This is a genomic window from Microbacterium sp. NPDC090014, from assembly GCF_044748285.1.
Taxonomy (GTDB): Bacteria; Actinomycetota; Actinomycetes; order Actinomycetales; family Microbacteriaceae; genus Microbacterium.
The window spans coordinates 446,981-561,433 of sequence record NZ_JBIVFS010000002.1; the positions used below are offsets into that span (position 1 = coordinate 446,981).

103 protein-coding genes, 5 tRNA genes and 1 other RNA gene (1 of these 109 running past the window's edge) are annotated in these 114,453 nt (G+C 68.8%); 81 read left to right on the plus strand and 28 right to left on the minus strand.

Annotated elements, in window-relative coordinates; genetic code table 11:
- A protein-coding gene (locus ACIPV5_RS15575) for an AMP-binding protein (RefSeq protein ID WP_400341782.1) crosses the window boundary here: on the minus strand, positions 1-1,062 show its 5' portion. 510 nt of this gene lie to the left of the window's left edge; only the first 1,062 of its 1,572 coding nucleotides appear in the window; its start codon is at positions 1,060-1,062; its stop codon lies off the left edge, out of view.
- 133 nt (positions 1,063-1,195) lie between these two features.
- Here ACIPV5_RS15575 and ACIPV5_RS15580 point away from each other — a divergent pair, with 133 nt between their 5' ends.
- From ACIPV5_RS15580 to ACIPV5_RS15600, 5 genes are all read left to right on the plus strand, one after another.
- Positions 1,196-1,996, plus strand: a complete 801-nt coding sequence (locus ACIPV5_RS15580) for a sulfite exporter TauE/SafE family protein (RefSeq protein WP_053097468.1) — start codon at positions 1,196-1,198, stop codon at positions 1,994-1,996.
- 60 nt (positions 1,997-2,056) lie between these two features.
- Positions 2,057-2,512, plus strand: coding sequence for a MaoC family dehydratase N-terminal domain-containing protein (locus tag ACIPV5_RS15585; protein ID WP_056279753.1), 456 nt, complete (start codon positions 2,057-2,059; stop codon positions 2,510-2,512).
- Entirely contained in the window at positions 2,512-2,910 is a 399-nt protein-coding gene (locus tag ACIPV5_RS15590; RefSeq protein WP_400341785.1) for a MaoC/PaaZ C-terminal domain-containing protein, read from the plus strand. Before ACIPV5_RS15585 ends, ACIPV5_RS15590 begins: the two co-directional genes overlap by 1 nt.
- Positions 2,910-4,052, plus strand: coding sequence for a UDP-N-acetylmuramate dehydrogenase (locus tag ACIPV5_RS15595; RefSeq protein ID WP_400341787.1), 1,143 nt, complete (start codon positions 2,910-2,912; stop codon positions 4,050-4,052). The genes ACIPV5_RS15590 and ACIPV5_RS15595 overlap by 1 nt, the downstream gene beginning before the upstream one ends.
- A 62-nt stretch (positions 4,053-4,114) precedes the next feature.
- Positions 4,115-4,516, plus strand: coding sequence for a VOC family protein (locus ACIPV5_RS15600; protein WP_400341789.1), 402 nt, complete (start codon positions 4,115-4,117; stop codon positions 4,514-4,516).
- Positions 4,517-4,534: 18 nt separating this feature from the next.
- Here ACIPV5_RS15600 and ACIPV5_RS15605 read toward each other — a convergent pair whose 3' ends face one another.
- Both ACIPV5_RS15605 and ald read right to left on the minus strand, forming a co-directional pair.
- Positions 4,535-5,734, minus strand: a complete 1,200-nt coding sequence (locus tag ACIPV5_RS15605) for a pyridoxal phosphate-dependent aminotransferase (RefSeq protein ID WP_053099212.1) — start codon at positions 5,732-5,734, stop codon at positions 4,535-4,537.
- A gap of 86 nt (positions 5,735-5,820) precedes the next feature.
- Entirely contained in the window at positions 5,821-6,915 is a 1,095-nt protein-coding gene (gene ald, locus ACIPV5_RS15610) for an alanine dehydrogenase (protein WP_400341792.1), read from the minus strand.
- A 115-nt stretch (positions 6,916-7,030) separates the two neighbouring features.
- Between ald and ACIPV5_RS15615 the strand changes: the two genes are divergently transcribed.
- Both ACIPV5_RS15615 and ACIPV5_RS15620 read left to right on the plus strand, forming a co-directional pair.
- The gene (locus ACIPV5_RS15615; RefSeq protein WP_053097462.1) at positions 7,031-7,540 is read left to right on the plus strand and encodes an Lrp/AsnC family transcriptional regulator; all 510 of its coding nucleotides are present in this window, start codon (positions 7,031-7,033) and stop codon (positions 7,538-7,540) included.
- A 145-nt stretch (positions 7,541-7,685) separates the two neighbouring features.
- The gene (locus ACIPV5_RS15620) at positions 7,686-8,756 is read left to right on the plus strand and encodes a helix-turn-helix domain-containing protein (protein WP_400341794.1); all 1,071 of its coding nucleotides are present in this window, start codon (positions 7,686-7,688) and stop codon (positions 8,754-8,756) included.
- Between the two features lie 453 nt (positions 8,757-9,209).
- Here the strand turns inward: ACIPV5_RS15620 and ACIPV5_RS15625 are convergent, their stop codons facing one another.
- From ACIPV5_RS15625 to aceA, 3 genes are all read right to left on the minus strand, one after another.
- The gene (locus ACIPV5_RS15625; RefSeq protein ID WP_400341796.1) at positions 9,210-9,644 is read right to left on the minus strand and encodes a hypothetical protein; all 435 of its coding nucleotides are present in this window, start codon (positions 9,642-9,644) and stop codon (positions 9,210-9,212) included.
- Positions 9,645-9,755: 111 nt separating this feature from the next.
- Positions 9,756-11,423 carry a malate synthase A gene (aceB, locus tag ACIPV5_RS15630; protein WP_400341798.1) on the minus strand — a complete coding sequence of 556 codons (1,668 nt, stop codon included), beginning with the start codon at positions 11,421-11,423 and terminating at the stop codon, positions 9,756-9,758.
- 24 nt (positions 11,424-11,447) lie between these two features.
- On the minus strand, positions 11,448-12,773 hold the full coding sequence (gene aceA / locus ACIPV5_RS15635) for an isocitrate lyase (protein WP_053097459.1): 1,326 nt from the start codon (positions 12,771-12,773) through the stop codon (positions 11,448-11,450).
- Between the two features lie 136 nt (positions 12,774-12,909).
- On the opposite strand from aceA, the gene ACIPV5_RS15640 reads away from it, so the two are divergent.
- From ACIPV5_RS15640 to ACIPV5_RS15650, 3 genes are all read left to right on the plus strand, one after another.
- Complete coding sequence (locus ACIPV5_RS15640) at positions 12,910-14,361, plus strand: helix-turn-helix domain-containing protein (protein WP_400341800.1); 1,452 nt, start codon at positions 12,910-12,912, stop codon at positions 14,359-14,361.
- A 133-nt stretch (positions 14,362-14,494) separates the two neighbouring features.
- Positions 14,495-16,048, plus strand: coding sequence for a glucoamylase family protein (locus ACIPV5_RS15645; RefSeq protein WP_056279770.1), 1,554 nt, complete (start codon positions 14,495-14,497; stop codon positions 16,046-16,048).
- A 36-nt stretch (positions 16,049-16,084) separates the two neighbouring features.
- The gene (locus tag ACIPV5_RS15650; RefSeq protein WP_053097456.1) at positions 16,085-16,711 is read left to right on the plus strand and encodes a TetR/AcrR family transcriptional regulator; all 627 of its coding nucleotides are present in this window, start codon (positions 16,085-16,087) and stop codon (positions 16,709-16,711) included.
- 81 nt (positions 16,712-16,792) lie between these two features.
- On the opposite strand, the gene ACIPV5_RS15655 is transcribed toward ACIPV5_RS15650, so the two are convergent.
- Positions 16,793-18,301 carry a PucR family transcriptional regulator gene (locus tag ACIPV5_RS15655; RefSeq protein WP_400341803.1) on the minus strand — a complete coding sequence of 503 codons (1,509 nt, stop codon included), beginning with the start codon at positions 18,299-18,301 and terminating at the stop codon, positions 16,793-16,795.
- A 116-nt stretch (positions 18,302-18,417) separates the two neighbouring features.
- Between ACIPV5_RS15655 and gabT the strand changes: the two genes are divergently transcribed.
- The 7 genes from gabT (at position 18,418) to poxB (ending at position 28,468) form a co-directional block, all read left to right on the plus strand.
- Positions 18,418-19,785 carry a 4-aminobutyrate--2-oxoglutarate transaminase gene (gabT, locus tag ACIPV5_RS15660; RefSeq protein ID WP_363521247.1) on the plus strand — a complete coding sequence of 456 codons (1,368 nt, stop codon included), beginning with the start codon at positions 18,418-18,420 and terminating at the stop codon, positions 19,783-19,785.
- A 111-nt stretch (positions 19,786-19,896) separates the two neighbouring features.
- On the plus strand, positions 19,897-21,279 hold the full coding sequence (locus ACIPV5_RS15665) for an NAD(P)/FAD-dependent oxidoreductase (protein ID WP_053097453.1): 1,383 nt from the start codon (positions 19,897-19,899) through the stop codon (positions 21,277-21,279).
- Complete coding sequence (locus tag ACIPV5_RS15670; protein ID WP_400341805.1) at positions 21,279-22,163, plus strand: universal stress protein; 885 nt, start codon at positions 21,279-21,281, stop codon at positions 22,161-22,163. Before ACIPV5_RS15665 ends, ACIPV5_RS15670 begins: the two co-directional genes overlap by 1 nt.
- Complete coding sequence (locus tag ACIPV5_RS15675; RefSeq protein ID WP_056279777.1) at positions 22,163-23,707, plus strand: APC family permease; 1,545 nt, start codon at positions 22,163-22,165, stop codon at positions 23,705-23,707. The genes ACIPV5_RS15670 and ACIPV5_RS15675 overlap by 1 nt, the downstream gene beginning before the upstream one ends.
- A gap of 49 nt (positions 23,708-23,756) precedes the next feature.
- Positions 23,757-25,223, plus strand: coding sequence for an NAD-dependent succinate-semialdehyde dehydrogenase (locus ACIPV5_RS15680; protein ID WP_053097450.1), 1,467 nt, complete (start codon positions 23,757-23,759; stop codon positions 25,221-25,223).
- 25 nt (positions 25,224-25,248) lie between these two features.
- Positions 25,249-26,613 carry an NAD-dependent succinate-semialdehyde dehydrogenase gene (locus ACIPV5_RS15685; RefSeq protein ID WP_400341807.1) on the plus strand — a complete coding sequence of 455 codons (1,365 nt, stop codon included), beginning with the start codon at positions 25,249-25,251 and terminating at the stop codon, positions 26,611-26,613.
- 130 nt (positions 26,614-26,743) lie between these two features.
- Complete coding sequence (poxB, locus tag ACIPV5_RS15690; protein WP_400341809.1) at positions 26,744-28,468, plus strand: ubiquinone-dependent pyruvate dehydrogenase; 1,725 nt, start codon at positions 26,744-26,746, stop codon at positions 28,466-28,468.
- An 18-nt stretch (positions 28,469-28,486) separates the two neighbouring features.
- Here poxB and ACIPV5_RS15695 read toward each other — a convergent pair whose 3' ends face one another.
- Together ACIPV5_RS15695 and ACIPV5_RS15700 are read right to left on the minus strand one after the other, a co-directional pair.
- Positions 28,487-31,285, minus strand: a complete 2,799-nt coding sequence (locus tag ACIPV5_RS15695) for a hypothetical protein (protein WP_400341812.1) — start codon at positions 31,283-31,285, stop codon at positions 28,487-28,489.
- Between the two features lie 51 nt (positions 31,286-31,336).
- Complete coding sequence (locus ACIPV5_RS15700) at positions 31,337-33,160, minus strand: HSP90 family protein (RefSeq protein ID WP_400341816.1); 1,824 nt, start codon at positions 33,158-33,160, stop codon at positions 31,337-31,339.
- 192 nt (positions 33,161-33,352) lie between these two features.
- Between ACIPV5_RS15700 and ACIPV5_RS15705 the strand changes: the two genes are divergently transcribed.
- The 8 genes from ACIPV5_RS15705 to ACIPV5_RS15740 all read left to right on the plus strand — a co-directional run bounded on the left by ACIPV5_RS15705 (position 33,353) and on the right by ACIPV5_RS15740 (position 38,605).
- Positions 33,353-33,425 (plus strand) — tRNA-Trp (locus tag ACIPV5_RS15705).
- A gap of 39 nt (positions 33,426-33,464) precedes the next feature.
- The gene (gene secE / locus ACIPV5_RS15710) at positions 33,465-33,737 is read left to right on the plus strand and encodes a preprotein translocase subunit SecE (protein ID WP_053097445.1); all 273 of its coding nucleotides are present in this window, start codon (positions 33,465-33,467) and stop codon (positions 33,735-33,737) included.
- Between the two features lie 41 nt (positions 33,738-33,778).
- Positions 33,779-34,834: a transcription termination/antitermination protein NusG gene (nusG, locus tag ACIPV5_RS15715; RefSeq protein ID WP_053097444.1), complete on the plus strand. Its 1,056-nt coding sequence runs from the start codon at positions 33,779-33,781 to the stop codon at positions 34,832-34,834.
- 190 nt (positions 34,835-35,024) lie between these two features.
- Positions 35,025-35,456, plus strand: coding sequence for a 50S ribosomal protein L11 (gene rplK, locus ACIPV5_RS15720; protein WP_053097443.1), 432 nt, complete (start codon positions 35,025-35,027; stop codon positions 35,454-35,456).
- An 11-nt stretch (positions 35,457-35,467) separates the two neighbouring features.
- Positions 35,468-36,157 carry a 50S ribosomal protein L1 gene (rplA, locus tag ACIPV5_RS15725; RefSeq protein ID WP_053097442.1) on the plus strand — a complete coding sequence of 230 codons (690 nt, stop codon included), beginning with the start codon at positions 35,468-35,470 and terminating at the stop codon, positions 36,155-36,157.
- A 158-nt stretch (positions 36,158-36,315) separates the two neighbouring features.
- A complete protein-coding gene (locus tag ACIPV5_RS15730; protein WP_285364039.1) occupies positions 36,316-37,128 on the plus strand; it encodes an amino acid ABC transporter substrate-binding protein in 813 nt (270 codons plus the stop codon).
- A 3-nt stretch (positions 37,129-37,131) separates the two neighbouring features.
- Positions 37,132-37,797 carry an amino acid ABC transporter permease gene (locus ACIPV5_RS15735; RefSeq protein ID WP_053097440.1) on the plus strand — a complete coding sequence of 222 codons (666 nt, stop codon included), beginning with the start codon at positions 37,132-37,134 and terminating at the stop codon, positions 37,795-37,797.
- A complete protein-coding gene (locus tag ACIPV5_RS15740) occupies positions 37,784-38,605 on the plus strand; it encodes an amino acid ABC transporter ATP-binding protein (RefSeq protein WP_285364042.1) in 822 nt (273 codons plus the stop codon). The genes ACIPV5_RS15735 and ACIPV5_RS15740 overlap by 14 nt, the downstream gene beginning before the upstream one ends.
- Positions 38,606-38,635: 30 nt before the next feature.
- On the opposite strand, the gene lysE is transcribed toward ACIPV5_RS15740, so the two are convergent.
- Positions 38,636-39,295 (minus strand): L-lysine exporter, encoded by a 660-nt coding sequence (gene lysE, locus ACIPV5_RS15745; RefSeq protein ID WP_187250349.1) that lies wholly within the window; start codon positions 39,293-39,295, stop codon positions 38,636-38,638.
- Positions 39,296-39,366: 71 nt separating this feature from the next.
- Between lysE and ACIPV5_RS15750 the strand changes: the two genes are divergently transcribed.
- From ACIPV5_RS15750 to ACIPV5_RS15775, 6 genes are all read left to right on the plus strand, one after another.
- Positions 39,367-40,242: a LysR family transcriptional regulator ArgP gene (locus ACIPV5_RS15750; RefSeq protein ID WP_320490271.1), complete on the plus strand. Its 876-nt coding sequence runs from the start codon at positions 39,367-39,369 to the stop codon at positions 40,240-40,242.
- A 223-nt stretch (positions 40,243-40,465) separates the two neighbouring features.
- Positions 40,466-41,089, plus strand: a complete 624-nt coding sequence (locus ACIPV5_RS15755) for a SipW-dependent-type signal peptide-containing protein (protein WP_400341820.1) — start codon at positions 40,466-40,468, stop codon at positions 41,087-41,089.
- A 2-nt stretch (positions 41,090-41,091) separates the two neighbouring features.
- Entirely contained in the window at positions 41,092-41,709 is a 618-nt protein-coding gene (locus ACIPV5_RS15760; RefSeq protein WP_056279798.1) for a SipW-dependent-type signal peptide-containing protein, read from the plus strand.
- Between the two features lie 37 nt (positions 41,710-41,746).
- Positions 41,747-42,364 (plus strand): signal peptidase I, encoded by a 618-nt coding sequence (locus ACIPV5_RS15765; protein ID WP_053097434.1) that lies wholly within the window; start codon positions 41,747-41,749, stop codon positions 42,362-42,364.
- Positions 42,361-43,002 (plus strand): hypothetical protein, encoded by a 642-nt coding sequence (locus ACIPV5_RS15770; protein ID WP_053097433.1) that lies wholly within the window; start codon positions 42,361-42,363, stop codon positions 43,000-43,002. The genes ACIPV5_RS15765 and ACIPV5_RS15770 overlap by 4 nt, the downstream gene beginning before the upstream one ends.
- Positions 42,999-43,505 (plus strand): hypothetical protein, encoded by a 507-nt coding sequence (locus ACIPV5_RS15775; protein ID WP_056279802.1) that lies wholly within the window; start codon positions 42,999-43,001, stop codon positions 43,503-43,505. The genes ACIPV5_RS15770 and ACIPV5_RS15775 overlap by 4 nt, the downstream gene beginning before the upstream one ends.
- Positions 43,506-43,526: 21 nt before the next feature.
- Here the strand turns inward: ACIPV5_RS15775 and ACIPV5_RS15780 are convergent, their stop codons facing one another.
- Together ACIPV5_RS15780 and ACIPV5_RS15785 are read right to left on the minus strand one after the other, a co-directional pair.
- The gene (locus ACIPV5_RS15780) at positions 43,527-44,219 is read right to left on the minus strand and encodes a YqaJ viral recombinase family protein (RefSeq protein WP_053097431.1); all 693 of its coding nucleotides are present in this window, start codon (positions 44,217-44,219) and stop codon (positions 43,527-43,529) included.
- A gap of 86 nt (positions 44,220-44,305) precedes the next feature.
- Positions 44,306-45,670 (minus strand): glucose-6-phosphate dehydrogenase, encoded by a 1,365-nt coding sequence (locus ACIPV5_RS15785; RefSeq protein ID WP_400341826.1) that lies wholly within the window; start codon positions 45,668-45,670, stop codon positions 44,306-44,308.
- A 51-nt stretch (positions 45,671-45,721) separates the two neighbouring features.
- Here ACIPV5_RS15785 and ACIPV5_RS15790 point away from each other — a divergent pair, with 51 nt between their 5' ends.
- From ACIPV5_RS15790 to rplL, 3 genes are all read left to right on the plus strand, one after another.
- Complete coding sequence (locus ACIPV5_RS15790; RefSeq protein ID WP_400341827.1) at positions 45,722-47,515, plus strand: glycoside hydrolase family 15 protein; 1,794 nt, start codon at positions 45,722-45,724, stop codon at positions 47,513-47,515.
- 230 nt (positions 47,516-47,745) lie between these two features.
- Positions 47,746-48,234, plus strand: a complete 489-nt coding sequence (gene rplJ / locus ACIPV5_RS15795; protein ID WP_053097428.1) for a 50S ribosomal protein L10 — start codon at positions 47,746-47,748, stop codon at positions 48,232-48,234.
- A gap of 48 nt (positions 48,235-48,282) precedes the next feature.
- The gene (gene rplL, locus ACIPV5_RS15800) at positions 48,283-48,660 is read left to right on the plus strand and encodes a 50S ribosomal protein L7/L12 (RefSeq protein WP_042539579.1); all 378 of its coding nucleotides are present in this window, start codon (positions 48,283-48,285) and stop codon (positions 48,658-48,660) included.
- A 115-nt stretch (positions 48,661-48,775) separates the two neighbouring features.
- On the opposite strand, the gene ACIPV5_RS15805 is transcribed toward rplL, so the two are convergent.
- On the minus strand, positions 48,776-49,780 hold the full coding sequence (locus tag ACIPV5_RS15805; protein WP_400341830.1) for a LacI family DNA-binding transcriptional regulator: 1,005 nt from the start codon (positions 49,778-49,780) through the stop codon (positions 48,776-48,778).
- Between the two features lie 282 nt (positions 49,781-50,062).
- Between ACIPV5_RS15805 and ACIPV5_RS15810 the strand changes: the two genes are divergently transcribed.
- The 8 genes from ACIPV5_RS15810 (at position 50,063) to ACIPV5_RS15845 (ending at position 59,092) form a co-directional block, all read left to right on the plus strand.
- Positions 50,063-51,379, plus strand: coding sequence for an ABC transporter substrate-binding protein (locus ACIPV5_RS15810; RefSeq protein ID WP_053097426.1), 1,317 nt, complete (start codon positions 50,063-50,065; stop codon positions 51,377-51,379).
- A gap of 103 nt (positions 51,380-51,482) precedes the next feature.
- Positions 51,483-52,622 carry a carbohydrate ABC transporter permease gene (locus tag ACIPV5_RS15815; RefSeq protein ID WP_053097425.1) on the plus strand — a complete coding sequence of 380 codons (1,140 nt, stop codon included), beginning with the start codon at positions 51,483-51,485 and terminating at the stop codon, positions 52,620-52,622.
- Positions 52,619-53,578 (plus strand): carbohydrate ABC transporter permease, encoded by a 960-nt coding sequence (locus ACIPV5_RS15820; protein ID WP_053097424.1) that lies wholly within the window; start codon positions 52,619-52,621, stop codon positions 53,576-53,578. The genes ACIPV5_RS15815 and ACIPV5_RS15820 overlap by 4 nt, the downstream gene beginning before the upstream one ends.
- A gap of 89 nt (positions 53,579-53,667) precedes the next feature.
- On the plus strand, positions 53,668-55,044 hold the full coding sequence (locus ACIPV5_RS15825; protein WP_056279809.1) for a cystathionine beta-synthase: 1,377 nt from the start codon (positions 53,668-53,670) through the stop codon (positions 55,042-55,044).
- A gap of 73 nt (positions 55,045-55,117) precedes the next feature.
- A complete protein-coding gene (locus ACIPV5_RS15830; RefSeq protein ID WP_400341832.1) occupies positions 55,118-56,269 on the plus strand; it encodes a cystathionine gamma-synthase in 1,152 nt (383 codons plus the stop codon).
- 160 nt (positions 56,270-56,429) lie between these two features.
- Positions 56,430-57,794 carry a multidrug effflux MFS transporter gene (locus ACIPV5_RS15835; RefSeq protein ID WP_400341834.1) on the plus strand — a complete coding sequence of 455 codons (1,365 nt, stop codon included), beginning with the start codon at positions 56,430-56,432 and terminating at the stop codon, positions 57,792-57,794.
- Between the two features lie 30 nt (positions 57,795-57,824).
- Positions 57,825-58,463 carry a phosphatase PAP2 family protein gene (locus tag ACIPV5_RS15840; RefSeq protein WP_072591647.1) on the plus strand — a complete coding sequence of 213 codons (639 nt, stop codon included), beginning with the start codon at positions 57,825-57,827 and terminating at the stop codon, positions 58,461-58,463.
- A 29-nt stretch (positions 58,464-58,492) separates the two neighbouring features.
- A complete protein-coding gene (locus ACIPV5_RS15845; RefSeq protein WP_400341836.1) occupies positions 58,493-59,092 on the plus strand; it encodes a GNAT family N-acetyltransferase in 600 nt (199 codons plus the stop codon).
- A 114-nt stretch (positions 59,093-59,206) separates the two neighbouring features.
- Here ACIPV5_RS15845 and ACIPV5_RS15850 read toward each other — a convergent pair.
- Positions 59,207-59,294, minus strand: a tRNA-Ser gene (locus ACIPV5_RS15850).
- Between the two features lie 244 nt (positions 59,295-59,538).
- Here ACIPV5_RS15850 and ACIPV5_RS15855 point away from each other — a divergent pair.
- Positions 59,539-60,417 (plus strand): aminoglycoside phosphotransferase, encoded by an 879-nt coding sequence (locus ACIPV5_RS15855; protein ID WP_157538284.1) that lies wholly within the window; start codon positions 59,539-59,541, stop codon positions 60,415-60,417.
- A gap of 9 nt (positions 60,418-60,426) precedes the next feature.
- Positions 60,427-61,317, plus strand: coding sequence for a rhodanese-related sulfurtransferase (locus tag ACIPV5_RS15860; protein WP_295103069.1), 891 nt, complete (start codon positions 60,427-60,429; stop codon positions 61,315-61,317).
- A 36-nt stretch (positions 61,318-61,353) separates the two neighbouring features.
- On the opposite strand, the gene ACIPV5_RS15865 is transcribed toward ACIPV5_RS15860, so the two are convergent.
- From ACIPV5_RS15865 to ACIPV5_RS15880, 4 genes are all read right to left on the minus strand, one after another.
- Positions 61,354-63,609 carry a transglutaminaseTgpA domain-containing protein gene (locus ACIPV5_RS15865; RefSeq protein ID WP_400341839.1) on the minus strand — a complete coding sequence of 752 codons (2,256 nt, stop codon included), beginning with the start codon at positions 63,607-63,609 and terminating at the stop codon, positions 61,354-61,356.
- A complete protein-coding gene (locus ACIPV5_RS15870) occupies positions 63,596-64,807 on the minus strand; it encodes a DUF58 domain-containing protein (RefSeq protein WP_400341841.1) in 1,212 nt (403 codons plus the stop codon). Before ACIPV5_RS15870 ends, ACIPV5_RS15865 begins: the two co-directional genes overlap by 14 nt.
- Positions 64,808-64,820: 13 nt before the next feature.
- Complete coding sequence (locus ACIPV5_RS15875; RefSeq protein WP_056279820.1) at positions 64,821-65,810, minus strand: MoxR family ATPase; 990 nt, start codon at positions 65,808-65,810, stop codon at positions 64,821-64,823.
- 87 nt (positions 65,811-65,897) lie between these two features.
- A complete protein-coding gene (locus ACIPV5_RS15880; protein WP_400341843.1) occupies positions 65,898-68,807 on the minus strand; it encodes a hypothetical protein in 2,910 nt (969 codons plus the stop codon).
- 50 nt (positions 68,808-68,857) lie between these two features.
- On the opposite strand from ACIPV5_RS15880, the gene ffs reads away from it, so the two are divergent.
- The 17 genes from ffs (at position 68,858) to ACIPV5_RS15965 (ending at position 89,336) form a co-directional block, all read left to right on the plus strand.
- Positions 68,858-68,954, plus strand: an RNA gene (gene ffs, locus ACIPV5_RS15885) — signal recognition particle sRNA small type.
- A 43-nt stretch (positions 68,955-68,997) separates the two neighbouring features.
- Positions 68,998-69,615: a rhomboid family intramembrane serine protease gene (locus tag ACIPV5_RS15890; RefSeq protein ID WP_230100382.1), complete on the plus strand. Its 618-nt coding sequence runs from the start codon at positions 68,998-69,000 to the stop codon at positions 69,613-69,615.
- Positions 69,612-70,346 carry a hypothetical protein gene (locus ACIPV5_RS15895; protein ID WP_056279826.1) on the plus strand — a complete coding sequence of 245 codons (735 nt, stop codon included), beginning with the start codon at positions 69,612-69,614 and terminating at the stop codon, positions 70,344-70,346. Before ACIPV5_RS15890 ends, ACIPV5_RS15895 begins: the two co-directional genes overlap by 4 nt.
- Positions 70,347-70,406: 60 nt before the next feature.
- Positions 70,407-72,530 (plus strand): phosphate acetyltransferase, encoded by a 2,124-nt coding sequence (gene pta, locus ACIPV5_RS15900; protein WP_056279828.1) that lies wholly within the window; start codon positions 70,407-70,409, stop codon positions 72,528-72,530.
- The gene (locus ACIPV5_RS15905; protein WP_072591638.1) at positions 72,527-73,747 is read left to right on the plus strand and encodes an acetate/propionate family kinase; all 1,221 of its coding nucleotides are present in this window, start codon (positions 72,527-72,529) and stop codon (positions 73,745-73,747) included. Before pta ends, ACIPV5_RS15905 begins: the two co-directional genes overlap by 4 nt.
- A 54-nt stretch (positions 73,748-73,801) precedes the next feature.
- Complete coding sequence (locus ACIPV5_RS15910) at positions 73,802-74,650, plus strand: HAD-IA family hydrolase (protein WP_400341846.1); 849 nt, start codon at positions 73,802-73,804, stop codon at positions 74,648-74,650.
- Positions 74,647-77,151 carry a glycoside hydrolase family 65 protein gene (locus ACIPV5_RS15915; protein WP_056279834.1) on the plus strand — a complete coding sequence of 835 codons (2,505 nt, stop codon included), beginning with the start codon at positions 74,647-74,649 and terminating at the stop codon, positions 77,149-77,151. The genes ACIPV5_RS15910 and ACIPV5_RS15915 overlap by 4 nt, the downstream gene beginning before the upstream one ends.
- Position 77,152: 1 nt before the next feature.
- Positions 77,153-78,232 carry a DUF2207 family protein gene (locus ACIPV5_RS15920; RefSeq protein WP_400341848.1) on the plus strand — a complete coding sequence of 360 codons (1,080 nt, stop codon included), beginning with the start codon at positions 77,153-77,155 and terminating at the stop codon, positions 78,230-78,232.
- A gap of 104 nt (positions 78,233-78,336) precedes the next feature.
- Positions 78,337-80,748: a DNA polymerase III subunit gamma and tau gene (locus tag ACIPV5_RS15925; RefSeq protein WP_400341850.1), complete on the plus strand. Its 2,412-nt coding sequence runs from the start codon at positions 78,337-78,339 to the stop codon at positions 80,746-80,748.
- Entirely contained in the window at positions 80,748-81,341 is a 594-nt protein-coding gene (gene recR, locus ACIPV5_RS15930; protein WP_053097391.1) for a recombination mediator RecR, read from the plus strand. The genes ACIPV5_RS15925 and recR overlap by 1 nt, the downstream gene beginning before the upstream one ends.
- A complete protein-coding gene (locus ACIPV5_RS15935) occupies positions 81,338-82,276 on the plus strand; it encodes a DMT family transporter (protein WP_072591634.1) in 939 nt (312 codons plus the stop codon). The genes recR and ACIPV5_RS15935 overlap by 4 nt, the downstream gene beginning before the upstream one ends.
- A gap of 95 nt (positions 82,277-82,371) precedes the next feature.
- Positions 82,372-83,655, plus strand: coding sequence for an aspartate kinase (locus ACIPV5_RS15940; protein WP_053099207.1), 1,284 nt, complete (start codon positions 82,372-82,374; stop codon positions 83,653-83,655).
- 262 nt (positions 83,656-83,917) lie between these two features.
- A complete protein-coding gene (locus tag ACIPV5_RS15945; RefSeq protein ID WP_400341852.1) occupies positions 83,918-84,988 on the plus strand; it encodes an aspartate-semialdehyde dehydrogenase in 1,071 nt (356 codons plus the stop codon).
- Positions 84,989-85,071: 83 nt separating this feature from the next.
- Positions 85,072-86,544, plus strand: coding sequence for a malate:quinone oxidoreductase (locus tag ACIPV5_RS15950; RefSeq protein WP_053099206.1), 1,473 nt, complete (start codon positions 85,072-85,074; stop codon positions 86,542-86,544).
- Between the two features lie 7 nt (positions 86,545-86,551).
- A complete protein-coding gene (locus ACIPV5_RS15955; protein ID WP_056279839.1) occupies positions 86,552-87,205 on the plus strand; it encodes a thymidine kinase in 654 nt (217 codons plus the stop codon).
- Positions 87,206-87,343: 138 nt separating this feature from the next.
- Complete coding sequence (locus ACIPV5_RS15960) at positions 87,344-88,066, plus strand: FadR/GntR family transcriptional regulator (protein WP_072591632.1); 723 nt, start codon at positions 87,344-87,346, stop codon at positions 88,064-88,066.
- Positions 88,067-88,076: 10 nt separating this feature from the next.
- Positions 88,077-89,336, plus strand: coding sequence for an alpha-hydroxy-acid oxidizing protein (locus tag ACIPV5_RS15965; RefSeq protein WP_400341854.1), 1,260 nt, complete (start codon positions 88,077-88,079; stop codon positions 89,334-89,336).
- Between the two features lie 34 nt (positions 89,337-89,370).
- Here the strand turns inward: ACIPV5_RS15965 and ACIPV5_RS15970 are convergent, their stop codons facing one another.
- The 5 genes from ACIPV5_RS15970 to ACIPV5_RS15990 form a co-directional block, all read right to left on the minus strand.
- Positions 89,371-90,126: an HAD-IIB family hydrolase gene (locus ACIPV5_RS15970; protein WP_295104669.1), complete on the minus strand. Its 756-nt coding sequence runs from the start codon at positions 90,124-90,126 to the stop codon at positions 89,371-89,373.
- Complete coding sequence (locus ACIPV5_RS15975; RefSeq protein ID WP_072591629.1) at positions 90,123-90,599, minus strand: VanZ family protein; 477 nt, start codon at positions 90,597-90,599, stop codon at positions 90,123-90,125. Before ACIPV5_RS15975 ends, ACIPV5_RS15970 begins: the two co-directional genes overlap by 4 nt.
- Positions 90,600-90,668: 69 nt before the next feature.
- A tRNA-Pro gene (locus tag ACIPV5_RS15980) sits at positions 90,669-90,742 on the minus strand.
- Between the two features lie 53 nt (positions 90,743-90,795).
- Positions 90,796-91,731, minus strand: coding sequence for a metallophosphoesterase (locus ACIPV5_RS15985; protein WP_072591628.1), 936 nt, complete (start codon positions 91,729-91,731; stop codon positions 90,796-90,798).
- A complete protein-coding gene (locus tag ACIPV5_RS15990; protein WP_400341856.1) occupies positions 91,728-94,316 on the minus strand; it encodes a transglycosylase domain-containing protein in 2,589 nt (862 codons plus the stop codon). The genes ACIPV5_RS15985 and ACIPV5_RS15990 overlap by 4 nt, the downstream gene beginning before the upstream one ends.
- A gap of 78 nt (positions 94,317-94,394) precedes the next feature.
- Between ACIPV5_RS15990 and ACIPV5_RS15995 the strand changes: the two genes are divergently transcribed.
- A complete protein-coding gene (locus ACIPV5_RS15995) occupies positions 94,395-94,619 on the plus strand; it encodes a DUF4177 domain-containing protein (RefSeq protein WP_053097373.1) in 225 nt (74 codons plus the stop codon).
- Positions 94,616-95,074 carry a RidA family protein gene (locus ACIPV5_RS16000; protein WP_072591626.1) on the plus strand — a complete coding sequence of 153 codons (459 nt, stop codon included), beginning with the start codon at positions 94,616-94,618 and terminating at the stop codon, positions 95,072-95,074. The genes ACIPV5_RS15995 and ACIPV5_RS16000 overlap by 4 nt, the downstream gene beginning before the upstream one ends.
- A gap of 79 nt (positions 95,075-95,153) precedes the next feature.
- Here ACIPV5_RS16000 and acs read toward each other — a convergent pair whose 3' ends face one another.
- Complete coding sequence (gene acs / locus ACIPV5_RS16005) at positions 95,154-97,121, minus strand: acetate--CoA ligase (RefSeq protein ID WP_400341858.1); 1,968 nt, start codon at positions 97,119-97,121, stop codon at positions 95,154-95,156.
- A 413-nt stretch (positions 97,122-97,534) separates the two neighbouring features.
- Between acs and ACIPV5_RS16010 the strand changes: the two genes are divergently transcribed.
- The 13 genes from ACIPV5_RS16010 (at position 97,535) to ACIPV5_RS16070 (ending at position 108,729) form a co-directional block, all read left to right on the plus strand.
- Positions 97,535-98,548 carry a TadA family conjugal transfer-associated ATPase gene (locus ACIPV5_RS16010; protein ID WP_400341860.1) on the plus strand — a complete coding sequence of 338 codons (1,014 nt, stop codon included), beginning with the start codon at positions 97,535-97,537 and terminating at the stop codon, positions 98,546-98,548.
- Positions 98,542-99,438, plus strand: a complete 897-nt coding sequence (locus tag ACIPV5_RS16015; protein WP_400341861.1) for a type II secretion system F family protein — start codon at positions 98,542-98,544, stop codon at positions 99,436-99,438. The genes ACIPV5_RS16010 and ACIPV5_RS16015 overlap by 7 nt, the downstream gene beginning before the upstream one ends.
- 54 nt (positions 99,439-99,492) lie before the next feature.
- Positions 99,493-99,690, plus strand: a complete 198-nt coding sequence (locus tag ACIPV5_RS16020) for a DUF4244 domain-containing protein (RefSeq protein ID WP_053097366.1) — start codon at positions 99,493-99,495, stop codon at positions 99,688-99,690.
- Entirely contained in the window at positions 99,690-100,034 is a 345-nt protein-coding gene (locus tag ACIPV5_RS16025; RefSeq protein WP_400341863.1) for a TadE family type IV pilus minor pilin, read from the plus strand. Before ACIPV5_RS16020 ends, ACIPV5_RS16025 begins: the two co-directional genes overlap by 1 nt.
- Before the next feature lie 28 nt (positions 100,035-100,062).
- Complete coding sequence (locus tag ACIPV5_RS16030; protein WP_056279855.1) at positions 100,063-100,392, plus strand: Rv3654c family TadE-like protein; 330 nt, start codon at positions 100,063-100,065, stop codon at positions 100,390-100,392.
- 98 nt (positions 100,393-100,490) lie between these two features.
- The gene (topA, locus tag ACIPV5_RS16035; RefSeq protein ID WP_400341864.1) at positions 100,491-103,334 is read left to right on the plus strand and encodes a type I DNA topoisomerase; all 2,844 of its coding nucleotides are present in this window, start codon (positions 100,491-100,493) and stop codon (positions 103,332-103,334) included.
- A complete protein-coding gene (tmk, locus tag ACIPV5_RS16040; RefSeq protein WP_400341866.1) occupies positions 103,331-103,960 on the plus strand; it encodes a dTMP kinase in 630 nt (209 codons plus the stop codon). The genes topA and tmk overlap by 4 nt, the downstream gene beginning before the upstream one ends.
- Positions 103,961-104,071: 111 nt before the next feature.
- Positions 104,072-105,229, plus strand: coding sequence for a DNA polymerase III subunit delta' (locus tag ACIPV5_RS16045; protein WP_056279862.1), 1,158 nt, complete (start codon positions 104,072-104,074; stop codon positions 105,227-105,229).
- Positions 105,226-106,782 carry an alpha/beta hydrolase gene (locus ACIPV5_RS16050; RefSeq protein ID WP_363521350.1) on the plus strand — a complete coding sequence of 519 codons (1,557 nt, stop codon included), beginning with the start codon at positions 105,226-105,228 and terminating at the stop codon, positions 106,780-106,782. The genes ACIPV5_RS16045 and ACIPV5_RS16050 overlap by 4 nt, the downstream gene beginning before the upstream one ends.
- Before the next feature lie 51 nt (positions 106,783-106,833).
- Positions 106,834-106,909 (plus strand) — tRNA-Thr (locus tag ACIPV5_RS16055).
- A gap of 85 nt (positions 106,910-106,994) precedes the next feature.
- Complete coding sequence (locus tag ACIPV5_RS16060; RefSeq protein WP_400341868.1) at positions 106,995-107,576, plus strand: isochorismatase family protein; 582 nt, start codon at positions 106,995-106,997, stop codon at positions 107,574-107,576.
- Complete coding sequence (locus ACIPV5_RS16065; protein WP_400341870.1) at positions 107,573-108,100, plus strand: DUF1697 domain-containing protein; 528 nt, start codon at positions 107,573-107,575, stop codon at positions 108,098-108,100. Before ACIPV5_RS16060 ends, ACIPV5_RS16065 begins: the two co-directional genes overlap by 4 nt.
- Positions 108,097-108,729, plus strand: a complete 633-nt coding sequence (locus tag ACIPV5_RS16070) for a M23 family metallopeptidase (RefSeq protein WP_400341871.1) — start codon at positions 108,097-108,099, stop codon at positions 108,727-108,729. The genes ACIPV5_RS16065 and ACIPV5_RS16070 overlap by 4 nt, the downstream gene beginning before the upstream one ends.
- Here the strand turns inward: ACIPV5_RS16070 and ACIPV5_RS16075 are convergent.
- Positions 108,679-108,945 (minus strand): hypothetical protein, encoded by a 267-nt coding sequence (locus ACIPV5_RS16075; protein ID WP_400341873.1) that lies wholly within the window; start codon positions 108,943-108,945, stop codon positions 108,679-108,681. The two genes, ACIPV5_RS16070 and ACIPV5_RS16075, sit on opposite strands and share 51 nt — an antisense overlap.
- A 25-nt stretch (positions 108,946-108,970) precedes the next feature.
- Between ACIPV5_RS16075 and ACIPV5_RS16080 the strand changes: the two genes are divergently transcribed.
- On the plus strand, positions 108,971-109,492 hold the full coding sequence (locus tag ACIPV5_RS16080; RefSeq protein WP_400341874.1) for a CGNR zinc finger domain-containing protein: 522 nt from the start codon (positions 108,971-108,973) through the stop codon (positions 109,490-109,492).
- A gap of 23 nt (positions 109,493-109,515) precedes the next feature.
- Here ACIPV5_RS16080 and ACIPV5_RS16085 read toward each other — a convergent pair whose 3' ends face one another.
- The 3 genes from ACIPV5_RS16085 to ACIPV5_RS16095 form a co-directional block, all read right to left on the minus strand.
- Positions 109,516-110,064: a type 1 glutamine amidotransferase domain-containing protein gene (locus ACIPV5_RS16085; RefSeq protein WP_053097341.1), complete on the minus strand. Its 549-nt coding sequence runs from the start codon at positions 110,062-110,064 to the stop codon at positions 109,516-109,518.
- A gap of 108 nt (positions 110,065-110,172) precedes the next feature.
- Positions 110,173-110,245 (minus strand) — tRNA-Lys (locus ACIPV5_RS16090).
- 131 nt (positions 110,246-110,376) lie between these two features.
- Complete coding sequence (locus ACIPV5_RS16095) at positions 110,377-111,039, minus strand: fasciclin domain-containing protein (protein ID WP_187250574.1); 663 nt, start codon at positions 111,037-111,039, stop codon at positions 110,377-110,379.
- 223 nt (positions 111,040-111,262) lie between these two features.
- Here ACIPV5_RS16095 and sigK point away from each other — a divergent pair, with 223 nt between their 5' ends.
- The 4 genes from sigK to ACIPV5_RS16115 all read left to right on the plus strand — a co-directional run bounded on the left by sigK (position 111,263) and on the right by ACIPV5_RS16115 (position 114,417).
- Positions 111,263-111,862, plus strand: coding sequence for an ECF RNA polymerase sigma factor SigK (gene sigK, locus ACIPV5_RS16100; RefSeq protein ID WP_187250573.1), 600 nt, complete (start codon positions 111,263-111,265; stop codon positions 111,860-111,862).
- Positions 111,859-112,668, plus strand: coding sequence for an anti-sigma factor (locus ACIPV5_RS16105; protein ID WP_072591616.1), 810 nt, complete (start codon positions 111,859-111,861; stop codon positions 112,666-112,668). The genes sigK and ACIPV5_RS16105 overlap by 4 nt, the downstream gene beginning before the upstream one ends.
- A gap of 28 nt (positions 112,669-112,696) precedes the next feature.
- Complete coding sequence (locus ACIPV5_RS16110; protein ID WP_400341878.1) at positions 112,697-113,326, plus strand: DNA-directed RNA polymerase subunit beta; 630 nt, start codon at positions 112,697-112,699, stop codon at positions 113,324-113,326.
- Between the two features lie 206 nt (positions 113,327-113,532).
- On the plus strand, positions 113,533-114,417 hold the full coding sequence (locus ACIPV5_RS16115; protein WP_056279875.1) for an aminodeoxychorismate lyase: 885 nt from the start codon (positions 113,533-113,535) through the stop codon (positions 114,415-114,417).
- Positions 114,418-114,453 lie beyond the last annotated feature (36 nt).

Consider the following 114,453-nt stretch of genomic DNA (forward strand, 5'->3'; position numbering starts at 1 on the left):
ACGCGCCTCCGTGTTCGCGAGCAGCATCCCCACGGACGAGCGGTCGATGTCCGGGCGGTCGTACGGGATCGCGTGCGTGACCGGGCTCGTCTCCGTCATTCCGTAGCCCTGACAGACCGTGCACCCCAGCCGATCGGCCACTGCGGATGCGAGAGCGCCGTCGAGCGGAGCAGCCCCCGAGAAGATGACCTTGATCGCGGAGGTGTCGTACTGATCGATGAGCGGATGCTTCGCGAGCGCGACGGCGATCGGCGGCGCGATGAAGACCCAGCTCGTCCGGTGCTCCTGCACGACCCGGAGGAACTCCGTCAGGTCGAACTTCGGCATCGTGACAAGAGCCGCGCGCTGGCGCAGCGCGAAGTTCAGCAGCACCGTCATCCCGTAGATGTGGAAGAACGGCAGGACGGCGAGTACTCGGTCGTCGTCACCGAGAGAGATCGTCGAGCGGCACTGGCTGACGTTCGCGATCAGGTTGCGGTGGGTCAGCATGACGCCCTTGGGCCGGCCGGTCGTGCCCGAGGAGTAGGGGAGTACGGCGAGATGCGTCGCCGGATCGAAGCTCACCTCGGGAGCGGGGCGACCCTCGCCGAGCAGGGCAGGCAGCGACGGATGCCCCTCGGCGCCGTCGAGGACGATCACGTGGTCGTCGGCGAGTCCGACGGCGTCCGCGGCGGCCTTCGCGCCCGGCAGCAGCGGCGAGACGGTGATCAGCCACGTCGCCTCGGCGTCGGTCAGCTGGTTCGCGATCTCCTCGGCCGTGTACAGGGAGTTGATCGTGGTCGCCGTCGCTCCTGCCCGCAGGATGCCGTGGAAGACCGTCGCGAAGGCCGGGATGTTGGGACAGAGGACCCCGACCTTCGTCCCGACGTCCACCCCTCGCGCTGCGAGCGCGCCCGCGAAGAGGTCGATCTGGGCGATCAGCTGACGGTAGGTCGTGGTGGCGCCGCTGACTCCGTCGACGAGGGCGACTGCGTCGAGACGGTCTTCCTCGACGTCTCCGAAGAGGAACTGGTGGATCGAGACCGCGGGGATCTCGACATCGGGATAGGAACTGCGCACCATGAGATCTCCTTCGATCCGGGTCATCGACGACGCCGTCTGATGCGATCCAGTGTCGCACAGGAGGAGACCCGGTCCCAGGGGTATGGAGGACACATGACCGAGGTGCCGACGCCGCGGAGAGTAGGCTGATCCGGTGAGCGATGCAGAGACCCTGAGCAGAGGGCCTCGCGCCTATACGGCATTCATCGGAATCGGCCTGATCGCAGGCCTCCTCTCCGGCCTCTTCGGCGTCGGCGGCGGCACGGTGATCGTTCCGCTGCTCGTGCTCTTCCTGCATTTCAATCAGCGTCTCGGCGCCGGCACGTCGCTCGCAGCGATCGTCCCGACGGCGACGGTGGGCGTGATCTCCTACGCGATCAACGGATCGGTGGCGTGGATCCCCGCTCTGATCCTGGCGGCAGGCGCCGTGGTGGGTGCGCAGATCGGCACGCGGCTGCTGCCGAAGATCTCGCAGACGGTGCTGCGCTGGTTCTTCGTCGGCTTCCTGGTGATCGTGATCGTGAGCCTGTTCCTGGTCGTCCCTTCGCGCGACGCCGAGTTCGAGCTGGAGCTGCTCAACGGGCTCGCGCTGCTCGCGGTCGGAGTCGGCACCGGAGTCCTCGCCGGTCTGATCGGTGTCGGCGGGGGCGTGATCGTGGTGCCCGTGCTGATGCTCGCATTCGGTACGAGCGACCTCGTGGCCAAGGGCACGTCGCTGCTCATGATGATCCCGACCGCGATCTCGGGCACCATCGGCAACCTGCGCAATCACAACGTCGATCTCGTGGCCGCGGCGATCGTCGGGGTCTCCGCCTGCACGACCACCGCGCTCGGAGCCTGGCTGGCCACCCTGATCGACCCCACGGTGGGCAACATGCTGTTCGCGGCATACCTCGTGGTGATCGCGGTGCAGATGGCGATGAAGGCGATCAAGGGGCGCAAGAAGAAGGACTGAACGCCCTTAGTTCCGGCTTACGGGCACCGTGTCCCATGACCGAGAAAGTAGGATCGAGGGGTGGCAGTCAACCAAGATCTGGTCGGCCGGGAGTTCCCGCCGACGTCCCCCTACCTCGTCGGCCGTGAGAAGGTGCGTGAGTTCGCGCGTGCCGTCTTCGCCGATGCACCGCAGCACACCGACGTCGAGGCGGCTCGCGCAGCCGGTTTCGCCGACGTCGTCGCGCCCCCGACGTTCGCGATGGTCATCCAGGACCACACTCTCCAGCAGCTCCTCGCCGAACCGGACTCCGGCATCGTCCTGGCGCGCACGATCCACGCCGAGCAGAAGTTCGCGTACTCGCGCCCCATCGTCGCGGGTGACGAGCTCACAGGTCGACTGCGCGTGACCGGCATCCGCATGATGGGCGGCAACGCCATGATCACCAGCGCGGCGGAGATCACGGATGCCGACGGCGAGCACGTCGTCACCGCCACCAGCGTGCTGCTGGTCGGCGCGGAAGAAGGAGCCGAGTGATGCCGTTCGCTGTCGGAGACGTCGTCGCGGAGCGCACCGTCCATCTCACCCGCGAATCGCTCGTGCGGTACGCAGGAGCATCGGGTGACTTCAATCCGATCCACTACCGGGACGACATCGCCGCCGAGGTGGGTCTGCCGGGAGTGCTCGCGCATGGCATGCTCACGATGGGCATCGCGTCGTCGGTGGTCGTCGCGGCTCTCGAACCGGGAACGCGGATCCTCGACTACGGCGTGCGCTTCACCAAGCCGGTCGTGGTGCACCCGATCGAGGGAGCGGACCTCCACGTCATCGCGACCGTCGGTGCCGTCGACGACGAGTCGACTCGGATCGATCTCAAGGTCACGTTCGCTGAGACGACGGTCCTCGTCAAGGCGCAGCTGCGCGTCGCCTCCTGATGGGTGGCGCTGTGCACGAGGTCGAGCCGCTGAGGCTCGCGACTCTCACGACCCTGCGCACGGGAGGCGCCCCGGAGCGCATGCTCGAGGCATCGACCACGGCGGAGCTGATCGACGCGCTCACCGATGTCTGGTCCCGCGGCGACGAGTGGTTCGTGCTGGGCGGAGGATCCAACCTGTTCATCGGCGACGAGTCGTTCGAGGGGACGGTCATCCGCGTCCTCACCCGCGGCATCGAGGAGCTGCCCTCGCCGCACGCGGGACGCATCAGGCTGCGTGTGCAGGCGGGGCATGGCTGGGACGAACTCGTCGCCTATGCGGTCGAGCACGGTTACGCCGGTCTCGAGGCGATGAGCGGCATCCCGGGCACCGTCGGCGCCTCACCCGTGCAGAACATCGGGGCGTACGGGCAGGAGATCCAGGAGACCCTGGTCGAGGTCGAGCTGATCGACGAGGCCACCGGCGAGGTGTCGGTGGTGCCGGCATCCGAACTGGGGCTCGGTTTCCGCACCTCCGTGCTCAAGCATCACTACGGCAGCGTGCCGCAGCGTCGGGCCGTCATCCTGTCGGTCACGGTCGACCTTCTCGTCGCTGACGAGCGCGTGGTGCGCGGCGAGCAGCTCAGGAGGGCGCTGGGTCTGGACTCCGACGCCCCGGTGCCGCTGACCTGGGTGCGCGAGCGGATCCTCGCCACCCGCGCCTCGAAGGGGATGCTGCTCGACGAGAACGATCCGGACACCCATGGCGTCGGCTCGTTCTTCCAGAACGCGATCGTGCCGGAGGTCGTGGCCCGTGCTCTGCCGCCCGAGTGCCCGCGGTGGCCGGTGACCCCGGATCTGGATACCGTCACGGTGATCCCGCTCGCCTCGTACGACGGGTATGTCCCTCCCGCCAAGCCGGAGGCCCCCGACGTCAAGGTGAGCGCAGCGTGGCTGATCGAGCAGGCCGGAATCCGCAAGGGGTTCAAGCTGCCGCGCTCGCGCGCCTCGGTCTCGACGAAGCACGCGCTCGCCCTCACCAACCGGGGCGGGGCGACAGCGGCCGAGGTCTCGGAGCTCGCACGATTCATCCAGAGCCGCGTCCATTCGGAGTTCGGTCTCGTGCTGCAGCCGGAGCCCGTGCTGCTGGGCGTCGAGCTCTGAGTCGCGACGCAGCGAGCCCGCGCCCGCCTGACAACGTCGTCCGTTGGCCGTACACTCGCGGCATGAGCGGACTGATCCCGTACCTGCTGTTTCCCGGAAACGCGGCCGAAGCGCTGGAGCACTACCGTGACGTCTTCGGAGGAGAGCTTCAGCTCGTCGACTATGCCAGTGCGGGTCGTGCAGACGGTCCGGCCGATGCGGTCGCCCACGGGCAGCTCTCAGGACCGGTCGAACTGGCGGGAGCGGATGCCGGTGCGGACGACGATGCCGTGCAGATGAGCGGGATGTTCCTCTCTCTGCTCGGCACCGCCGACGCGTCGACGCTGACGAGCTGGTTCGACCGGCTGTCAGAGCACGGCCGAGTGACCGACGCCCCGCAGAAGCGCGTGTGGGGCGACTACGACGGCACCGTCACCGACCGCTACGGCATCCGCTGGCTGATCGGCTTCCACGACGAGGAGTGATCTCGTCGCAGACCGGCCTCAGGCGAACAGACGCTGCAGTCGCTGCACACCCTCGAGGAGCTGGTCGTCGCCGAGCGCGTACGACATGCGGATGTACCCGGAGGGACCGAATGCCTCGCCCGGGACGACGGCCACCTCGGCCTGCTCGAGGATGAGGTCGGCGAGCTCGAGCGAGGTCGTCGGCGTCTTGCCGCCCCACGTGCGTCCGAGCAGACCCTGCACGTCGGGGTAGACATAGAAGGCGCCCAGTGGGTTCGGCACCACGAGTCCGTCGATCTTCGACAGTTCGGACACGATGAGGCGGCGGCGGCGGTCGAACGCCTCGCGGAACTGCTCGGCTTCGGTCTGGGGCCCGTTGAGGGCAGCGATCGCCGCCTTCTGCGCGACGTTGTTGACGTTGCTCGACAGGTGGGACTGCAGGTTCGCGGCGACCTTGATGGCATCCGCCGGTCCGACCATCCAGCCCACGCGCCAGCCGGTCATGGCGTAGGTCTTCGCGACGCCGTTGACGAGGATCGTCTGCCCCGCCACCGCGGGCACGGCCTCGACGATGGAGGTCGCCTTGACGCCCTCATAGGTGAGGTTCTGGTAGATCTCGTCGGAGATGACCCAGATGCCGTGCTCGAGTGCCCACTCGCCGATCGCCGCGGTCTCCTCGGCCGTGTACACCGATCCGGTGGGGTTGGAGGGCGACACGAACACGAGTGCGGTCGTACGCTCGGTGCGTGCGGCCTCGAGCTGGTCGACGGTGACCTTGTAGTCCTGATCGGCGCCCGCGAAGACCTCGACCGGGGTGCCGTCCGCAAGACGGATCGCCTCGGGGTAGGTCGTCCAGTACGGCGCAGGCAGAAGCACTTCGTCGCCCGGGTTCACCACGGCCTGGAACGCCTGGTAGACCGACTGCTTGCCGCCGTTGGTCACGATGACCTGGCTCGGCGAGACCTCGAGGCCGGAGTCACGCAGCGTCTTCGCGGCGATCGCCTCGCGCAGCGCGGGCAGGCCCGGAGCCGGGGTGTACCGGTAGCTGGCGGGATCGGCGAGCGCCTCGGCGGCCGCATCGACGATGAACTGCGGGGTCGCGAAATCGGGCTCGCCGGCGGCGTACGAGATGATCGGCTTGCCTTCGGCCTTGAGCGCCTTGGCCTTGGCGTCGACCTTGAGGGTCGCGGATTCGGCGATGGCGGAGAGCTTGCGGGAGAGAGGAGCGCGTTCGGTCACGACTACGAGCGTACCCGGGTCGACCCCGCCGATGACGGGTGAATGGTCGTCAAGAATCACGGTTCTTTCGTGCTGATGCTCGCCGCTCAGGCGGTGTGCATGCCGTGCGCGCGCGCGACGGCATCCAGGGTGATGCGGCCGCCCTGGACGTTGAGGCCCCGGGCCAGTGCGGCGTCGTCGGCTGCTGCACGCTCCCACCCCTTGCCGGCGATGGCCGAGACATACGGGAGTGTGGCGTTGGTCAATGCCCGCGTGGCCGTCTCGGGCACCGCGCCCGGCATGTTCGCGACGCAGTAGTAGATCGAGTCGTGCACCGCGAACGTCGGGTCGTCGTGCGTCGTGGGGCGCGAGCCTTCGAAGCATCCGCCCTGGTCGATGGCGATGTCGACCAGCACGGATCCGGGCTTCATGGTCGCGACCATGTCGTCGGTCACGAGCTTCGGCGCCGCAGCCCCGGGGATGAGCACGGATCCGATGACCAGGTCGGCCGTCGCGAGCTCTTCGGCGATGTCATACCGGCTCGACGCGCGAGTCTGCAGAGCACCGCCGTAGCGGTGCTCGAGCTCGCGGAGTCGCGGCAGCGAGATGTCGATGACGGTCACCTGTGATCCGAGCCCGAGCGCGTTCGCGGCCGCGTGCTCACCGGCGACACCGCCGCCGATCACGACGGTCTTGGCGCGCGGGGCGCCCGCGATGCCTCCCATGAGCACGCCCCGTCCTCCTGCGGATCGCATGAGGGAGTATGACCCCATCGTCACGGACAGGCGTCCCGCGATCTCGCTCATCGGCACGAGCAGAGGGAGGCTGCGGTCGGGCAGCTGCACCGTCTCGTAGGCGACGGCGGTGGTGCCCGCGTCGACGAGCGCCGTCGTCAGCGCTCGGTCGGCGGCGAGATGCAGGTAGGTGAAGAGGGTGAGATCCGAGCGCAGGAACCCGTACTCCTGGGCGATCGGCTCCTTGACCTTGATGAGCAGCTCCGCCTCGCCCCAGGTCTCCTCGGCGGTGTCGACGATCTCGGCACCGGCTATCCGGTAGGCCTCGTCGGAGATGCCTGAACCGACGCCCGCTCCGGACTGCACGAGCACGCGGTGGCCCTCGTGCACCAGACGGTCTGCGCCTGCGGGGGTGAGCGCGGTGCGGTTCTCGTTGTTCTTGACCTCGGTCGGCACGCCGATCTTCATCGATCCTCCAAGTGACGGTTGCGTGAGTGCATTTCAGAATCGCAGAAACTTCGATCATTCGACAGAATGCCTGAAGAAGATTCGCGCTTGGGGTGATTCCTGCATAATCGTTCGCATGGAGACGTCACCCGAAACCCCTCAGCCGAACACCCTTCGGGCACCGGCTCTCGACGCCATCGACGCGAGGATCGTACAGCTGCTGAGCGCGGACGGTCGGATGACGAACGCCGAGCTCGCGGGTCACCTCGGAGTCGCACCGTCGACCGCGCACGCGCGTCTGCGCGCACTCGTCGAACGCGGAGTCATCAGCGGCTTCCATGCCAGCGTCGACGAGCGGAAGCTGGGCGCCGGCCTGCAGGCCATCATCGGAGTGAGCCTTCGGCCTAGCGCTCGGCGCGAGAGCATCGTCGAGTTCGCCGACCGTGTGCGCGCTCTGCCCCAGGTGATCCAGGTCTTCTTCCTCGGCGGCGATGACGACTTCCTGCTGCACATCGCGGTGGCCGACTCATCGGAGATGCGCGAGTTCGTGCTCGAGCATCTGTCGGCCCAGAGCAGCGTCGCCTCGACCAGGACCAGCATCGTGTTCGACTATCACCGCAACTCGGTGGCTGCGTCGTTCCGCTGACGCGCGTGACGGCTGGCGGAGCGCCGCTCTCGCGGCCGCACGCAACGTATATTGCATGGCTTCTGGCGCGAACCTAGGGTGAGGGCGGGGACGGAGCAGCCGATGCGCACGCGGCGGGCTTCCGCTGGGGGTTGCGATGGGGCGAATGATCGACGACGCGGAGTTGGCCGGCTGGCTCGCCCGGCTCTCGGGCGGACTGTGGTCGTCATCGATCGGAGGCGCCGAGGCGTTCGCGTTTCCCACGTGGTTCTCCGAGCAGATCATTCGCCTCGACGGTCGAATCGGCATGCTGCAGCTGTCGAACTTCGGCGCGATGAAGGCCGACGATCCGGATGCGTTCGAGGCGGCGCTGCTTCGCAGGTCCATCGGCTCGACCATGCTCTACAGCACCCTCGAGACGGCGCACACCGTGAGCTACGAGCGAGCGATCGCCGAGGGCGAGGACATCATCATCGTCGGGATGGTGCAGCAGGGCGGGCAGCGCCTGAACACCGCGGCGGGGGTGCAGGCCATGGGCGTCGGCCGCGTCGGCTTCATGTCGAGCCGGGGCCCATCGGCCGTCGAGCAGTTCGGGGTCACCAACTCGACCGGGGTCGTCGTTCCCGTGGCGGCCCTCCCCGGCTATCGGCACGTCCTCGCTCGAGGGGCCGACATGTTCCCGGACACCCCACTCACCCGGGCAGCGGGAGCCTCACTCGCGCGGATGCTGTTCGAGTGGGCGCAGGATCCGGATCAGGGTCAGGGGGCGCTCGCCGGCACCGAGGCGGCGCTGATCGCGCTCGTGCGAGGGCTCTTCCGACAGTTCCCCGGCGACGGCGAGACCAGCCGGACGAGTGAGTTCCGCGCGGAGGCGGGGCGCATCATCGAGCGGCGGCATCGTGATCCGGCATTCGGCATCGCAGAGCTCGCCGCCGACCTGCACGTCAGCCGTCGCCAGCTGTTCCGCCTGTATGAAGGTGCCGACGAGAGCCCCGCGAACCGCTTGCTGCGTCGGCGTCTCGTGACGGCGCGCGAAGAGCTGCTGTCGACGCCCCCGCAGGACCTTGCGGCGGTCGCGGCCCGCTCCGGTTTCGCCGACGCGTCCGCGCTTCGGGCCCAGTTCTCCCGGCACGTGGGGCACAGTCCCAGTGCCTTCCGCCTCGCGGCCCGCACGCAGCCGCCGCGTCTCGCCGAGGCGATGCTGCTCAGCGACGAGCAGTCCGCCCCGACCGCCTGACCGAGGCCGGCCCATCGGGCCGACCCGGTCGGGGCTGTCCGTCGCGGACCGACGCGCGCGCCCGCGCGGGCCTGCCGTGTGCTGTCCGGCTGCTTCGCCGACCCCGACAGAGAGTGACACATGATCGCGAATTTGGTGCCAACGCGGGTTCTGCGTGCCGGGCCGAGCGCACCGGGTGACGCAACGTCCTGCGGCGCTTCCGGATCGTCGGAGCCGCTCCTAACCTGAACCTGCCCGTGTCCCCAGGCGGGCCATGACGGCAGATCGCGACGGAGCTCCGCTCCTGGCGCATCGGCCGTCACGGCTTCCGGACGCGGCGGGATCGCCCGTCCGGAAGTTCGGGGGACAGGCGCGAAAGCGTCGGGCATGACGGACCACCTGCGCGAGGGCGCGGGTGGACGTGCGGGTGCTTCGGTCAGGGGAGACCGGGGCACCCGCGAATCCCCCTCGGCGTCACGCGCCGAACGAGGAAGGCAGCGCGCAGTAGTCGGCGAAACGCCGCGTCGGAGCCGCCGGGTCCGTCACGTCGACGATCGCGCCGGCGATCGAGTGCGGGGACTCATCACCGGCGAGCTGCCACACGATGAAGTTCCAGAGGCCCCTCGCCGTCGGGCTGAGCAGCGCTGCCGGGCCCGAGACGATCAGGACCGTCGCCGGATCGGAGCCGGTGCGGAACGGAGCGATCACGTCGCCGCGCAACGCCGCTTCATCGGCATCCGCGCTGTGCGCACGCTCGACGTGCTGCCCGGCGGCGATCAGCGCCGTGGCGAGGTCGTCCGCCGCTCGACGCGAGCGCTCGGCATCCGCTCCGGCGACCGCGATCAGTCGGCGCCCTCGCGGGTAGAGGTGAAGGAACTCGGACGAGATGTCGGACCACACGTCGCTCATGTTCTCAGGCTACGCCCGCCGGCGGCGGCGGGCTCCGGCGGTCCTCCGCATCACGCACGAGGAGCCCCTCGGCTGCCTATGGCGGCATCCGAGGGGCTCCTCGTTAGAGTCTCAGGCCTCCTCGACGAGGAACCTGCTGTAGGCGCCGAGTGTGAGGAACGCCGGGAACTCCTCCTGCAGGGCGACGTCGCGGAACACCGAGGCGGCATCGTCGAACCTGTCGCCGTCGTGCCGGTCGACCTCGCCGAGGATCTCCGCGATCAGGCTCTCGACGTAGTCGGCGGTGATCGCGGTGCCGTCCTCGGTGGAGCGGTCCTGGTGGATCCACTGCCATACCTGCGAACGGCTGATCTCCGCCGTCGCGGCATCCTCCATCAGGTTGTCGATCGCCACGGCGCCAAGCCCTCGCAGCCATGCCTCGAGGTAGCGGATGGCCACCGACACGTTGTCGCGCACACCCTGCGCGGTGATCGGCCGCCCGATGTGCAGGTCGAGCAGCTGCGACGCGGTCACCATGACCTCGGGGCGCTGGCGGCCGACCTGGTTCGGGTGGTCGCCGAGCACGGCGTCGAACTCGGCCAGCGCTGTGGGGATCAGATCGGGGTGCGCGACCCACGTGCCGTCGAAGCCGTCGCCGGCCTCGCGCTTCTTGTCGGCGGAGACCTTCTCGATCGCCCGCTCGGTCACCTCGGGGTCGCGGCGGTTCGGGATGAAGGCGCTCATGCCGCCGATCGCGTAGGCGCCCCGCTTGTGGCAGGTCTGCACGAGCAGCTCGGTGTACGCCCGCATGAACGGCACGGTCATCGTGACCTCGCTGCGGTCGGGGAGCACGAAACGCGCGCCCCGGCCGCGGTAGTTCTTGATGATCGAGAAGATGTAGTCCCAGCGCCCGGCGTTGAGACCCGCGCAGTGGTCACGCAGCTCGTAGAGGATCTCGTCCATCTCGAAGGCCGCGGGCAGGGTCTCGATCAGCACGGTCGCGCGGACGGTGCCGTGCGGGATGCCGATGTACTCCTCGCTGAAGGAGAACACGTCGTCCCACAGCTTCGCCTCTTCGCTCGACTCGATCTTCGCGATGTAGAAGTAGGGGCCACGACCGTTCGCGATGAGCTCCTGCGCGTTGTGGAAGAAGTACAGGCCGAAGTCGACGAGCGAGCCGGATGCCGCCGTGCGGCGCCCCGCGCGGTCGGTGAACTGCAGGTGCTTCTCCGGCAGATGCCAGCCACGCGGACGCATCACGATCGTCGGTGTGCGCTCGGCGGTGACGTGGTACTCCTTGCCTTCGGGGGAGCGGAAGGACAGCTCGCCGCGGATCGCGTCGCGCAGCGACAGCTGCCCCTCGACGACGTTCTTCCAGGTCGGACTCGTGGCATCCTCCTGGTCGGCGAGCCACACGCGAGCACCCGAGTTCAGTGCGTTGATCGTCATCTTCGGGTCGGTCGGACCCGTGATCTCGACGCGGCGGTCCTCGAGACCCGGCCCCGCGCCTGCGACCCGCCAGTCGGCATCCGCGCGGATGTGCGCGGTGTCGTCGCGGAAGCGCGGGTCGTGGCCGTTGCCGATCTCGAACCGACGGCGCATCCGGTCGGCGAGCCGATCGTGGCGGCGCGAGGCGAACCGGTGGTGCAGCTCGGTGAGGAACGCGATCGCCTCGGGGGTGAGGATCTCGTCGTAGCGGTCGCGCAGCGGACCGGTGACCGCGATCGCCGGACCCTGCTGCGTGGTCTGGATCGGAGCCGTGGTCGGGCTGGTGGTCGGGGGAGCGGTGGGAGTGGTCATGATCGTGTGTCCTTCACAAGTGGCTCAGTGGAACTGCGCGGCTTCGGTGGAGCCGGCGAGGGCGAGGGTCGCGCTGTCGGGGTTGAGCGCGGTCGAGATGACGTCGAAGTAGCCGGTGCCCGCCTCGCGCTGGTGCTTGGTGGCGGTGTAGCCGTTCGCCTCCGCGGCGAACTCGGCCTCCTGCAGCTCGACGTACGCGCTCATGGCGCGATCGGCGTAGCCGCGGGCGAGGTCGAACATCGAGTGGTTCAGGGCGTGGAAGCCGGCGAGCGTGATGAACTGGAACTTGTAGCCCAGGTCAGCCAGCTCCTGCTGGAACGTCGCGATCTCGGCGTCCGACAGGTGGCGCTTCCAGTTGAAGCTCGGTGAGCAGTTGTAGGCGAGCAGCTTGCCCGGGAACTCGGCATGGATCGCGGCGGCGAACTCACGTGCCAGCTCGATGTCGGGTTCACCCGTCTCGACCCACAGCAGATCGGCGTAGGGCGCGAATGCGAGGCCTCGGCTGATGACCGACTCGATGCCAGGGCGGATGCGGTAGAAGCCCTCGGTCGTGCGCTCGCCGGTGGTGAACTGCTGGTCGCGCTCGTCGACATCGCTGGTGAGCAGGTCGGCCGCGAGAGCATCCGTCCTGGCGATGATCACCGTCGGGACTCCGGCCACGTCGGCGGCGAGACGCGCGGCGTTCAGGGTGCGGATGTGCTGCTGCGTCGGCACGAGCACCTTTCCGCCGAGGTGGCCGCACTTCTTCTCGCTCGCGAGCTGGTCCTCCCAATGGATGGCCGCGGCACCGGCCTGGATCAGTGACTGCGCGAGCTCGTAGGCGTTGAGCGGTCCTCCGAAGCCCGCCTCGGCGTCGGCGACGATCGGCGCGAGCCAGTCCTGCGTGACATCGCCCTCGGCGTGCTCGAGCTGGTCCTGACGGATCAGCGCGTTGTTGATGCGACGCACGACCGCCGGCACCGAGTTGGCGGGGTACAGCGACTGGTCGGGGTAGGTCTGACCGGCGAGGTTGCCGTCGGCCGCGACCTGCCAGCCCGAGAGGTAGATGGCCTTGAGGCCCGCCCGCACCTGCTGCACCGCCTGTCCGCCTGTGTAGGCGCCCAGTGCCCGGACATAGTCCTCGGTGTGCAGCAGGTTCCACAGGTTCTCGGCTCCGCGGTGCGCGAGCGTCGCGTCCTCGCGGACCGAGCCGCGGACGCGGATGACGTCCTCTGCCGTGTACGTGCGCTCGACGCCGTCCCAGCGGGGATCCGTCTCCCAGATCTCCCGGAGCTCGGCGGCCGTCTGAACCTGGTCCCCGGCGCGCAGCCCTGCGGGGCGAGGGGTGTGGTTCTGGGCGGTGTTCGTCATGGTGTCTCCTCCGTTGGATGCCCGGACCGTGAAGCCGGGTGGCGTGTTTCCACTGTGTGTGAAGTTCGCACCCGTCGATGGCTGATCGGTGAGTGAAGATCAACCGAAATTCTGTTTCTGTGACAGAATCGGCCGCATGAGCACTCCAGCGGTCGAAGAAGACGCCGACGCCCTCACGATCGGACGCCGCATCCGTCAGCTGCGCACGGCGCGCGGGATGACCCTCGACGACCTCGCGGCGGCGGTCGATCGAGCGCCCAGCCAGATGTCGATGATCGAGACGGGCAAGCGCGAGCCCAAGCTCACGCAGCTGCAGTCGATCGCGCGCGCTCTCGGCGTCACGATCGACGCGCTGCTCGAGGGCGAGCCGCTCGATGAACGCAGTGCGATCGAGATCGCCCTCGAACGGGCCATGAAGGGGCAGACCTTCCAGGCTCTCGGCATCGAGCCCTTCCGGATCGCGAAGAGCATGCCGACTGACGCGCTCAAGGCCCTGCTCGCACTGCACGGCGAGATCGACCGGCTCAAGGATGAGCGCGCGGCCACTCCCGAGGAGGCCAGGCGCGCGAACGTCGAGCTCCGCCACCTCATGCGGCGGCAGGACAACCACTTCGCCGATCTCGAGGCGAAGGCGGCGGAGATCCTCGCGGCGGTCGGGCACCCCGGCGGACCCCTCACCCAGCGGACGGCCTCCGAGATCGCCGCCTACCTCGGATTCACCCTGCACTACGCCCCGGACCTGCCGCAGACCACCCGCAGCGTCGCCGACCTCGCGAACGGACGTCTGTACCTCTCGAGCAGCGTCCCGGCCAAGGGGGATGCCCGGACCGCGGTGCTGCAAGCGCTGTCCAGCCGCATCCTCGGTCACTCCGAGCCGCGCAGCTATGCCGAGTTCCTGCGCCAGCGCGTCGAGACGAACTACCTCACCGGGGCGCTGCTGGTGCCGGAGGCCCACGTCGTGCCGGCGCTGAAGGATGCGAAGACGCGCAGGGCGATCTCGATCGAGGATCTGCGCGACGCGTACTCGGTGTCGTACGAGACCGCCGCGCACCGATTCACGAACCTCGCGACGCGCCACCTCGACATCCCCGTGCACTTCCTCAAGGTGCACGAGTCGGGCACGATCACGAAGGCGTACGAGAACGATGACGTGAACTTCCCGACCGATCGCCTCGGATCGATCGAGGGGCAGATGTGCTGCCGCCGATGGACCAGCCGAGTGGTGTTCGACGAGGACGACCGCTTCAACCCGTACTACCAGTACACGGACACGGGCAACGGCACCTACTGGTGCACGGCCCGCGTCGAGGCGTCGAGTGAGGGACTGCACTCGGTCAGCGTCGGCGTGCGATTCGACGACACGAAGTGGTTCGTCGGGCGCGACACCCCGCATCGCGGAGTCTCGAAGCACTCGGTCGAGGTGTGCTGCCGGCGGGCGCCCGCCGACCTCGAAGGGCGGTGGCGCGAGAACTCCTGGCCGAACGTCAGGACCCCGCGCACTCTGCTCGCCACACTGCCGACCGGGGCCTTCCCGGGCGTCGACACGACGGATGTGTACGAGTTCCTCGAGGCGCACGCGCCGCGCTGAGCGCCCGCAGGCGGCGTGGATCCCGGTCGCCTTCCTGTCACGAGGAGGGGGTTGAGCGAACAACGAACACGTGTTAGGTTTTCGCAGGTCGGAGCGCCGCGCTCGGCGGCGCCGTTCTCGATGAGGAGACACGATGAAGCGATGGATGAGCACGCTGGCGACGATCGGACTCGTGACTGCGGGCCTGACGGTCGCCGGGCCCGCGACGGCCGGCGGTGGACGCCCCGGCACCGGTGACCTGAACCGCTGGGCGGTGGACACCTGGCACTCCCTCGACGCGATGACCGATGAGGAGACCGGCCTTCCCGCCGACAACGTGAGCGGCGACCTCGAGACGCCGAGCGCCTACACCTCGCCGACGAACATCGGCGGATACCTGTGGTCGACGGTCACGGCTCGCGACCTCGGAGTCATCAGCGACGAGGAGGCGCGCGATCGCATGTCGACGACGCTGGAGACGCTCGGAACCCTCGAGCGCAACGACGCGAGCGGCATGTTCTACAACTGGTACTCGCCGACGACCGGCGAGAAGCTCACGACATGGCCCGACTCGGGAGACCCGGTGCACCCGTTCCTCAGCACGGTCGACAACGGGTGGCTCGCCGCCGCACTGCGCATCGTCCGCGAAGCCGAGCCCGACCTCGCGCAGCAGGCGGACGCGCTGTACGACTCCATGGACTTCGCGGCGTTCTTCGACCCCGAAGGCGCGGCAGGACTCCCTGCAGGCACGAACCGCGGGGGCTTCTGGGATGCGGCTCCGCCGGACTGCAGCGTCGAGGCGCCGATGTACAACGGCTCAGGGGACACCGCGTTCTACACGTGCCACCACTACGACACGACCGTGAGCGAGAGCCGCATCGCGACCTACCTCGGCATCGCGAACGGGCAGATCCCTGCCACCGCGCTGTACGGCACGCATCGCACGATGCCTCCCGGGTGCGACTGGGCGTGGCAGGAGCAGCTCCCTCAGGGCGAGTACCGCACCTATGACGGCGTCGAGGTGTGGGAGGGCGCCTACGCATATGACGGGATGTCGTTCGTGCCGAGTTGGGGCGGCAGCATGTTCGAGTCGCTGATGCCCGATCTGCTCGTGCCGGAGACCACGTGGGGTCCGCGTTCGTGGAAGCTCAACCACCCGATCACCGTCGCCGTGCAGAAGCAGCACGGGCTGGACGAGGCCGGATACGGCTATTGGGGCTTCTCGCCCGCGAGCGACCCGTTCGGCGGGTACGCGGAGTACGGGGTCGACGTAGCCGGGATGCGGGCGGACGGGTACACCTCGGACGCGGAGAAGACCGACGTCGACATCGACAGGCCCGGATGCACCACGGGGACCGATCCCGCTCCGGAGTTCGGTGACGGGGTCGTGACGCCGCACGCCGCGTTCCTGGCGCTTCCGTACGATCGCACGGGCGCGCTCGACAACCTGCGCGGCATCGAGACGGACCTCGGCGCCTACGGCCCCGGCGGGTTCTTCGACGCGGTGGCGGTGAAGAGCGGCACGATCGCCGAGCGCTACCTGTCGCTCGACCAGTCGATGATCATGGCCGCGATCGGCAACGAGCTCACGAAAGATACACTCAAGGACTACTTCGTGGATCGCGACATGGAGCAGCGCCTGCGGCCCGCCATGCGGCAGCAGGTGTTCGGCTCGTCGTGGGGAACGGGGAACGGCCACCACGGCTGAGGTCCGCGCTTTCGCGCCGAGAGACAGGACGGGCGCATGAGCACGGATGAGCAGCCGATGGCGGCGCGACGGCCTCGCGGTCCCTATGCCACAGGCCAGGCGCGCAGGCAGGCGATCGTCGACGAAGCGCTCGCGGTGTTCTCCCGCACGGGATTCCACGGTGGATCCCTGCGGGAGATCGCGAAGCGCGTCGGCGTGACGCCGACCGGCCTGCTGCACCATTTCGCGGGCAAGGAGGAGCTCTTCGCCGAGGTGCTCCACCAGCGTGACGAGAAGGTGCGGGAGGCGGCGGGCGACCCTGCCGAGCACACCCTGATCGAACAGGCCACGCGCGTCGTCGCGCACAACCAGACTTCGCGGGGTCTCACCGCGCTCTACGCGATCGTCTCGGCGGAGGCCACAGACCCCGACCACCCGTCGCACGCCGACTTCGCCGCCCGATACCGCGAGCGCGCCGTGGCCGCAGAAGAGATCCTGCGGCGAGGTCAGGCCGACGGAGAGGTGCGCGAGGACATCGACCCCGCTCGGGCGGCCCGGCTGATCAGCGCGGTCATGGACGGCATCCAGCTCCAGTGGCTCCTCGACGATTCCGTCGACATGGTCCCGCTCTTCGAGGAGTTCGTCGGGCGCTACCTCCACCCCGCCGAACGACGGCCCGACTGAAGGGCGCGCGGATGGCGGAGGCCCGGCATCCGCCCACTCCGCCGGGCGGGGACCGCCGGCCGTTGGGTCGAGGACCCCGGTTCAGTCCCGTGCGGTCTGCAGCAGCGTCCACAGCTCGGCGCGGGCGGGGAACGACGAGAGGTCGCTTCCCAGGAGCGCTCCGGCCTGGGCGATCCGCGACCGCAGCGTGTGGCGGTGCACACCGAGTGCCGCCGCCGCAGGATCCGCCTTCGCATCGTGCTCGAGCCAGGTGCGCAGGGACCGTTCGAGGTCGCCGCCGGATCGCGCGTCGTGGTCGCGGATCGGCGCGAGCCGCGATTCGGCGACCAGCCGGGCCTCATCCGTGGCCAGTGCGCTGAGGATGCTGGATCCGGCGGCATCGGCGAAGTGGAACACCCCGGCGCCGGACTGCTGGCGCAGCGCCGCGAGCGCCTGTGCGTGGGCTCGGGAGAACGCGTCGTACGACTCGGAACCGGACGCGCCGATGCGGATGCCGAACCGGGTGGCGACCTCGTCGAGCAGTGTGTCATCGGCCATCGACAGGCAGAGCACCACGCCCTCGGATGATTCGGCGAGGAAGCTGGCGGTGCCGTGCTCGGCCCTGCGCCGATCCCACCAGTCGGCGAACGGGCCGGTCGGAGCATCCGCGGCGATCGCGACCACCACGGGTGCAGAGGGCATCGAGCCGAGGACCTTCCGCGCGAGGGACGGATCGTCGTCGAGCAGCGAGCTCAGCAGCTGCGAGTTCAGCCGACGCTTGCTGCGGGCGAGCTGGTCGCTCTGCTCGAGCGCGAGTCCGGCCATCGCGATCACCGACGTCACGACCGTGCGCGCCTCGGCGTCGAGCGCATCGACAGCCAACGCGATCACCCCGCGCAGGTGTCCGCCGCGCCCCACCGTGAAGAGCGTGAACGTCTGATCGTCGATCGTGAGCGACTGCCCGGCCTCGAGCCCACGGGTGAGGATCTCGGTGACCCGTTCGCCGAGCTCGGTCAGTCGTCCTGCAGTGACGGCCGATCGGGGGTGCGACAGCTGCAGGGCGCCGGACGCGTCGTACATTCCGGCCCAGACATCCAGACGGCGGCCGAGCTCTGCGACGGTCGCGTCGAGTCCGCGGGGGCGCAGCGCGGCCAGTGCGAGTGCGCGCTGGGTGTCGAGCGCCCACGACCTGCGGGCGTAGGCCTGCGCCGCGATCGCTTCGGAGTGCGCGCGGGCGACGGCGATGAAGGGCGTGCGATAGGGGACTTCGAAGAGGGGGATCCCGCGGCGTGCGCACTCGAGTATCAGCTCGTCGGGGATCGCGGCACGGTGCACGTCCGTGCCGAATCCGAGGCCGAGCACCCCGCGATCCGCCAGCCGCCCGACGTAGACGTCGAAATCGGTGCCGACGTCGAACTGGGTGCCCGTCGTCAGCAGTGCGAGGTCCTCGGCGAGGAACGGCGTCGGGTCGGCGAGGTCGGAGCTGTGCACCCACCGCAGGGGGCGATCGAGGGCGCCGTCCGGAAGGCCGTCCGCGTCCGAGATCAGCACGAGCCCGAGATCGCGGCGCCGGAAGAGAGCGCGCAGCGTGGGCTGTTCGGCGTCGTCCATGCGCTGCGGTCCTCTCGGCATCCGGATCAGTGCTTATACGGTCGGGCGATGATCTCTCCCAGATTGTACAGCCGGGCGAATGCGCCGACGTCGGATGCGGTCGTACGCTCACGGACATGGCTCTCCTCGACACCGCAGCTGTTGCAGTCCCGCTCGGCGGACCCGACCTCCCCCAGGAGCGTCGTCTCGTCACCGACCTTCCCGGCCCCCGCTCGGCCGAGATCCTCGCCCGCAAGGCCGATGCCGTCGCCGCCGGCGTCGGGCACACGGTTCCCGTCGCGGCCGTCGCCGCAGGCGGGGGAGTGGTCGTGGATGCCGACGGCAACTCGCTGATCGACCTCGGCTCCGGCATCGCCGTGACGACCGTCGGCAACGCGCACCCCAAGATCGCCGCAGCCGTGGCCGCGCAGGCCGCGCAGTTCACGCACACCTGCTTCATGATCTCGCCGTACGAGTCGTACATCGGTGTCGCCGAAGCGCTCAACCGCCTCACTCCCGGCGACTTCGCCAAGAAGAGCGCCCTGTTCAACTCCGGCGCCGAGGCCGTCGAGAACGCGATCAAGATCGCCCGCAAGCACACCGGTCGCCAGGCCGTCGTCGCCTTCGACCACGGCTACCACGGCCGCACCAACCTCACCATGGCGCTGACCGCGAAGTCGATGCCGTACAAGAGCGGCTTCGGCCCGTTCGCCCCCGAGGTGTACCGTGCGCCGATGTCGTACCCGTTCCGCGACGGTCTCGACGGCGCAGAGGCAGCCGCCCGCGTGATCCTGCAGCTCGAGAAGCAGATCGGCGCCGACAACCTCGCCGCCGTCATCATCGAGCCGATCCAGGGAGAGGGCGGCTTCATCGTCCCGGCGGAGGGCTTCCTCCCGGCGATCGCCTCGTGGTCCCGCGCGAACGGCGTCGTGTTCATCGCCGACGAGGTGCAGACCGGCTTCGCCCGCACCGGCCACATGTTCGCGAGCGAGATCTTCGGCATCGAGCCCGACCTCATCACGACCGCCAAGGGCATCGCGGGCGGTCTGCCCCTCGCCGCCGTCACGGGGCGCTCCGAGATCATGGACGCCTCGCACGCAGGCGGCCTCGGCGGCACCTACGGCGGAAACCCGATCGCCTGCGCCGCGGCGCTCGCCGCGATCGATGTGTTCGAGAACGACGGCGTGATCGAGCGCGCTCGCGAGATCGGCGAGATCCTCACGGCACGCCTCGGAGCCATGCAGGAGAAGGACGCCCGCATCGGAGACATTCGCGGCCACGGCGCCATGATCGCCGCCGAGTTCGTCGACCCCGAGACCAACGCGCCCGACGCCGCCCTCACCTCCGCGGTCGCCAAGGCCTGCGTCGCGCAGGGCGTCATCGTCCTGACGTGCGGCACCTACGGCAACGTCATCCGGTTCCTCCCGCCGCTCTCGATCGGCGACGACCTCCTGAACGAGGGCCTCGACGTCGTCGCGGCCGCGCTCGCCGCCACCGCGGGCTGACAGACCAGCAGCCGCGGTTCGTCCGCGACTGCCACCACACGTCCGGCCGCGACGAGGATCGGGGGATTTCGAGTCGCGGCCGGCACAACCTTTCCAATGAAGGAGAAGCAGATGGCTGAGATCACTCGCGACGTGCTGATCGTCGGAGCCGGAGCCGCAGGGCTCACGGCGGCGAACGACCTGCGCAAGGCCGGCCTGTCGGTCGCCGTACTCGAGGCGCGTGACCGCGTCGGCGGACGACTGTGGACCGACGTCATCGACGGCGCCATGCTCGAGATCGGCGGCCAGTGGGTCTCGCCCGACCAGGACGCCCTGAAGGACACCATCGAGGAGCTGGGGCTCGAGACCTACAGCCGCTACCGAGAGGGCGACAGCGTCTACGTCGGTCCGGACGGGCAGACGCATCGCTTCACCGGCGAGATGTTCCCGGTGTCCGCTGAGACCGAGGCCGTCATCGCCGAGATCACCGAGCGCCTCGACGCCATGGTCGCCGAGATCGACCCCGACCGCCCGTGGGAGCACCCGCTCGCGAAGGAATGGGACTCGATCACCTGGGACGCCTGGCTGCGTGTGCAGACCGACGATGACGAGGCCGTGCGCAATCTCGCCTTCGCCACCGGCTCCGCGATGCTCACCAAGCCGACGCACTCGTTCTCGCTGCTGCAGTCGCTGCTCATGGCGGCATCCGCCGGGTCGTACTCCAACCTCGTCGACGCCGACTTCATCCTCGACAAGCGGGTGGTGGGCGGTCTGCAGAAGGTGCCGCTGCTGCTCGCCGAGCGCCTGGGCGACGACGTCATCCTCAACCAGCCGGTGCGCTCGCTCGAATGGGGCGTCGACGGTGTGACCGCCACGACCGACGACACCACCGTGCGCGCCCGCTTCGCGATCCTCGCGCATGCTCCGGTGCTCTACAGCCGTATCGCCTTCGTCCCGCCGCTTCCCCGGCGCCAGCACCAGATGCACCAGCACATCTCGATGGGCTTCGTCATCAAGGTGCACGCCGTCTACGACCGCCCGTTCTGGCGCGAGCAGGGCCTCAGCGGCACCGCGTTCAGCCCGTACGAGCTCGCGCACGAGGCGTACGACAACACGAACCACGGCGACGAGCGCGGCACCCTGGTCGGCTTCGTCAGCGACCAGAACGCCGACGACCTGTTCACGCTGTCGGCCGAGGAGCGCAAGGAGCGCATCCTCGAGTCCCTCTCGCACTACTACGGCGACGAGGCGAAGAACCCGGTCGTCTACTACGAGAGCGACTGGGGCACGGAGGAGTGGACCCGCGGAGCGTACGCGGCGAGCTTCGACATGGGCGGACTCCACCGCTACGGCGCCGACCTCCGCTCGGCCGTCGGCCCCATCCACTTCGCGTGCAGCGACATGGCGGGCGCCGGATATCAGCACGTCGACGGCGCGATCCGCATGGGGCACCTCGTCGCCTCGAACATCGTCGAAGCGACGCGCGCCGCCGGCGACACCGCCGAGGTCGGCTGATGACCGGCGCGGTCGTCGTCGGGTACACCGCGACGGATGCGGGAGCGGATGCCGCAGCGCTCGGCGCGCGGCTCGCCCGCAGCCTCGGCCTTGTGCTGCACCTCGTGATCGTGCTGCCGTCGGAGGGCACCCGCAGTGCGGCCGTTCCCCCCGAGCGGGCGTATGAGGACCACATCCGCCGCCAGGCGAAGGAATGGCTCGAGGATGCGGTCGTCCGACTGCCGCAGGAGCTCACCCGCACGGGCCACGTGCGGTTCGGCGAGTCCTTCGCCGAAGGGCTGATCGCCGCCGGCGAGGAGTTCGGCGCCAGGCTGATCGTCATCGGCACGGCCGGCGGCAGCATCTTCGGCCGCCACCGCCTCGGCAGCGTCGCGTCGGAGCTGCTGCACTCGTCGACCATCCCCGTCGCGCTCGCCCCCGCGGGCACCGCGGACCAGGACGATCACGTGCTTCCTCGCGTGACGGCCGCGGTCGGCAACCGCGCGGGTGCCGACAACCTCCTCGACGAGGCCGCCGCGATCGCCACCGAGTCCCGTGTCGGCCTGCGCCTCGTCTCGCTCGTGCCGTTCGACGTGCCGCCCGGTCTCGACACCGGCGCGATCCGCGTGGTCGGCGACGCGCACGCGAACGACGTGCTCGAGGTCGCCAAGAGCCTGCTGCCCGACGAGCTGAAGGCCGAGGTCGAAGAGGCCCCCGGCGACACCGTCGAAGATGCCGTCGCGAACCTCTCGTGGCTCCCCGGCGAGGTCGTCCTCGTCGGCTCCAGTCGCCTGGCGCAGCCGCGCCGCCTGTTCCTGGGCTCGACCGCAGCGAAGATGCTGCACGAACTGCCCGTTCCCATGATCGTCGTCCCGCGCACCCGCGCCGAAGCAGGAGTCCGCTGATGAGCAGCACGAACCGGGCGACGGAGCCCGCATCCGGTGTGACGACCGGCATCTCGCAGAAGGGGCTGAGCGCGGGTGCCGTCGGAGTGCTCGGAGCCGTCGTCATCGGCGTCTCGACCATCGCGCCGGCCTACACGCTCACCGCATCGCTCGGCCCGACGGTCGCCGTCGTCGGCACCCAGGTGCCCGCGATCATGCTCGTCGGCTTCATCCCGATGCTCCTGACCGCCTTCGGCTACCGCGAGCTCAACCGCATGATGCCGGACTCCGGCACCTCGTTCACGTGGGGGGTGCGGGCGTTCGGGCCGTGGATCGGCTGGATGACGGGCTGGGGCCTGATCGCCGCCACCGTCATCGTGCTGTCGAACCTCGCCGGCATCGCGGTCGAGTTCCTCTTCCTGCTGATCGCCCAGCTCAGCGGCAACCCCGAGATCGCCGACCTGGCGTTCAACCCGATCATCAACGTCGTCGTGTGCCTGCTCTTCATGCTCGGCGCGACGCTCGTGTCGTACCGCGACATGCAGACGACGCAGAAGTTCCAGTACATCCTCGTCGGCTTCCAGGTGCTCGTGCTCGTGGTCTTCGCCACCGTCGCGATCGTCAAGGCCGTCTCCGGAGACGCTCCCGAGCCGACCCCCTTCTCGTGGTCGTGGTTCAACCCGTTCGAGGTTCCGTCCTTCAGCGCCTTCGCCGCAGGGCTCTCGCTGTCGATCTTCATCTTCTGGGGCTGGGACGTCGTCCTCACCATGAACGAGGAGACGAAGGACCCGGCCAAGACGCCGGGGCGCGCCGCGATGGTCACGGTCGTCGTCGTCGTCGCCCTCTACCTGCTGCTGGCCATCGGCCTCATCATGTTCGCCGGCGTCGGCACGGGCGACTACGGGCTCGCGAACGAGGACATCTCGGCGAACGTGTTCTTCGCGCTCTCGGATCCGATCCTCGGACCGCTGGCGTTCCTGGTCTCGCTCGCGGTGCTGTCGAGCTCGGCGGCCTCGCTGCAGTCGACCGCAGTCGGACCCGCTCGCACGCTGCTGGCGATGGGGCACTACGGCGCCCTGCCCAAGAAGTTCGCCCGGGTCAGCCCGCGGTTCTTCACGCCGGGCTACTCGACGATCGTGTCGGCCGTCGTCGCATCCGTCTTCTACGCCGTGATGCGCCTCGTCAGCGAGAACGTCCTCACCGACACCATCCTGTCGCTCGGCATGATGATCTGCTTCTACTACGGCCTCACCGCGTTCGCGTGCGTCTGGTACTTCCGCAAGCAGTGGTTCGACTCCGCCAGGAGCTTCTTCTTCACGTTCCTGTTCCCGCTCGTCGGCGGTGCGATCCTCGCCGTCCTGTTCGTCACGACGCTCATCGACTCGATGGACCCCGCGTACGGCAGCGGATCGAACATCGGGGGCCTCGGACTCGTGTTCGTCCTCGGCGTCGGCATCATCGTGATCGGCATCGTCATCATGATCTGGCAGTCCATCAAGCGCCCGGCGTTCTTCCGTGGCGAGACCCTCAGCATGGATGCTCCCGCGAGCAACCGCCGGCGCTGACGGAATCCCGCGGCACCGGCATCCCATCCTCCCCACAGAAAGAGATTCCATGAGCACTCAGACTGAGCAGGCGCTGCTCGACAGCATCCCCACCGGCCTCTTCATCGGGGGAGAGTGGATCGACGGCGAGACCGGGGGCACGTTCGACGTGAAGGACCCCGCGACCGGTGCGGTCATCCGCACGATCGCCGACGCGACCCCGGGTGACGGCATCCGCGCGCTGGATGCGGCAGTCGCCGCGCAGGACGCATGGGCCGCGACCGCACCTCGCACCCGCAGCGACATCCTGCGCCGGGCATTCGACCTCGTGCAGGAGCACAAGGAGGATCTCGCGCTGCTGATGACCCTCGAGATGGGCAAGCCGCTCGCCGAGGCGCGCGGCGAGGTCGGCTACGGCGGCGAGTTCCTCCGCTGGTTCAGCGAGGAGGCCGTGCGCATCAGCGGTCGCTACGGCATCAACCCGGAGGGCACCGGCCACATGGTCGTCTCGCAGCGGCCCGTCGGCCCCTCGTTCTTCGTGACGCCGTGGAACTTCCCGTTCGCGATGGCCACTCGCAAGATCGCGCCGGCGCTCGCCGCCGGCTGCACCGTGGTGATCAAGCCCCCGGCACTCACGCCGCTGACGACGATGTTCTTCACGTCGCTGCTCGAGAAGGCCGGCCTCCCCGCCGGTGTCGTGAACGTGGTGCAGACCTCCAAGTCGTCGGCGCTCTCGGCCCCGATCATCGCCGACCCGCGCCTGCGCAAGCTGTCGTTCACCGGTTCGACGGAGGTGGGCCGCAAGCTCATCGCCCAGGCCGCTGAGGGCGTGCTGCGCGTGTCGATGGAGCTCGGCGGCAACGCGCCGTTCGTCGTCTTCGACGACGCCGACCTCGACAAGGCCGTCGACGGCGCACTGGCCGCGAAGTTCCGCAACATCGGCCAGGCGTGCACCGCTGCCAACCGCTTCATCGTGCACAAGGACGTCGCCGAGGAATTCGGCCGCAAGGTCACCGAGCGCGTCAACGCGATGAAGATCGGCCGCGGCACCGAAGAGGGCGTGGCCATCGGCCCGCTGATCGACGAGGATGCCGTCGCGAAGGCCGGCGAGCTCGTCGACGACGCCGTCGAGCGCGGCGCGACCCTGCTCGCGGGTGGCAAGGCCGTCGAGGGCACGGGCACCTTCTACGAGCCGACCGTGCTCACCGACGTGGTGGCGGGCTCGGCGATCCTCCGCGAGGAGATCTTCGGCCCGGTGCTCGCGATCGCGACCTTCGAGGACGAGGACGAGGCCGTCCGTCTCGCCAACGACACCGAGTACGGACTGGTCTCGTACGTGTTCACCGAGAACCTGCAGCGCGGGCAGCGGATGATCGACAGGCTCGAGACCGGCATGATGGGTCTCAACGTGGGCGTGGTGTCGAACGCCGCCGCCCCCTTCGGCGGCGTCAAGCAGTCCGGCGTCGGCCGCGAGGGCGGTCTCGAGGGCATCCACGAGTACCTGTCCACCAAGTACACGCTGATCCCGGTCTCCTGACCGGTCGGCCAGAGGAGGAGAGAACATGACCGATTACGCCGTCATCAACCCCGCCACCGGAGAGACGCTGGCGTCCTTCGACACGTTCACGGATGCGCAGATCGAGGCGGCTGTCGCGGCCGCCGACGAGGCGCACCGCGAATGGTCCCGGTCCTCGACCGTGGCTGAGCGCGCAGCGCTCCTCCGTCGCGCCGCCGAGCTGCACCGCGAGCGCCGCGAGGAGCTCGCCGACGTCTTCGTGCGCGAGATGGGCAAGCCCCGCGAGGCCGCCCTCGGAGAGGTCGACTTCGCCGCCGACATCGCCGAGTACTACGCCGACCAGGCCGAGGCCATCATGGCCGACCAGCCGATCGCGATCCTCGGCGAGGGCTCGGCGATCATGCGCCGGTCGTCGCTCGGACCGCTCGTCGGCATCATGCCGTGGAACTTCCCGGCCTATCAGATCGTCCGCTTCGCTGCGCCGAACCTGATCGTCGGCAACACGATCCTGCTGAAGCCTGCTCCGCAGTGCCCGGAGTCGTCGACCGCGATCGAGGCGATCTACCACGACGCCGGATTCCCGACGGGCGCGTACCAGAACGTCCTCGCGACCAACGAGCAGATCGCCGACATGATCGCCGACCCGCGCGTGCAGGGCGTCTCGCTCACCGGCTCGGAGCGCGCAGGCGCAGCGGTCGCCGAGATCGCCGGACGCAACCTCAAGAAGGTCGCGCTCGAGCTCGGCGGGTCCGACCCGTTCATCGTGCTCTCGACCGACGACCTCGACGCCACCGTGCAGGCGGGCGTCGACGCGCGTCTCGACAACAACGGCCAGGCGTGCAACGGCGCGAAGCGTTTCATCATCGTCGACGACCTGTACGACTCGTTCGTCGAGAAGTTCACGGCCGCGATGGCATCGGTGCAGGCGACCGACCCGACGCTCGACGACACCGTGCTCGGCCCGGTCTCGTCGGAGACGGCGGCGGAGACCCTGCAGAAGCAGATCGACCAGGCCGTCGAGCAGGGAGCGACACTGCTGACCGGCGGCACCCGCGACGGGGCGTTCTTCGCCCCGACTGTGCTCGCCGACGTGACGCCCGACATGAACGTCTACCGCGAGGAGCTCTTCGGCCCCGCGGCGGTCGTCTACCGGGTCGCCGATGAGGATGCCGCTGTCGCCCTCGCGAACGACACGACTTTCGGGCTCGGCTCGTACGTCTTCACGACCGATGCCGAGCAGGCCGAGCGTGTCGCCGACAACATCGAGGCGGGCATGGTCTACGTCAACCTGGTGCTGGCCGACAGCCCCGAGCTGCCGTTCGGTGGCATCAAGCGCAGCGGTACGTCGCGTGAGCTGGGTCACCTCGCCGCCGACGAGTTCGTCAACAAGAAGCTGATCCGCATCGGCTGAGCGACTCTCCCTGATGGGGGCGGATGCCACGGCATCCGCCCCCATCGTCGTCTCCGCAGTGCGGCATCCGGAGAGCGGATGTTCGACGGATGCCGGATCCCTCCGCAGCACCCGGGCGTAGGTTGGAAGCATGGCAACCGTCGCAGCGAACATCGTCAAGACCCTCCGCGCCAACGGGATCGACCGTGTCTACGGCCTCCCGGGCGACTCCCTCAACGGGTTCACCGACGCCCTCCGGAAGGACGGCGGCATCCGCTGGGTGCACGTGCGGCATGAGGAGTCCGCGGCATTCGCGGCGGCGGCCGATGCGTCGCTCACGGGTGAGCTCGCGGTGGTCGCCGGTTCGTGCGGTCCGGGCAACCTGCACCTGATCAACGGACTCTTCGACGCGAACCGCTCGCGGGTGCCGGTGCTGGCGATCGCCGCGCACATCCCCACCACCGAGATCGGCACCGGGTACTTCCAGGAGACCCACCCGCAGGAGCTCTTCCGCGAGTGCAGCGTCTACGTCGAGTACGTCGCCGACCCCAAGCAGATGCCGCGCCTGCTGGAGATCGCGATGCGCGCCGCCATCGAGCAGCGCGGGGTCGCGGTGCTCGTGATCCCCGGCGACGTCGCACTCTCGGAGATCGCCGACGACCGAGCCGTGGTCATCGAACGCTCGCACCCCGTGATCGTGCCGAGCGGAGACGAGCTCGCGCGCGCGGCGACGCTGCTCAACGCGTCGAAGAAGACCACGATCCTCGCAGGCGCGGGTGTCGAGGGGGCTCACGACGAGGTCATCGCACTCGCCGACCGACTCGGTGCGCCGATCGTGCACGCGCTCCGGGGCAAGGAGTTCATCGAGTACGACAACCCGTTCGACGTCGGTATGACGGGGCTGCTCGGCTTCGCCTCCGGCTACCGGGCGATGGAAGCCGCCGACACGCTGCTGGTGCTGGGCAGCGACTTCCCCTACGAGCAGTTCTATCCCGAGCACGCCACGACGATCCAGGTCGACATCCGCGGCTCGCAGCTCGGCAGACGGCATCCGCTCGATCTGGGCCTGGTCGGCGACGTCGGCGCGACCGTCACGGCGCTGCTGCCGCGACTCGCCGAGACGAACGACCGCGGTCACCTCGACGACTCCACCGCGCACTATCGCAAGACCAGGGCCAAGCTCGACGACCTCGCGACGCCGACCAAGGCGGGCCGCCCCATCCATCCGCAGTACCTCGCCCGGCTGCTCGATGAGCAGGCCGCGGATGACGCGATCTTCACCGCCGACGTCGGCTCGCCCACCGTGTGGGCCGCCCGCTATCTGTCGATGACCGAGAACCGACGCCTGATCGGCTCGTTCACACACGGGTCGATGGCGAATGCGCTGCTGCATGGCATCGGCGCGCAGGTCTCGCATCCGGCTCGTCAGGTGGTCGCGCTCGCCGGCGACGGCGGGCTCGCGATGATGCTGGGCGAACTGCTCACGCTCACGCAGAACAAGCTGCCCGTGAAGACCGTCGTCGTGAACAACTCGTCGCTGAACTTCGTCGAGCTCGAGATGAAGGCCGCGGGCTTCGTCAACTACGGCACCGCGCTCGACAACCCGAGCTTCGCGGCCATCGCCGAGGCCATGGGGATCTTCGCCCGTCGGGTCGAGAACAGCGAGGACCTGCCGGATGCCGTCCGCGAGGTGCTCGCGCATGACGGCCCTGCGCTGCTCGACGTCGTGACCGAGCGCCAGGAGCTGTCGATGCCCCCGGCGATCGAGGCCCAGCAGGTCAAGGGCTTCGCTCTGTACGCGATCCGCACGGTGATGTCGGGCAAGGGAGACGAGCTGCTCGACCTCGCGCGGGCCAACTGGCGTCAGTTCCTCTGAGTCAGCAGGTCCTCTGAGTCAGCTGTCGAGGAGGGCCCGCACCTCGGTCGCCTCGCCGTGGCGTCCGAGCGCCTCGAGCACGTTGCCGAGTTCGAGCGCCGAGACCTGCTGCAGCGGCGGGTAGCCGGCGGAGTGCTCGAGGGCACTGCGGTAGATCGGCACGGAGTCCGCGGCCCGGTCGTCGCCGACCAGCAGACGGGCGGCGAACAGCTCGGAGCCGCCGGCCGAGCCCGCATCCCCGATCGCCGCGAATCCGTCGGCCGCGGTGAGCGCAGCGGCGACGGCCTCGTCGGTGCGGCCGAACTGGGCGAGCGCCCGGCCCCGCGAGTCGGTGACGTCGGCGAGCAGCCACGCCGCCTCGTGCTCGTGAGCGAGCGCGGCGACCTCGTCGAAGAGGGCGAAGGCGCGGTCGTCCTGAGTGGCCGCATAAGCCTGTCCGAGGTTGTGCAGCACGTCAGCGAGGGCGCCGACCGCCTCGGGGGCCCGGCGCACGATCTCGGATGCCGATTCGAGTGTCGCGATCGCCTCCGCGTGCTCGTCGAACCGGGCGAGGATCTTGGCGCGCTCGGTCAGCGCCATCGCCTGGTCGGCATGCTCCTCCGCCTCGCCGAACAGCTCGCCCGCATACCCGAATGCACCGACAGCCTGTCCGAACTCGCCGGCCGATCCGAGGGCGCGCGCGAGAAGAGACGCCGTCATCGCTCGGGAGGCGGCGGGCACCTCGGCCTGCTCTTCGCGCTCGAGCACCTGTCCGAACAGCTCGGCCGCCACCTCGGCGTCCCCGGCCGCGAGCATCGCGCGCGCGAGCCGGAAGTCCGCGCCCGCCTGGTCGCCGCCCTCCTGCGCGACGAGCCGCGAGGTGACCCGGTAGCGGGTGACGGCCTTCTCGGGGTCGCCCGCGTCCTCCCAGAGCGCCCCCGCGAGCAGGTGCGCGGCGGCCAGGGCCGTGGTCGCACCGAGCCCGGCGAGAAGACGGGTCGCCTCGTCGGCATCCGCAGCGCCCTCCGCGAACGACTCGCTTCCGCCGCGCACCTTCGCGCGCGTCTGCAGCGCCTGCGCGCGATGACCGATGCTGAGATCGTCCTGGGCCAAGAAGCGATCGAGCAGAGCGGATGCCGCTTCGATGTCGCCCTTCTGCAGCACGGCCGAGATGGCGACGAGCGTCGTCGTGTTCGAGAGGCGCGCGTCCTCGGCCTCGGCGAAGGCGCGAGCCGCGATCTCTGCCATGTCGAGGGCGGCGCCGGGTTCATCCGCGTGCAGGTGCAGCGACGCGCGGCTGATCGCCAGGTCTCCGCGCGACCATGCGGGCAGAGCGTCCGTGTTCGCGAGCTCGTCCTCGAGCGCCGCCGCAGCCTCGGGGGTGTTCAGGCCGAAGGTCGCGAGACCGAGGCGCAGTTCGAGATCGGCCTGTGCGTCGAGGCCTGCGGCGCGCAGGGCATCGATCCGCGCGGGCAGCAGGTCGGCGGCCTCTTCTGCTCGGTCGAGGGCGATCAGGATGCCGAGGCGCATCGACAGGAGCTCGGCGAGCTTCGAAGGGTCCTCGACGCTCAGCGCGTGCGGCAGGGCGCGCAACGTCTCGTGCTCCGCGCCGAACTGGGCGAGGTTCATGACCCGTTCGAACCACGCGTCGGGATCGTCGGGTGTCGCCGCGTCCGGAGCCATGACGAAGGCATCCGACCGGATGGGCACGTCGTAGTGCTCGTCGGCGAGAGCGCGCAGGCGGGTGAGGCTGCGGGCGTGGCCCTCGGTGCCGTCCCGCAGATCGAAGTCCGAGCCGATGCGCTCGGCGGCAGCCCACGCGGTGGCGGCGAGTTCGGCGGCACCCCAGGCTCCGTCGTGCTCGCCGAAGAACTCCTCGAGCGCGGGGGAGTCGGCACCGCGCACCGTGGCATCGCCGTGACCCGCCGCAGTCACACGATCGAGGGCGAAGGCGAACGCCGCCAGCGCGGCGAAGTGGGCATCGACGTTGAGTCCGTCGTGAGCGAGCCAGCCGATGTGACGCTCGACCTGCGCGAGCGCGCGTGCCTCGTTGCCGGTGAGGGCGGCGAACACGATGTTGTGGGCGACGATCCGCAGGTTGTCCGGGTTGTCCTTCGCGAGCCGGTAGCTGCGCAGGTGCGCGCTCCTCGCCTCGTCGAAGCGCCCGGCACGAAGGTAGGGCACGAGCACTCGCGACAGTGCGTGCTCGGGCTCTTCGCCGCACGAGAAGCCGCCTTCGAGCATCTCCTCGACGAGTCGGATGGCCTCGGCATCTCGATCGGTCTCGGCGAAGAAGCCGGCGAACTGGCTGCGTCCGCAGGCGTCGCAGTGGCTGTGGTCGTCTCGGGGTGTGGCCTCGAGCTGCGCGCGCAGAGCCTCGGCGTCGTCGAGTCGACCGGCGTCCCAGGCGTCTTCGAATCGGGCCGTGAGCACTCCGCTCATGCCGAGCCCTGCCTTGCGATAGTGCGTCTCCATGTCGTCGAGGACCGCGGTGATCTGCTCGGTCGAGAACGCGGGCGACGAACGCAGAGAAGACGCCATCCATTTGAACTGCCACATCAGATCGGCGCCGCCGTAGTCGAGGTCGGCGGGGAAGCGCTGCGGGTCGGAGTCGTGTCGGGCGAGGCACCACGCGAACGAGTTCAGCATCACATCGGTCGCGCCGTTCATGTTCGCGGAGGCGGTCTGCCTCATCCGCGCCTCGTACTCGAGCCGCTCGTCGCCGAGCTCGACGGCGAGCGAGACGGCATCCGCCACCAGCGCCTGCTCCGCCGGACCCCAGGGCGTGCGGTCGATCTCTTCGATGAGCTGAGAGAAGCGCTTCTTCGGACTGGTCATGGGGGATCCTTCGAACGGAGCGAGCGGTCGGAGCGAGCGGTCGGAGCGAGATCAGGGGGCGTCGTCGAAGGGGATCGAATCCGCTTCGATGCCGGCGGACAGCGAGACGAGGTCCGAGAGCGCGGTCGACATGAGTGCGCGATCGGCGTCGGAGAGCGGATGGTGTCCCGCCAGCAGCGCCTGGATGTAGAGCAGCTGCACGGTGCGGGCGAACACCGCGTCGTCCTGCACGCGGACGAGCGCGCGCACGACGCGGTTCGACCAGTTCAGGCACAGGCGCGCGCTGAGATCGTCGTCGCGGGAGGCCGAGAGGGTCGAGTCGATGCGGTCGAGCACCCCGCCCCACAGCGATCCGGTGATGCCCTTGGTGCGGCCGCGGTCGATCCTGCGCAGCACCTCGGGGTCGGCGACGTACAGCGCTGCGAGTTCGGGCTGGTCGATCGACCGCACGGTGACGGAGCAGCCGGATGCGGTCAGCACGCCGCCGGCGCGGGCCTCGAGGGCCAGCGCGGCGTCGCGGTCGTCCAGCGGCGGAGGGTCGAGACGATCGAGCTCCCCGGCCACGTCTACGAGTTCGATCGTCACGTGCGGGTAGAGCTCCGGCAGCATCCGCACGAGGTCCGCGTCGTACAGGTAGCCGCCGTTGACCAGCACCTCGGACCCGGGGGAGATCCCTGCGACCTGGCGGAACTCGTCGACCGACTGCGCGAATCGCACGTGCGGGTATCGTTCGACGAGGTCGCCGATGCGCATCGTTCCGTGGGTGGTCTCGAGGGTCAGCCAGCGCGTGATGAACTGCGCGAGCTCGTCGTCGTGCCGCACCAGCGATTTCAGACCGACCTCGTGGATCGCCACGAACTGGGCGAGTCTGTGCGGTTCGCGCAGGCCCAGCTCGAGCACCCAGCGGCGGATGCCGGCACCGAGCTGCTCGCGCACACGCTCGAGGGCCGCGTCGTCGACGAGCGATTCGCGGCTCGCCGTCGGGGCGAGGCCGGTCGAATCGACCACGGCGCGCACGAAGAACGCCCATTCGGGCAGCACGTCGTCGACCCGCTCGCCCAGGAGCATCCTGCCGAGATACATGCGCGTCGCCTGGCGGGCGCCCGGCGGGGGAGCGTAGGGCAGGACGTAGGCGAGTCCCCGTGTGCCGGTGGCCGGCTCGCTGAGCTCGATAACGTCGAGCGGGCTCGCACCGAGCAGGTCGCGCCCGTACTGCACGGCGCCGTCGATGTCGTCGGCGGGGTCGAGGAACGGCGCGCGCCGGGTGATGTCGATGTCGCCGCTCGGAGAGTCGAGGATCACCCGCACGGGGAGGAACTCGGCGAAGGTGGTGGCCAGCCCTCGCACGGCCGCGGGGCGCAGCAGCTCGTCGGCATCGAAACGAGGGCGGAGATGCACACTCGTGCCGATCGGCAGATCGTCGTCGATCTCCACGACGCGGAAGGTCCCGTCCGCGCTGCCCGTCCACTCGACGGCCGGGCCGCCCCGGACGCTGCGCGAGCGGATGACGATCGAATCGGCGACCATGAAGCAGCTCAGCAGGCCGATGCCGAACTGACCGAGGTAGTCGCTGCGCGGGAGGTCGAAGATGTCGCGCTTCGAGCTGCGGCCGACCGTGGCGAGCAGATCGCCCACCTCGGCTGCGGTCAGGCCGATCCCGTCGTCGCGCAGGATGAACTCGCCCGTGGTGTCCGTCAGCGCGGTGATGCGGATGCTCCCGCCCTGCCCGTCGACCTCGCGGCGTGCGGTGATCGCATCGCGGGCGTTCTGCAGCAGTTCGCGCAGATACACGCGAGGACTCGAGTAGATGTGGCGGCTCAGGAGGTCGACGACACCGCGCAGGTCCACCTGGAACTGCTGCACGTCAGCGCTCACTGCGCCCCCTCCCGTTTCGTCCGCCCGCCGAGCCTAACAACAACGACGAGAGCGGGCCCGGTTCGGCGCTGACCGACGGATGCCGTATGCTTGACGAGCAGTTGTTGTCTGCATTCTTTCGCCGTGCCCCGGTCCTTGCGGTCGGGTAACGATGGCAGGATGGAGATGACACCCCGAGACCTCCCGGTCTCTAGGGCGGTAGCTCAATTGGCAGAGCAGCGGTCTCCAAAACCGCAGGTTGCAGGTTCGATTCCTGTCCGCCCTGCGCGTCAGCACACGCTGACACACGAAAGGTACATTCAGGATGGATCAGGACGAACCGCGCGGCGAGGTCGTCGCGGCCGGCGCCACCCGCGAGAAGAAGCGTGGCATCGTGGGCTTCTTCGGGGGCATCGCTCTGTTCTTCCGTCAGGTCATCGCCGAGCTGCGCAAGGTCGTCACGCCGACCCGCAAGGAACTGGTCAAGTTCACCGCAGTGGTGCTCGTCTTCGTTCTCATCGTCATGGGCATCGTCTACGGACTCGACACCCTGTTCGCCTGGGTCACGCACATCGTCTTCGGGGTCCCGGGCGCCTGACGCCCTCGCGGCCCTGGCCGCAGTGATTGGAAAGAAACAACGTGTCTGAACGATATTCCGACGACGCCGACTGGGCGACTGCTGCTGAGCAGTCCAGCGAAGAGGACGAGGCCCAGGAGGGCAACGTGCTCGCTGCGGAAGAGCAGTCGGTCACCTCGGCCGAACATGTCGCCCTCCACATCGAGGACGTCGACGGAGACGCCGACGCCGATGTGCAGGACGACGACAACGACATCGAAATCGACGACCCGGAGGCGGACGCGATCGTGAACGACGCTCTCAACCTGGACGAAGCGGCCGAGTCTGAGGCTGCCGCTGAGGTCCTGAACGATTCTGTGGCGGAAGAGACCGCCGAGCTCGAGGCCGCTGAGGCCGACGAGGTCACCCCTTACGACGGACCCGACATCAACGGCGACGATGACGCCGCGACGGAGTCCGACGACGACGAGGCCGAAGAGGGCGACGACGCCGAGGAAGACCCGTATGAGGCGTTCCGCCTCGACCTGCGGATGCTTCCGGGCAAGTGGTACGTCATCCACTCCTACGCCGGATTCGAGCGCAAGGTCAAGGCCAACATCGAGCAGCGCAAGTCGACGCTCGAGGTCGAGGACGAGATCTATCAGATCGAGGTCCCGATGGAAGACGTGGTCGAGATCAAGAACGGCCAGCGCAAGATGGTCACCCGCGTGCGCATCCCCGGCTACGTGCTCGTGCGCATGGAGCTCACCGAGGACACCTGGTCGGTCGTGCGTCACACGCCTGGCGTCACCGGCTTCGTGGGCAACGCCCACAACCCGACGCCGCTGCGCTTCGAAGAGGCCTTCAACATGCTGAAGTCGCTCGTCGAGGTCAAGGACGTCCCGACCGCCAAGAACATCGCGTCGAAGGGCGGCCTCGCCGTCGCTCGTCCGCTTCCGGCCGAGGTCGACTTCGAGGTCGGCGAGACCATCACGATCAAGGAGGGCTCGTTCGCGGGTCTTCCCGGTTCGATCAGCGAGATCAAGCCCGAGAGCGGCAAGCTCACGGTGCTCGTGTCGCTCTTCGAGCGCGAGACCCCGGTCGAGCTGTCGTTCGACCAGGTCACGAAGATGGTCTGACCTACGCTTCTCCGAGAACGGCCGTCCCATTCGGGGCGGCCGTTCTCGCGTTCCGGGCCCGCTCCGCATCAGGTAGACTTGTCTGGTTTGTGTGCCGCTTCGGCGTGCGCGCAGACGACCGCAGCCCGGAGATGCCGGGTTCGCGGGAGAGCGGATGCAACCGGCATCCGTTCGATGAAAGGAAGAGGATATGGCACCGAAGAAGAAGGTGACCGGCCTGATCAAGCTTCAGATCAACGCCGGTGCAGCCAACCCGGCGCCGCCGATCGGCCCCGCGCTCGGTCAGCATGGCGTCAACATCATGGAGTTCTGCAAGGCGTACAACGCCGCGACCGAGTCGCAGCGCGGCAACGTCATCCCCGTCGAGATCACCGTCTACGAGGACCGCAGCTTCACGTTCATCCTGAAGACCCCGCCGGCCGCGGAGCTCATCAAGAAGGCCGCCGGCGTGCCCAAGGGCTCGTCGACGCCGCACACGGTCAAGGTGGCGAAGATCACCAAGGACCAGGTCCGTCAGATCGCCGAGACCAAGCAGGCCGACCTGAACGCGAACGACATCGAGGCTGCCTCGAAGATCATCGCCGGCACCGCCCGTTCCATGGGCATCACGGTCGAGGGCTGAGGAGAATAATCATGGCTACGAAGTCCAAGGCTTACAAGGCTGCCGCCGAGAAGATCGAGGCAGACCGTTTCTACACTCCCACCGAGGCAGTCGCCCTCGCCAAGGAGACCGGCTCGTCGAAGTTCGACTCGACCGTCGAGGTCGCGCTGAAGCTCGCCGTCGACCCCCGCAAGGCAGACCAGATGGTGCGCGGCACCGTCATCCTGCCCCACGGCACCGGTAAGACCGCCCGCGTCATCGTCTTCGCCACCGGCCCCGCGGCCGAGGCAGCGATCGCCGCAGGTGCAGATGAGGTCGGCGGCGCCGAGCTCATCGAGAAGGTCGCCGCAGGCTGGACCGCGTTCGACGCGGCCGTCTCGACCCCGGAGCTCATGGGCCAGGTCGGTCGTCTCGGAAAGGTCCTGGGTCCGCGTGGACTCATGCCGAACCCGAAGACCGGCACCGTGACCCCCAACACGGCCAAGGCCGTCGAGGAGATCAAGGGCGGAAAGATCGAGTTCCGCGTCGACAAGCACGCCAACGTGCACTTCGTCGTGGGCAAGTCGTCGTTCTCGGCCGAGCAGCTCGACGAGAACATCGGCGCAGCGCTCGAGGAGATCGTCCGCCTCAAGCCGTCGAGCTCCAAGGGCCGTTACATCCAGAAGGGCGCCGTGTCGACCACGTTCGGCCCCGGCATCCCGCTGGACGTCAACGCCATCTGAGTGTGATTCCGGAAAGGCCCCCGCATTCTGCGGGGGCCTTTCTGCGTGCAGTACGACATCGGGCGTCATCGGATGTTGGGATGCCGGTCCGATGCCGCGTACTGTGAATGAGTTCCGCGCCACAGCACTCGCGCCTCACCGCACCCCAGGAGGGTCACATGTCCCGTCGCATCATCGCCGTCACCGCACTGGTCGTCGCCGCAGCAGCACTCACCGCGTGCAGCGGAAGCACCACGCCTGCCGACAGCAGCTCGAGTGAGAGCGGATCCGGCTTCGGCCTCGTCACGGACGGCACGCTGACGGTCGCCACCGAGGGCACGTACCGTCCGTTCAGCTTCCACGATGACGGCGGAACCGGCGACCTGACCGGATTCGACGTCGAGATCATCCAGGCGGTCGCCGACAAGCTCGACCTCGAGGTCGAATTCCAGGAGACCCAGTGGGATGCGATCTTCGCCGGTCTCGACGCGGGCCGTTTCGACGTGATCGCCAACCAGGTGAGCATCAACGAGGAGCGCCAGGAGAAGTACCTGTTCAGCACCCCGTACACCGTCTCGCCGGGAGTCATCGTCGTCGCCGAGGACGACGACTCGATCTCGTCGTTCGACGACCTCGAGGGCAAGACGACGGCGCAGTCGCTCACCAGCAACTGGTACGAGCTGGCGACCGAGTCCGGTGCCACCGTCGAAGGCGTCGAGGGGTGGGCGCAGGCCGTCGAGCTGCTGCGTCAGGGTCGCGTGGATGCGACCGTCAACGACAAGCTGACCTTCCTCGACTATGAGACCACCAACAGCCCGTCCGGCCTGAAGATCGCCGCCGAGACCGACGAGGCCGGTGAGCAGGCATTCGTCTTCACCAAGGACAAGACGGATCTCGTCGAGGCGATCGACGGCGCTCTGGAAGAGCTGCGTGCCGACGGAACACTGGCCGAGATCAGCGACAAGTACTTCGGCGAAGACGTGACCCAGTAACCCATGGAGAATCCCTGGCAGCTGTTCTTCGACTCGCTCGGACCGATCGCCCTCGCGGGGGTGACGGTGACGGTTCCGCTCGCGCTGATCTCTTTCGCGCTGGGTCTCGTGCTCGCCATCGGCGCAGCACTGATGCGGATCTCTGTCAATCCCGTGCTGTCGGGCATCGCCAGGTTCTACATCTCGGTCATCCGCGGCACGCCGATGATCGTGCAGCTGTTCGTGATCTTCTACGGGCTCGGATCGATCGGACTCAAGCTGGATCCGTGGACCAGCGCGATCATCGCACTGTCGCTGAACGTCGGCGGGTACGGGGCCGAGGTGGTGCGCGCCGCCATCCTCTCCGTCCCGAAGGGGCAGTGGGAGGCCGCGTACACGGTCGGCATGAATCGCACGCGCACACTCACGCGGGTGATCCTTCCCCAGGCAGCGCGGGTCTCGGTGCCTCCGCTGTCCAACACGTTCATCTCGCTGGTGAAGGACACGTCGCTGGCCTCGCTGATCCTCGTCACCGAGCTCTTCAAGGTGGCGCAGCAGATCGCGGCGGCGACCCTGGAGTTCATGGTCGTCTACCTGGCTGCCGCGCTCGTGTACTGGGTGATCTGCCTGGTGCTGTCGTTCGGCCAGAGCGCACTCGAGAGGAGACTCGATCGCAATGTCGCTCACTGATCCGGCGCACTCACCCAGGTCCACAGCCGACGCCCTGCTCACCGCCCGCGGCCTTCACAAGCGCTTCGGCGACAACGAGGTGCTCCGCGGCATCGACCTCACGCTGCACCGCGGAGAGGTCGTCGTGCTGATCGGTCCGAGCGGATCGGGCAAGACGACGGTGCTGCGTGCGCTCAACGGGCTCGAGACGCCGGATGCCGGGACCATCGTCGTGGCCGGGGGCCCTGACATCGACTTCGCCCCGTCGGATCCGGTGTCGAAGCGCACGCGCGCGCAGAAGCGTCTCGCGCTGCGCGATCGGTCGGCGATGGTCTTCCAGCATCACAACCTCTTCCCGCACTTCTCGGTGCTCGAGAACGTGATCGAGGGACCATGGCGGGTGCAGGGCAGACCCAAGGCCGAGGTGGTCGCCGAGGCCCGCGTCCTGCTCGCCCGCGTGGGGCTCGCCGACAAGGCCGATGCTCGACCTCACGAGCTCTCCGGCGGTCAGCAGCAGCGGGTCGGCATCGTCCGCGCTCTCGCGCTGCGTCCCGACCTCCTGCTGTTCGACGAGCCGACGAGCGCACTCGACCCCGAGCTCGTGGGGGAGGTCCTGCTCGTGATCAAGGAGCTCGCCGACGAGGGGTGGAGCATGGTCGTGGTGACGCATGAGCTGAGCTTCGCGCGCGAGGCGGCGGATCATGTGCTCTTCATGGACGCGGGTGTGGTCGTCGAGCAGGGCGCGCCGGCCGATATCTTCGGCGCGCCGCAGCACGAGCGCACCCAGAGGTTCCTCACTCGCATCCTTCGGCCCCTCGACGGCGACTGACGGGCGTCCGCTCACGTCTGCGACGCAGGGTCAGCCGCCGAGCACCGGCAGCACCAGGCTGACAGCCAGGGTGATCATGACGACGGCGATCAGCGCGTCGAGGATGCGCCACGCTCGTTCCGTGCGCAGCCAGCGGCCGAGATAGCGGGCGCCGAACCCCAGCGCGGTGAACCACAGGATGCTGGCGGCGATCGCTCCGGCGGCGAACAGCCAGCGCTCGTCGCCGTGCGTCGCGGCGATCGACCCGAGCATCAGGACGGTGTCGAGGTAGACGTGCGGGTTCAACCAGGTCAGGGCGAGAGCCGTCGCGATCACAGGAGCGAGCGCGGTGCGGGTCGCCGTCGTGGTTCCGCCGCCCGACCCGGGCGCCGAGCCCTCCGCACCGGTCCGGTCGACTCGCAGCTCTTCGCCGCCCCTCCAGGCGCGGCGGGCGGCGAGGATGCCGTAGGCCAGGAGGAACAGGGCCCCCGCCCAGCGCGCGACGACCACGAGCCACGGGGCTGCGGAGATGACGAAGCCGAGTCCCGCGACGCCGGCGGCGATGAGCAGGGCGTCGGATACGGCGCAGATGATGACGACCGGCAGGACGTGCTCTCTGCGGATGCCCTGACGGAGGACGAACACGTTCTGCGCGCCGATGGCGACGATCAGGGAGAGGCCGAGTCCGAGACCCGAGAAGACGGAGAGCATGAGTCCACGGTACGGATGCCACGGACATGAGCACCAGCGATGATTCCTTGTGCGCCATTAGCATGGCTAATGTGAAGATCGATCCGGAGCTTGCCGCCACTGTCGCCGCCGTGGCCGACGAGGGAACCCTCGACGCGGCGTCGCGGGTGCTGCGTGTGACTCCTTCCGCCGTGAGCCAGCGGCTCAAGACGCTCGAGGAGCAGCTCGGACGGGTCCTCGTCGTGCGCACCAAGCCTGCCCGTCTCACCGAGGCGGGCGAGGCTGTCGTGCGGCTCGCACGACAGTTGGCACTCCTCGAGCACGATGCCCTCGCAGAACTCGGCCTCGAGGGCGACGAGGCGCCCCGCACCCGCATACCGCTCGCCGTGAACGCGGACTCGATGGCGACGTGGTTCCTGCCTCCGCTCGCACGGCTCTCGGCAGCCCACGACCTCGACTTCGACCTGCACCGCGACGACCAGAACTTCACGGCTCGGCTGCTCGAGTCCGGCACGGTGATGGCGGCGGTCACGAGTGAGGCGGCGCCGGTCGCCGGGTGCTCCGTCGCACCGCTCGGCGTGCTGGAGTATCACGCGATGGCAGAACCGGCGTTCGCTGATCGCTGGTTCTCGTCCGGTGTCACCAGAGAGGCGTTGAGCGCGGCGCCCTTCGTCGACTTCGACAGACGAGACACGCTTCAGCACGAATGGCTCGAGCGGATGGGGGTCGCGCACCACGGGGCTCCTCGGCACTACGTGCCCGCGTCGCACGACTACGCGCTCGCCGTGCGGCTCGGCCTCGGATGGGGGATGCTGCCGCTCCTGCAGAAGGAGCGCGAGCTCGTGCCGCTCGGCGGGCCGCCGCTGCGAGTCAGGCTGTACTGGCAGCAGTGGAACCTGCGCTCCGCGCTGCTCGACACCATCGCGGCCGAAGTCTCCGTCGAGGCGCAGCGTGTTCTCGCGAGCTGAGCTGCAGCTCTGGACGAACTGCAACCATCCGATCGGTCGCAGAAACCGATAGACGTTTCTGCGCAATTCGTGAGCCGGAATGCGCAATCGTGACGCGGAAGGCCTTGAACAGGCGCAGGAAGTGGACAAAGCTGTCGGGAACGACACGAGTACCGGATGCAGGCCGCGAAGGGCGACCATCCCCAGCCATCTGCGTCTCGTGAGATTCCTGAGGGGGAATGTCATGGCTGAGAAGGACACGCAACGCAAGGTTCTGGCAGTGCTCGCCGGTGGGCTGGTGCTCGGCGTCGGTATCGGGGTGACGCTCGCGGCATGGAACGACTCCGAGTTCGCGACCGGCACCTTCACCGCAGGCTCGTTCAATCTGGAGGGATCCACGACGAGCGCGACCGACGGGTACGACGATCACAACGTCGATCTGGGGGACACTGCAGCGGCGCTCGTCTTCCAGCTGCCCGCCGTGGCGTCGTCGATGTCTCCGGGCGATGTCGTCTACGCACCGTTCTGGGTGCGTCTCGACAGCACGACCACCAACGGCGCCACGCTGGTGCCGTCGGGGATCACCGCGGGCACGGGGGGCAACGAGGCCAATCTCTCATACACCGTGACGGCCATCGACGCGGGCGACGTGTGCGACGCCACGGCGGCAGGAACCGTCGTCGCGACGGGCACCACATTGAGCGCTCAGACGGGAGCCACGTCGGTTCCTCTCGCCGAGGGCACACCGGCAGGGACGGCGGGAACGCCTGTGCAGCTGTGCTTCGCGGTGACCGCGGGCGCCGGTCTCACGCAGGGCGCCGCCGCGACCGCGACCTGGGAGTTCACGGCCACCTCGACTGCGGACTGATCGTGGCCGACACCCGCAGAGGCATGCGGGAGGGGAAGCGACTGCTCTCCCGTCGGATACGCGCTGTGCTCGCGGGCGGGCTGGTGTTCGGCGTCGGCGCGACGATGACCCTGGCCGCCTGGAACGATTCCGAATACGGCAATGCGACCTTCACCGCCGGGCGGTTCGACATCGTCGGGGCGACCGACGGTGCCACGTTCTCGAGCCACCCGGTGGGCACGCCGGCGGCGCTGTCGTTCAGCGCCCCGTTCTCGGCCATGGCTCCCGGCAACACCACGTACGCGCTGTTCAGCGTGCGGACCGCGAATCCGTCAGTGGCCGGCACGCTGCAGCTCAGCGTGACGTCGACGGCGGGAACAGGGCTCGGCACCTACCTGCGATACGGGGTGAGGGCCATCGCGGGGACGGCCTGCAACAGCACGACCTACACGGCCGGGACGGCTGTCGTTCCCGACAACTCGCTGCTGTCGGTCGGCGGCACCGGCACCCAGGCGGTCGCGGCCAACGGCGGAACGACCGTGAACTACTGCTTCGCAGTGACGTTGCCGGCAGCGACCGACAACGGCGCGCAAGGGCTGACGGCGATCCAGACATGGCAGATCGCCGGAGTGTCGAGCTGACCTGCGGGCAGAGCATCGGATGACGTGAGGAGGAGACATGAGTGCACCGACGAGGCGCAGCCTGCGTGAACAGGCGACGGTCGATGATGCGTCCGCGTCGCCAGCACCCGCCGCGGCGTCCTCGCGAGGCACTCTCGGGAGGGCGCTCGCCGATGTCCTCCTCTGGCTCGCCGCCGCCGCAGGGGTCATCTGCATCGTGCTCGTGATCGTCGCCTTCACGGCGAACATCACCCTCATCATGTTCCGCACGGGATCGATGGCGCCGACGATTCCCGCCGGTTCCGTGGCGGTGGTCCAGAGCGTCCCGGCATCCGAGGTGCAGGTCGGCGACGTCGTCACCGTCGATCGAGCAGGCGATCTGCCGGTCACGCACCGCATCACCTCGATCGCTCCCGGTGCGAGTGCGGACGAACGGGTGATCACGATGCGCGGAGACGCGAACGCGGCCGACGATCCGTATCCGTACACCGTGCAGACCGTTCGGATCGTGCTGTTCTCGATCCCCGGCATCGCGACCGTGATCGTCGCGATGGGCGATCCGTACGTGCTGGGCGGACTCACGATCGGCGCGACGGTCCTCGTCGTCTGGGCGTTCTGGCCGCGCTCCCGGAAGGAGAGTCGCGAGCAGGTCGATCCGGCGGGAGTCGACCGATGAACCGGCGGGTGGCGTGCGTCGCGGGTGCCTGTGCGGTCGTCTGCGCAGCGCTCGTCGCGGTGAGTCCCGCGTGGGCGGCCCCCTCGACCGAGGTCGTGCAGGGACAGGTGCTGCGGCTGGTCTCCGTCGCCGACTGGGATGCCGCATCGAGCCTCCTGCCTGGCCAGCCCGTGCAGTGGGATGTGACGGTGAGCGCGGAGGCACCGGACCCCGGGACCGTGGCGGTCGGAGTCAGTGCGAGCGGCGGTGCGGCGCTGGTGATGGACGTGCTCCGCTGTGCGCAGGAGTGGGATGAGAGCGGATGCCGGGGAGGCGCGACCACACTCGAGTCCGGCTGGTCGATACCTCGTGACGGCCTCGAGGTACCGCTCGTCGAGATGGCCGACACAGAGGTGGCCCACCTCAGGCTCGTCATCGCGCTGGACGGCGCGGACGACGGCAGCACCCAGGTGCGCGTGCATGCACGCGGCGCCGGAGAGTCCGCGACGGTCGGACCCGACGGCGGGCTGGCGACGACGGGCGGTGCGCCCTTCGCTCCCTGGGCGATCGGCGGGGCGCTGGCCCTGGTGGCCGGTGGTGCCGCGCTGAGTGCGACCCGGCGCCGCCGCAGCACCGGAGCTCACCGAGGCGAGTCGTGATCGTGCGGCGGCAGCGCGTCCTGGCCGGAGTCGCCGGTGCGGCGCTGCTCTGCGGAGTGGCCCTCGCGCCGCCGGCGCAGATCACCGACGCGGCATTCACCGACCCGGAGTACGGTCGAGCCACGATCACGGCGTTCCGCGTTCCCCCCGCCACGATCATCGCCTGCACGGTGGCGAACAACGGTCTGGGCGTCTTCCAGAACGTCCGGCTCGTGTGGACGTCGGTCTATCCCGCCAGCGGGGTCAGGCTCACACTCACCCAGGGAGCGACGACAGCAGTGGTCCCGGCGGCGAACATCACCACGACAGGTCCTGCCGGCGGCCTCTACACCCACACCGCCGTCCTCACCCAGAGTCTGCTCGCCAGCCTCATCTCCAACCTTCTCGGCAGCACCACGACATTGACGGTGACCAACCTCCTGGCCGGTACGTCCTGGGTGTCGGCCGGGACCTCGCGCCAGCTGTCGATCGCGCTGCTCGGGCTCAACGCGTCCTGCACGTGAGTTCGTGCGGTGCGGACCGGCTCAGTCGGCGAGTGCGAGAGCGCGGAACGCATCGCGCTCGCGCAGGTGCTCGCGCCGGCTGGCGGCGGCGGCCGCCGCGGCATCCGCGATGCGGGTCGGCACCTGCTGACCGGTGGTGCGCCGGTAGAGCTCGTCGATGAGATCTGTGGCGAGGCCGACGAGCTTCGCGATCTCGCGGTCGTCGCGGTCGATCCAGACGCAGCGGGGTTCGTCATGGATGGGGGAGAAGTCGACGTGCTCCTCCCAGACGAAGAGCGTGCGCTCGGCGCCCAGCACGTGCTGCTGCCACCACACCTGGCGCAGGTAGGTGCGGGGGATGCCGCGGAACGCCTTGTTCGTGGTCTTGATCTCCGCGAGCTTCACGCGACCGTCGGCGTCGACGGCGATACCGTCGGGAGTCGCGAGATGGCGGTGCTCGACCTCGGCGCGGAACAGGGCGGAGGAGGGGAGGATGCCGTGCGTGGCCGCCACCCAGGCGGCGATCTCGGGCTCGCGGCGGCGTCCGTGATCGGTGTAGGCGTTGCCTCCGAACCGGGGGCCGCCGCCGAGCTTGGAGTCGGCGGCGCGGGCGATGGACCGCTCGCTCGTGAGTCCGGCGACATCCGTGGCGGTGATCCCACGGGACCGTGCCCGCATCCAGGCGACGCGGTCGCGGGAGTCCGCGACGATGCGAGCTTGGAGTTCGGGGGTCACCTATCGAGGGTAACCCCGGTCGCCGACTCTCCCTCCCGCACACGCCGCCCGGGGCGTTCCCTCGGGCGTTCGACCCCGGCAGAGACTCAGCTGTGCGTCGGCCACGCCTCCGGGCCGGCGGATCCGGCGACGTAGTCGTCGAGCGGCACATCGCCCCGCTGCCACGCCTCGAGGATGGGGGCGACGATCCGCCACGACTGCTCGGCGGCGTCTCCCCGCACGGCGAGCATCGGATCCCCGTCGAGGACGCCGGACAGCACCTCGGCGTACGCCTTGAGCGCGCCCTCGCCGAGCTCAGCGGACAGGATCGCGCGCTCCAGCTCGAGCGGGTCCTCGGATGCGTTCAGGTTCAGCTCGAGCGACATCCGGTCGGGACCGAGCGAGAAGCGCAGCACCGCTCCGTCGGACGTGCCGGTGAGCCCGCGGGGCAGATGGCGGACAGGACGGAAGCGCACGACGATCTCTCTGGCGGGCGTTCCGAGGGCCTTGCCGGAGCGGAGCCGGAACGGGATTCCCGCCCAGCGCGCGTTGCGGACCTCGAAGGTCGCCTCGGCGAGCGTCTCGGTCTCCCGACCCGGGTCGACGCCGGGTTCGTCGACGTACGAGGGCTTCGCGGTGCCGTCGATCTCTCCCGCGGTGTAGCGGGCGCGGCGAGACGACCCGGCGGGGTCGTCGCCCCACACGGTGGTCGCGCGGAGCACCGCGCCGGTCGCGGCGCGGAAGTCGACCTCGTCGAGGGTGGCGGGCTCTTCCATCGCGAGCACGGCGAGCACCTGGAGCAGATGACTCTGGATCATGTCGACCAGTGCGCCGGCCTTGTCGTAGTAACCCGCACGCCCCTCGAGCGCCAGCGCTTCGTCGTAGACGATGTCGATGGACTCGATGCTCTCCGCAGACCAGAGCGGTTCGAGGATGCGGTTCGCGAACCGTGCGCCGAGGAGATTCAGCGTGGTCGAGCGACCCAGGAAGTGGTCGACGCGGAACACCTGGGTCTCGGGCACGAGGGCGGTGAGGATGCGATTCAGCTCGCGGGCGCTCGACTCGTCGGTGCCGAACGGCTTCTCCATCACGAGCATGGCGCCCGCGGGCAGCATGTCGGGCGTGAGTGCGGCCATGCACGCCGCCGCCACGGCCGGAGGCACTGCGAAGTAGAGGGCCACGCGGCCGGTGAGTCCGCCGAGCAGCGCACGCAGATCGTCGGCGCGCGTGATGTCGGTGCGGGCGTAGGTGACGTCGACACGGGCTGCCGCGTCCTCGGCGTCCATCGAGGCGAAGGCCGTGTCGACGACGGCCCGCAGCTCGGCATCCGTCCACTCCTCGCGATCGGCGCCGACGATCCGCACCGAACGCGCGGGTTCTCTCTTCAGCAGCTGGCCCAGAGCGGGCAGGAGGAGCCGAGAGGTGAGGTCGCCACCTGCACCGAGGATCACCAGCGTCGTCGCATCGGTCATGTTCTCACCGTAATCGCTCCGACCCTCGGGTGAACATGTCAGACTCGGTCGATGCCCGCTCCGATCGAGGACTACGCCCTGCTCAGCGACTGCCGCACCGGCGCGCTCGTCTCGCGAGACGGCAGCATCGACTGGCTGTGCCTTCCGCGTTTCGATTCGTCCTCGGTGTTCGGCGCTCTCCTGGGCGACCCCGGTCACGGATGCTGGACGCTGCGCCCGAGTGATGCCGGGGCGACATCGACGCGGTTCTACCTCTCGGACACCTTCATCCTGGTCACCCGGTGGGAGACGGCGGAGGGCGTCGCGGAGGTGCACGAGTTCATGCCGATCCAGCCGACGCGCACCGAGGTCATCCGACGGATCGTCGGCGTCTCGGGCAGCGTCGAGTTCGACACCGAGCTGCGCCTGCACTTCGACTATTCCCGTCGGCTGCCGTGGGTGCGGCAGGTCGGCACTCCGGATCACCCGGCGCTGCATGCGACGGCCGGGCCCGAGTCGGTGATCGTGCGCGGCGTGCGATTCCACGCCGAGGACCATCGGCACCGGGCGACGGTGACGGTCGGCGCCGACGAGATCCGTGACCTCACGCTCAGCTGGTTCCTCTCATATGAGCACGCGCCGAAGCCGCTCGACGTCGAAGAGGCGATCGCCGGGACGCGGGCCTGGTGGCAGGGATGGGCGAGCGGGATCCGCCACGACGGCCCGCATCGCGACGCCGTCGTCCGCTCTCTGCTGGTGCTGCGTGCGCTCACCAATAAGGACACCGGAGGCATCGTCGCCGCGGCCACGACCTCGCTGCCCGAGGACTTCGGCGGCTCGCGCAACTGGGACTACCGCTTCGTCTGGCTGCGGGATGCCGCGCTGACGCTCGAGGCGCTGATCGCTCATGGCTTCCTCGCCGAAGCGCATCAGTGGCGCCGCTGGCTGCTCCGGGCCGTCGCGGGGGAACCGCGGGAGGTGCAGATCATGTACGGGATCGCCGGTGAGCGCGATCTCCTCGAGCGCGAGCTGACCAGTCTCCCCGGTTATGACGGTTCAGCGCCGGTGCGCATCGGCAACGGGGCCGTCGACCAATACCAGGGTGATGTGATCGGCGAGGTCCTGGTCGCTCTCGAGGCGGCCAGGATCGCGGGTCTGGAAGAGGGGGACTTCTCCTGGCCCTTGCAGCGCGCGCTCGTCGAGCAGGTGATCGCGTCGATCGATCGCCCCGACAACGGAATCTGGGAGATCCGGGGCGAGCCGCAGTGGTTCACGCACTCGCGGGTCATGATGTGGGCCGCGCTCGACCGGGGAGTCCGTGCCGTGCGGGAGCATGGTCTCGCCGGCGATGCCGAGCGGTGGGAGGGCGTGCGCGATCGCCTGCGTCGCGAGATCGACGACCGCGGTGTCGATGCGGAGGGCGGCCATTTCGTCCAGCACTACGGATCCGGCGACGTCGATGCCTCGCTGCTGCTGCTGCCGCAGGTCGGGTACTGCGCCGCCGACGATCCGCGCATGCTGCGCACCGTCGCCGAGATCGAGAGTCGCCTGCTCGTGAACGGATTCGTGCGGCGCTACCGCACCGAGTCCGGCGTCGACGGACTCGGTGGAGGGGAGCATCCCTTCATCGCCTGCAGCTTCTGGCTCGTCGAGCAGTATGCGGCGAGCGGGCGCACGGGCGACGCGCAGACCCTCATGGCCGGAGTGATGGCGATGGCGAACGATCTCGGCCTGCTCTCGGAGGAGTACGACGTCGGACACCAGCGGCAGGCCGGCAACACTCCGCAGGCACTCTCGCACCTGAGTCTCATCCGGGCCGCCGACGCACTCGCCGGGCACCGGGGACGCGCGGCGCACCGGGACTGACGTCCGATTTGAGGGTCGGCGGTCGATGAGGTAGCCTGGGAACAACCGAAGACCGCTGGTCATCGTCGTGCGTGAGAACGCGAGGCGATCGAAGCTCTGCTCAGCAGGGGCCCGCGCAGGACACGAACTTTCAGAGCTCCGTGCGCTTGCGCCGGAGCTTTTCTGTTGCATGCGGTCAGGGGCCGGCGCCTCACCTCCGTGAGGCGCCTCGTACACACCAAGGAGTGACCATGGCGCAGAAGGACGCATCGGTTGCCGAGCTCACGAAGTCATTCGAGAACTCGACTGCCGTTCTGCTGACCGAGTACCGCGGTCTGACGGTTGCCCAGCTCAAGGAGCTGCGCAACAGCATCCGTCAGGACGCTGAGTACGCCGTGGTGAAGAACACGCTGACCAAGATCGCCGCCAACAAGGCTGGCATCACCGCGCTGGACGACGACCTCAAAGGTCCGTCGGCTGTCGCGTTCGTGCATGGCGACTTCGTCGCCACTGCCAAGGCTCTTCGTGACTTCGCCAAGGCCAACCCGCTTCTCGTGATCAAGTCCGGCATCTTCGAGGGCAACGCCCTCTCTGCCGACGAGGTCAACAAGTACGCCGCGCTCGAGAGCCGTGAGGTTCTGCTGGCGAAGGCTGCGGGCATGATGAAGGCGACGATGGGCAAGGCTGCTGCCACCATCGATGCTCTTCGCGAAAAGCTGGAGACCGCTGAGGCCGCGTGAGCGACCCACGATCTCGTTCAACAAACCCACCTATCTAGGAGATACATCATGGCTAAGCTCACCACTGAGGAGCTGCTCGAGCAGTTCGCAGGCCTGACCCTCGTCGAGCTCAACGACTTCGTCAAGGCGTTCGAGGAGAAGTTCGAGGTCACCGCTGCTGCCCCCGTCGCCGTTGCAGGCGCAGGCGGCGGCGCTGCTGAAGAGGTTGAGGAGAAGGACTCCTTCGACGTCATCCTCGAGGCTGCCGGCGACAAGAAGATCCAGGTCATCAAGACCGTCCGCGAGCTCACCTCGCTCGGTCTCGGCGAGGCCAAGGCCGTCGTCGACGGTGCTCCCAAGGCCGTGCTCGAGGGCGCGAACAAGGAAGCAGCCGAGAAGGCCAAGGCTGCCCTCGAAGAGGCAGGCGCCACGGTTACCCTCAAGTAATCCGTTCCAGGTCGCGGCGTGATGCCTCGCCCTGGAAGCGTCTGAACGCTTCACGAAAGCCCCGGGTCCGCCCGGGGCTTTCGTGCGTCCGGGGCGCAGATCCGCAGAGGAGCGGTCAGCGTCGTCCGGCGGTGGAGCTCCGGACGACCAGCGAGGATGTCGTCACGGTGCGCTCGCGCGGAGAATCCGGGTGGTCGATCTGCTGCCGCAGCAGGCGCACTGCCTCGTGGCCCTGTTCGCGCGGTGACTGCCTGATGGTCGTGAGCGCGAACATCTCGGCGTGCTGGTGGTCGTCGACTCCGACGATGCTGAGCTCGGTCGGCACGGCGATGCCGAGGCGACGTGCCGCGATCATCGCGCCGATCGCCGCCTCGTCGCAGACGCCGACGATCGCGGTGGGGCGTCCTCTGCGGTCACCGAGGAGCTCGACGGCGGCGGCGTAGCCGCCGGGCATGGTCGGGCGGCTGTCCGCGATCCTCGCGACCGCCTCGAGTCCCGCCGCGGCGAGAGCCTCGAGATATCCCTCCACGCGCTGGGCGTCGCCGAAGCTGAGATGGTCCGGATCCGTGGATCCACCGACGAACGCGATATCGGTATGGCCGAGTTCGATCAGGTGCTCGGTGGCGATCCGGGCGGCGGCGATGTCGTCGATCGACACGGCACTGGATCCCTCACTGTACGGACCGACGCTGACGAGCGGTCGCTCGGAGCGGTGCAGACGTTCGAGCTCCTGTGCGCTGGGCTGGATGCCGACCGCGATGATCCCGTCGAACCGTCGCCCGGGCAGCACGATGTCGAACAGGCGCTCGCGGGTCTCGCTGCCTTCGCGGATGCCGTAGAGGGCGAGCTCGTAGTCGAGGGCGAACAGCGATTCCTGGATGCCGGCGAGCAGCTCCGAGAAGAACCAGCGGTCGACCGGCGGCATGATGACTCCGACGGTCTGCGTGCGGCCCGTGGCGAGACTCGTCGCGGAGGAGTGTGCGACATAGGCGAGTTCTCCGGCAGCATCGGCGACCCGCTTGCGGGTGTCTTCCGAGACGTAACCGCGTCCGCTGAGTGCTCGGCTCGCCGTCGCCTTCGACACGCCAGCGCGCGCCGCGACGTCGGCGATCGTGCTCATCCGGTCCTCCTCGACCATGACTGCGACGCGAGCCCCCACCCCTGCGCCGATGACAGCGTAACGGGTCGCAGGGACGAAAAGGAACCGGTTCCACAGGAATTGTGAGGGAGCGCTCCCATGGTTCGTGCCAGGGCGCTGCGAATGGTTGTCAGTCTGTGATCCTGGCTTATTGTGCCGCGGCGTCGGACCCCGATAGGTTGTCCTGGAATCGGTTCCCGATTCTGTGCCGAGGGGCGGCGCGGAATGTCGTGGGAGCCGGGAAACTCGAAGAGGAGAATTCACATGGGTCTGTCACAGCGTTCCCGGCGTTACGCGCCAATCGCACTGCTGGGAGTCGCGGGCATCGCGCTCGCCGGTTGTGGTGCTCCCGGCGGCACGGACGGCGGGGGAGAAGGCGGCGGCGGAGACAACACCGTCACGATCTACGGCACGATCGTCGAAGGAGAGGCAGAACTTCTCGCAGAGTCCTGGGCGGACTTCGAGAAGGAGAACGACATCACGATCAAGTACGAGGGCAGCCAGGACTTCGAGACTCAGCTCGGCACCCGTGCACAGGGCGGCAACCCGCCCGACATCGCGATCTTCCCGCAGCCGGGTCTGTTCGCGGACTATGCGGCTCGCGACTTCCTGAAGCCGGCCCCTGACGCCGTCGAGGCGAACGCCAAGGAGTACTGGACGCAGGGATGGGTCGACTTCGGCACCTACGAGGACGAGTTCTACGGCGCGCCGCTCATGGCGAGCGTCAAGGGCTGGGTCTGGTACTCGCCGACGAAGTTCGCCGAGTGGGGAGTCCAGGAGCCCACGAGCTGGGACGAGCTGCTCACGCTGACCCAGACCATCCAGGAGAAGAGCGGCAAGGCACCCTGGTGCGCCGGCTTCGAGTCGGGTGTGGCGACCGGCTGGCCCGGCACCGACTGGATCGAGGACCTCGTGCTCCGCAACGCGGGCGCCGACGTCTACGACCAGTGGGTCAAGAACGAGATCCCCTTCACCGACCCGCAGATCAAGGAGGCGTTCGACGCCACCGGTGAGATCCTGCTCAACCCGGCCTACGTCAACGGCGGCTTCGGCGACGTGCGTTCGGTCAACTCCACGGCATTCGGCGACGTGGCCCCTGCGGTCGCGAGCGGCGAGTGCGCACTGACGCACCAGGCGTCGTTCCTGTCGGGCTTCTTCCCCGAGGGCACGAACATCGCCGAGGACGGCGACGTGTGGGCGTTCCTGCTTCCGAGCCAGAGCGAGGACGAGACGTTCATCACCGGTGGTGGCGAGATCGTCGGCGCGTTCAGCGACGACGAGGCGACGCAGAAGGTGCTCGAGTACCTCTCGAGCCCCGAGTGGGCTGACAGCCGTCTGGCGCTCGGTGGCGTGACGTCTGCGAACAAGGGCGTCGACATCGAGGCCGTCGAGAACCCGATCCTGCAGGAGTCGATCAAGCTGCTCCAGGACGACTCGGTCACGTTCCGCTTCGACGGATCCGACCAGATGCCCGGCGCCGTCGGCTCGGGAACCTTCTGGAAGGGCATGGTCGCCTGGATCAACGGCACCTCGACCGACGAGGTCCTGACCCAGATCGAGACCGGCTGGCCCTCCAGCTGATCGGATGAGGTGGGCCGCCCCGTCGGGCGGCCCACCTTCTCCCTCTCGGTCCGCGCATCGCCGCGCGGACCGCTGATCAGCTCCGTCTCATGAAGGGGAATCCATGAACGCGACTGTGTTCTTCCAATGGATCGGGTCTCTGCCCCCGATCGCCCAGGCTCTCGCCGTGGTCATCGCGTTCGCGGTGGTCGTCGTCGTCATCCTGCTTCTCGTCGACATCGCGCCCCGTAAGGGCGCGCTCTACACCGGCATCCGCCTGGCGATGTGCCTGCTCATCCCGTTCGCGGTGATGTGGTTCTTCAACTCCTATTACTGGGCGATGGGAGTAGCGGTCGCCGTCGGCGCCCTGTTCTTCTTCCTCGACTACCGTTCCCGCGACGGAGCCGGGTACCTGATCCAGCTCGTGGCATTCATGGCCCCGGCCATGCTGCTGCTGCTCGCGGGCCTGATCCTGCCGTCCATCCAGACGGTCTACGCGTCGTTCTGGAACTCCACCGGCAGCGACTTCGTCGGCTTCTCGAACTACCTCTGGATCTTCACGCAGTCCGACGGCGTCACCTCGGTCGTGAACACGATCGTCTGGGTGCTCCTGGTCCCGACGCTCTCGACCATCGTCGGTCTGGCCTACGCGGTGTTCATCGACAAGACCCGCGGCGAGAAGATCTACAAGCTCCTCGTCTTCATGCCGATGGCGATCTCGTTCGTCGGCGCGAGCATCATCTGGCGCTTCGTCTACGCCTACCGCGGTCCGGAGTTCGAGCAGATCGGTCTGCTCAACCAGATCCTGGTCTGGTTCGGCGGAGAACCGCAGCAGTTCCTGCTCAACGGACCGTGGAACAACCTCGCCCTCATCGTCGTGCTGATCTGGGTGCAGACCGGTTTCGCGATGGTCGTCCTGTCGGCGTCGATCAAGGGAGTTCCCACAGAGCTCCTCGAAGCGGCCGAGCTCGACGGCGCGAACGCGTGGGAGCGATTCCGTTCGGTGACGATCCCGTCGATCCGCCCCGCGCTGATCGTCGTCCTCACCACCATCTCGATCGCCTCGCTGAAGGTCTTCGACATCGTCCGCACGATGACCGGTGGCAACTACGGCACCTCGGTGCTCGCGAACGAGATGTACACGCAGTTCTCCAAGTTCGAGGCGGGACGCAGCGCTGCGCTCTCCGTCATCCTGTTCATCCTGGTGCTCCCGATCGTGATCTACAACGCGCGCCAGATCAAGAAGCAGCGGGAGATCCGATGACCGACACCGTGAACTCAGACACCGGACAGAGCACGAGGGCGATCACCACCGCCGGACGCTTCGAAGCCTCGGCCGGCCGCGCGCGCAAGCGCCTGAGCCGTCCGTGGGCCACCGTCGCATCGATCGTGATCGCCGTGGTGTGGACGATCCCGACGCTCGGCCTGTTCATCTCGTCGTTCCGTGAGAGGGACGCGATCGAGACGAGCGGCTGGTGGACGGTCTTCACCAACCCGCAGCTGACGCTCGACAACTATGTCGCCGTGCTGCAGTCCGGAACGACGCAGCTGACGATCCTGGAGTCGTTCTTCAACTCCATCGTGATCACGATCCCCGCCACGCTCATCCCGCTGATGATCGCGGCGATGGCGGCCTACGCGTTCTCCTGGATCGACTTCAAGGGACGCAACGCGCTGTTCATCTTCGTGTTCGCGCTGCAGATCGTGCCGATCCAGATGGCTCTCGTGCCGCTGCTGTCGTCGTTCTCGCGGGGCATCAACCTGTTCGGCGTCCAGGTGACGCAGGGACTGGACGCCTCGGGCGGCTACGCACAGGTGTGGATCGCGCACACGATGTTCGCGCTGCCGCTGGCGATCTACCTGCTGCACAACTTCATGTCGGAGATCCCGGGGGAGATCATCGAGGCGGCTCGCGTCGACGGCGCATCCCGCGGACAGATCTTCTTCCGGATCGTGCTTCCGCTGACGATGCCGGCGATCGCGTCGGTGGCGATCTTCCAGTTCCTGTGGGTGTGGAACGACCTGCTCGTCGCCCTCGTGTTCGCCGACGGCGCCGCCTCGCCGATCACGAAGGTGCTCGCCGAGATCACCGGTCGCGGCGAGGGATGGTACCTGCTCACCGCAGGAGCCTTCGTGTCGATCATCGTCCCGCTGATCGTCTTCTTCTCGCTCCAGCGGTACTTCGTGCGAGGACTCCTGGCGGGGTCCACCAAGGGCTGATCGGCCCTCGGAGACAGGTCGAGCACACGATGCCGCGATCGGGCGCAACACAGCCCCGGTCGCGGCATCGTCGCACGTACGCTGTGAACATGAAGTACGCAGACTCTATCGTCGACCTCGTCGGCGACACGCCCCTCGTGAAGCTCCAGCACGTCACCGAGGGCGTGGAGTGCACGGTTCTCGTGAAGCTCGAGTACCTCAACCCCGGCGGCTCCGCGAAGGACCGCATCGCCTCGCGCATCATCGACGCGGCCGAGGCCTCGGGCGACCTGCGGCCGGGCGGCACGATCGTCGAGCCGACGAGCGGCAACACCGGCGTCGGACTCGCGCTGGTCGCCCAGCAGCGCGGGTACAAGTGCGTCTTCGTGCTGCCGGACAAGGTCGGCGAGGACAAGATCGACGTGCTGCGCGCCTATGGTGCCGAGGTGGTCGTCACTCCGACCTCGGTGGCGGCAGACAGCCCCGAGTCGTACTACAGCGTGAGCGACCGGCTCGCCCGCGAGATCCCCGGGGCGTTCAAGCCCAACCAGTACGAGAACCCCAACGGGCCGCGCAGCCACTACGAGACCACCGGCCCCGAGATCTGGCGAGACACCGACGGCCGCGTCACGCACTTCGTCGCCGGGGTCGGCACCGGGGGCACGATCACCGGAACCGGCCGGTATCTGCGGGAGGTGTCGGACGATCGGGTCCGCATCGTCGGAATCGACCCCGAGGGCAGCGTCTACAGCGGCGGCACCGGGCGCCCGTACCTGGTCGAGGGAGTCGGCGAGGACATCTGGCCCGGCGCCTACGACCCGAGCGTGCCGCACGAGATCGTCGCCGTCGACGACGCCGAGTCGTTCGCGATGACCCGGCGGCTCGCGCGAGAAGAGGGAATCCTCGTCGGAGGCTCCAGCGGCATGGCCGTGGTCGGCGCGCTGCGGGTGGCGCGTGATCTGCCGGCGGACGCCGTGATGGTGGTGCTGCTTCCGGATGGCGGGCGCGGGTATCTCGGCAAGATCTTCAACGACGGCTGGATGCGCTCGTACGGGTTCAGCGAGGTGGAGGAGGGCGAGACCGTCGGCGACGTGCTCGCCGCGCGCACGGCCCGCCTGGGGGAGGGCATCCCCGATCTGGTGCACGCGCATCCGACCGACACCGTGCTCGAGGCCATCGGCATGATGACCGAGTACGACGTCTCTCAGCTGGTGGTGCTGAGCGCCGAGCCGCCGGTCATGATGGGCGAGGTGGTCGGCACGGTCGACGAGAAGGGGCTGCTGGACCTGCTGTTCCGAGGCGATGCGAAGCCCGCGGACGCCGTGGGCGATCATGTGGGGGACAGGCTGCCCCTCATCGGCATCCACGCGCCGATCGCGCAGGCACGTGCGGCGCTCGCCGATGTCGACGCGCTGCTCGTCACCCTCGACGGCAAGCCGCACACGGTGCTCACGCGACAGGACCTGCTGTCGTACATCTCCCGCTGATCCCGCACGGACGCCGGACGCCGGACGTAACAGGAGCGGATGCGGTCGCCGGAGCGGACGTAGGCTGAGGGACATGTCCGAGCATGCCTTCGCCACCAGAGCCATCCACGCAGGTCAGGCGCCTGACCCGACCACCGGGTCGATCATCCCGCCGATCTATCAGGCCTCGACGCATGTGCAGGACGGCATCGGCGGGTTCCGAGACGGGTACGAGTACAACCGAGCCGGCAACCCGACACGGTCATCGCTCGAGACGCAGCTCGCCGCACTCGAAGGCGGCGCGAACGCGCTGTCGTTCGCGTCGGGGCTCGCTGCGGAGGATGCGCTGCTGCGCGGCATCCTCCGACCCGGCGATCACATCGTGCTCGGAAACGACGTCTACGGCGGCACCTACCGCCTGCTCACCAAGGTGCTCGCGCCCTGGGGCATCGAGACCACGACGGTCGAGCTGTCGAACGTCGACGAGCTGCGCGCGGCGATCCGGCCCGAGACGAAGATCGTCTGGGTCGAGACGCCCAGCAACCCGCTGCTGAAGATCGTCGACATCGAGCTCATCGCCGAGATCGCCCACGCGGCCGGGGCGATCGCCGTCGTCGACAACACCTTCGCCTCACCGGCACTGCAGCAGCCGCTCTCGCTCGGCGCCGATCTCGTCGTGCACTCGACCACGAAGTACCTCGGCGGGCACTCCGACGTGCTGGGCGGTGCGGTCGTGTTCCGCGACGACCGTTTCTTCGAGCAGGTCAAGTTCCAGCAGTTCGCGGTGGGTGCGGTCTCCGCGCCTCTCGACGCCTGGCTCACGACCCGCGGCATCAAGACGCTCGCGGTGCGGGTGCGCCAGCACTCCGAGAACGCGCAGGCCATCGCCGAATGGGCAGCCGGCCGCCCGGAGTTCGCGACCGTGTACTACCCGGGGCTCGCCTCTCACCCGGGGCACGACGTCGCCACGCGGCAGATGAGCGGGTTCGGCGGGATGCTGTCACTCGGTCTCTCCGCCGGTGCCGATGCAGCCAAGTCGTTCGCGGAATCGACCGAGCTGTTCCAGCTCGCGGAGTCCCTCGGCGGTGTCGAGTCGCTGATCGGATACCCGCCGGACATGACCCACGCCTCGGTGCGGGGCACCGCGCTCGCCGTGCCCGAGAACGTCGTTCGGCTGTCCGTCGGCATCGAAGGCGTCGACGACCTGATCGCCGACCTCGAGCAGGGGCTCGCTCGCCTCGGCTGACCCCTCAGCGTCGATGGCGCACGCAGGTGGGCGCGAGCGGGCTGTAGCATGGAGACTTCGCCCGGATCGAATCGATTCGACTTCCGTCGCGGATTCGGCCGCTCTCGCGACGTGATCCCTCGCGACTCACCTGATCCCCTCCAACTCCGGAAGGACCGTCGTGCCCGACGCTCCACGCACTGACTCCATCCCGACCACCCCCGCTCCTGAGCGGACCGCCACGGGCAGCATCCGCATCCCGTCGTCGACGGGCGCGATCCGCACGCTCGGCTCGAACCCGGCCACCGCGCCGATCATGCTGCACCCCGGCGACTCGATCTCGAACGGCCGTCGAGCCCTGTACATCGTGCTGCTCGGCGCGCTCACCGCGCTCGGCCCGTTCACGATCGACCTGTATCTGCCTGCCTTCCCGGTGCTGGAGCAGGACTTCGAGACCACGGCGGCAGCGATCCAGCTGACCCTGACGGGCACGATGATCGGCTTCGCGCTCGGCCAGCTCGTCGTGGGGCCGCTCAGTGACAAAGTGGGCCGCCGTATCCCGCTGATCGTCGTAACAGCGCTGCACGTGCTCGCCAGTGCGGCGGCGGCGTACGCGCCCACCCTTCCGCTGCTCAGCGGCGCGCGAGTCTTGATGGGCGTGGGAGCGGCCGCGGGCGGCGTCGTCGCCATGGCCATCGTCCGCGATCTGTTCGGCGGCCGCAGGCTCGTGGTGATGCTGTCGCGGCTCGCCCTCGTGTCGGGCGTCGCCCCGGTGATCGCCCCGCTGATCGGCTCATGGCTGCTCACGCTGATGCCGTGGCGCGGCATCTTCGTCGTGTTGGCCCTGTACGGCGTCGTGATGCTCGTGTCGGCCATCGTCTTCATCCCCGAGACGCTGCCGATCGCACGCCGCCAGGAGAAGGGCGGCGCGACAGTTATGCAGCGCTACCGCTCGGTGTTCTCCGATCGCGTCTTCATCGGCGTGCTGATCATCGGGGGCATGACCTTCTCGGGTCTGTTCTCGTACCTGTCGGCCTCGCCGTTCCTGTTCCAGCAGACGCACGGGCTCGACGCGCAGCAGTACGGTCTCCTGTTCGCGGTCAACTCGCTCGGTGTCGTCGCCGGCGTGCAGACGGCCTCGCGACTCGCCGCGCGCTTCGGACCGCAGTGGGTCATGGCCTACTCGACGGCGGTCCTGCTTCTCGCGGGCATCGCCATCATCGTGACCGATCAGCTCGGCCTCGGGCTGTGGGGCACGGTCATCCCGCTGTTCGTCTTCATGACGGCCTGCGGCTTCACCTTCCCGAACGTGCAGGTGCTCGCTCTCGACAGGCACGGCAAGGCGGCGGGCACCGCGGCGTCCGTGATCGGAGCCACGAACTTCGGCGTCGCAGGGCTGATCTCGCCGGTCGTCGGCTGGGTCTCTCAGGGTGCGGGGATCACCGCCACGACGATGGCCTCCGTGATGGTCGGATGCGCGGCCATCGGGGTCCTGTCACTGTGGCTGATCGTGCGTCCACGGACTGTCGGCATGCTGGCTCCCTGACTTTCAGCTTCCGACCGGCAGAATGGTTCGATGAGATCACGAACGCTGCTGTGGTGGGGAATAGGGATGCTCGTCGCGGCGACGCTCCTCGGAGCGGCGATCGTGTTCGGGTACACCGAGCCTCCCGGCTTCGACACCTGGTGGAACGAGACGATCAGCACGTACCGCACCGACGCGATGCTGTCGTTCGCGTTGGTGCTGAACAGCATCGGCGGCGGGTGGATAGCGATCCTGCTCGTTCCGCTGCTGCTGATCACCGCTCTTCTCGTGGCTCGGCGATGGCAGGCCGCCGTGTTCGCCGCTGTGGCGTTCCTCGCGAGCGCCGGCGCCGTGCAGCTGCTGAAGCACCTGTTCGGACGAGCGCGCCCGGAGGACATGATCGTCGTGAGCGACTACGGATCGTTCCCCTCGGGGCACGCCGCCAACGCGGCGACGATCGCGATGGTCCTGTGGCTGGTCTTCCCTCGCGTGTGGACCGCGATCCTCGGCATCCTCTGGGTGGTCGCGATGGCGCTCTCGCGTACTCTCCTGTCGGTGCACTGGGCCACCGACACGCTGGGCGGTGCGCTGGTCGGCGCCGGCGTCGTTCTCGTGCTGGGGGCCTGGCTGCTGCCGTGGGTGCAGTCGACGTCGCAGCGGGACGACCCCGCAGTCGCGCCGGTAGGCTGACACCGTCCACATCGCATCGAGGAGCAGCATTGTCGCGCATCCGTCCGTATCGTCCGTCCGACCGCGCCGCCCTCTACGACGTCTGCGTCAGGACTGCGGATGCCGGAGCCGACGCGACCGGGATCTTCTCGGACGACTCGCTCTGGGGTGACCTCTTCGCCGTGCCGTACGTCGAACGCCACCCCGACCTCGCCTGGGTCGTCGAGACCGACGACGAGCGCGTGATCGGCTACATCGTGGCGACGGACGACACGGATGCCTTCGCGACCTGGTTCCGCGACGAGTGGTGGCCTAGGCGACAGGAGCGGTACCCGAGGGTCGACGAGCCGAGCACCCGTGAGGATCGCATGATCGAATACGGCTATGCGCAGGCCCCGGGCCGGGACGCGAACGCGGAGGAGTACCCCGCGCACCTGCACATCGACCTCCTGCCCGAGACCCAGGGTCAGGGACTCGGGCGCCAGCTGATCGAGACGCTCTTCAACGAACTGCGCCGCCGCGGAGTGCGGGGGCTGCATCTGGGCATGGACCCGAACAACACGGGCGCCGCCGCCTTCTACAAGCGGCTGGGCATGACACCGCTCCCTGCGGAGCCGGGCGGACAGAGCTTCGGCGTGACGTTCGACTGAGCTCTCGGCCGGGCGGCGGGTCCGGTGCTCGCTGCGCTCGCGCCTCCCCGAATCCCCAGCGCTCGATAAAAAGCATGAAGGGCCCCCGCTGGCGCGGAGACCCTTCATGCTTTTTGGCGGTGACGGCGGGATTCGAACCCGCGGTTGCTTGCACAACACACGCTTTCCAAGCGTGCTCCTTCGGCCGCTCGGACACGTCACCAAGGAACAACCTGAACAGTCTATCCGATCGGGTGGGCAGCCCATGACCAGCTCGTGTGAGGAGCATCATCCGGCGGGATGCTGCTCCACCGGTATGCGATCCGTCCGAGCCTTGCGCCCGCGAAGCGATGCTCTCTAGCCTCGAACGTAGACACTATGCAGTCATATAAGAGCGCACGGCCAGGGTGTATGAGCCCAGCCGCGCAGCCGACACCGATCGGCGAACTCGTCTCGGAAGGACGTTCATGGCGACAGACCCTTTGCCCACCGTGGCCAGCACTCCTGTGCGCACCGCGTTGCGCCTGGCACACTCCCGCGCTCTCGCAGACCTCGGCCTCGATGCGATCGGCCGTTCACGCTTCGGATGGCGCGACCGGTCGATCGGCTCAGCCGTCGAACGGGCCGGCTCCTCATACTGGTTGCGAGTCGTCTGGGCTCGAAGCGAGTGGGCGAGGAGCTCGTGGTGGGTCGGCAACCAGGACGCGATGACCATCACCGGGGTCGAGAAGCCCCGACTGATCGACGCGCGGGCGTGGGAGGAAGGACCGCTGGTGTATCGGGCCGACCTCATGAGCCTGCTTCCCGGTCGGGTGTGCGCTCCGACATCCGTGCTCGAGCGGACGCCCGGGCTGGACGAGACGTGGTGGACCGCGCTCGAACGCAACCTCGACGCCGTCGCGGCGACGCCGACGGAGCGCACCGTGCTCGATTCCGAGATCATGCGCCGCAGGATCGGCGTGTTCTTCGGCATCGACCTCGATGTCGACCAGGACGACTGGGTGGCGAGCCACGGCGACCTGCACTGGAACAACCTTCACCGGGAGCCGTTCGCGATCGCCGACTGGGAGTCCTGGGGTCTGGCGCCTCGCGGCTACGACCCGGCGTTCCTGCTCGGACACTCCCTGGCCGTTCCGCACGTGGCAGATCAGATCGCGCGGCGATTCCGTCGGGACCTGGAGACCGAGAGCGGCATCGTCTCTCAGCTGTACGTGATGACGAAGCTGCTCACACGTGCGGACGCCGGAGAGCACGTCGGACTCGTGCCCGCGGTGCATCGTCACGTCGGGCGGCTTCTCGGCACTCGGGTGCCGCTGCGGCGTCGGGCTCCCGCTCGTGCGACGTAGGATCTCTGGGTGGCAACCCCCAAGATCGTCCTCTTCTACGTCTTCACCCCGCTCGCCGATCCGGATGCGATCCGGGTGTGGCAGCGCGACCTCGGCGAAGCGCTGGGGCTGCGCGGACGGCTCCTCATCTCGAAGGACGGAGTCAACGGCACGTTGGGCGGTGACCTTCTGGCGCTGAAGAAATGGGCGCGGTCATTCCGGTCTTATGCGCCCTTCAAGAACGCCGACATCAAGTGGAGCGAAGGCACCGGCGTCGACGCGGATGGTCGTAGCGTCGACTTTCCGAAGCTCAGCGTCAAGGTGCGCGACGAGATCGTGTCGTTCGGAGCACCGGGCGAACTGCGGGTCGATGAGAACGGGGTCATCGGCGGCGGCACTCGGCTCACACCGGAAGAGCTGCACGAGCTGATGGGGGAGCGAGGCGACGAGGTCGTGTTCTTCGACGGACGCAACGCGCTCGAAGCGCAGATCGGCCGCTTCCGGGGAGCGGTCGTTCCCGACACCGAGACGACTCGCGACTTCGTGCAGCTGCTCGACTCGGGTGCCTACGACGACCTCAAAGGCAAGCCGGTCGTCACCTACTGCACGGGCGGCATCCGCTGCGAGGTGCTCTCGAGCCTGATGACAGCCCGCGGGTTCGGCGAGGTGTACCAACTCGAGGGCGGCATCGTCCGCTATGGCGAGCAGTACGGTGACGAGGGCCTCTGGGAGGGGTCACTCTACGTGTTCGACAAGCGCGGCTCCGTCGACTTCTCCGACCACGCGGCCGTCATCGGCGAGTGCGTCGGCTGCGGTGTGCCGACCAAGCGCACCGCGAACTGCCCGGACCCCGCCTGCCGCACCCAGTTCGTCGTCTGCGAATCCTGCGACTCGGTGCGCTGCGAGCTGCACGCCGCCTGATCCCCTGGCCAGCACCTTCGGCAGTCGCGGTACTACTCAGACGAGCAGCGGCACGTCGGTGCGGCGGCTGACGAAGAGCGATCGCGGCAGCAGGAACGCGTGCACCCTCGTCCAGCGATCGACGCTGCGGCGCAGTTGAGCCGTCACATCGATCAGAGCGGCGTCGAGATCTCGGGCCGCGCTCGCCGAGGGGCGCGCATAGCTCGCCTGCTCGACTGCGGCGACGAGCACTCTGACGGCGTCGGCATTCACGCCGCTGTCTCTCACGAGGTCATCGCCGCGCATACGAGGGGTCTCGGCGTCCGACAGGGGTACGCGCAGATCCTGCATCGTCGCCCGCAGCTCGGCCCACGCGGCTCCGGCGTCACCGTCCCGCGCGCGCCCGCGCCGCGCGAACCGCACCGCGAGACGAGCGAATGCGGGAATCAGCAGCACCACCAGCACCCCGAGCGTCGTCAGCACGACGGGAGTGGGGTCGAGCTGACGACGCTCCCCGGTCGCGCCGGCGTTGTCGCCGGCATCCTCACGCTCGAGCTCCGGTCCCGAGGTCTGCTCGGTGCTGGGAGCCGCCGTCGGAGCGGGCGTCGCGGCGCCGCCCGTCCCCCCGCCCGTCGTCGCCGCGGCGCTGAAGGCCGTCGGAACCCCGAGAGACGCCGTCGGTTCGAACGGGACCCAGCCCACGCCGGGGAAGAGGACCTCGGGCCATGAGTGCAACTGGTCGCTCGAGACCGAGTACACCGCCTCATCGCCGCGCGTCGTCTCGGTCAGCGCCCCGGGGAGGTACCCGACGACGATGCGCACCTCCATGTCGAGGCTCTCCGCCATGAGCGCGAACGCCCCGGCGAAGTGGATGCAGTATCCCGACCGCACCTCGAGGAACTCGGCGACCGCATCGGCTCCGGTGCCGTCAAAGCCCTCATCGACAGGGGTCTCGAGAGAGTAGGCGAACTGGCTCCGGAACCACGACTGGAGCGCGACCAAGCGGTCGTAGTCGTTCGTGGCGTCCGCCGTGACCTCGGCCGCCGTCTCGCCGATCACGTCCGGCAGGTCGACCGGCTCGGCATCGGGGTCGACGATCGGCGAAGCGGCGGGAAGCGCGCGGATCTGCTCGAGAGTCGGTGAGACGTCGAGCGACCGCACCGTGTAGTCGTTGCCGACGGCATCCCCGTTGCGAGACGCGAGAGTGCGGTTCTCGGGGCTCACCCGCCAGGCGGCGGAAAGTCCCTGCACGCCGGTCGCGGGGTACGGCACGGGGAGCCATGAACTCGACATCCGGATCACGCGGATGGAGGTGTTCTGGTCGGTCGTCTCGATGTCGTCCGCCCACTCGTCGGGGCCGAATCCCTCGCTCTGCGCCTGCAGGTCGCCGCGATCGGGCTCCCACACGCGCCCGTCGAACGACGACAGCGTCGTGAGTCGCAGGTAGGGCGCGGTGTCCGCCGTCGTCGCCAACGTGAGCACCTCGACAGGGTTCGGCTGTCGCAGGTCATCGCCGAGGCGCAGCGACGCATCGACGGTGACCCCCGTACCTGTGCCCGTGAGAGTGGCCGAGACCGGCAGCACCGGTGCGACGATCACCGTCGCCGCGAGCGCAGCGACGCCGACGCCGGCGGCGACCGCCACGGATGTCCGCCGCGGCGAATCGGGATTCTGCGCCGCCGTGTACCGCAGCAGCACGAGGATCAGGATGCCGAGCAGCACGAACCAGACGACGTTCACACCCCCGAGAGTGGCGATCATCGGCATGGATCCGACGACGGCGGTGAGGAGGCTGGCGAGGATCGCGCCGCGCTGGGCGACGAGCTGGTCGAGCAGGATGGCGACGACGCCGAACCCCAGGCCCATCACCGCCTGGAGCCCCGGTGATGCGGCGAGCGGGGCCGAACCGAACGCGATCTCCTCCCAGGCAGCGGCTGCGAGAGCCTGGAAGGTGTAGAAAGTCGCTTCGGTGGGCACGACGCCGAACACCGCGGTGTCGCCCGCGACGAGCAGGATGACGGTGCCCATCACCACCAGGATCTGGACGGCGATCGTGACGAGGTCGCGTGCCCAGGCCGGACGGCCGCGCATCAGCGTGCGACACGTCATGCCCGTGAGCGCCGTGACGACGATCACGGCGAGGACCGCGAACGACCAGCTGCCGGGTTCGATGACCGAGGTGAACGGCCACATCGCGACGAGCCCCGCCGCCGCAGCCAGCACCGACGGCAGGACGGTGCCGACGGGCAGCTCGTGCTCGCGGTGCCACGACAGGCGGGATCCGCGTTCGGCCTGTCGTTCAGCTCGGGACATCGGTCGCTCCCCGGTGGTCCGCGGTGCCGCCGATGCGGTCGGGCAGCACGTTCTCCCACGCCTCTGCGATGTCGTCGCCGAGTCTCGCGAAGCGCCAGCCGTTCCGCTCGGCCGCCGCGACGACGCCGGTGCCCGGTGCGGTCGCGAACAGCATCGGCGCTGCCGCTCCGGACGGGCGCAGCAGGGCGGCATCCTCGTCGTCGATCTCGCCTGTGATGTAGACGAGCGGACCCGGAGGTGTGCCACCGACCAGAGTCGCAAGGTCGCGGGGCTCGCCGCGCGGGCCGACCAGCGCGAGGGCGACGAGAAGGCCGTCCCGATCGTCTTCGTGGCCGCGCAGCGTGCCCAGCAGAGTCCCGCCGCTGTCGATCACATCGACGCCGTATCCCTCCTGCACGAGGTGCACGGCGACGGAGGCGCACATCGACACCGCGGTCTCGAAAGCGGGGTCCTCGGCATCACCCGGGCGCGCCCAGCGTGCGGCGCTGCGGTCGAGGATCACGAGAGCGTCGGGGCTGGACTCCTCCTCTTCCTGCCGCACCATCAGCTGTCCGCGATGCGCGGTCGCCCGCCAATGGATGCGGCGCATCGAGTCGCCCGGGATGTAGCGGCGCGGCGAGAGATTGTCGCTGCCCTGCCCGAGCCGGCTCGAGGACGTGTGCGCGGTCCCGCCGGCGGCCCCGACCTTGACGGTCAGCGGCGCGAGCGTGAACACCTCCGGGACGACGGTGACCGTGCGCGTCTCGCCGAACGCCTGCTCGCGCTGGGCGAGACCGAACGGGTCGACGGTGCGCACCACCAGTGGGCCGATCGGCCACACGCCGCGACGGACGCCGGTGATCAGATAGGTCAGCTGCCCCGTCTCGGACGGGTACTCGCCCGCCGAGTCGCCGCTCACCGCGGGCGGCAGCACGTCGCGCCAGAGGCCGCGGGGAACGCGCAGGGCCCGCAGGGTGAAGCGCAGGGTCACTCGCGAGGTCTCCGACACGGTCAGCAGGTCGGTCGAGACCTGCCGCGTGACGGTGCCCGTGCGCCGCGGCAGTCGCACGACGAGAACCGAGAAGACGGTGAGCACGAGAAGGAGGATGCCGATGTAGAGGAGGATCGGCGCGCCCAGCATGTTCGCCGCGATCAGGCAGCCGAGACCGGAGAGGAGCGCACCCGTTCCCCGCAGGGTGAGGGTTCGACGGCGAGGCATGGCGAGCGGCGGGTCAGGAGCGCGCGGTCACGGGCACCCGCACGCGCTCGACGATCTGCCGCAGAGCCGCCTCGACCGGCTGGGCTCCGGCGCGGTGCGCGCCGCGGGCGGGAAGGAGTCGGTGGGCGAAGACCGGGACGATCAGCGCGGTCACGTCGTCCGGGATCACGAAGTCGCGTCCGTCGAGTGCCGCCCACACCTTCGCGGCGCGGATCAGCTGAAGCGTCGCCCTCGGGCTCGCACCCAGGTGCAGGTTCGGGTCGGCTCGGGTGGCCTGCGCCAGAGCGACCGTGTACTCCTCGAGCGCCGGCGCGACATGCACGGAGCGCGCCCAGGCGATCAGTCCCGAGATCGACGCCGCGTCGGCGACCGCTCGCACCGCGGCGAGCGGGTTCACGGTGTCTCGCTGTCGCAGCATGAGCGCCTCGGCCGCCGCATCCGGGTAGCCCATCGAGATGCGCATCATGAAGCGGTCGCGCTGTGCTTCGGGGAGCGCATAGGTCCCCTCCATCTCGAGCGGATTCTGGGTCGCGACGACCAGGAACGGATCGGGCAGCATGTGGGTCGACCCGTCGACCGTCACCTGCCCCTCCTCCATGGCCTCGAGCAGCGCCGACTGCGTCTTGGGCGACGAGCGGTTGATCTCGTCGGCGATCACGATGTGCGCGAACACGGCGCCGCGTTTGAACTCGAACTCGCGATCGACGGGGTTGTAGACGCTCACGCCCGTCACATCGCCGGGGAGGAGGTCGGGAGTGAACTGGATGCGGCGGACGGTCGCATCCACGCTCGCGGCCAGCGCGCGTGCCAGCATCGTCTTGCCGACGCCTGGCACGTCCTCGATCAGCAGGTGTCCCTCGGCGAGCAGGCACACGAGCGCGCTCCGCACGGCATCCGGCTTGCCGTCGATCACCCGTCCGACGGACTCGACGATGGCAGACGTCTGCGCGGCGAACTGCTCGGCGTCGACAACGGCCGGGATCAGGGGCGGGTTCTCTGGCATGCGTTCCCTCTCGCGTGGGCGCTGCGGTGCGCGTGAACCGATCGTAACCCGGCTGCCTACGGTTGGGGTGAGAACCGGCGTCGGGCATCAGCCCCAGACACGAGCCCGGGGTTCTGCGGGGTCCACCCGGCTGTCGGCGCTGCGCGCGACACGCAGCAGGGCGAGTCCCTGCACCCCGCTCAGCTCGTGCAGTGAGCACGTGCCGGTCAGGGCCCGCCAATGGTCGCAGAAGCGCTCGGCGTCTCCGCGCCGCCGGGCGATCAGGCGAGGCACTGCGAGAAGCGTGCGTCCGGGGGAGAGGCGGTCGGCGAGGCGTTCGAGCACCCGGACCCGCGGCAGCCCGGCCGCGTCGATGCGCAGCAGGAACCGGGGTGTGCGCACCGGTGCGAAGAGCTCCTCGACGGCATCGGCGATCACGCGTGCGTCCGAGACGGAGCCGCCGAGCTCGATGCGGATGCGGGTGGGGTCGGCGTCGTCCGGACGCGCAGTGATCGCTGACTCGTCGATCCGCCCGACGCGTCCTGCCTCCTCCAGCGTGTGGGCGACGGCGACCGCCGCGGCTCGGTAGATCTCGGCCGGCCTCGAGCGATCGCGCAGAGAGCGGACGAGCATGCGCACAGGGGATGCCGTCGCAGCGACAGCGCCCCCGATCAGCGCGAGCGCGACCCCGAAGGCAGGGGCGAAGGAGACCCCGAAGAGCGCGAGCACGGTGACGAGCACGCCTGTCGTCGCGGCGCCGGCGAGGAAGCCGCCGACCGCTCCCGCCCTCGCCGTCTGCGCGGCGCGAAGCAGTGGGGCGCGGGTCGTCCGACGGATCGACACCGTCTCCCGTTCGTGGGCACGGTACGGCTCGCCGATCCGCCACTCCTCCCTCGTCCGACTCCGAGAGGGCCACTGCGCGCGCACGAGGGCGCCGAGATCCGCGATCGTCGTCGACGGGTCCTTGTCGAGCACACGAGTCCACGCCTCGACGGCGGGTGGGGTGAGTGCATGACCCAGTCCGCTGACGATCCGGCCGTCGCCCTCGGCGCTCAGCCCCCACAGATGCGAATGCCGACGACGGAGTCGCAGGGACTCGGACGCATCGTCGAGGTCGACGTGCGACGGGATCAGGCAGACGACCGACCAGTTGTGCGCGACCTTCTCGGGCCATGCCGGATCGAGCCTCAGGGTGCGCCCCCGCAGCTGCTGGGTGCCCGATGAGGTGGCCACGGTCGTGAGATCGACGAGGGTGTTCACCGACGGGCAGTCCCAGCCTTCGCCGAGCAGCCCTCGGGTGCCGACGAGCAGGCGCACATCGCCTCGGCGGATCAGCTCGGACACGGCCGCGACGACTCGTCCGCTTCCGGCGGCGCGCATCTGCAGGTCGCGCACGGGACCGATGCCCTCCGTGATGCCGACCGGCTCGCCGAGCAGTTCGCCGAGCGCGACCGCGATGTCGGCGGCGTCGTCGGCGCGGACACGCAGGTGCTGCGAGGTCAGCAGCACGGGGCGCAGTCGGGAGGTGACAGCGTCGACGGCGAGGAGGCCGAACGTGCGGAGCGCCCCGGCGGGTGCGTCACCGGCCAGACCGCGGCTGTTGCCGTGCTCGACGAAATCGGTCACGACGACCGCGCGGATCCGATCGCCGTCGGCGCCGGCGAGTTCTCGCTGGAGGATCTCGACGGCCGCGTGGTCCTTGGCGGCGGAGAACGCCAGAGTGGTCTCGATCGGGTTGCGGCCGCGTCGGATACCCCGGTCGGTCAGCGCGTACCCGAAGTCCGCGAGCGAGCGCCGCACGTACTCCCACTGGCGCACGGCAGGGGGATCCGAGAGCAGCCGTGCCTGGGCGAACCGTGACAGGACCGTCAGCAGGTCGTCGGTCGTGCATCGGTCGAGCAGGGCCGGCGGGATGGAGGCGATGAGCGGATGCTGCGGAGAGACCTCGCGCAGCACGAGAGCGCATGACCGGGTGAGGGCGAAGTCCGTCGCGAAGGCCCGGTCGAGGCGGGCGAGCGGAGTCTCGGCGAGAGAGGCGTCCTGCGGCTCTGCGGGTTGGAGGTGATGCTCGAGGTACGACAGCGCGTCGGGGGTCGACAGCACCTGCGTGATCAGGTCGTGCAGCAGCGATTCGTGCCGTCGGATGAACGCGGCCTCTGCGGGCAGGGGCTCGGTGAACATCACGTGATCGCGATACGGAGCCAGGTGGCCCTCCTTGACCACCGCCGGTGTCGGCACCTCGTAGTCGACCTCGCCGAGCAGGTGGCTGTAGTTCTCGTACTCGGTCTCGTCGTCGGGCGACGGCAGGGTCGCGGTGAGGCCGATCAGCGTCGGCTCCGCGCCGCTCTCTCGGATGCGGGCGACCAGATAGGCCACCACGATCGCCCAGTGGTCGAGCAGATGATGGCACTCGTCGAGCACGACCGTGCGCACCCCCGCCTCGACGAGTCGGTCGATGAGCGCGACGGCGTTCGGGTGCAGCACGCGAGCGAGCTCCGAAGGGCGCTGGCGGGTGAAACGCGAACGCAGTCGGCGCGCACGACTGCGGATGCCGGAGCGGTGGCGGGCGGGGTTGTCGACCGCCAGCTCGGCGAGCCATGTCGCGGCATCCGCCTCGGTGCGGCCGCTCGCGACGAGTTCCTCCGTCCAGATCGCCCTGGCGAGGTCGTCGAAGGGTGAGCCGTCTCCCGTCACGCTGAGCAGCTGATAGGTGAGCACCGTCAGGTCGCCGAGACGCTCGGGATCATCCGAGACGGCCGCCGCGTCCGGCGCCAGCTCCGACGCGGTGCGCACCCACTGATGGCGGATGGTCACCGTCGGCGACAGCACGAGAGTGCGGTGACCTTCGCGTGCGGCGAGCAGCAGGCCCAGCAGCGTCTTCCCGGAGCCTGGCGGGGCGACGATGTGCAGCGGGGCTGCGCCTCCCGGAGGGATCCGGTCGAGGACCTCGGCCTGGTAGGTGCGCAGCGTTCCCGGAAAATGCCACGCCGACAGGGGAGGGGCGGCGACGGGATCCATGACCTGCCCAGTCTGTCAAAGAGCAGGGGCAGACATCGGCTAGACTTGTCGACGGCTCTCCGCGTGGCGGCATCCAGGCCAATTCCCCCAGGGCGGAAACGCAGCAAGGGTAACCGGGCTCTGCTGGGTGCGCGGAGGGTCACTTTCTTTTTGTCAGGGTCCTCCGGGGCAGTCCTGACAGGATCGTGACGTGACAAGGCCAGATGTGACCCGCACCGCCGACTCCCCGCGCTCCAGCGCTCTCGGCCGTTTCGCGGCGCCTCTGCTGCTCGTCGCCCTGATGTGGCTCGTGCAGCTCGTCGACGCGATCCTCCCCGGGTCCTTCACGGGCTTCGGTCTTCGGTCCTGGGACCTCTCGGGGCTCGGGGGCATCGTGGTCGGGCCTCTCCTGCACGCGGATTGGGCGCACCTGATCGGCAACACCGTGCCGCTTCTCGTGCTCGGCAGCCTCGTCGCTGTCGAGGGCACCCGCAGGTTCTGGACCGTCACCGCATTCGCCGCCGTGGTCGGCGGCCTCGGCACCTGGCTCGTGAACGCGCCAGGAGCATTGACCGTCGGGGCATCAGGACTCGTCTTCGGATACTTCGGATACACCGTGATGCGGGTCTTCGCGCCGGGACGAGTCGCTCATCGCGTGCTCTATGCGATCGTCGCGCTCATCGTGATCGGACTCTACGGCGGCTCGATGCTCGCCGGCGTCGTCGGCGTTCGCGAGGGCATCTCGTGGCAGGCGCATCTGTTCGGTGCGATCGGGGGCGGCCTCGCCGCGTTCGTCGGCAGAGGCGGACGCGAGACCCGCAGCGTATGAGCTCTCGGGGCGCGACCACGAGGAAGACGCCGTCGACGAGGAAGACGGCGGCTCGCAGGAAGGCAGGCGCCCGCAAGGCGACCGACGGCAAGACGGCGAGTCGGCAGCGCGCACGCACGCACCGCGCGTCGCCGCGACGTCGAGCGCAGCGGCGGATGCGGCGGGCGAAGGTGCTGCGACGCGTCGCACTCTCTGCGGCGGCGGTGATCGTGGTCGCGCTCGCCGCGGTGCTGATCCCGCTGGGACTCGCCCACGAGAAGCCGCTGGCGATCTGCATCTCCGATCCGACCACGTTCCCGGAGGCGGGTGTCGCGGGCTGGCAGGGGGAGCAGCTCGAGAACGCCGCGACCATCATGCAGACGGCGACCGCGCTCGGCTTCGGTCGAGACGGGCAGATCCTGGGCGTCATGACGGCGATGGGCGAGAGCAGCCTGAACAACATCGACTACGGCGACTGGGAGACGAGCGGGTTCACGAACCCCGACGGCAGCCGGACGACGAGCATCGGACTCTTCCAACAGCAGCACTGGTGGGGTTCGGCCGAGCAGCGCATGGACCCGGCGACCGCCGCGACGCTGTTCTACGAGCGCCTCGCGAGAGTCCCCGACTGGCAGTCGATGGATCCGTCGCTCGCGATCCACCGGGTGCAGATCAACCTCGACCCCACCTATTACACGCGCTACGCCTCTGACGCCGCAGCCGTGGTCGATGCGCTCTCGACGCCCTGCTGAGCTGTTTCGCACGGCTGTCAACCCAGCGAGATCATGAGGTCGTGCACCTAGGGTGGGACTGTGGCGCAGAGCATCTACATCACCTCGGCCGAAGGCCATACCGGTAAGTCGACCATCGCCCTCGGCGTGCTCGACGCGCTCATGCGCGTCACCCCGCGGGTCGGCGTCTTCCGCCCGATCGCCCGGTCGGTGACCGAGCGCGACGACGTGCTCGAGCTGCTGCTCGCACACGACGGGGTGCACCTCGACTACGAGGACTGCATCGGCGTGACCTACGACGATGTGCGAGACGACCCCGACCGGGCGCTGTCGACCATCGTCGCCCGGTTCAAGGCGGTCGAAGCCCAGTGCGACGCGGTCGTCATCATCGGCAGCGACTACACCGATGTCGCCAGCCCCGCAGAGCTGGGGTACAACGCCCGGATCGCCGCGAACCTGGCGGCGCCCGTGCTGCTCGTGCTCAGCGGTCGCGATCAGCAGCGGCAGGCCGAGCAGCTGGGCACGACCACCGCCCGCACTCCCGCCGCGGTCGGACAGATCGGGGCGCTCGCGCTCGCCGAACTCGAGGTCGAGCGTGCGGAGCTGTTCGCGATCATCGTGAACCGGGCCGACCCCGATCGGCTCGACGACATCGAACAGGCCGTCGCGGCGGTGCGCCCGCAGAAGACCACGCCGGTGTGGGCGATCCCCGAGGACCGCACCCTGGTGGCACCGTCGATCGACGGCATCCTCGCCGCGGTCGACGGCCGGCTCATCAAGGGTGACCGCGACCGTCTCGCACGCGAGGCGCTGACGATCGTCGTCGCGGGCATGTCGATGGTGAACGTGCTTCCCCGGCTCACGGAGGAGTCGGTCGTGGTGATCCCCGCCGACCGCACCGAAGTGCTGCTCGCGACGCTGCTCGCGGATGCGTCCGGCACGTTCCCCCGAGTCGCCGGCATCATCCTGAACGGCCCCTTCCCGCTTCCCGAGCCGATCGTCCAGCTGCTCGACGGCTTCACCTCGACCGTGCCGATCATCGCGACCGACCTCGGCACCTACGACACCGCGGTGCGCGTGATGGGGGCCCGTGGCCGCATCTCGCCCGAGTCGCGGGGCCGCTACGACCGGGCGCTGGGGCTCTTCCAGACCCACGTCGACATCGCCGAGCTCACCACTCAGCTGGGTCTCGCGGAGTCGCGCGTCGTGACTCCGCTGATGTTCGAGTACGGCCTCATCGAGCGAGCACGCTCCGACCGTCGACGTATCGTGCTGCCGGAGGGCGATGACGACCGCATCCTCCGAGCGGCGGCGACCCTGTTGGCCCGGGAGGTCGCGGATCTCACGATCCTCGGCGACGAGTCGGCGGTCAGGGCTCGGGCGGTCGAGCTGGGCGTCGACATATCGGCGGCCCAGGTGATCAGCCCGAACGATCCCGAGATGGTCGAGCGCTTCGCGGCCGAGTACGCGCGGCTGCGGGCGCACAAGGGCATCACGCTGGCCCAGGCCGCCGACACGGTCACCGACGTGTCGTACTTCGGCACGATGATGGTCCACCTGGGCCTCGCGGACGGCATGGTCTCGGGTGCCGCGCACACGACGGCGCACACGATCCGCCCGTCGTTCGAGATCATCAAGACCAAGCCGGGCGTCACCGTCGTGTCGAGCGTCTTCCTCATGGCGCTCGCCGACCGGGTGCTCGTCTACGGCGACTGCGCGGTGATCCCGGATCCGACGAGCGAGCAGCTGGCCGACATCGCGATCTCGTCGGCAGCGACCGCACAGCAGTTCGGCATCGAGCCGCGCATCGCGATGCTGTCGTACTCGACGGGGGAGTCCGGCTCGGGCGCCGACGTCGACAAGGTCAGAGCCGCGACCGCACTCGTGCACGAGCGCGCACCCGAGCTGCTCGTCGAAGGCCCGATCCAGTACGACGCCGCGGCCGACGCGGCGGTGGCGAAGGCGAAGCTCCCCGACTCGGCGGTGGCAGGGCGGGCGACCGTCTTCGTCTTCCCCGACCTGAACACCGGTAACAACACGTACAAGGCGGTGCAGCGATCGGCGGGTGCCGTCGCGATCGGCCCCGTGCTGCAGGGTCTCAACAAGCCGATCAACGACCTCTCGCGCGGTGCCCTGGTCGACGACATCGTCAACACCGTCGCGATCACGGCGATCCAGGCGCAGTCCGAAGGAGCGACCGCATGAGCGCGATCCTCGTCATCAACAGCGGTTCCTCGTCGCTCAAGTACAGCCTGATCGACATCGAGAACGAGAACGAGCTCGCGACGGGACTCATCGACCGGATCGGACAGGACCTCAGCGCCGTCCGCCACACGGTGCGTCCGGATGCCGGAGGGGATGCCGTCGTCACGATGCTCGACGCCTCGTACGACTCCGAGCAGCCCGTAGCCGATCACGATGCCGCGTTCACGGTGATGCTCGACCAGTTCGCCGAGCACGGTCCGCTGCTCGACGAGCATCCCCCCGTCGCAGTCGGACACCGGGTGGTGCACGGCGGGGCACGGTTCTACGCACCGACCCTCGTCACGCCGAACGTCGAGGAGCAGATCGAGGAGCTCTCGGTGCTCGCCCCGCTGCACAACCCCGCGAACCTCGCCGGGATCGTCGCGGCGAGGGCGGTGTTCTCCGGCGTCCCGCACGTCGCCGTGTTCGACACGGCGTTCCATCAGACACTGCCTCCGGCCGCCTACACCTATGCGATCGACGCAGAGCTCGCCGCGGAGCACCGGGTGCGCCGATACGGATTCCACGGCACCAGCCACCAGTTCGTGAGCGAGTCGGCCGCCGCGTTCCTCGGGCGCGACCTGGGCACACTCCGCCAGCTCGTCTTCCATCTCGGCAACGGCGCCTCGGTGACCGCGATCGAGGGTGGCCGATCGGTGGAGACCTCGATGGGGCTCACTCCGCTCGAGGGGCTCGTCATGGGGACCCGGTCCGGCGATCTCGATCCTGCGGCCCTCGTGCACCTCTCGCGTCGAGCCGGGTACTCGATCGACGATCTCGATGCGCTCCTCAACACGCGCAGTGGGCTCAAAGGCCTCGCAGGGCGCAGCGACATGCGCGACATCCTCGCGGGCAGGGAAGCGGGAGATGCGGCGGCGACGCTCGCGTTCGACGTCTACATCCACCGGCTCAGGGCGTATGCGGGGTCCTACATCGCGCAACTCGGCGGAGTCGACGTGATCTCCTTCACCGCGGGGGTCGGCGAGAACGCAGCGGCCGTGCGCGCGGAGGCGATGGCGACGCTCGGATTCGCCGGCGTGGAGATCGATCACGGGCGCAATGCCGCACGCCAGCGCGGAGTCCGGCGGATCTCGACGGACGCGTCCAGAGTCGCTGTGCTCGTGGTGCCCACGAACGAAGAGCTCGAGATCGCCCGGCAGACGTTCCGTCTGCTCTGACCGATACGCCCTCGGGGGTTACCGCTCGGTGCCGAGCCGCACTACGCTTGCACAGTGGCACGGAGAGGTGCCGGAACCCTCGTCCTTCTCCTGGAGGCTGCTGTGCCCGAAGCCCTGCCCGATCCGCTCCGCGCCGAAGGCGTCCTGTTCGATCTCGACGGCGTGCTGACGCCGACCGCCGAAGTGCACATGCGCGCGTGGAAGGTCGTCTTCGACGACGTGTTCGAGCGCTGGGGCATCACTCCTCCGTATTCGGATGCCGACTACTTCGACTACGTCGACGGCAAGAAGCGCTATGACGGCGTGGCCAGTCTGCTGCGCAGCCGCAACGTCGAGATCCCCTGGGGTGCGGTCGACGACCCGCCCGAGGCCGAGACGATCTGCGGCATCGGCAACCGCAAGAACGCCGCGTTCGCCGAGTCCCTGCGTGGCGAGGGCATCGCGCCGTTCCCCGGATCGCTCGCGCTCGTCGAGAAGCTCTCCGCCGCCGGCATCCCGCTCGGTGTCGTCTCGAGCTCCAAGAACGCCGAAGAGGTGCTGGCTGCCGCCGGCATCCGCTCGTTCTTCCGCATCGTGGTCGACGGTGTTGTCGCAGAGCGCGAGAACCTCGCCTCCAAGCCCGCCGCCGACATGTTCAGCGCCGGCGCCGTGGCGCTGGGCGTCGACCCGGCCCGCAGCATCGCCGTCGAGGACGCGACCTCGGGCGCGGCCTCTGCCGCCGCAGCCGGATTCGCCACCGTCGTCGGCGTCGACCGCGGCACCGGGGCCGACGCGCTGCGCGCCGCCGGCGCGACGGTCGTCGTCGACGATCTCGACGTGTTCCTCGACCCCGCGGCCGACGAGTCCGCGCCGTCCGACTCCGCCGCTCAGGCACCCCGCTCCGATAACGAGGAGACCGCATGATCGACCGCGACCGCTTCCCCGTAGACCCCTGGCGCCTCATCGAGACGCGTTACTCCGAAGACGGGGTCGCCGAGACCCTGTTCGCCGTCGGCAACGGCTACCTCGGACTCCGGGGCAACCACATCGAGGGGCGCGGCGCCCACGAGCACGGCACCTTCATCAACGGACTGCACGAGACGTGGCCGATCCGGCACGCCGAGCAGGCCTACGGCTTCGCCGAGGTGGGGCAGACGATCGTCAACGCCCCCGATGCCAAGGTCATGCGCGTCTATGTCGATGACGAGCCGATCTCGTTCGACGAGGCGGACGTGCGCGAGTACCGCCGCACGCTCGACATGCGCACCGGCGTGCTCGAGCGCACCGTGGTGTGGGAGACCCCGTCGGGCAAGCGCGTGCGGATGCGCGACGAGCGCATCGTCAGCTTCGAGGAGCGCCACCTCGCCGTGCTGCGACTCGAGGTCGTCGTCGAGAACGCCGACGCCCCGGTCACCGTCAGCTGCCAGATGATCAACCGCCAGGACGGTGCCGGCGTGTACGCGGGCACCCCGAACCAGGCCAAGGGCGGATTCGATCCGCGCAAGGCCGAGAAGATCGCCGAGCGTGTGCTCGAGCCCGGCGAGTACTGGCAGGACGGACTGCGCTCCGCGCTGTCCTACAGCGTCGCGGCATCAGGCATGACGGTCGCAGTGGTCGCCGACCACATCATCGAGACCGAGAACGACTACACCTCGCGCACTCTCATCGAGGCGGACATCTCGAAGAACGTGTTCCGGGTGCAGGCGAAGGCCGGCGTGCCCATCACGGTCACCAAGCTCGTCAGCTACCACACCTCCCGCGGTGTGCCGGCCCGTGAGCTCGTCGACCGCTGCCGTCGATCCCTCGACCGCGTCGCGGTCGAGGGCGTCCAGGCGCAGTTCGATCGACAGGCCGAGTGGCTCGCTGCCTTCTGGGCTCGCAGCGACGTGCAGATCGGCGGACAGGACGACATCCAGCAGGCGACCCGCTGGTGCCTCCTGCAGCTCGCACAGGCCTCGGCCCGCGCCGACGGAACCGGCGTGCCCGCGAAGGGCGTCTCGGGGTCGGGATACAGCGGACACTACTTCTGGGACACCGAGATCTACGTGCTCCCGTTCCTCACCTACACGTCGCCGCAGTGGGCGCGCAACGCGCTCCGGGCGCGAGTGCTCATGCTTCCGGCGGCTCGCCGACGGGCCGCGCAGCTCAACGAGGCGGGCGCGCTGTTCCCGTGGCGCACGATCAACGGCGAAGAGGCCTCCGCCTATTACGCGGCCGGCACGGCGCAGTACCACATCAACGCCGACGTCAGCTTCGCGCTCGGCAAGTACGTGCGCGCGACGGGCGACGACGACTTCCTGCGGCGTGAGGGCATCGACATCGCGATCGAGACGGCGCGACTGTGGGCGACACTCGGGTTCTGGCGCACCTCGCGCCTCGTCGCCGACACGAAGGACGACGACGGCATCGAGACCTTCCACATCCACGGTGTGACAGGTCCTGACGAGTACACCACCGTCGTCAACGACAACCTCTACACGAACGTCATGGCGCGCTACAACCTGCGCTACGCGGCGAAGGTCGTGCGTGAGGCGCAGGAGGCCAACGGCGAGGAGTTCGCCCGGGTCGTCGAGCGCACCGGACTCGCCGAGGGCGAGGCGGAAGGGTGGGAGCGCGCCGCCGACGCGATGTTCATCCCGTTCAGCGAACGGCTCGGCATCCACCCGCAGGACTCGCTGTTCCTCGAGCGCGAGGTCTGGGATCTGGCGCACACGCCGAAGGAGCAGCGACCGCTGCTGCTGCACTTCCACCCGCTCGTCATCTACCGGTTCCAGGTGCTCAAGCAGGCGGATGTCGTGCTCGCGCTGTTCCTGCAGGGCAACCACTTCACGCCGGAGGAGAAGAAGGCCGACTTCGACTACTACGACCCGCTGACCACGGGCGATTCGACGCTGTCGGCCGTCGTGCAGTCGATCCTCGCCGCCGAGGTGGGCTACCAGGATCTCGCTCTGCAGTACTTCCGGCAGTCGCTGTTCGTCGACCTGCACGACCTGCACCACAACGCGGCGGACGGTGTGCACGTCGCGTCGGCCGGAGGCGTGTGGACCGCTCTCGTCTGCGGTTTCGGCGGTATGCGCGACTATGCCGGCGAGCTCAGCTTCGACCCGCGGCTGCCCGCCGACTGGCCGTCGCTGTCGTACCCGCTGCAGTGGCAGGGGGCCTCTCTGCAGGTCACGCTCACGACGGGTGAGCTGCGCGTGCGAGTGCTCTCCGGAGACCCGGTGCCGTTCACGGTGCGCGATGTGGCATACATCGCCACGACCGAGCAGGAGGTCGTCGTCCCACTCGCGGATCAGGGACCGCTCATCCCCGGTCGCCCGTCGCTGCGGCAGTTCGCCGACGCGCTGCGCGAGGACGGCACGCGGCTGTCCGCATCCGTCCCGGTGATCACGACCGCCATCCCCATCATCGAGCCGATCGACTGAGGTGCTGATCACCGCAGCGCTGTTCGGACTCGCGCCCGCGCTGCTCCTGTTCGTGCTCGCGGTGGTCGAGCGGGCGCGCTCGGTGCAGCGCGTCGCGTCCCCCGGTGCGCGGTTCAGCCCGGCCGAGGGTGCGACCGTGCTGCACGACGCGCTGCTGCTGAACGCGGATCGGAAGGCCGTAGCCGCCGCGCTGATCGATCTGGCCGTGCAGCGCAAGGTGCGGCTGCTGGTCGACGCCGACGCGGCGACGACCGGCAGGTCGCACCGGCGTGCACCCGTCGGCATGGAGGTCGTCGACGGTGCGACGTTCACGTCCGAGGAGCTCAGCGTGCTCGAGGCGCTGTTCGGGCCGGATCACACCCCGGGGCGGGTGCGACGGTTCAGTGCGGATGCCCGGGCTCTGCACAGCCGGGTGCGCGGTGTCCTCGACGAGGCGGAGAAGCGGCTCGCGGCCGCGGGGCTCATCGACCGGAGTCGACGCGGGTGGGCCACGTTCCTGATCCGCGTCGCCGCGGTGCTGGTGGGGGGCATCTGCCTTCTGCTGCTCATAGCCGCCTGGTCGGTGAGCGAGCCGGGTGCGGCTCTCTACGCCGTGCTGGTCGTCGGCCTGGTCGCGGCGGTCGCGGCGATCGTGGTCGCTCCGCGGGCGTGGCGCCGGTTCCGCCCTGCGGCGCAGCCGCTGCGCGCGCACCTCGCCGGTATGCGCGAGTACATCGCCCTCGCCGAGGCGGAGCCGCTGCGGTTCTCGCAGTCGACGGACGGGGCGGATCTGCGGGCGGACGTCTCGTCGGCGGCGTCGGCGGAACGACTGCGGAGGTTCCTGCTGAACGAGCGACTGCTGCCCTATGCGGTGCTCTTCGGTCTGGAACGGTCATGGACGGCTGTGCTGCAGACCGAGTCGCAGGCCCTGCGGGTCGCCGAGGGGATCGAGGGCGCGATGGAGGTCGCGGGAGCCGTGGTCGAGGTGATCGAAGTGGTGGGTGGCGTCGTGCATCTGGTGAGTGCGGTCGGCGAGCTGGTCGACGCGACGGGCGGGGTCGTCGAGGTGGTCGGCGGCGTCTTCGAGGCCGCGTCGTCGTGAGCCTTCGCCGAACCTCGGCCGTCTCAGCGGCGCGTCGCGGATCCCGGGCGCGATCGTCGGCGCTCGTCTGCCTGAACGTCCGTGGCACGCCGTAGGCTGTTCTGGTGACCACAGCCCTCTACCGCCGCTACCGCCCCGAGTCGTTCGGCGAGATGATCGGGCAGTCCCAGGTGACCGAACCGCTGATGACTGCGCTCCGCGGCGACCGTGTCGGCCACGCCTACCTCTTCTCCGGACCCCGTGGATGCGGAAAGACGACGTCTGCGCGCATCCTCGCCCGCTGCCTGAACTGCGCGGAGGGCCCGACTGACGTGCCCTGCGGAAAGTGCCCGAGCTGCGTCGAGCTGTCGCGGGCGGGCGGTGGCTCGCTCGACGTCGTCGAGATCGACGCGGCCAGCCACAACGGCGTCGACGACGCCCGCGATCTGCGCGAGCGGGCGACGTTCGCCCCCAGCCGCGATCGCTACAAGATCTTCATCCTCGACGAGGCGCACATGGTGACGCCGCAGGGGTTCAATGCGCTCCTCAAGCTCGTCGAAGAGCCGCCCGAGCACGTCAAGTTCATCTTCGCGACGACCGAGCCCGAGAAGGTGCTCGGCACGATCCGCTCGCGCACGCATCACTACCCGTTCCGACTGGTGCCCCCGGCGGCGATGCTCGAGTACGTCGAGAAGCTGTGCGGCGAAGAGGGCGTGGTCGCCGAGCGCGGTGTCCTTCCTCTGGTGGTCCGCGCCGGGGGAGGCTCGCCGCGAGACACCCTGTCTCTTCTCGACCAGCTGATCGCCGGTTCCGACTCGCCCGCAGGTTCCGAGACCGTGACCGTCGCCTACGAGCGCGCCGTGGCGCTCCTCGGCTACACGCACGCCGCGCTGCTCGACGAGATCGTCGATGCGCTCGCCGGCGCCGACGCCGCAGCGGCGTTCCCGGCGATCGACCGCGTGGTGCAGACCGGCCAGGACCCGCGTCGCTTCGTCGACGATCTGCTCGAGCGTCTGCGCGACCTCATCGTGATCGCGGCTGTGGGTGCGGGAGCGTCGTCGGTGCTCCGTGGAATCGCCGACGACGAGCTCGCGCGCATGCGCACGCAGGCCGATTCCTTCGGGTCGGCCCGACTCTCGCGCACGGCCGACATCGTCAGCGCCGCCCTCGACGACATGTCGGGCGCCACCTCGCCCCGACTGCACCTCGAGCTGATGGTCGCTCGCGTGCTCGCTGCGGGAGCGGATGCCGTCGCCGCCGTCCCGTCCGCACCGGCCGCTGCCGCCTCCGCCCCGCCGCGGGCGTCCGCGCCTGCACAGGCGGCTCCCGCCGCTCCCGTTGCTTCGTCGGCTGCTCCCGCAGCTGCTGCTCCCGCCGCTCCCGCCGCTGCTCCTCAGGCTGCGGCCGATCGACCGGCGACCACGACCGAACCGGCCGGCGGGGAGACCGGGGAGTCCGACACGGCCGAAGCGACCCCTGCCGATGCGACGTCGAACGCGGCACCGGCTGTCGACGCCGCACCGGCCGCCGAGGTCGCAGCGCCCTCCGGGCCGGTCGCCTTCGAGCAGATCACCGCCGCCTGGCCGGCCGTCCTCAAGCGGCTCGAGAGCGTCAGCCGCACGTCGTGGCTGCTGGCCACCGCCGTCCAGCCGCTCGCATACGTCACGGAGACCGAGGTGCTGACTCTGGGCTTCGCCAGCCAGCACGATGTCGCCAAGTTCAAGGGCACGACGCCGGGTTCGGGTCCCTCCGACCATCTGCGCGGCGCCATCGAGCAGGAGCTCGGCGTGCGCGTCAAGTACCTCCCTGCTCCGATGCCAGCGGGGGGAGCGCCTCGTCAGCCCGCGACGCCTTCATCGGGACGCCCGACCGACGACGCGCCCGCATCGGAGCCTGCGTCAGCGGACTCACCGCGAGCTCAGTCACCGCGATCGCAGACCCCGCACGCCGAGAAGCCGCGTGGTGAGTCGCCGAAGACGGAGACCGTGGCCGCTCGGTCGTCGGCTCCTCAGACAGGGAGTTCCTCGGCCCCCGTCACCGAGTGGGCGGTGGCGTCGATCCCGGCATCCGAGCTCGCTGAGCCCGCGCCGGTGACAGCTCCGCCGGCGGCGTCTGTGCCTGCTGCCACCTCTGCCACGGCGGCGCCTCAGACGGCGGCGCCTCAGACGGCGGCGGCTCAGAGCCGCGCGACGAGTGACGTCTCACCGGAGATCCGAGACGACGCACCTCCGCCCATCGACGATGAGCCGCCGTACTTCGACGACGAGCCGCCCTACGACCCGTCGTACGAGCCGGAGCCGATGTCGCAGGCGGCGCCGCCCGCCGGAGGCTCGCCGTCGACCGCTCCCTCCGCGCGGTCGACGACCGCACAGGCAGCCCCTGCGCGCAGAGTGGCTTCGGCCGCCGCAGCCCCGGCGATCACCGAGCGCGCCCCCGCCGGGGGAGTCCAGCGCTACGGCGAGGCCGTGATCCGCCAGGTGCTCGGCGCGACGTTCGTTCGCGAAGAGCCCTACGAGCCCCCGACGAGGTTCTCCTGATGTATGACGGCATCGTCCAGGAGCTGATCGACGAGTTCGGTCGACTCCCCGGAATCGGCCCCAAGTCCGCGCAGCGCATCGCTTTCCACATCCTGCAGACGCCGACATTCGACGTCGCGCGTCTCTCCGAGCTGCTCGTGGAAGTGCGGCTGCGGGTGCGCTTCTGCGAGATCTGCGGCAACGTGGCAGAGCAGGAACGCTGTGCGATCTGCCGCGACCCCCGACGCAATCCGGCCGTCATCTGCGTCGTCGAAGACGCGAAGGACGTCGCCGCGATCGAACGCACCCGCGAGTTCCGTGGCCTGTACCACGTGCTCGGGGGCGCGATCAGCCCGATCGCCGGCATCGGCCCCGACGACCTGCGCATCGCCCAGCTGATGTCGCGTCTCGGCGACGCCACGGTGCAGGAGGTCATCCTCGCGACGAACCCCAATCTCGAGGGCGAGGCGACTGCGAGCTACCTCAGCCGCCTGCTCACCACGATGCAGATCACCGTGTCCCGCCTCGCCTCCGGCCTTCCGGTCGGTGGCGACCTCGAATACGCCGACGAGGTCACTCTCGGGCGCGCATTCGAGGGCCGGCGCGTGCTGTGAACGCACAGGGCGGCTTCTCGCGACGCGGGTGGTTGCTCTTCGGGGCAATGGCGCTGCTGTGGGGCGTGCCGTACCTGTTCATCAGCATCGCGGTCGAGTCCCTGTCGCCCCCCGCGATCGTCGCCGGGCGCACCCTCATCGCGGCGCTGCTCCTCCTCCCGTTCGCGCTTCGCGGCGGTGCGCTGAGAGCGGCGTGGAAGCACTGGCCCTGGGTGCTCGCGTTCGGCCTCGTCGAGATGGCGGGTCCGTTCGTGCTGCTCGGCCACGCCGAGATGACCCTGCCCTCGGGCATGACGGGTCTGCTCGTCGCGACCGTGCCGCTGTTCGCGGCGCTCATCGCACTGGGCGGGGGAGACCGGGGAGTCCTGCGCCCGGCGCGGGGGATCGGTCTTCTCGTGGGATTCATCGGCGTCGCGATCGTCGTCGCCGGGCCCGGACTGTTCGGTGGTGAGGTCAGTCTGATCGCGGCCGGCGAGGTGCTGCTGGTCGCCATCCTCTATGCCATCGCCCCCTTCATCGTCGCTCGACAGCTGAACGACGTCCCCTCGCTCGGCACCATCACGCTGTCGCTGCTGATGATCGGCGTGATCTACCTGCCCATCGGTCTGCTCACGCAGCACCAGATGCCGACGCTTCCCTCGATCTTCGCGCTCCTCGCGCTGGCCGTCATCTGCACCGCCGTCGCCTTCCTGGCATTCTTCGCTCTCATCCGCGAGGTCGGCCCCGTCCGCGCGCCGTTGTTCACCTACGTGAACCCGGTCGTGGCGATCATCCTCGGTGCGATCGTGCTCGCCGAGCCGCTGACGCCGGGCCTGCTCATCGGATTCCCGCTGATCATCGCGGGCTGCTGGTTCGCGGCCACCGGCGGGCGCCTCCGTCCCCAGGCCGCTGCCCGAGCCGACCTGCCTGCAGTGCCCCTGCCGCCCGCGCCCTGACCCACCCGGGCGCCACCGTCACATGCGAAGAAGCGCATATGCGCCAAACGTAGAATGGGGGTGGGCGGATCCGCCCGACATCCCAGGGAGTGAACGTGGCCCTCATCGTGCAGAAGTACGGCGGCTCCTCAGTCGCCGACGCAGAGAGCATCAAGCGCGTCGCCAAGCGCATCGTCGACACGCGTCGCGCCGGCCATGACGTCGTCGTCGCCGTGAGCGCGATGGGCGACACGACCGACGAGCTGCTCGACCTCGCCAACGAGGTCGCGCCGATTCCCGCTCCGCGTGAGCTCGACATGCTGCTCTCGAGCGGTGAGCGCATCTCGATGGCGCTCCTGGCCATGGCCATCCACTCGATGGGCTTCGAGGCGCGGTCGTTCACCGGCAGCCAGGCGGGCATGATCACCGACTCGCAGCATGGCGCCGCCCGCATCGTGGATGTCACCCCCATCCGTCTGCGCGAAGCGCTCGACGAGGGGGCCATCGTCATCGTCGCCGGCTTCCAGGGCTTCAACCGCGACACCCGCGACATCACCACGCTCGGACGCGGAGGCTCGGACACGACGGCCGTCGCTCTCGCCGCGGCCCTCGACGCCGACGTCTGCGAGATCTACAGCGACGTCGACGGCATCTTCACGGCCGACCCCCGCGTCATCCCGAAGGCGCAGAAGCTCGACCACATCGGCAGTGAGGAGATGCTCGAGCTCGCCGCCAACGGCGCGAAGGTGCTCTACATCCGCGCTGTCGAGTACGCACGCCGTCACGGCGTCCTGATCCACGCCCGTTCGACGTTCTCGTCGTCCGAGGGCACATACGTTCTGGGCGAGGGTATGAAGAACCCCCGCGAAGCCGAGGGAGCAGCAGCCATGGAAGAACCGATCGTCGCCGGTGTCGCCACCGATTTCGGCCAGGCCAAGATCACCGTCGCCGGCGTTCCGGACGTGCCGGGCAAGGCGGCGGAGATCTTCAAGATCGTCGCGAAGTCCGGCGCCAACGTCGACATGATCGTGCAGAACGTGTCGGCCACGGGTCGCACCGACATCTCGTTCACGGTTCCCAAGGCCGATTCCTCGGCTGCGCTCAAGGCGCTCGCGGGGGAGCAGACCGAAGTGGGCTTCCAGAACCTGGTGCACGACGATCAGATCGGCAAGCTGTCGGTCGTCGGAGCGGGTATGCGGACGCACTCGGGCGTCTCCGCGACGCTGTTCGAGGCGCTGTCGGCCGGTGGCATCAACATCGAGATGATCTCGACGTCCGAGATCCGCATCTCGGTCGTGCTCCGCGACACCGACCTGGCCGAGGCCGCCCGCACCGTGCACACCGCGTACGGACTCGACGGCGACGCCGAGGCCACGGTCCACGCCGGCACCGGTCGCTGACCCTCGCCGATCGCGCACGATCTGCGGATGACCGCACGATCTGCGGAAGTGTCAGCTGATCCCGTCCGCGAATCGTGACTCGATCCGCAAAACTGACTCGGGATGCTGGCCCGGCCCGCACCCCGCCCGACGGTCGGTCCTCGATCACCGGACGGCACGGTAGACTCACCGAAACCCTGACATCGGCGCCAGGCGCGGCATCCGCATCCCGACGTCGCGCCTGAAGCCTCGCATGCAGCACTGCACGACGCCAAGGAACATCATGACCCGCATCTCCGACTCAGGACTCTCCGTCGCCATCGTCGGCGCCACCGGCCAGGTGGGCACCGTGATGCGCGAGATTCTCGCCGAACGGTCCTTCCCGATCCGTGAGCTGCGCCTGTTCTCCTCGTCGCGTTCCGCAGGCACCGCCATCGAGTTCGACGGCGCGACCGTCATCGTCGAGGATGTCGAGACGGCGGATGCCGCGGGCATCGACATCGCCCTCTTCTCGGCCGGCGCGACCGCCAGCCGCGCATACGCTCCCCGCTTCGCCGAGGCCGGAGCCGTCGTCGTCGACAACTCCAGCGCCTGGCGCAACGATCCCGAGGTTCCGCTGGTCGTCAGCGAGGTCAACCCGCACGCGATCGACGACCGCCCTCGCGGCATCATCGCCAACCCGAACTGCACGACCATGGCAGCCATGCCGGTTCTGAAGGCGCTGCACGCCGAAGCGGGTCTCGAGCGCCTGATCGTCTCGACCTACCAGGCCGTCTCCGGTTCGGGTCTCGCCGGTGCGCAGGAGCTCCTCGGGCAGGTCGAGGGCGTCCTCGCCCAGGGCGACACGCTGCGCCTCGTGCACGACGGCTCGTCGATCGACTTCCCGGAGCCCGAGAAGTACGTCGCTCCGATCGCGTTCGACGTCATCCCGTTCGCGGGCAACCTGGTCGACGACGGTCAGAACGAGACGGACGAGGAGAAGAAGCTCCGCAACGAGAGCCGCAAGATCCTCGAGCTGCCCGACCTCCGTGTCGCCGGCACGTGCGTGCGGGTTCCCGTCTTCACGGGCCACTCGCTCTCGATCAACGTCGAGTTCGCCCGCGACATCACGCCGCAGCGCGCCGCCGAGGTGCTCGCCGCAGCCCCCGGTGTCGTCCTCGACGAGGTGCCCACGCCGCTCCAGGCCGCGGGCAAGGACCCGAGCTTCGTCGGACGAATCCGCGCCGACCAGTCCGCTCCCGAGAACAAGGGCCTCGTGCTGTTCATCAGCAACGACAACCTGCGCAAGGGCGCGGCGCTGAACGCGGTGCAGATCGCCGAGATCCTCGCCGAGCGCCTGGTCGCCATAGCCTGACCGCATCGCGGTCATGCGGATCCGGTCTCGCCGGACGGCCCCGCGTGGTCTGTCGTGCCGTGACCGCGAACTAGACTGTCGTGGTGACCGAAACCGTCGATGTCGTCTTGATCGGTGGTGGCATCATGAGCGCCACCCTGGGTACCCTTCTGCACGAGCTGCAGCCGGATTGGAAGATCGTCGCGTTCGAGCGACTCTCCGATGTGGCTCAGGAATCGTCGAACCCGTGGAACAACGCGGGCACCGGCCACGCGGCGCTCTGCGAGCTGAACTACATGCCGCAGCAGAAGGGCGCTCCGCTCGACCCCGCCAAGGCCGTCTCGATCAACGAGCAGTTCCAGCAGAGTCGTCAGTTCTGGTCGTCTCTGGTCGATCGCGGCGTGCTCGATGCGCCGTCGACCTTCATCAACGCGACGCCGCACATGACGTTCGTGCGCGGTGAGAAGGACGTCAAGTACCTCAAGGACCGCTACGAGGTCCTGAAGAAGCAGCCGCTGTTCGAGGGCATCGAGTACAGCGAGGATTCCCGCGTCATCAACAAGTGGGCGCCGCTGCTCATGCAGCAGCGCCGTAAGGGCGAGCCGTTCGCGGCCACCCGCGTGCCCGCCGGAACCGACGTCGACTTCGGTGCGCTGACGCACCAGCTCTTCGACCACCTCACCGAGTCGGGCGTCGCGCTGCGCACCAACCACGAGGTCAAGAGCCTGAAGAAGCAGAAGGACGGCACCTGGCTCATCAACTACCGCACGACGATCGGTCGCACGCCGAACCAGATCAAGGCGCGTTTCGTGTTCGTCGGCGCCGGCGGCTGGGCGCTCAAGCTGCTGCAGCGCTCGGGCATCCCCGAGATCAAGGGCTACGGTGTCTTCCCGATCGGCGGGCAGTTCCTCAAGACCTCGAACCCGAAGATCGTCGCGCAGCACAAGGCGAAGGTGTACTCGCAGGCCTCGGTGGGCGCCCCGCCCATGTCGGTCCCGCACCTCGACACGCGCGTGGTCGACGGCGAGGCCTCCCTGATGTTCGGTCCGTTCGCGACCTTCAGCCCGAAGTTCCTCAAGAACGGCTCGATGCTCGACATCGTGTCGCAGGTGCGCACGCACAATCTGTGGCCGATGCTGCGCGTCGCGTTCGCGAATCCCGACCTCATCACCTACCTGGTGGGGGAGCTGCTGAAGAACCACGCCAAGAAGGTCGACAGCCTGCGCACGTTCATGCCGACGGCGAAGGACGAGGACTGGACGCTCATCGACGCGGGGCAGCGCGCCCAGGTCATGAAGAAGGACCCCAAGAAGGGCGGCATCCTGCAGTTCGGCACCGAAGTGGTGTCCGCGGCCGACGGTTCGATCGCCGGTCTGCTCGGCGCCTCGCCCGGCGCCTCCACCGCCGTGCCGATCATGCTCGATCTGCTGAAGAAGTGCTTCCCCGACGAGTACCCCGGCTGGGAGTCGGAACTGCGCGAGCTCATCCCGACATTCGGCGAGCAGCTGAACAAGGACCCCGAGCTGGCGGCGAAGTCCACCGCGGCGACGGCGGCCACGCTCGGCATCAACGAGTAGCGCGCCGGTGGCGAAGCTCTACTTCCGCTACGGGGCGATGAACTCGGGCAAGTCCACCTCGCTGCTCCAGGCCGCGTACAACTACGAGGAGCGCGGCCAGCACGTGCTGCTCGCGAAGCCGGCGATCGACACCAAGGGTGCATCCGAGATCGCGAGTCGACTCGGTGTCACGCGGCACGTCGACTATCTCATCGCTCCCGATGCGGACGTCCGCGAGCTCTTCGACGAGCACCGGGATCGCGTGCGCCGTGCGGTCGCCGATGAACCGGTCCGCGGGGGGTCGATCGATGTCGCCTGCCTCCTGATCGACGAGGCGCAGTTCCTCACGGCGGAGCAGGTCGACGACCTCTTCCGCATCGCGATCGAGGACGGCATCCCGGTGATCGCCTACGGCATCCGCAATGACTTCCTCACCCACGCCTTCCCGGGGTCGGCTCGTCTGCTCGCGATCGCGCACTCCCTCGAGGAGCTGAAGACCATCTGCCGCTGCGGGCGCAAGGCCGTCTTCAACGGTCGTGTGATCGGTGGTCGGTTCGTCTTCGACGGCGACCAGGTCGCCATCGACGAGGGCGCTGACGGATCGCTGGCGCCGGAGATCACGACCTACGAGTCGCTGTGCGGCGCGTGCTACCTCGAAGAGTCGGGTGGGCGGCTGGGCTGAATGCCCTCGCGTCCTGCTCCGCCCTCGGGCGCTGTGTCGTCGTACCCCGATTGCGTGGTCTGACCACACACGGTACTGTGGTCAGACCACAGCCGCGTCGAGGATCGATGCCGCCGATGCACACGATGAGGAGAGCGGATGCCGGAGCAGCCAGCCCGCGCCTGGAGGCTCGTGCTCGAACACGTCGAGAGCGACCTGCTCGACGGGCGTCTCGGCCCCGGTGATCGTCTCGCCTCGGAGCGCGAGCTCGCCGCAGACCTGGGTGTCGGGCGCTCGAGCGTCCGAGAGGCGCTGCGCGTGCTCGAGGTCATGGGGCTGATCCGCACCTCGACCGGCTCGGGGCCGCAGTCGGGCGCGATCGTGATCGCGACCCCCTCCGGTGGTATGTCGACGCTTCTGCGCCTCCAGGTCGCCGCACAGGGCTTTCCGCTGGCGGACGTGGTGCAGACCCGACTGCTGCTCGAAGACGCGGTCGTCGCCGCTCTCGCGAGCCAGCACGCGCCCGATCTCACCGCGGCGCACAGCGTGCTCGATGCGATGGACGTCGGCGCCCTGACGCCTGATGAGTTCCTCGCCCTCGATGCCCAGCTCCACCTCGCCCTCGCGGAATCGAGCGGCAACACCGTCGTCGCCGCGATCATGGCGGGCCTGCGCACGTCCATCGAGTCGTACGTGCAGCAGGGCGCCTCATCCATCGCCGACTGGGATGCCATGGCAGACCTGCTGCGCGCCGAGCACCGAGCCATCATCGAGGCCATCGCCGCGGGTGACGCGGCGACCGCCCAGACCCTCGTCCGAGCGCACATCACCGGCTACTACACCGCGGCGGGGCTCACCCGCAGCGTCCGACCCACCGACTGAGAGGACAGCCATGGTCCAGCGCCAGGTTCCCAACCCCGCAGAGCTTCTCGACCTGATGAAGTTCAAGAAGCCCGAGTTCAACGGCAAGAAGCGCCGTCTCGACTCGGCGCTCACGATCGACGACCTGCGCACGATCGCCAAGAGGCGCACGCCGAAGGCCGCGTTCGACTACACCGATGGCGCCGCCGAGGGCGAGCTGTCGCTCACGCGGGCACGCCAGGCGTTCCAGGATGTGGAGTTCCACCCCGGGATCCTCCGGCCGGCTCCGGATGTCGACACCGCGGTCGAGATCCTCGGCAGCCCGTCGGCGCTCCCGTTCGGCATCGCGCCGACAGGCTTCACGCGTCTCATGCAGACAGAGGGCGAGGTCGCCGGCGCGGGAGCGGCGGCGGCGGCCGGCATCCCGTTCACCCTCTCGACCCTGGGCACGACGTCGATCGAGGGCGTGAAGGCGGCCAACCCGCACGGACGCAACTGGTTCCAGCTCTATGTCATGCGCGACCGCGAGATCTCCTACGAACTCACTCGCCGTGCTGCCGCCGCGGGCTTCGACACGCTGCAGTTCACGGTGGACACCCCGGTCGCCGGAGCGCGGCTGCGTGACAAGCGCAACGGCTTCAGCATCCCGCCGCAACTCACGCTCGGCACCATCATCAACGCCATCCCGCGTCCGTGGTGGTGGTACGACTTCCTGACGACCCCGAAGCTGGAGTTCGCGTCGCTGAGCACCACCGGCGGCACGGTCGGCGAGCTGCTCGACGCGGCGATGGACCCCACGATCAGCTACGACGACCTTGCGGTGATCCGTGACATCTGGCCGGGCAAGATCGTGATCAAGGGGGTGCAGAACGTCGAGGATTCGGTGCGCCTGCGTGACGCCGGCGTCGACGGCATCGTGCTCTCCAACCACGGCGGGCGGCAGCTCGACCGCGCACCCATTCCGTTCCACCTTCTGCCGGAGGTCCGGACCGCCGTGGGCGACGACTTCACGGTCATGGTCGACACGGGGATCATGAACGGCGCGGACATCGTCGCGGCGGTCGCGCTCGGAGCGGACTTCACCCTCATCGGCCGCGCCTACCTCTACGGCCTCATGGCCGGCGGCCGTGCGGGCGTCGACCGCACGATCGAGATCCTGCGGACGGAGATCGAACGCACCATGCGTCTTCTGGGGGTCGCCTCACTCGCGGAGCTCGAGCCGTCGCACGTCACTCAGCTCACGCGCCTCGTGCCGGTCGCACGCGCCGCGTCGGAGGTCGTCGTCCGCTGACCTCGTCCCCGGATTCGAGGGGAGGGGTGGGCGGTCAGAGGGTCGCGAGAAGCTCGTCGAGCTTGTCTGCGGTGTCCTCCCACCCCTCGACCGCGACCGAGGGCACTCCGATCGCCAGGACGGGGTAGTCGTTGCCGCCTTCATCGAGTCGGTCACCGTAGAACAGCATCGAGGTGAGGGGGATGCTGGTGTGCTCGGCGAGCTGCTTCATGCCGAAGGCCTTGTCGATGCCGGCCAGAGTGATGTCGATGGAGGTCGAACCGCCGGATCGCACTTCGAGCTCGGGGAGTCTCGCCGCCACGGCGTCCCGAAGGGCTTCTCGTTTCGTACCGGATGGGTCCCACTCGTGCTTGGCATCGCGGGGAGCCTTCTGCCCGAGCGCGGAGAAGGTGATCTGGGATCCGCGGTCCTCGAGGATCTCACCCCAGGGCTGAGACTCCCACAGCCCCAGACGCTCCGCCTCCTCGCGCAGGGCGGCGAGAGCGCCGGCCTTTTGCTCCGCGGTGAGGTCGTGGGCGTAGAGCGGCGAGAAATCGGTGCCGTCGTGGCGCAGGTACCGTGTGCCGCAGGTGGGGAGCAGGTGCAGTCGCGCCGCGGCCGCCTCGTCGATTGTTCCGAGCCGCGCGATCACCTGAGCGCGGAACTGCGCCTCGTTGCCGCCCGAGATGATCGCGACCTCGACCCGCTGCAGCAGCGCGAGCAGCAACGAGGCGATGCGAGCATCGATGGGCTCTTTCGACGGGGCGAGGGTGTCGTCGAGATCGAAGGCGACGAGTGCAGGCGAGGTCATGATGCTTCCAGAGTAGACGGGCGGTGCTGAGAGACACGCGGAGCGAAGAGGAGGGTGCACAGGATCGCGAGCGCGACGCCGATCAGCGCGCCGCCGGAGTTCGCGATCACATCGGACACGGTGGCCGTGCGATTCGGCAGGGCGAGGCGCTGGGCGGCCTCGATGGAGAGGGACACTGCCGGGCCCAGGGCGAGCGCCAGCGGCCAGAGACGGCGGGGGACGAGGATGAACGCCAGGATGCCGATGGGCACGAAGACCAGAACGTTGGCGATGACCTCGAGGCGGGTGAAATCAAGAGACTCCCACCCCAGTCGGTGCGAAACGGACAGCACGAGATCGAGCAGGTTCGGCATGGACTGCTCGATGCGCGTCGGCGTGAGCGTCAGCAGCGCGATGCCGCCGAAGAACGGCAGGGCGAGAGCGAGGGCGATGCCTCGGGTCAGTCGTCGAGGCGGGGGGAGCAAGCGACTCATGCGGTGCCTTTCTCCTCGTTCCGGATACAGAGAAGGCCGCCCGTGAGGACGGCCTTCCGGTGTTACTTGTCGGGGTGACAGGATTTGAACCTGCGACCTCTTCGTCCCGAACGAAGCGCGCTACCAAGCTGCGCCACACCCCGTTTTGCAACCCTCCGAGTCTACAGCGAAATGCTCCCAGCGCCGAATCGAGGCATCAACCGCGCGCCGTCAGGGTCAGCAGCGTCGCCTCGGGGCGGCACGCGAAGCGTATCGGCGCGTAGATCGAGTGTCCGCAGCCCGCGCTGACATTGAGGGGCACGGCGCGATCGCCCTGAGTCCACGTGCTGAGACCCTTCGCCTGCTTCAGCGGGATGTCGCAGTTCGCTACGAGAGCACCGAAACCGGGCAGGCACACCTGACCGCCGTGCGTGTGGCCTCCGAGGATGGCGTCGGCGCCCATCTCCACGAACCCGTTCAGGACGCGCTGATAGGGCGCGTGCGTGACGCCGAGAACGGATGTGCCGGCAGTCCGCGGACCGAGAGCATCGATGGCGTCCGGCAGGTCTTCGAGCCGGTCCCAGTCGCAGTGCGCATCACTCACGCCGAACAGGTCCAGGGGACTGCCGGCCACCATGAGTCGCGCTGCGGCGTTGTTCAGGCTCGTCCATCCGAGCTCGTCGGTGAAGTACGCGTCCATCGCATCGGTGTCGAGGAAGTTCAGCTCTCGCGGGCGCTGCGACGGGCCGGCGAAGTAGCGGATCGGATTCCGCGGCGAGGGGCCGATGACGTCGTTGGAACCGTGCACGAAGACACCGGGGATTCCGGCGAACGGCTCGAAGGCACGTCTGATCCCGGCGAGACCGTCGCGGTGTCCGAGATTGTCGCCGGTGTTGACGATGAGATCGGGCTTCAGCTGCGCGAGTGACGCGAGCCAGTCCTGCTTGCGGTGCTGCCACGGAGCCATGTGCGCGTCCGAGATGTGCAGCACGCGCAACGGTGCGGAACCCGGGGCGAGAGCGGATGCGGTCGCCTCACGCACCGTGAAGAGGTAGCGCTCGATGCCGATGCCCCAGACGGCGGCTGCGGCACCAGCGGCCCCCACCGCGCCGAGCGCGATGAGGGCCGGGTGCGCCGCGTGGCGAGACGTCACTTGCAGCGGACCTTGATGGACGTGCTCTTCGTCGTCGGTGTGTTCGCGGCCGGGTCGGTGGACGTGACCGCGGCGTTCTGACCGTTGCATGACCCGTCGAAGTCGATCGACGAGAACCCTGCCCCGAACAGCGCGCTCTGCGCTTCGGCCTTCGATTGTCCGGTGATGTCGGGCACCGTCGCGCCCTGGCCGTTGCTCGGCGAGATCGTGATCGTCGCACCGCTCGGGGCCTGTCCGGACGGGTCCTGCGCCATGACGACATCGCCGGCGGGACCGTCCACGGCGGGTCCGACGGCTGCGGTGAAGCCCGCAGCCTCGATGAGAGAGGTCGCTTCGCCGACGGACTTGCCCACCACGTCGGGAACGTTCGTCAGAACCTGACGAACCAGCTTGTCGTCGGGGCGAGGGAAGTCCTCCGCGGGGTACACGGCATCCGCGGCACCCTGGATCGCCTTGGCGAGGCCGTAGCGGATGTCGCCGAGTCGCGTCCCGTTGCCGTTGCGGAAGTCGTTCAGCGGCACGCGGCCGTCGACGTTTCCGACCCACACCGCTGTCGTCACCTTGGTGCTCGACTCGACGAGCATGGTGTGCTCCTTCTCGGCGGTACCGGTCTTGCCGATCAGCTGGGTTCCGTCGTACGGGTTGGCCCTCGTTCCGGTGCCGTTGCCCTCCATGACGCCTCGCAGTGCGTACGCGGCGGTCGCGGCGACCTCAGGGGTGAGCTGCGGGGAGCACTTCTGCGCGGGAGGAGTGATCTCCGCGCCGTCCTCGCCGACGACCCGGTCGATCACGCGAGGCTCGCAGTAGACGCCGTTGTTGGCGACGGTGGCGTAGGCGCCGGCCATCTGCAGAGGAGCCACGCTCTTCGAGCCCAGAACCGTCGGGAACGGATCGTTCGGAGCGGTGTTGGCGTTCGTTCCGCCGACCGTGATGTCGTCGCCGTTGCCGTAGTGGACGCCGAGTCGCTTCGCCACCTCGTTGATGTCGCAGAGATCGAGCTGCTGCGCCATCGCGAGGAAACCGGTGTTCAGGGACTGCGCGGTGAACTGTCGCACGCTGCCCACCGAGCCGCCGGAGTTGCCGAAGTTGTTGATCTTGGAGCTGTTCGTCACCTTGTCCCCGCACCTGGTGAAGGGGCTGAAGGTCTTGAGGCGACCGTCGAGGACCTGGTTCACGGAGTGGCCGGACTCCAGCCAGCTCAGAAGCGTGAACAGCTTGTAGGTCGATCCCGTCTCGAACCCGTAGGTCGAGCCGCCGTGCGCCTTGTCTGCGGCGAAGACCTGAGAGGTCTCGCCGGCAGCCAGGTTGGCCTCGGTCGTCTCGTTGAAGACGGTGTTCTGTGCCATGGCGAGGACGCGACCCGTGGACGCCTCGATCGACACTCCGGTGCCACCGACGAGGATCCCGGGCATCGCCTGCGGGACCTGCGCCCTGACCGCGTCGATCGCGGGCTGCTGGACCCGCAGATCGAGGGAGGTGTAGATCTCCATTCCGCCGCGGCGGAGGTTCGAGCGACGCTCCTCTTCCGTGGCGCCGAACGCCTCGTCGTTCTCGATGACGGCCTTCACGTACTGGCAGAAGTACGCGTTGTCGCCCGCGGCCGCACAGCCCTGCTGGGGCTCGCTCAGCAGCGGCGTGACCGGCGAGGCGACGGCCTCGTCGTGCGCGGCCTGCGTGATCTTCGCGTCCGCGAGCATCCGATTGAGGACGTAGTCTCTGCGATCCTTCGTGTCCTTGTAGCCGTCGGCGTCCCCGTTGTGCGCCACGCCGGCGTCATCCGTCCAGATTCCCTCGGGGCGGTCGATGCGGAATCGGTTGGGCTCCTGCACCATGCCGGCGATCGTCGCCGCCTGCGCGAGACTGAGATTCGCCGCGCTGGTGGAGAAGTACCGGTTCGCTGCGGCCTCGATGCCGTAGATGGTGCCGCCGAAGTTGGCGATGTTGAGGTAGCCGAGGAGGATCTCGTTCTTCGAGTAGTCCTTCTCGATCTTCAGCGCGTAGCGCATCTCCTGCAGCTTGCGCTCGACGCCCTCGCCGCCCTTCGCGACTGCCGCATCGAGGAAGCACTGCTCGATCTGCTTCGAGTAGTCCTCGGCTCCAGGATCGACGTCCTGTTCGCATTCCTGCACCTGGACGTTCTTCACGTACTGCTGGGTGATCGTGGACGCTCCTCGATCGGTCGTGCCGGCGACGTTCCCGACTGCGGCCTTGATCGTCGCGCCGAGGTTGATTCCGCCGTGGGTGTAGAAGTTCTTGTCCTCGCTCGAGAGGATCGCGTCGTACATCACGGGCGCGACCTGGTCGTAGGCGACCGGGATGCGCTTCTGCTCGTAGAACGACGCCAGTGCGACGGGGTTGCCGTCGAGACCCGTCGCGTAGATCGTCGACTGCTGCATCGGAGCGCCGACCTGGAGGTTCTCGGGGAGGTCCTCGAAGATGGTGAGGGCCTGCGACCCGGCGATACCGGTCATGGCGAGCACCGGAGTGACGCTGGCCGCGACGAGGAGACCGGCGACGGTGCTCAGCCCGACGAGTCCGAGGACTCCGCCGAGCGCACCTTTCACCGTGCGATTCTTTTGAGGCATACGCTAGATCGTAGGGGAGTTCCCTGAATACCGCCTTTGACGCAGCCGCCGTCGCGGATGCCGCCAGACAGGAGAGCCATGACCACCTGGGAGTACCTCACCACCCCGCTGCTGATCCACAACACCGCAGCGATCCTCAACAACTGGGGCAAGCAGGGCTGGGAGCTCGTGCAGGTCATCCAGGGCCCCGAGGGTGGGCTCGTCGCCTACTTCAAGCGCCCGGTGACGGCGGATGCCTCGGGCAACGCCGGTCTCGCTGCCGCAGCCGAGGCGTCCCGCCAGTTCGAAGGGGGAGCGGCATGAGCGTCTCTGAGCGCCTGACCGAGCTGGGCATCGAGCTCCCCGTCGTCGCGGCGCCGGTCGCAGCCTACGTCCCGGCGGTCGTGCACGACGGACTCGTCTACACCTCCGGCCAGCTGCCTTTCGTCGAGGGAACGCTGCCCGCGACGGGCAAGGTCGGGGCAGAGGTCACCGCCGAGGACGCCAACGCCTATGCGCGCACCTGCGCCCTGAACGCTCTCGCGGCGGCTGCGGCTGCGGCCGGGGGCGTTGACAGGATCGCCGGAGTGCTGCGGCTCGGCGGCTTCGTGGCATCCACCCCCGATTTCACCGGCCAGCCCGGCGTGATCAACGGGGCGAGCCTGGTGCTCGGCGAGATCTTCGGCGACGCCGGGCAGCATGTCCGCGCGGCCGTCGGTGTGCCGGTGCTCCCGCTCGACAGCCCGGTCGAAGTGGAGGCCACGTTCATCCTGGCCTGAGGTCGCCACCCCTCACCACGCGCACACGGCAACGCCCCCTTCCGGATCGGTTCGGAAGGGGGCGTTTGCTGTATCCGTGCTACTTGACCTGCGCCGAGATGATGCTCATCACCGCGGTGTCGGCCAACGTGGTGGTGTCTCCGACCTCGCGCCCCTCAGCCACATCGCGCAGCAGACGCCGCATGATCTTGCCCGAGCGCGTCTTCGGAAGCTCGCCCACGATGTACACGTCGCGGGGCCGTGCGATCGCGCCGATCTGCTCACCCACCCAGAGGCGCAGCTGCTGCGCGAGTCCGGCGGGGTCGTGCGCCGAGAGGTAGCTCTCCTTGATGATCACGAATGCGACGACGGCCTGACCGGTCGTCTCATCTGCCGCGCCGACGACCGCGGCCTCGGCCGTCGCCTCGTGTGCGACGAGCGACGACTCGATCTCGGCCGTCGAGAGGCGGTGTCCGGAGACGTTCATGACGTCGTCTACCCGGCCGAGCAACCAGAGGTCGCCGTCCTGGTCGAGGCGCGCACCGTCACCGGCGAAGTAGTAGCCCTGCTTCTCGAACTTCTCCCAGTACGTCTCCGTGAACCGCTCGGGGTCGCCCCAGATGCCGCGGAGCATGCTCGGCCACGGTTCGGTGACGACGAGGAGGCCGCCGTTGCCGTTGCCCACCTCGGCGCCCGACTCGTCGACGACGTCGATCGAGATTCCGGGCAGCGGCACCTGGGCGGATCCCGGCTTGGTGGCGGTGACACCGGGCAGTGCAGAGACCATGATCGCGCCTGTCTCGGTCTGCCACCAGGTGTCGACGATGGGCGTCTTGCCCGCGCCGACCACGTCGCGGTACCAGATCCACGCCTCGGGGTTGATGGGCTCGCCCACCGAGCCGAGCAGGCGCAGCGACGACAGATCGAACTTCGCGGGCACGCTGCGGCCGATCTTCATGAACGAGCGGATCGCGGTGGGCGCCGTGTAGAAGATCGAGACCTTGTACTTCTCGATGATCTCCCACCAGCGCCCGGGGTGCGGCGCGTCAGGCGTGCCCTCATAGATGACCTGGGTCGCGCCGTTCGCCAGCGGACCGTAGGTGACGTAGCTGTGTCCGGTGATCCACCCGATGTCGGCGGTGCACCAGTACACGTCGGTCTCGGGATGCAGGTCGAACACGTACTTGTGCGAGTAGGCGGCCTGAGTGAGGTACCCGCCGGAGGTGTGCAGGATTCCCTTGGGCTTTCCCGTAGTCCCGGAGGTGTAGAGGATGAACAGCGGGTTCTCGGCGGGGAAGGCCACGGCAGTGTGCTCGGGGGAGGCCGCGGGGACGACCTCGTGCCACCAGAGGTCGCGACCGTCCTCCCAGTCGACCTCGTTCTCGCCGCGCTTGACGACGAGCACGTGCTCGACCGTCTGCTGCTCGCCGTCGCCGCGGTCGGCGAGCGCCTGGTCGACGGCCGGCTTGAGCGCGGACACGCGGCCCTTGCGGTAGCCGCCGTCGGCGGTGATGACGAGCTTCGCCCCTGCGTCATCGATGCGCGAGCGGAGGCTGTCGGCGCTGAACCCGCCGAACACGACGGAGTGGATGGCGCCGACGCGGGCGACGGCGAGCATCGATGCGACCGCCTCGGGGATCATCGGCAGGTAGATCGCGACGCGGTCGCCATGGCCGATGCCGAGCCCCTCCAGCACGTTCGCGACGCGCTTGACCTCCTCGGTCAGCTCGGCGTAGGTGATCGACCGGGAGTCGCCCGGTTCGCCCTCCCAGTGGAGAGCGACACGGTCGCCGTTGCCCGCCTCGACGTGGCGGTCGAGGCAGTTGTACGCGACGTTGAGCTCGCCGTCGTCGAACCACTTCGCGAACGGCGGGGTCGACCAGTCGAGCACGCGCGTGAACGGCTTGTGCCACTCCAGCAGTTCGCGTGACTGGTCGGCCCAGAAGGCTTCGCGGTCGGTCGACGCATTCTCATACAGCCGGGGAGACGAGACCGACTGGGCGACGAACTCCTCGGACGGCGGGAACTGGCGGGTCTCATCGAGAAGGTGATCGATCTGGCTGCTCATCGGCAGGCGCTCCTTTGCGGCGTGGCAGGTCGTGCGGGCATGAACGCATCTCTGACGCGATCAGGTCAGGGCGAATCTAGTCCCGGGCACGGACATCGCATTACTGCCGAAAGTCGGTAGTCCGACGGGTTTTGTCAGGACGGTCGCCTTGCGTACACTCGACGACAGCCGAATTCTCATTCTGGCCTTGGCGTGCCCGATTCCCCCATGAGGGACGCCGTGGGCGGCATCTCATTCCCCCCGTGAGGTGCCGCCCATCTCTATGCCGGGAGCGCTCCCATCCTGTGGCTCGCGATCTGACGCCGTCCACACCCGCTCTGCACCGATGCCATCGTCCAGACGTTGCTCACAGTGGTCGTCGCGGGAGCGCCGCGGCGACCCCGCGGATCCGCCGTGAGCCCTAGCTTCGGGGCATGCCTGATCCCTTCGTCATTCAGCCGCGCGGCTCGGCGGCGCTCGCCGACGGAACCGTCCGGGGTGCTCCTTCGCCGCTGCAGGTCGATCCCGCCTTCGGCCTCCTCGCCGAGCACTGCGCAGACGAGGAGGTCACCGACATCTTCGTAAACGGCGCATCCGGGCTGTTCATCGACCGAGGGCATGGTGCGGAACCCGTGCTCGGGTGGAGCGCGTCCGAGCGGGAGGTCCGCGACCTCGCGGTCGGGCTCGTCGGACTCGGCGGTCGACATCTCGACGACCAGGCTCCGTGCGTCGATGTCAGGCTCGACTCCGGCATCCGCGTCCATGCCGTGCTCGCGCCGATCTCGACGTCGGGGACGGCGCTCTCGATCCGTGTGCCCAGAGTGCGCGCTGCCGATCTCGACGCGCTGGCGGCGCTCGGCTCCTTCGACGCGGCCCAGCACAGCTGGCTTCTCGAGCTCGTCGCCGAGCGCGCCAACATCCTCATCACCGGCGGGACGGGAACGGGCAAGACCACGCTGCTGTCGGCATTGCTGTCAGCCGTCCCGGCCTCTGAGCGCATCGTCACGATCGAGGACGTCGCCGAACTGCGCCCGCAGCATCCCCACCACGTCGCTCTGGAGGCACGGCAGTCGAATCTCGAGGGAGCCGGCGGCATCAGCCTCGCTCGGTTGGTCCGCGAGTCGCTGCGCATGCGCCCCGACCGTCTCGTGGTCGGAGAATGCCGCGGCGAGGAGGTGAGAGAACTCCTGACTGCTCTGAACACCGGACACGACGGGGGAGCGGGAACTCTCCACGCGAGCGGTCTCAGCGACGTGCCGGCCCGGCTCGAAGCGCTCGGCGCCCTCGCGGCGATGGATGCCACGGCGCTCGCGCGCCAGGCTGTGAGCGCCTTCACGATCGTCCTTCATCTCGACAGGGCGCCTGGCGGGCGGAGACGCATCGCGCACGCCGGCGAGCTCGCGGTGAGCGGGGATCGGCTGAGCATCGAGGAGGTGCGGCCGTGGTGAGGGGATGGCGTCGTCCGGTCGTCGAGACCGGGGGCGACGCCACAACATCGGTGCAGACGCTCGCGGTGCTTCTCCAAGCCGGCGCGGTGCCGATGGTCGCATGGCGCCATCTTGCCTCGATCGGCGACCGTCACGCTGCGTCCGTGATCGCCCGTGTGGATGGCGGCGTCCCGCTCATCGCGGCCATCGAAGCGGAGGGTGGCGCGTGGCGTGACCTCGCGGCCGCCTGGGAGATCGCGACGACCGTCGGCGCACCGCTCGCCGAGGTGCTGAGGATGCTCGCTGAGACGCTGCGCGACGCGTCATCCGCCGCGGACGACGTGCGCATCGCGCTCGCCGAGCCCGCGGGAACCGCCAAGCTCCTGCTCTGGATGCCGTTCGCCGGCCTCTTCCTCGGCTTCGCCCTCGGCTTCGACACTGTCGGCGTCATCGTCGGGACGCCCGCCGGCGCCGGGTGCGTGGTCGCCGGGCTCCTGCTCGTCGCCGCGGCGCGCGCGTGGACCGGGCGACTCCTCACGCGGGCGCGTCCCGAACCGGGAACACCGGGCATGCGAGCCGAGCTCATGGCGGTCGCCCTCTCAGGAGGCGCGTCGATCCCACGAGCCCTGCGCCTCGTCGCCGAGAGCCCGGCATCGTCTACCGGTGACGACGCTCGCATCGGCGCGGTGCTCGAGCTGTCGCATGCTGCCGGGGTCCCGGCGGGTGAACTGCTTCGGGCTTCCGCCAGCCAGGAGAGACACGCGTCACGGGTGGACGGACGCCTTCGCGCGGCCAAGCTCTCGACGACGCTGCTCATCCCGCTCGGAGTCTGCACTCTCCCGGCCTTCCTGCTGCTCGGCGTCGCACCGCTTCTGCTGAGCGTGCTCGCCTCCACTCCACTGCCGCTGTGACGCCCGAGTTCCACCGGATGCACCGCGTATCCGTCCCACAGAAAGAAGGAACACATGAACACCATCCCCTCGCTCACCCGCCGCAGCGCGGCAACCCTCTTCGGCGACGACAGTGGCGCGGCCACCGCCGAGTACGCCATCACCACGATGGCGGCCGTCGCCTTCGCCGGCCTCCTGGTCGTGATCATGAGGTCAGACGAGGTGCGTGGCATCCTCACGGACCTGGTGCGTCGGGCGCTGACGGTGTCGTGATGACTTCCGTCCAAGCAGGCGAGCGCGGCTCCGTGACTGCGGAGCTCGCGCTCGCGGTTCCCGCTGTCGTGCTCGTCCTCCTACTCGGAGCCGGGGCTCTGGGCGCAGCCTCCCGTCAGGTGGCACTGCAGGATGCGACCGCTGACGCGGCCCGGCTCCTCGGCAGAGGAGAAGACGAGGGGGCCGCCGCACGTGCGGTGTCGGCTGCAGTGCCCGGTGCGTCGATGTCGAGCAGCACGTCGGGCGATCTCGTGTGCGTGTCCGCAGAGACCGACTTCACCGTCGGCGGCTTCGTGAGGGTCGGCGTGCGCGCGTCGAGTTGCGCGCTCGCCGGAGGACTCTGATGTTCTCGACGGTGGAGGTGGAGCACTGATGGCGGGGTCGGTGCTCGCGGCCGGCGTGCTGGTGGTCGGCGCGACTCTGTCATTCGGACTCGCCGCCGTCGGCGGCGCGGCAGTCACCGCGCAGCGCGCAGCGGGAGCCGCCGACGCCGCGGCCCTCGCGGCGGCCGACGCCGCCAGCGGCGCAGTCGTCGTCACGGTCGACCCGTGCACCCTCGCCGCGCGGGTCGCCGCGGCCTCCGGTGCAGCACTCACCGAATGCGCCGTCGACGGCTTCGTGGCGACCGTGCAGGTCAAGGCGAAGTACGCTGGACTCGCTGCCGTCTCCCGAGCCCGTGCTGGGCCACCCGAGGGGATCTGACTGCGGCGCGAGGCACTTTCCGGCGAAAATGCAGGCGACCTCTGTGACCAACCCATCACGGCGGTGTGTATGGTGTGCTTCGAAGAAAGGATGCTCCCTTGGCTGAAGGCAAGAAGCTCGTCATCGTCGAGTCTCCGACGAAGATGCGGTCGATCCAGGGGTACCTCGGCGATGGCTACGAGGTGCTCAGCTCGGTCGGCCATATTCGCGACCTCGCAGACAAGAAGGACATCCCCGCCGCGGACAAGCAGGCGTACGGAAAGTACTCGATCGACGTCGACAACGACTTCGACCCCTATTACGTGGTCTCCGATCGCAAGACGAAGACCGTCGCCGAACTCAAGCGGGCGCTCAAGACTGCCGACGAGCTTCTGCTCGCCACTGATGAGGACCGCGAGGGCGAGGCCATCGCGTGGCACCTGCTCGAGACGCTGAAGCCCAAGGTCCCCGTCAAGCGGATGGTGTTCCACGAGATCACCAAGGACGCGATCCAAGCGGCCATCGGCAACACGCGTGAGCTCGACACCGACCTGGTCGACGCGCAGGAGACCCGCCGTATCCTCGACCGACTGTACGGGTGGGATGTCTCGCCCGTGCTCTGGTACAAGGTCAAGACCGGTCTGTCTGCCGGCCGAGTGCAGTCCGCCGCCACCCGCATGATCGTCGAGCGTGAGCGCGAGCGCATGGCGTTCGTGTCCGCCGAGTACTGGGACGTCGAGGCGCTCGCGTCCTCGTCGTCCGGATTCAAGGTTCGTCTGGTCCGCGTGGACGGCGGTCAGCTCGCCCGAGGCACCGACTTCGACGACGACGGCAAGCTCAAGAAGGCCGTCATCATCCTCGACGAGGCGAAGGCGGCGGCCCTCGCGCTGGCGATCGACGCCGCAGGCACGGGCACGGTCACCAAGGTCGAGGCGAAGCCCGGCACCCGCAGCCCATACGCGCCGTTCACCACCTCCACCATGCAGCAGGAGGCCGGACGAAAGCTCTCCATGAGTGCCAAGCAGGCGATGAGCGTCGCCCAGCGGCTCTACGAAAAGGGCTACATCACCTATATGCGAACCGACTCGGTGGCGCTGAGCACCCAGGCGGTGCAGGCCGCTCGCAGCCAGGCCGTCGCGTTGTACGGCGACCGCGCCGTGCCGCTCAAGCCGCGCGTCTACAAGTCGAAGAGCAAGAACGCCCAGGAGGCGCACGAGGCCATCCGCCCGTCGGGTGAGAACTTCCGCACCCCGAAGTCGGTCGCCGCCGAACTCGACCGCGAGGAGCACCGCCTCTACGACCTCATCTGGAAGCGCACCGTCGCCAGCCAGATGGCCGACGCGAAGTACGAGACCACGACCGTCACGATCGCGGTCGACGCCGACGGGCAGAAGGCTGAGTTCACCGCATCGGGCACGGTCTACACCTTCAAGGGCTTCCTCGAGGCATACGAAGAGGGACGCGACGAGAAGCGCAACGACAAGGACGCCGACGAGAACCAGTCGCTCCCTGCGGTCGCCGTCGGCGATGACCTCCGGATGTCCGATGCCGAGGCGAAAGGGCACCGCACGACCCCGAAGCCGCGCTTCACCGAGGCATCGCTCGTCAAGGCGCTCGAGGAGCACGGCATCGGCCGCCCTTCGACGTTCGCGAGCATCATCGGCACCGTGATCGATCGCGGCTACGCCACCAAGCGCGGCCAGGCTCTCGTGCCGACGTGGCTCGCCTTCAGTGTCGTGCGCCTGCTCGAGGAGCACTTCGCCGACCTGATCGACTACGACTTCACCGCAGCTCTCGAAGACGACCTCGACGCGATCGCCCGTGGCGAGCAGAAGCGCGTCGAATGGTTGCGTTCCTTCTACTACGGCTCGGATTCGCACGTCGGACTGCGCCAGACCGTCGACAACCTCGGCGAGATCGACGCACGTGCGCTCAACTCCACGCCGATCACCGAGACCGCCACCCTGCGATTCGGCAAGTACGGACCCTACCTCGAGGTCGCGAACCCCGACGCTCCGGACGAGAAGCCGCGCATCGTCAACGTTCCCGAAGACCTCGCTCCTGACGAGCTGACCGAGGCCAAGGCGCAGGAGCTCATCGATGCGCCGGTCGCCGGCGACCGCGTGCTCGGCACGAACCCGGACAACGGCAAGATCGTCGTCGTCAAGGACGGCCGATTCGGGCCCTACGTCCAGGAGAACGACCCCGTCTCTGAAGATGCGGCGGTCGACGAGGCCACCGGCGAGGTCGTCGAGGCGCCCAAGCCCAAGCGTGGGGCGAAGAAGGATGCCGCGCCGAAGCCGCGCACCGCTTCGCTGTTCCGTTCGATGTCGGTCGACACGATCGATCTCGACACGGCGCTGCAGCTTCTCAGCCTGCCGCGCGTCGTGGGAGCCGACCCGGAGAGCGGCGAGGAGATCACCGCGCAGAACGGCCGGTTCGGGCCCTACCTGAAGAAGGGCACCGACTCGCGCTCGCTCGAGAGCGAATCGCAGATCTTCGATGTGACCCTCGAGAAGGCCCTCGAGATCTATTCGCAGCCGAAGTACGGCGCCGGATCGCGCCGAGCATCCAGCGCGCTCGCCGAGTTCGAGGCAGATCCCGTGAGCGGCAAGCCGATCCGCATCCGCGACGGACGCTTCGGCGCCTACGTCACCGATGGCGAGACCAACGTCACGATTCCCCGGGGCCAGAAGGTCGAGGACATCACCTTCGAGACCGCGGTGCAGATGCTGGCAGACAAGCGAGCCAAGGGGCCGGCGCCCAAACGCGGTGCGGCCAAGAAGCCCGCGGCGAAGAAGCCCGCCGCGAAGAAGCCCGCGGCCAAGAAGGCGCCCGCGAAGAAGGCGCCCGCGAAGAAGGCGACCGCGACCGATGCGGAGAAGGCAGCCGCTCGGTCCGCAGCCGCCAAGAAGGCCGCTGCCACCCGTGCCGCGAACGCCGCGAAGAAGGCCGGTTCGTGACGTCTGACTCCGGAGTCTGGATCACGCTCGAAGGCGGAGACGGATCGGGGAAGACCACGCAGTCGAACCTGCTCGGGCAGTGGCTGACGGATGCGGGGCGGACGGTCGTGCGCACCCGCGAGCCGGGTGGGTCGGAGGTCGGCCAGCTGATCCGCGACATCGTGCTCCACCATCGCGGCGACATCGCCCCGCGGGCAGAGGCTCTGCTCTACGCGGCCGATCGCGCGCACCACGTCGCGACCGTCGTTCGACCGGCGCTCGCCCGCGGCGAGGTCGTGCTGCAGGACCGCTACCTCGACTCGTCCGTCGCCTATCAGGGCGCGGGGCGCGTGTTGGACGGCGACGAGATCCGCGGCCTGTCGCTCTGGGCAGCCGAAGGAGCGCTTCCCGATCTCACCGTGCTGCTCGACCTCGATCCCGAGTCGGCGCGCGTGCGACTCGACTCCGCCGACAAGCCGTTCGACCGGCTCGAAGCCGAGAAGACCGAGTTCCATGCCCGCGTCCGCGACGCGTACCTCGGCCTGGCCCAGGCCGAGCCGGAGCGATTCCTGGTTCTCGATGCCGCCGCGACTCCGGAGAACATCGCCGAGCAGATCCGCGATCGGGTCTCGACGCTCATCGGCTGATCCGCCCGGCGGTGCGCCCGACCACGTCATGGCCAGGGCTTCACCCGGTCGGTGCCGCGTACATCGCCCGGCGGTGCCGCGTACGTCGGTGCTCCCGATTAGGCTGAGGGCATGCCCCAGACTGTCGCCGCCCCTTTCCCGTGGGCCGACGTGTGGGGGCAGGATGCCGCGGTCGACACGCTGCGCAATGCCGCATACGATCCGTCCGCGCTCTCGCACGCCTGGCTGATCACGGGTCCTCCCGGGTCGGGACGATCCACCCTCGCGCATGCCTTCGCCGCGGCGCTCGTCGCGGATCACCCGGACGACGAGGCGGCCATGCGTCAGGTCCTCGCGGGAACACATCCCGATGTGACGGCCCTGCGCACCGACAAGGTCATCATCACGATCGCGGAGGCCCGTGCGCTCGTCGAGCGCTCGTACTTCGCGCCCTCTGCGGGCCGCTACCGCGTGATCGTGGTCGAAGATGCCGACCGCATGGTCGAGCGAACCTCCAACGTGCTCCTGAAGGCGCTCGAGGAGCCGCCTGAGCAGACCGTCTGGATCCTCTGCGCGCCGAGCGAAGCCGACCTGCTGCCGACGATCCGCTCCCGCGTCCGCTCGCTGCGACTGCGTGAGCCCGATGTCGCAGACGTGGCACGTCTGATCACCCTCCGCACGGGGGTCGACGAAGCCATCGCCGAGCAGGCCGCCCGCCACGCACAGCGTCACATCGGCATGGCCCAGCGTCTGGCCACCGACGAATCCGCCCGTCGCCGCCGCGACGAGACCCTGAGGTCGGTGCTGGGAGTTCGCGGTGTCAACGACGCCGTCGAGGTCGCCGGGCGCATCATCCAGGCGGCCACGGACGACGCCAAGGCGCTCACTGCCGAGCGCGATGCGGCCGAGCGCGCATCCCTGCTCCGCACCGTCGGGATCGCCGAGGGGCAGGCTGTCCCGCCCGCCCTGCGAGCGCAGATCTCAGCCCTGGAAGACGATCAGAAGAAACGCGCGACCCGAAGTCTGCGCGACGGGATCGACAGGGTGCTCACCGATCTCCAGTCGCTGTTCCGTGACGTCGTGATGCTGCAGTTCGGCAGGGACGACGAGCTGATCAACCGTGAGCTTCGTGAGGACCTGGCTGCTCTCGCGGCGGCCTGGCCCGAGACCCGTACTCTTGTCGTACTCGACCACCTTGCCGACACACGCCAGTCGCTGGAGCGCAATGTCGCACCGCTGCTCGCCCTCGAGAGCTTGCTCGTGACTGTCACGAGCGGGAGGACACCGTGAACAATCGACCGACTTCCCGCATCCGACGTGCCGTCGCTGTGATCGCGGGCCTCGCCGCGGCATCGGTCGCACTCTCCGGGTGTCTGTATTCGATGATCCCCGAGCAGGCCGAGCCGAAGCCGTCGACCACCAACGCTCCTGACACGGAGGGCGTCGCCGACGACCTGCTGCCGTTCTACGGGCAGACGCTCACCTGGAGCGAATGCGGCACGGGCTTCGACTGCACCGACGTGACCGCGCCGCTCGACTGGGAGAACCCGGGGGAGGGAGAGATCACCCTCTCCGTCGTGCGCCACCAGGCGACGGGAACGGCTCAGGGCTCGCTGCTGACCAACCCGGGCGGTCCCGGCGCCAGTGGAGTCGAACTCATCCGCGACAGCCTCGACTTCGCCGTCGGAGCCGCCCTCATCGAGAACTACGACGTGATCGGCTTCGATCCCCGCGGCGTCGGCGAATCGACGGCCGTGACGTGCTTCGATGCTGCGGGCATGGACGACTACCTCTACTCGATCCCCGCGGGCAAGCGCGGGAGCGCCGAGTGGGAGGCGGAGCTCCTCGATGCGCACAAGGAGTTCGCCGACGCGTGCGAGGCGAACAGCGGTGGCATCCTGCCGTACGTGACGACGATCAACGCGGCGCGTGACATGGATCTGATCCGTGCGGTGCTGGGCGACAAGCAGCTCAACTACCTGGGCTACTCGTACGGCACCTTCCTCGGTGCGACGTATGCCGACCTCTACCCCGACAAGGCGGGCCGCCTCGTGCTCGACGGCGCGATCGACCCTGCCGTCTCGGGCCTCGATGTCGGCGCGACCCAGGCGCTCGGATTCGAGTCGGCCCTTCGCGCCTACATGCAGGACTGCCTCGACTCGGGGGAGTGCCCGTTCACCGGCACGGTCGACGAGGCGATGGCCGACCTCGGTGCGCTGCTGGCGAGTGTCGACGCCGCTCCGCTCGAGAACGGCGACGGACGCATGCTCGGTGCGGACTCGCTGATGACCGGCATCATTGCGGCACTGTACTCGGCGGACAGCTGGCAGTACCTCACCCAGGCCCTCGACGAGGCGCTGCAGGGCGACCCGACGACGGCGTTCTTCCTCGCCGACTTCTACAACGGTCGCGAGAACGGCACGTACCTCGACAACTCGAGCGAGGCGTTCCGCGCGTACAACTGCATGGACTACCCGGTCGAGGACGATCCTGCCGCCGAGGCGGCGACCGAGAAGAAGATCGCGGACGGAGCTCCGACCATCGCTCCGTATTGGAACGGACCCGACTCCTGCTCGGTGTGGCCTTATCCGCCGACCGGCACCCGGGGCGAGATCAACGCCGAGGGCGCGGGCCCCATCCTCGTGGTCGGCACGACCAATGACCCGGCGACCCCGTACGAGTGGTCCGAGTCGCTCGCACAGCAGCTCGAAGAGGGCGTGCTGATCACCCGCGTGGGTGAAGGGCACACCGGATACAACAAGGGCAGCAGCTGCGTCGACAGCACTGTGGAGGCCTTCCTGCTCGACGATGTGGTGCCCGAGAGCGACGTCCGCTGCGAGTGATGTCGGCTCGATTCGCGGTGCGGCTCCGGAACGGGTAATATCGATGATCGCGCCGCTTTAGCTCAGTCGGCAGAGCATTTCACTCGTAATGAAAAGGTCGTCAGTTCGATTCTGACAAGCGGCTCCAGCAGGCCCCGTGATGTGAACAACATCCCGGGGCCTTTTGGTTTCCCGGGGTTGGGCGGGCGCGCGGGGCGGCGTACCCTCGGATCATGAGCAGAGCGCTTCTGATCGTCGATGTCCAGAACGACTTCACCGAGGGCGGGGCGCTGGCCGTGGCGGGCGGCGACGACGTGGCATCCGCGGTATCGGACTTCCTCGCGGTGCATGCATCGGAGTACGACGTCATCGTCGCCTCACGCGATTGGCACGACGCCGAGGGCGACAACGGCGGCCACTTCGGGGAGGTTCCGGATTTCGTCGACACCTGGCCCGTGCACTGCGTCGCGGGCACGCCGGGTGCGGATTACGATCCCCTGCTGGTGACGGAGGCCGTCACGCACCATGTGCACAAAGGGCAGGGTCGCCCGGCATACTCGATGTTCGAGGGCGCGACCGAGTCGGGGGAGACGGTCGGAGCGATCCTCACCGCCGCCGGGGTCATCACGGCCGACGTCGTCGGCATCGCCACAGACCACTGTGTGCGCGCCTCCGCTCTCGATGCGATCGCACACGGAGTCCGCGTGCGGATCCTCACCGACCTGATCGCGGGTGTCGCGCCGGAGCCGAGCACGGCAGCCCTCGCAGAGCTCGCACACGCAGGCGCCGAGCTCATCGCAGGCGACGCTGCGTGACCCGCAGTGTCCTGCTCCTGCGAGCGGTCAACGTCTCGGGCCGCAACAGGGTGCCGATGGCGCGGCTGCGCGAACTGATCGCGCCCGAGCTGGGGGAGGTCTCGACCTATATCGCGAGCGGCAACGTCATCTGCGAGCAGCCGAGTGACCCGCGATCGGTCTGCGCCGACGTGCGCGCGATGATCGCGACCGAGTTCGGCGTCGATACGCCCGTCGTCCATCGCACGCACGACCAGCTCGTGCAGTCGCACGCGAAGCAGCCGTTCCCCGGGGCATCCGAGAATCTGCTGCACGCCATGTTCCTCGAGGGCCCCGCGTCGGCAGGTGCGGTCGACGCGCTGCGGGAGCGGCTCGTGCCGGGGGAGCGGATAGCGCTCGTCGACGACGATCTGTGGATCGACTACGCCGAGGGCGGCGTGCACACCACGAAGCTCACCAAGGCGGTGCTCGATAGGCTGCTCGGCGTCGCCGGCACGGCACGCAATGCGCGTACCGTGCGCAAGCTCATCGAGCTGACGGAATGACCCCCTCGGAGACGGTGGTGCTGTCCCTGCCCTTCACAGGGCGATGGCTGGTGCAGAACAGCCCGGCGTCCCGCTTTCCGAGCCACGGCACGACGCTGTTCGGCAGCTCGTATGCGATCGACTTCGTCCCGGTGGGCGCGGACGGGCGCAGCGCGCCTCGCACGGTCCGGAGCCTGCTCGGCACCGAGAGCCCGGAGGTCTTCATCGGCTTCGGCCGCTCGATCCTCTCGCCGGTGTCGGGAGAGGTCGTCGGCGTCCACGACGGCGAGGTCGACCACGTCGCGCGTCGTTCGATGGGGGCCCTTCTCGGATACGCCCTCACACAGCCCTCGCGTGTGCGTCGGGGCGCGGGGGCTGTCGCCGGCAATCACGTCGCCATCAGATGCGACAGGGGACTGGTACTGCTGGCGCACCTGCGTGCGGGCAGCGTGACCGTGCGGGTCGGCGATCTCGTCGTTCCGGGTGATCGGATCGGCGACTGCGGAAACTCCGGCAACAGCACGGAGCCCCACCTGCATCTGCAGGTGTCGGACACGCTGGAGCGGGATGCGCGCGGCATCCCGATGGCCTTCCAGCGGTCAGGGCAGCAGCCGTGGATGCCGCACGACGGAGACATCGTCACGGTCTGATGTCTCGTCTCGGCGGGTCCGGACGAACGCGGCGCTGAGGGCCGTCGCCGGCCGCTGCGGGTGCGTCTCGAGATCGACGCGATGCGTGCCGCACTCAGCGCACCGGACGTACACGACGACGCCCTCGCTGGTCGGATGCCGGGAGTCCGCGGTCCAGGCGTGCTCGTGGATTCTCGCTGTCTGGTGGGGGATCGGCAGAGTGTGCAGTGAGGTCATGACTCCAGCGTGATGTAATGGCCTTATGCATCTCAACCCTTACGGAGAATACGCGGTGCTTCTCGCGGCATCCCTCGCCGATGACTTCCCCGCCGACCGTCCGGGCATCGAGCAGCGCACACTCGAGATGGGGATGACGATGACGTTCCCGCCCGCGGCGGACGACCGCGCACGCGTGAGAGAAGTGGTCGACGACTGGTTGACGATCGTCGACGCACGGGACCCGGACGCCCGCGCGGAGATCCTCAACGCGCAGATGGCCCGGGCGGCGGCCTACCCTCGACTCACGAACCACGACGGCGAAGGCTGGCACCTGCACTACCGCGACGACGTCCAGTCTCTGCCCTGCGTCCTCCGTGCGATCTTCGCCGTCGGAACCTCGCTGCACCTGGTCACCCGCGGCATGGATCGACTCGGGCGCTGCGAGGCGTCGCCCTGCACGAACGTGGTCGTCGATGTGACGCGCAACGGCCGCCAGCGGTTCTGCTCGGTGCGCTGTGCGAACAGAGCGGCGGTCCGGCGTCACCGGGCGCGCGCGGGCGCCTGACACCGGACCGCCCGGTGCTCAGATCACGCGGTCTGCTCGGCGTGCTTGCCTTCAGCGACCTCTTCGATCAGCTTCGCGTTGAACGCGGGAAGGTCGTCGGGCGTGCGGCTCGAGACGAGCCCCGCATCGACCACGACCTCCTCGTCGACCCAGGTGGCTCCGGCGTTGCGGAGGTCGGTCGCGAGGCTCGGGTAGCTGGTCAGCGTCCGTCCGTCGACCACGCCGGCCTCGATCAGGATCCAGGCGCCGTGGCAGATGACGGCGACGGGCTTGTGCTGCTCGAAGAACGAGCGCGCGAGGTCGATGGATGCCTTGTCGAGCCGCAGGTGGTCGGCGTTCACGACACCGCCCGGAAGCACGAGAGCGTCGAACTCGTCGGCCGTGGCCTTCTCGGAGGTGAGGTCGACGTGCTGCACGTGACCGTTCTTGCCGGTGATCTGCTGTCCGTCCGGTGCGATGAGCGTGGCGCTCGCGCCCTCGCCCTGCACCGCTTCCCACGGACTGGTCAGCTCGCTGTCCTCGAATCCGTCTGTCGCGAGGAATGCCACTCGGCTGTCGGTGAGAGTCGCCATGATGCGTCCTTTCGTGGGGTGGATGTCCCGGATGGGGATGCCACGACTCTCTCGCAGGACGCGGATGCGGTGAAGGGGGTGGCCGGATCCGGCCGACGGTGATAACGGTGGGCCCCGTGGGGCTCGAACCCACGACCCGCGGATTAAAAGTCCGATGCTCTGCCAACTGAGCTAGAGGCCCGCCCCTCCAGTCTAGGGCGCAAAGAAGGAGCCGCTGACGACGATGTCGTCAGCGGCTCCTTGCACCATCCCACCGACCTCCCCCGAGAGGTGAGATGGCCTACCGAGTGTCCGCCTCGGCGTTCCCGGGCCTTACTCGGCCGGGGGCATCAGAACCGTGTCCACGAGGTACACGGTGGCGTTCGCGGTCTGGACTCCACCGCAGATGACGGTCGCGTCGTTGACCATCAGGTCGTCGCCGCTGCCGGTGACCTCGACGTCTGCACCCTGCACGGTGGCGTGCGTTCCGACGATCTCATCGGGGGTCAGCTGTCCGGGGATCACGTGGTAGGTCAGAATCGAGCTCAGCGTGGCGCTGTCCGTCTTGAGAGCCTCGATGGTGGCCGGGTCGATCTTCGCGAAGGCGTCATCGACCGGAGCGAAGACGGTGAACTCGTCGCCGTTGAGCGTGTCGACGAGGTCGACGTCGGGGTTCAGCTGTCCGCTGACTGCCGCCACCAGCGTGGTGAGCAGCGGGTTGTTCGATGCGGCGGTGGCGACCGGGTCGAGAGCCATGCCCTCGACGGAACCTGCGCCGTCCGGCACAGCCTCTGCGTATGCGGCGCAGCCGGGGCCGACCAGGTTGGCGGCCGGGTCCATCGTCTCGGTCTCGGGAGCCATCGTCTCGGACGACTCGGGGGCCGTCGACTCTGCCGGCTCTTCGGTGGTGCCGCCCATGGAACATGCGGAGAGCAGGAATGCGCTCGCAAGGCCGAGGGTGATGGCTGCGGTGACCTTCTTCTTGGTGCTGAACATCTCAAGCTCCTTCAGAACACTGCCACGGCCTCTCCGTGGCGTTGACAGTCGTTCGGAGCCCCGTCGGGATCGGATGGGAGAAATCGCAAAGTTTTTTTCGAGTCGTCGAATCCAATCCGTTCCGGGGGTCGGCCGCGAACATCATTCGACGAACCGCACTTAAGAGGACTCATTTCCGTCACTTTCGGGTGGCGGCTGCACGGAAAAGCGGGGTGAATGCGGCATGCTGTTAGAGATGGTCATCGACGGAATGGACGTACCGGAAGACGGTACGGCTCGGGATGCTGTCGCTGACCTGCTTCTGCGCATCGGCGGCGGCGATCAGCGCGCGTTCGCGGAGCTCTACGACAGTCTGTCGTCTCGCGTCTTCGGCCTCATTCTCAGGGTTCTCGTCAATCGCTCGCAGAGCGAAGAGGTGCTTCAGGAAGTCTTCTTGGAGATCTGGCAATCCGCTACGAAGTTCGCTCCGAACAAGGGACAGGGAAGAACCTGGGTGATGACGATCGCGCACCGTCGTGCGGTCGACCGGGTTCGGGCGTCCCAGTCCAGTGCGGACCGAGACGTGCGAGCCGGGTTCAGGGATATCGGAGTCGCGCACGACAGTGTCGCGGAGACGGTGGAGCTGGGCATCGAGGGCGAGAAGGTCGTTCACGCACTCTCGGGCCTTCCTGAGGCTCAGCGCGAAGCTCTCGTCCTGGCCTACTACGGCGGTTACAGTCAAAACGAAGTGGCAGTGCTCGTCGGGGCACCGCTGGGGACGATCAAGACACGGATGCGAGATGGGCTCTCGCGTCTGAGGACAGCTATGGGGGTGACGGCATGAACGAGCAGGAATTCGCAGAACTCGCGGCAGGAGCGGCACTCGACGCGCTGTCGCCCGACGACCAGCAGCGCTATCACGCCGCTCTCGCAGCGCATCCCGAGTGGCAGAGCATCGTCGATGCGGATGCCGACAGCGCAGGATTCCTCGCCGACGGCGCAGCTCCGGTGGTTCCGTCGCCCGACATCCGCGCGACGCTGCTCGCACGGATCGCGGAGACACCGCAGAACGGCGACATCGTGTTCGCCGATTCGACCCCTGACGCCCTAGCGGACGAGACGTCGGATGCCGCGCCTGCGGAGGATTCCGCTCCGACCGCTCTCGGTGGGGAAGCCGCGCCGAAAGCTCCGGCACACCGCCTCCGCTTCCTCTTCGCGCTCGCCGCGTGCCTCGCACTGCTCGTCGGTGTGGGAGCGGGCGCTGTCGCCATCAACACGTACATCAACCGGCCGGCCAGCGTCGTCGCACTCGAGGACATCCAGTCGGCCGATGATGCTCAGCAGGCCAGCGTCTCTCTCGAGAGCGGTGGCACTGCGACCGCGCACTGGTCGGCGTCGCTCGGCAAGTCCGTGCTCGTGACCGACGGCATCCCGTCGCTCGCCGAGGGGGAGACCTACGAGCTCTGGTACGTCCGAGGCGACACCCCGGTGCCGGCAGGCGTGTTCGCGGCCGAAGACGGCGAAGCGACGGCAGTGCTCGCCGGAGAGATGCAGGCGGGCGACGTGATCGCGGTCACGGTGGAGCAGGACGGCGGTTCGCCCTCCGGCCTGCCGACGACCGACCCCGTCGTCGTGATTCCGACAGCCTGACCTCCCGGATCGCGCGTACCCTGGACTGATGCCTGAGCAGTTCTCCCGTCCGGTGCGCCGGCCCACCAGCGCCTTCGACAACATCGTCGGCAGTCACGATCCTGCGGAGGAGACGCGCATCGCGCACGCGACGGCATCCGCTCTGCTGACCCGTGTCCGTGCCGACGAGAGCGGTGTGAGCGCTGACAGACTCGTCGCCTTCACCGATGAGCACGGCATCGACGAGATCGCCGAGCTCTGGTCGAAGGCACCGTCCCGCACCCTGCCGGGTGCCCTCTGGCGGCTCTACATCCTGCAGCTGGCCATCCACGGCGACCCGCAGACCGCTGCCCTGCTCTACGAGCGCGGCAGGGTGGAACTGGCGTCGGTGGATCCCGTGATCGCCGGGGCGCCGGTGCCGCCGAACCCCGATGAGCTCGTCGCGCTGATCGACACGATTCTCCGTGGCGCGTTCCGGGGGGACTTCGCGGTCGCCCTGGACCGGGCGGCGGCGTTCTGCCGGGTCCAGGCCTCGGGAGCGACGCACACGGCGGACGACTACGAGCCGACCGAGCCGTCGCGCGCCAGTGAGCTCACCACCCGCGCCCTGCGGCTGAGCAGCTATGCGCAGGACCTCTCGGCCTCTGCTGTGCTGTGGCGGTCCGGAGCCCTGGCCTGAGCGGACGCGTCCGGGGGAGCGCAAGCCCTCGCGGACTCGCGACGGGTACGACCCGCGCCCGGGCATGAAAAGACCGGGCCGCAAAAACGCCTCTCGGCGGAAGGCCGCTCGCAGCGGCAAAAATTGGAGCCCGGGGTTATGCGGCCCGGCCACTCCATTGTAACAAGATCATGCTGCAGCTATTCCCGGGGCCCTAGGCTCGGATCATGACACGGCGCTTTGCTCTGATGATCGATCCCGCGGCGGCTGACGTCGACCGTTCCGACTTCGCAGAGACTTTCACTCTCGTCGATGCGGCCGCTCCGGCGCTCAGCGTGGGGGAGCTGAGCACGCAGCGCGGCGACGGAGTGTTCGAGTCGATCGGCGTGATCGACGGTCATGCGCAGGAGGTCGTGCCGCATCTCGAGAGGTTGGCTCACTCGGCGCAGCTGTGCGATCTGCCGCTTCCCAACCAGGCGCAGTGGCACCAGGCGATCGAGCGGGCCGCCGCACACTGCGAGCAGGGCGAGTACGTCATCAAGCTCATCCTCAGCCGAGGCGTCGAGCACGGCCCCACGCCGACGGCCTGGGTCACGGCGGCGCCGGCATCCGACTTCTCGACTGTGCGGGAGCAGGGAATCCGCGTCGTCACCCTCGACCGCGGATACGACCTCGACGTGGCCGAGAAAGCACCGTGGCTGCTGCTGGGCGCCAAGACGCTCTCCTACGCCGTGAACATGGCGGCGCTTCGCGAGGCGCATCGACGAGGAGCCGACGACGCCATCTTCCTGTCGCGTGACGGTTTCGTGCTCGAGGCGCCGACCGCGTCGCTGATCCTGCGTGTCGGGGATCGCTTCGTGACACCGGCCCCGAACGGCGGCATCCTGCACGGCACGACGCAGCTGAGCGTCTACGACTACCTTGCCGGGAAGGGACTCGTCGCAGAATACAGCCGAGTGCCGGCATCCGACCTTCCCCGGGCTGATGCCGCATGGCTGGTCTCGAGCGTCCGCCTCGCCGCCCCGATCACCGCCGTCGACGGAGTCGACATCCCGGTCGATCACGCCCTGACGGCCGAGCTGAACGACTACCTCCTCTCGCCCCGCGACTGAGGCGCCGTGCGCCTGGCCCGCCCGCCCGCTACGGGC

Coding starts and splice junctions, on each gene's coding strand:
- ACIPV5_RS15590 (WP_400341785.1), top strand. CDS start 2,512: ATGCCGTTCGCTGTCGGAGACGTCGTCGCGGAGCGCACCGTCCATCTC.
- ACIPV5_RS15595 (WP_400341787.1), top strand. CDS start 2,910: ATGGGTGGCGCTGTGCACGAGGTCGAGCCGCTGAGGCTCGCGACTCTC.
- ACIPV5_RS15600 (WP_400341789.1), top strand. CDS start 4,115: ATGAGCGGACTGATCCCGTACCTGCTGTTTCCCGGAAACGCGGCCGAA.
- ald (WP_400341792.1), bottom strand. CDS start 6,915: ATGAAGATCGGCGTGCCGACCGAGGTCAAGAACAACGAGAACCGCACC.
- ACIPV5_RS15615 (WP_053097462.1), top strand. CDS start 7,031: ATGGAGACGTCACCCGAAACCCCTCAGCCGAACACCCTTCGGGCACCG.
- ACIPV5_RS15620 (WP_400341794.1), top strand. CDS start 7,686: ATGATCGACGACGCGGAGTTGGCCGGCTGGCTCGCCCGGCTCTCGGGC.
- ACIPV5_RS15625 (WP_400341796.1), bottom strand. CDS start 9,644: ATGAGCGACGTGTGGTCCGACATCTCGTCCGAGTTCCTTCACCTCTAC.
- aceB (WP_400341798.1), bottom strand. CDS start 11,423: ATGACCACTCCCACCGCTCCCCCGACCACCAGCCCGACCACGGCTCCG.
- aceA (WP_053097459.1), bottom strand. CDS start 12,773: ATGACGAACACCGCCCAGAACCACACCCCTCGCCCCGCAGGGCTGCGC.
- ACIPV5_RS15640 (WP_400341800.1), top strand. CDS start 12,910: ATGAGCACTCCAGCGGTCGAAGAAGACGCCGACGCCCTCACGATCGGA.
- ACIPV5_RS15645 (WP_056279770.1), top strand. CDS start 14,495: ATGAAGCGATGGATGAGCACGCTGGCGACGATCGGACTCGTGACTGCG.
- ACIPV5_RS15650 (WP_053097456.1), top strand. CDS start 16,085: ATGAGCACGGATGAGCAGCCGATGGCGGCGCGACGGCCTCGCGGTCCC.
- ACIPV5_RS15655 (WP_400341803.1), bottom strand. CDS start 18,301: ATGGACGACGCCGAACAGCCCACGCTGCGCGCTCTCTTCCGGCGCCGC.
- gabT (WP_363521247.1), top strand. CDS start 18,418: ATGGCTCTCCTCGACACCGCAGCTGTTGCAGTCCCGCTCGGCGGACCC.
- ACIPV5_RS15665 (WP_053097453.1), top strand. CDS start 19,897: ATGGCTGAGATCACTCGCGACGTGCTGATCGTCGGAGCCGGAGCCGCA.
- ACIPV5_RS15670 (WP_400341805.1), top strand. CDS start 21,279: ATGACCGGCGCGGTCGTCGTCGGGTACACCGCGACGGATGCGGGAGCG.
- ACIPV5_RS15675 (WP_056279777.1), top strand. CDS start 22,163: ATGAGCAGCACGAACCGGGCGACGGAGCCCGCATCCGGTGTGACGACC.
- ACIPV5_RS15680 (WP_053097450.1), top strand. CDS start 23,757: ATGAGCACTCAGACTGAGCAGGCGCTGCTCGACAGCATCCCCACCGGC.
- ACIPV5_RS15685 (WP_400341807.1), top strand. CDS start 25,249: ATGACCGATTACGCCGTCATCAACCCCGCCACCGGAGAGACGCTGGCG.
- poxB (WP_400341809.1), top strand. CDS start 26,744: ATGGCAACCGTCGCAGCGAACATCGTCAAGACCCTCCGCGCCAACGGG.
- ACIPV5_RS15695 (WP_400341812.1), bottom strand. CDS start 31,285: ATGACCAGTCCGAAGAAGCGCTTCTCTCAGCTCATCGAAGAGATCGAC.
- secE (WP_053097445.1), top strand. CDS start 33,465: ATGGATCAGGACGAACCGCGCGGCGAGGTCGTCGCGGCCGGCGCCACC.
- rplK (WP_053097443.1), top strand. CDS start 35,025: ATGGCACCGAAGAAGAAGGTGACCGGCCTGATCAAGCTTCAGATCAAC.
- rplA (WP_053097442.1), top strand. CDS start 35,468: ATGGCTACGAAGTCCAAGGCTTACAAGGCTGCCGCCGAGAAGATCGAG.
- ACIPV5_RS15730 (WP_285364039.1), top strand. CDS start 36,316: ATGTCCCGTCGCATCATCGCCGTCACCGCACTGGTCGTCGCCGCAGCA.
- ACIPV5_RS15735 (WP_053097440.1), top strand. CDS start 37,132: ATGGAGAATCCCTGGCAGCTGTTCTTCGACTCGCTCGGACCGATCGCC.
- ACIPV5_RS15740 (WP_285364042.1), top strand. CDS start 37,784: ATGTCGCTCACTGATCCGGCGCACTCACCCAGGTCCACAGCCGACGCC.
- lysE (WP_187250349.1), bottom strand. CDS start 39,295: ATGCTCTCCGTCTTCTCGGGTCTCGGACTCGGCCTCTCCCTGATCGTC.
- ACIPV5_RS15755 (WP_400341820.1), top strand. CDS start 40,466: ATGGCTGAGAAGGACACGCAACGCAAGGTTCTGGCAGTGCTCGCCGGT.
- ACIPV5_RS15765 (WP_053097434.1), top strand. CDS start 41,747: ATGAGTGCACCGACGAGGCGCAGCCTGCGTGAACAGGCGACGGTCGAT.
- ACIPV5_RS15770 (WP_053097433.1), top strand. CDS start 42,361: ATGAACCGGCGGGTGGCGTGCGTCGCGGGTGCCTGTGCGGTCGTCTGC.
- ACIPV5_RS15785 (WP_400341826.1), bottom strand. CDS start 45,670: ATGACCGATGCGACGACGCTGGTGATCCTCGGTGCAGGTGGCGACCTC.
- ACIPV5_RS15790 (WP_400341827.1), top strand. CDS start 45,722: ATGCCCGCTCCGATCGAGGACTACGCCCTGCTCAGCGACTGCCGCACC.
- rplJ (WP_053097428.1), top strand. CDS start 47,746: ATGGCGCAGAAGGACGCATCGGTTGCCGAGCTCACGAAGTCATTCGAG.
- rplL (WP_042539579.1), top strand. CDS start 48,283: ATGGCTAAGCTCACCACTGAGGAGCTGCTCGAGCAGTTCGCAGGCCTG.
- ACIPV5_RS15805 (WP_400341830.1), bottom strand. CDS start 49,780: ATGAGCACGATCGCCGACGTCGCGGCGCGCGCTGGCGTGTCGAAGGCG.
- ACIPV5_RS15810 (WP_053097426.1), top strand. CDS start 50,063: ATGGGTCTGTCACAGCGTTCCCGGCGTTACGCGCCAATCGCACTGCTG.
- ACIPV5_RS15815 (WP_053097425.1), top strand. CDS start 51,483: ATGAACGCGACTGTGTTCTTCCAATGGATCGGGTCTCTGCCCCCGATC.
- ACIPV5_RS15820 (WP_053097424.1), top strand. CDS start 52,619: ATGACCGACACCGTGAACTCAGACACCGGACAGAGCACGAGGGCGATC.
- ACIPV5_RS15825 (WP_056279809.1), top strand. CDS start 53,668: ATGAAGTACGCAGACTCTATCGTCGACCTCGTCGGCGACACGCCCCTC.
- ACIPV5_RS15830 (WP_400341832.1), top strand. CDS start 55,118: ATGTCCGAGCATGCCTTCGCCACCAGAGCCATCCACGCAGGTCAGGCG.
- ACIPV5_RS15840 (WP_072591647.1), top strand. CDS start 57,825: ATGAGATCACGAACGCTGCTGTGGTGGGGAATAGGGATGCTCGTCGCG.
- ACIPV5_RS15855 (WP_157538284.1), top strand. CDS start 59,539: ATGGCGACAGACCCTTTGCCCACCGTGGCCAGCACTCCTGTGCGCACC.
- ACIPV5_RS15865 (WP_400341839.1), bottom strand. CDS start 63,609: ATGTCCCGAGCTGAACGACAGGCCGAACGCGGATCCCGCCTGTCGTGG.
- ACIPV5_RS15870 (WP_400341841.1), bottom strand. CDS start 64,807: ATGCCTCGCCGTCGAACCCTCACCCTGCGGGGAACGGGTGCGCTCCTC.
- ACIPV5_RS15875 (WP_056279820.1), bottom strand. CDS start 65,810: ATGCCAGAGAACCCGCCCCTGATCCCGGCCGTTGTCGACGCCGAGCAG.
- ACIPV5_RS15880 (WP_400341843.1), bottom strand. CDS start 68,807: ATGGATCCCGTCGCCGCCCCTCCCCTGTCGGCGTGGCATTTTCCGGGA.
- ACIPV5_RS15895 (WP_056279826.1), top strand. CDS start 69,612: ATGAGCTCTCGGGGCGCGACCACGAGGAAGACGCCGTCGACGAGGAAG.
- ACIPV5_RS15905 (WP_072591638.1), top strand. CDS start 72,527: ATGAGCGCGATCCTCGTCATCAACAGCGGTTCCTCGTCGCTCAAGTAC.
- ACIPV5_RS15915 (WP_056279834.1), top strand. CDS start 74,647: ATGATCGACCGCGACCGCTTCCCCGTAGACCCCTGGCGCCTCATCGAG.
- recR (WP_053097391.1), top strand. CDS start 80,748: ATGTATGACGGCATCGTCCAGGAGCTGATCGACGAGTTCGGTCGACTC.
- ACIPV5_RS15945 (WP_400341852.1), top strand. CDS start 83,918: ATGACCCGCATCTCCGACTCAGGACTCTCCGTCGCCATCGTCGGCGCC.
- ACIPV5_RS15960 (WP_072591632.1), top strand. CDS start 87,344: ATGCCGGAGCAGCCAGCCCGCGCCTGGAGGCTCGTGCTCGAACACGTC.
- ACIPV5_RS15965 (WP_400341854.1), top strand. CDS start 88,077: ATGGTCCAGCGCCAGGTTCCCAACCCCGCAGAGCTTCTCGACCTGATG.
- ACIPV5_RS15970 (WP_295104669.1), bottom strand. CDS start 90,126: ATGACCTCGCCTGCACTCGTCGCCTTCGATCTCGACGACACCCTCGCC.
- ACIPV5_RS15975 (WP_072591629.1), bottom strand. CDS start 90,599: ATGAGTCGCTTGCTCCCCCCGCCTCGACGACTGACCCGAGGCATCGCC.
- ACIPV5_RS15990 (WP_400341856.1), bottom strand. CDS start 94,316: ATGCCTCAAAAGAATCGCACGGTGAAAGGTGCGCTCGGCGGAGTCCTC.
- ACIPV5_RS15995 (WP_053097373.1), top strand. CDS start 94,395: ATGACCACCTGGGAGTACCTCACCACCCCGCTGCTGATCCACAACACC.
- ACIPV5_RS16000 (WP_072591626.1), top strand. CDS start 94,616: ATGAGCGTCTCTGAGCGCCTGACCGAGCTGGGCATCGAGCTCCCCGTC.
- acs (WP_400341858.1), bottom strand. CDS start 97,121: ATGAGCAGCCAGATCGATCACCTTCTCGATGAGACCCGCCAGTTCCCG.
- ACIPV5_RS16010 (WP_400341860.1), top strand. CDS start 97,535: ATGCCTGATCCCTTCGTCATTCAGCCGCGCGGCTCGGCGGCGCTCGCC.
- ACIPV5_RS16020 (WP_053097366.1), top strand. CDS start 99,493: ATGAACACCATCCCCTCGCTCACCCGCCGCAGCGCGGCAACCCTCTTC.
- ACIPV5_RS16025 (WP_400341863.1), top strand. CDS start 99,690: ATGACTTCCGTCCAAGCAGGCGAGCGCGGCTCCGTGACTGCGGAGCTC.
- ACIPV5_RS16030 (WP_056279855.1), top strand. CDS start 100,063: ATGGCGGGGTCGGTGCTCGCGGCCGGCGTGCTGGTGGTCGGCGCGACT.
- ACIPV5_RS16045 (WP_056279862.1), top strand. CDS start 104,072: ATGCCCCAGACTGTCGCCGCCCCTTTCCCGTGGGCCGACGTGTGGGGG.
- ACIPV5_RS16060 (WP_400341868.1), top strand. CDS start 106,995: ATGAGCAGAGCGCTTCTGATCGTCGATGTCCAGAACGACTTCACCGAG.
- ACIPV5_RS16070 (WP_400341871.1), top strand. CDS start 108,097: ATGACCCCCTCGGAGACGGTGGTGCTGTCCCTGCCCTTCACAGGGCGA.
- ACIPV5_RS16075 (WP_400341873.1), bottom strand. CDS start 108,945: ATGACCTCACTGCACACTCTGCCGATCCCCCACCAGACAGCGAGAATC.
- ACIPV5_RS16080 (WP_400341874.1), top strand. CDS start 108,971: ATGCATCTCAACCCTTACGGAGAATACGCGGTGCTTCTCGCGGCATCC.
- ACIPV5_RS16085 (WP_053097341.1), bottom strand. CDS start 110,064: ATGGCGACTCTCACCGACAGCCGAGTGGCATTCCTCGCGACAGACGGA.
- ACIPV5_RS16095 (WP_187250574.1), bottom strand. CDS start 111,039: ATGTTCAGCACCAAGAAGAAGGTCACCGCAGCCATCACCCTCGGCCTT.
- sigK (WP_187250573.1), top strand. CDS start 111,263: ATGCTGTTAGAGATGGTCATCGACGGAATGGACGTACCGGAAGACGGT.
- ACIPV5_RS16105 (WP_072591616.1), top strand. CDS start 111,859: ATGAACGAGCAGGAATTCGCAGAACTCGCGGCAGGAGCGGCACTCGAC.
- ACIPV5_RS16110 (WP_400341878.1), top strand. CDS start 112,697: ATGCCTGAGCAGTTCTCCCGTCCGGTGCGCCGGCCCACCAGCGCCTTC.
- ACIPV5_RS16115 (WP_056279875.1), top strand. CDS start 113,533: ATGACACGGCGCTTTGCTCTGATGATCGATCCCGCGGCGGCTGACGTC.